Annotated in this window: 99 protein-coding genes, 4 pseudogenes and 1 other annotated feature; of the genes and pseudogenes, 38 read left to right on the plus strand and 65 right to left on the minus strand. The window is 50.6% G+C overall.

The window, feature by feature from the left end; translation table 11 throughout:
- Nucleotides 1-184 precede the first annotated feature (184 nt).
- The 14 genes and pseudogenes from BZK42_RS21280 to pspA form a co-directional block, all read right to left on the minus strand.
- Nucleotides 185-1,267, minus strand: a complete 1,083-nt coding sequence (locus BZK42_RS21280; RefSeq protein WP_080860063.1) for an ABC transporter ATP-binding protein — start codon at nt 1,265-1,267, stop codon at nt 185-187.
- A 10-nt stretch (nt 1,268-1,277) separates the two neighbouring features.
- On the minus strand, nt 1,278-1,946 hold the full coding sequence (gene pgmB / locus BZK42_RS21285; protein ID WP_080860065.1) for a beta-phosphoglucomutase: 669 nt from the start codon (nt 1,944-1,946) through the stop codon (nt 1,278-1,280).
- Nucleotides 1,943-4,219 carry a glycoside hydrolase family 65 protein gene (locus BZK42_RS21290; protein WP_143329713.1) on the minus strand — a complete coding sequence of 759 codons (2,277 nt, stop codon included), beginning with the start codon at nt 4,217-4,219 and terminating at the stop codon, nt 1,943-1,945. The genes pgmB and BZK42_RS21290 overlap by 4 nt, the downstream gene beginning before the upstream one ends.
- Nucleotides 4,216-5,271: a D-glucoside 3-dehydrogenase gene (gene ycjS / locus BZK42_RS21295; RefSeq protein WP_016156633.1), complete on the minus strand. Its 1,056-nt coding sequence runs from the start codon at nt 5,269-5,271 to the stop codon at nt 4,216-4,218. The genes BZK42_RS21290 and ycjS overlap by 4 nt, the downstream gene beginning before the upstream one ends.
- A 10-nt stretch (nt 5,272-5,281) precedes the next feature.
- The gene (gene ycjR, locus BZK42_RS21300) at nt 5,282-6,070 is read right to left on the minus strand and encodes a 3-dehydro-D-guloside 4-epimerase (RefSeq protein ID WP_016156634.1); all 789 of its coding nucleotides are present in this window, start codon (nt 6,068-6,070) and stop codon (nt 5,282-5,284) included.
- Nucleotides 6,071-6,086: 16 nt separating this feature from the next.
- Nucleotides 6,087-7,139 (minus strand): D-guloside 3-dehydrogenase, encoded by a 1,053-nt coding sequence (gene ycjQ, locus BZK42_RS21305; protein WP_080860069.1) that lies wholly within the window; start codon nt 7,137-7,139, stop codon nt 6,087-6,089.
- Between the two features lie 27 nt (nt 7,140-7,166).
- Nucleotides 7,167-8,009 carry a carbohydrate ABC transporter permease gene (locus tag BZK42_RS21310; RefSeq protein ID WP_003020474.1) on the minus strand — a complete coding sequence of 281 codons (843 nt, stop codon included), beginning with the start codon at nt 8,007-8,009 and terminating at the stop codon, nt 7,167-7,169.
- Nucleotides 7,996-8,877, minus strand: coding sequence for a carbohydrate ABC transporter permease (locus tag BZK42_RS21315; protein WP_003840754.1), 882 nt, complete (start codon nt 8,875-8,877; stop codon nt 7,996-7,998). Before BZK42_RS21315 ends, BZK42_RS21310 begins: the two co-directional genes overlap by 14 nt.
- A gap of 20 nt (nt 8,878-8,897) precedes the next feature.
- Nucleotides 8,898-10,189, minus strand: a pseudogene (locus tag BZK42_RS21320) (ABC transporter substrate-binding protein).
- A 16-nt stretch (nt 10,190-10,205) separates the two neighbouring features.
- The gene (locus tag BZK42_RS21325; RefSeq protein WP_016156637.1) at nt 10,206-11,912 is read right to left on the minus strand and encodes a sugar phosphorylase; all 1,707 of its coding nucleotides are present in this window, start codon (nt 11,910-11,912) and stop codon (nt 10,206-10,208) included.
- Nucleotides 11,913-12,076: 164 nt separating this feature from the next.
- Nucleotides 12,077-12,307 carry a phage shock protein PspD gene (gene pspD, locus BZK42_RS21330; RefSeq protein WP_003833267.1) on the minus strand — a complete coding sequence of 77 codons (231 nt, stop codon included), beginning with the start codon at nt 12,305-12,307 and terminating at the stop codon, nt 12,077-12,079.
- 8 nt (nt 12,308-12,315) lie between these two features.
- Nucleotides 12,316-12,675, minus strand: coding sequence for an envelope stress response membrane protein PspC (pspC, locus tag BZK42_RS21335; RefSeq protein WP_003020497.1), 360 nt, complete (start codon nt 12,673-12,675; stop codon nt 12,316-12,318).
- A complete protein-coding gene (pspB, locus tag BZK42_RS21340; protein WP_016153227.1) occupies nt 12,675-12,899 on the minus strand; it encodes an envelope stress response membrane protein PspB in 225 nt (74 codons plus the stop codon). Before pspB ends, pspC begins: the two co-directional genes overlap by 1 nt.
- A gap of 54 nt (nt 12,900-12,953) precedes the next feature.
- Nucleotides 12,954-13,622 (minus strand): phage shock protein PspA, encoded by a 669-nt coding sequence (gene pspA / locus BZK42_RS21345; protein WP_016153228.1) that lies wholly within the window; start codon nt 13,620-13,622, stop codon nt 12,954-12,956.
- Nucleotides 13,623-13,777: 155 nt separating this feature from the next.
- On the opposite strand from pspA, the gene pspF reads away from it, so the two are divergent.
- Together pspF and BZK42_RS21355 are read left to right on the plus strand one after the other, a co-directional pair.
- A complete protein-coding gene (gene pspF, locus BZK42_RS21350; RefSeq protein WP_029139556.1) occupies nt 13,778-14,767 on the plus strand; it encodes a phage shock protein operon transcriptional activator in 990 nt (329 codons plus the stop codon).
- A gap of 93 nt (nt 14,768-14,860) precedes the next feature.
- Nucleotides 14,861-15,505: a quinolone resistance pentapeptide repeat protein QnrB61 gene (locus BZK42_RS21355; protein WP_063866217.1), complete on the plus strand. Its 645-nt coding sequence runs from the start codon at nt 14,861-14,863 to the stop codon at nt 15,503-15,505.
- Between the two features lie 8 nt (nt 15,506-15,513).
- Here the strand turns inward: BZK42_RS21355 and BZK42_RS21360 are convergent, their stop codons facing one another.
- Complete coding sequence (locus tag BZK42_RS21360) at nt 15,514-15,837, minus strand: hypothetical protein (protein ID WP_072161006.1); 324 nt, start codon at nt 15,835-15,837, stop codon at nt 15,514-15,516.
- A 313-nt stretch (nt 15,838-16,150) separates the two neighbouring features.
- Here BZK42_RS21360 and sapA point away from each other — a divergent pair, with 313 nt between their 5' ends.
- The 5 genes from sapA to sapF are packed head-to-tail and all read left to right on the plus strand — an operon-like array spanning nt 16,151 to nt 21,433.
- Nucleotides 16,151-17,794 (plus strand): ABC transporter substrate-binding protein SapA, encoded by a 1,644-nt coding sequence (gene sapA / locus BZK42_RS21365; RefSeq protein ID WP_080860071.1) that lies wholly within the window; start codon nt 16,151-16,153, stop codon nt 17,792-17,794.
- The gene (sapB, locus tag BZK42_RS21370) at nt 17,791-18,756 is read left to right on the plus strand and encodes a peptide ABC transporter permease SapB (RefSeq protein WP_003020545.1); all 966 of its coding nucleotides are present in this window, start codon (nt 17,791-17,793) and stop codon (nt 18,754-18,756) included. The genes sapA and sapB overlap by 4 nt, the downstream gene beginning before the upstream one ends.
- Complete coding sequence (gene sapC, locus BZK42_RS21375) at nt 18,743-19,633, plus strand: peptide ABC transporter permease SapC (protein ID WP_016156640.1); 891 nt, start codon at nt 18,743-18,745, stop codon at nt 19,631-19,633. The genes sapB and sapC overlap by 14 nt, the downstream gene beginning before the upstream one ends.
- The gene (sapD, locus tag BZK42_RS21380) at nt 19,633-20,625 is read left to right on the plus strand and encodes a peptide ABC transporter ATP-binding protein SapD (protein WP_016153234.1); all 993 of its coding nucleotides are present in this window, start codon (nt 19,633-19,635) and stop codon (nt 20,623-20,625) included. Before sapC ends, sapD begins: the two co-directional genes overlap by 1 nt.
- A gap of 1 nt (nt 20,626) precedes the next feature.
- Nucleotides 20,627-21,433: a peptide ABC transporter ATP-binding protein SapF gene (gene sapF / locus BZK42_RS21385; RefSeq protein WP_016153235.1), complete on the plus strand. Its 807-nt coding sequence runs from the start codon at nt 20,627-20,629 to the stop codon at nt 21,431-21,433.
- Between the two features lie 38 nt (nt 21,434-21,471).
- On the opposite strand, the gene BZK42_RS21390 is transcribed toward sapF, so the two are convergent.
- Nucleotides 21,472-22,161 (minus strand): EAL domain-containing protein, encoded by a 690-nt coding sequence (locus BZK42_RS21390; protein ID WP_053388557.1) that lies wholly within the window; start codon nt 22,159-22,161, stop codon nt 21,472-21,474.
- Nucleotides 22,162-22,602: 441 nt separating this feature from the next.
- Between BZK42_RS21390 and fabI the strand changes: the two genes are divergently transcribed.
- The 7 genes from fabI (at nt 22,603) to osmB (ending at nt 30,716) form a co-directional block, all read left to right on the plus strand.
- Nucleotides 22,603-23,391, plus strand: coding sequence for an enoyl-ACP reductase FabI (gene fabI / locus BZK42_RS21395; RefSeq protein ID WP_016156642.1), 789 nt, complete (start codon nt 22,603-22,605; stop codon nt 23,389-23,391).
- A gap of 199 nt (nt 23,392-23,590) precedes the next feature.
- Nucleotides 23,591-24,736 carry a carboxymuconolactone decarboxylase family protein gene (locus tag BZK42_RS21400; protein ID WP_080860073.1) on the plus strand — a complete coding sequence of 382 codons (1,146 nt, stop codon included), beginning with the start codon at nt 23,591-23,593 and terminating at the stop codon, nt 24,734-24,736.
- 89 nt (nt 24,737-24,825) lie between these two features.
- Nucleotides 24,826-26,760: an exoribonuclease II gene (locus BZK42_RS21405; protein ID WP_080860075.1), complete on the plus strand. Its 1,935-nt coding sequence runs from the start codon at nt 24,826-24,828 to the stop codon at nt 26,758-26,760.
- Nucleotides 26,761-27,025: 265 nt separating this feature from the next.
- Complete coding sequence (gene pdeR, locus BZK42_RS21415; protein ID WP_047358151.1) at nt 27,026-29,017, plus strand: cyclic di-GMP phosphodiesterase; 1,992 nt, start codon at nt 27,026-27,028, stop codon at nt 29,015-29,017.
- Between the two features lie 182 nt (nt 29,018-29,199).
- Nucleotides 29,200-29,382, plus strand: a complete 183-nt coding sequence (locus BZK42_RS21425) for a YciZ family protein (protein ID WP_016153241.1) — start codon at nt 29,200-29,202, stop codon at nt 29,380-29,382.
- A gap of 94 nt (nt 29,383-29,476) precedes the next feature.
- Nucleotides 29,477-30,229 carry a DNA-binding transcriptional regulator YciT gene (yciT, locus tag BZK42_RS21430; RefSeq protein WP_016153242.1) on the plus strand — a complete coding sequence of 251 codons (753 nt, stop codon included), beginning with the start codon at nt 29,477-29,479 and terminating at the stop codon, nt 30,227-30,229.
- Nucleotides 30,230-30,497: 268 nt separating this feature from the next.
- Nucleotides 30,498-30,716 (plus strand): osmotically-inducible lipoprotein OsmB, encoded by a 219-nt coding sequence (gene osmB, locus BZK42_RS21435; RefSeq protein WP_003020583.1) that lies wholly within the window; start codon nt 30,498-30,500, stop codon nt 30,714-30,716.
- Nucleotides 30,717-30,806: 90 nt separating this feature from the next.
- Here osmB and yciH read toward each other — a convergent pair whose 3' ends face one another.
- The 5 genes from yciH to pgpB all read right to left on the minus strand — a co-directional run bounded on the left by yciH (nt 30,807) and on the right by pgpB (nt 34,459).
- Nucleotides 30,807-31,133, minus strand: a complete 327-nt coding sequence (yciH, locus tag BZK42_RS21440) for a stress response translation initiation inhibitor YciH (protein ID WP_016153243.1) — start codon at nt 31,131-31,133, stop codon at nt 30,807-30,809.
- Nucleotides 31,134-31,871, minus strand: a complete 738-nt coding sequence (pyrF, locus tag BZK42_RS21445; RefSeq protein ID WP_143329715.1) for an orotidine-5'-phosphate decarboxylase — start codon at nt 31,869-31,871, stop codon at nt 31,134-31,136.
- A 189-nt stretch (nt 31,872-32,060) separates the two neighbouring features.
- Nucleotides 32,061-33,230 carry a lipopolysaccharide assembly protein LapB gene (lapB, locus tag BZK42_RS21450; RefSeq protein ID WP_016153245.1) on the minus strand — a complete coding sequence of 390 codons (1,170 nt, stop codon included), beginning with the start codon at nt 33,228-33,230 and terminating at the stop codon, nt 32,061-32,063.
- Between the two features lie 6 nt (nt 33,231-33,236).
- Nucleotides 33,237-33,545 (minus strand): LapA family protein, encoded by a 309-nt coding sequence (locus tag BZK42_RS21455; RefSeq protein WP_006684318.1) that lies wholly within the window; start codon nt 33,543-33,545, stop codon nt 33,237-33,239.
- Nucleotides 33,546-33,694: 149 nt separating this feature from the next.
- On the minus strand, nt 33,695-34,459 hold the full coding sequence (gene pgpB, locus BZK42_RS21460; protein ID WP_080860080.1) for a phosphatidylglycerophosphatase B: 765 nt from the start codon (nt 34,457-34,459) through the stop codon (nt 33,695-33,697).
- A gap of 202 nt (nt 34,460-34,661) precedes the next feature.
- Here pgpB and ribA point away from each other — a divergent pair, with 202 nt between their 5' ends.
- On the plus strand, nt 34,662-35,252 hold the full coding sequence (gene ribA, locus BZK42_RS21465; RefSeq protein ID WP_016153247.1) for a GTP cyclohydrolase II: 591 nt from the start codon (nt 34,662-34,664) through the stop codon (nt 35,250-35,252).
- A gap of 50 nt (nt 35,253-35,302) precedes the next feature.
- Here the strand turns inward: ribA and acnA are convergent, their stop codons facing one another.
- The 5 genes from acnA to topA form a co-directional block, all read right to left on the minus strand.
- Nucleotides 35,303-37,978 (minus strand): aconitate hydratase AcnA, encoded by a 2,676-nt coding sequence (acnA, locus tag BZK42_RS21470; protein ID WP_080860082.1) that lies wholly within the window; start codon nt 37,976-37,978, stop codon nt 35,303-35,305.
- 267 nt (nt 37,979-38,245) lie between these two features.
- Nucleotides 38,246-38,416, minus strand: a complete 171-nt coding sequence (locus tag BZK42_RS28950; RefSeq protein ID WP_169922383.1) for a hypothetical protein — start codon at nt 38,414-38,416, stop codon at nt 38,246-38,248.
- A 3-nt stretch (nt 38,417-38,419) separates the two neighbouring features.
- The gene (locus BZK42_RS21475) at nt 38,420-38,581 is read right to left on the minus strand and encodes a YmiA family putative membrane protein (protein ID WP_465251200.1); all 162 of its coding nucleotides are present in this window, start codon (nt 38,579-38,581) and stop codon (nt 38,420-38,422) included.
- Between the two features lie 293 nt (nt 38,582-38,874).
- Complete coding sequence (gene cysB, locus BZK42_RS21480) at nt 38,875-39,849, minus strand: HTH-type transcriptional regulator CysB (protein ID WP_016153251.1); 975 nt, start codon at nt 39,847-39,849, stop codon at nt 38,875-38,877.
- 208 nt (nt 39,850-40,057) lie between these two features.
- The gene (gene topA / locus BZK42_RS21485; protein ID WP_016153252.1) at nt 40,058-42,655 is read right to left on the minus strand and encodes a type I DNA topoisomerase; all 2,598 of its coding nucleotides are present in this window, start codon (nt 42,653-42,655) and stop codon (nt 40,058-40,060) included.
- A 397-nt stretch (nt 42,656-43,052) separates the two neighbouring features.
- Here topA and BZK42_RS21490 point away from each other — a divergent pair, with 397 nt between their 5' ends.
- Entirely contained in the window at nt 43,053-43,304 is a 252-nt protein-coding gene (locus BZK42_RS21490; protein WP_003020616.1) for a YciN family protein, read from the plus strand.
- Between the two features lie 53 nt (nt 43,305-43,357).
- On the opposite strand, the gene sohB is transcribed toward BZK42_RS21490, so the two are convergent.
- Nucleotides 43,358-44,404 carry a protease SohB gene (gene sohB / locus BZK42_RS21495; RefSeq protein WP_016153253.1) on the minus strand — a complete coding sequence of 349 codons (1,047 nt, stop codon included), beginning with the start codon at nt 44,402-44,404 and terminating at the stop codon, nt 43,358-43,360.
- Between the two features lie 210 nt (nt 44,405-44,614).
- Between sohB and BZK42_RS21500 the strand changes: the two genes are divergently transcribed.
- Together BZK42_RS21500 and cobO are read left to right on the plus strand one after the other, a co-directional pair.
- A complete protein-coding gene (locus BZK42_RS21500) occupies nt 44,615-45,376 on the plus strand; it encodes a YciK family oxidoreductase (RefSeq protein WP_080860085.1) in 762 nt (253 codons plus the stop codon).
- Nucleotides 45,373-45,963: a cob(I)yrinic acid a,c-diamide adenosyltransferase gene (gene cobO, locus BZK42_RS21505; RefSeq protein WP_019076877.1), complete on the plus strand. Its 591-nt coding sequence runs from the start codon at nt 45,373-45,375 to the stop codon at nt 45,961-45,963. The genes BZK42_RS21500 and cobO overlap by 4 nt, the downstream gene beginning before the upstream one ends.
- Before the next feature lie 83 nt (nt 45,964-46,046).
- Here the strand turns inward: cobO and rluB are convergent, their stop codons facing one another.
- The 3 genes from rluB to rnm all read right to left on the minus strand — a co-directional run bounded on the left by rluB (nt 46,047) and on the right by rnm (nt 48,518).
- Nucleotides 46,047-46,922 (minus strand): 23S rRNA pseudouridine(2605) synthase RluB, encoded by an 876-nt coding sequence (rluB, locus tag BZK42_RS21510; RefSeq protein ID WP_006684306.1) that lies wholly within the window; start codon nt 46,920-46,922, stop codon nt 46,047-46,049.
- A gap of 100 nt (nt 46,923-47,022) precedes the next feature.
- On the minus strand, nt 47,023-47,643 hold the full coding sequence (locus tag BZK42_RS21515; RefSeq protein WP_016153256.1) for an L-threonylcarbamoyladenylate synthase: 621 nt from the start codon (nt 47,641-47,643) through the stop codon (nt 47,023-47,025).
- Between the two features lie 23 nt (nt 47,644-47,666).
- Nucleotides 47,667-48,518, minus strand: a complete 852-nt coding sequence (rnm, locus tag BZK42_RS21520) for an RNase RNM (RefSeq protein ID WP_080860087.1) — start codon at nt 48,516-48,518, stop codon at nt 47,667-47,669.
- A gap of 135 nt (nt 48,519-48,653) precedes the next feature.
- On the opposite strand from rnm, the gene trpL reads away from it, so the two are divergent.
- The 6 genes from trpL to trpA all read left to right on the plus strand — a co-directional run bounded on the left by trpL (nt 48,654) and on the right by trpA (nt 55,322).
- Nucleotides 48,654-48,698, plus strand: a complete 45-nt coding sequence (trpL, locus tag BZK42_RS29730; RefSeq protein ID WP_225836911.1) for a trp operon leader peptide — start codon at nt 48,654-48,656, stop codon at nt 48,696-48,698.
- Nucleotides 48,675-48,769: a sequence feature (Trp leader region), on the plus strand. It overlaps the preceding gene by 24 nt.
- A 23-nt stretch (nt 48,770-48,792) precedes the next feature.
- Entirely contained in the window at nt 48,793-50,355 is a 1,563-nt protein-coding gene (locus BZK42_RS21525) for an anthranilate synthase component 1 (RefSeq protein ID WP_016156654.1), read from the plus strand.
- Complete coding sequence (gene trpD / locus BZK42_RS21530) at nt 50,355-51,950, plus strand: bifunctional anthranilate synthase glutamate amidotransferase component TrpG/anthranilate phosphoribosyltransferase TrpD (RefSeq protein WP_080860089.1); 1,596 nt, start codon at nt 50,355-50,357, stop codon at nt 51,948-51,950. The genes BZK42_RS21525 and trpD overlap by 1 nt, the downstream gene beginning before the upstream one ends.
- Before the next feature lie 3 nt (nt 51,951-51,953).
- The gene (gene trpCF / locus BZK42_RS21535) at nt 51,954-53,312 is read left to right on the plus strand and encodes a bifunctional indole-3-glycerol-phosphate synthase TrpC/phosphoribosylanthranilate isomerase TrpF (protein ID WP_080860119.1); all 1,359 of its coding nucleotides are present in this window, start codon (nt 51,954-51,956) and stop codon (nt 53,310-53,312) included.
- A gap of 10 nt (nt 53,313-53,322) precedes the next feature.
- The gene (gene trpB / locus BZK42_RS21540; RefSeq protein WP_003020645.1) at nt 53,323-54,516 is read left to right on the plus strand and encodes a tryptophan synthase subunit beta; all 1,194 of its coding nucleotides are present in this window, start codon (nt 53,323-53,325) and stop codon (nt 54,514-54,516) included.
- Complete coding sequence (gene trpA / locus BZK42_RS21545; protein WP_016156657.1) at nt 54,516-55,322, plus strand: tryptophan synthase subunit alpha; 807 nt, start codon at nt 54,516-54,518, stop codon at nt 55,320-55,322. The genes trpB and trpA overlap by 1 nt, the downstream gene beginning before the upstream one ends.
- Nucleotides 55,323-55,354: 32 nt before the next feature.
- Here the strand turns inward: trpA and BZK42_RS21550 are convergent, their stop codons facing one another.
- The 3 genes from BZK42_RS21550 to ompW all read right to left on the minus strand — a co-directional run bounded on the left by BZK42_RS21550 (nt 55,355) and on the right by ompW (nt 58,059).
- On the minus strand, nt 55,355-56,827 hold the full coding sequence (locus tag BZK42_RS21550) for a GGDEF domain-containing protein (RefSeq protein ID WP_080860091.1): 1,473 nt from the start codon (nt 56,825-56,827) through the stop codon (nt 55,355-55,357).
- A gap of 185 nt (nt 56,828-57,012) precedes the next feature.
- Entirely contained in the window at nt 57,013-57,288 is a 276-nt protein-coding gene (locus BZK42_RS21555) for a hypothetical protein (protein WP_016153262.1), read from the minus strand.
- Between the two features lie 132 nt (nt 57,289-57,420).
- On the minus strand, nt 57,421-58,059 hold the full coding sequence (gene ompW / locus BZK42_RS21560) for an outer membrane protein OmpW (protein WP_016153263.1): 639 nt from the start codon (nt 58,057-58,059) through the stop codon (nt 57,421-57,423).
- A 283-nt stretch (nt 58,060-58,342) separates the two neighbouring features.
- Here ompW and BZK42_RS29330 point away from each other — a divergent pair.
- The 4 genes and pseudogenes from BZK42_RS29330 to yciA all read left to right on the plus strand — a co-directional run.
- Nucleotides 58,343-58,429, plus strand: a pseudogene (locus tag BZK42_RS29330) (YkgJ family cysteine cluster protein); the annotation flags it as partial.
- A 28-nt stretch (nt 58,430-58,457) separates the two neighbouring features.
- A complete protein-coding gene (locus BZK42_RS21565; protein WP_016153264.1) occupies nt 58,458-59,201 on the plus strand; it encodes a YciC family protein in 744 nt (247 codons plus the stop codon).
- A 54-nt stretch (nt 59,202-59,255) separates the two neighbouring features.
- Entirely contained in the window at nt 59,256-59,795 is a 540-nt protein-coding gene (locus BZK42_RS21570) for a septation protein A (RefSeq protein WP_019076883.1), read from the plus strand.
- A 166-nt stretch (nt 59,796-59,961) separates the two neighbouring features.
- Complete coding sequence (yciA, locus tag BZK42_RS21575) at nt 59,962-60,363, plus strand: acyl-CoA thioester hydrolase YciA (protein WP_016156659.1); 402 nt, start codon at nt 59,962-59,964, stop codon at nt 60,361-60,363.
- A gap of 75 nt (nt 60,364-60,438) precedes the next feature.
- On the opposite strand, the gene tonB is transcribed toward yciA, so the two are convergent.
- On the minus strand, nt 60,439-61,155 hold the full coding sequence (gene tonB / locus BZK42_RS21580; protein WP_080860121.1) for a TonB system transport protein TonB: 717 nt from the start codon (nt 61,153-61,155) through the stop codon (nt 60,439-60,441).
- Nucleotides 61,156-61,379: 224 nt separating this feature from the next.
- On the opposite strand from tonB, the gene BZK42_RS21585 reads away from it, so the two are divergent.
- Together BZK42_RS21585 and BZK42_RS21590 are read left to right on the plus strand one after the other, a co-directional pair.
- Nucleotides 61,380-61,676 (plus strand): YciI family protein, encoded by a 297-nt coding sequence (locus BZK42_RS21585; RefSeq protein WP_003020675.1) that lies wholly within the window; start codon nt 61,380-61,382, stop codon nt 61,674-61,676.
- 151 nt (nt 61,677-61,827) lie between these two features.
- Complete coding sequence (locus tag BZK42_RS21590) at nt 61,828-62,496, plus strand: SOS response-associated peptidase (RefSeq protein WP_080860093.1); 669 nt, start codon at nt 61,828-61,830, stop codon at nt 62,494-62,496.
- Nucleotides 62,497-62,814: 318 nt separating this feature from the next.
- On the opposite strand, the gene BZK42_RS21595 is transcribed toward BZK42_RS21590, so the two are convergent.
- The 11 genes from BZK42_RS21595 to BZK42_RS21645 all read right to left on the minus strand — a co-directional run bounded on the left by BZK42_RS21595 (nt 62,815) and on the right by BZK42_RS21645 (nt 71,292).
- Entirely contained in the window at nt 62,815-63,774 is a 960-nt protein-coding gene (locus tag BZK42_RS21595) for a YbgA family protein (RefSeq protein WP_080860095.1), read from the minus strand.
- A 13-nt stretch (nt 63,775-63,787) separates the two neighbouring features.
- On the minus strand, nt 63,788-64,318 hold the full coding sequence (locus BZK42_RS21600; RefSeq protein WP_080860097.1) for a DUF3833 domain-containing protein: 531 nt from the start codon (nt 64,316-64,318) through the stop codon (nt 63,788-63,790).
- Nucleotides 64,315-64,842 (minus strand): hypothetical protein, encoded by a 528-nt coding sequence (locus BZK42_RS21605; RefSeq protein WP_080860099.1) that lies wholly within the window; start codon nt 64,840-64,842, stop codon nt 64,315-64,317. Before BZK42_RS21605 ends, BZK42_RS21600 begins: the two co-directional genes overlap by 4 nt.
- A complete protein-coding gene (locus BZK42_RS21610; protein WP_049281529.1) occupies nt 64,839-65,324 on the minus strand; it encodes a DUF2878 domain-containing protein in 486 nt (161 codons plus the stop codon). Before BZK42_RS21610 ends, BZK42_RS21605 begins: the two co-directional genes overlap by 4 nt.
- Nucleotides 65,321-66,541 carry an SAM-dependent methyltransferase gene (locus BZK42_RS21615; protein WP_080860100.1) on the minus strand — a complete coding sequence of 407 codons (1,221 nt, stop codon included), beginning with the start codon at nt 66,539-66,541 and terminating at the stop codon, nt 65,321-65,323. The genes BZK42_RS21610 and BZK42_RS21615 overlap by 4 nt, the downstream gene beginning before the upstream one ends.
- Complete coding sequence (locus BZK42_RS21620; protein ID WP_049281531.1) at nt 66,538-67,260, minus strand: DUF1365 domain-containing protein; 723 nt, start codon at nt 67,258-67,260, stop codon at nt 66,538-66,540. Before BZK42_RS21620 ends, BZK42_RS21615 begins: the two co-directional genes overlap by 4 nt.
- A 1-nt stretch (nt 67,261) precedes the next feature.
- Nucleotides 67,262-68,518 carry an NAD(P)/FAD-dependent oxidoreductase gene (locus BZK42_RS21625; protein ID WP_080860101.1) on the minus strand — a complete coding sequence of 419 codons (1,257 nt, stop codon included), beginning with the start codon at nt 68,516-68,518 and terminating at the stop codon, nt 67,262-67,264.
- Nucleotides 68,515-69,234, minus strand: coding sequence for an SDR family NAD(P)-dependent oxidoreductase (locus BZK42_RS21630; RefSeq protein ID WP_080860103.1), 720 nt, complete (start codon nt 69,232-69,234; stop codon nt 68,515-68,517). The genes BZK42_RS21625 and BZK42_RS21630 overlap by 4 nt, the downstream gene beginning before the upstream one ends.
- Nucleotides 69,231-69,665 (minus strand): nuclear transport factor 2 family protein, encoded by a 435-nt coding sequence (locus tag BZK42_RS21635; protein ID WP_080860104.1) that lies wholly within the window; start codon nt 69,663-69,665, stop codon nt 69,231-69,233. Before BZK42_RS21635 ends, BZK42_RS21630 begins: the two co-directional genes overlap by 4 nt.
- A 205-nt stretch (nt 69,666-69,870) precedes the next feature.
- Nucleotides 69,871-70,599 carry a MerR family transcriptional regulator gene (locus BZK42_RS21640; RefSeq protein WP_080860105.1) on the minus strand — a complete coding sequence of 243 codons (729 nt, stop codon included), beginning with the start codon at nt 70,597-70,599 and terminating at the stop codon, nt 69,871-69,873.
- Between the two features lie 231 nt (nt 70,600-70,830).
- Nucleotides 70,831-71,292, minus strand: a complete 462-nt coding sequence (locus tag BZK42_RS21645) for a hypothetical protein (RefSeq protein WP_080860107.1) — start codon at nt 71,290-71,292, stop codon at nt 70,831-70,833.
- Between the two features lie 255 nt (nt 71,293-71,547).
- Between BZK42_RS21645 and BZK42_RS21650 the strand changes: the two genes are divergently transcribed.
- A complete protein-coding gene (locus BZK42_RS21650; protein ID WP_249025148.1) occupies nt 71,548-73,026 on the plus strand; it encodes a sensor domain-containing diguanylate cyclase in 1,479 nt (492 codons plus the stop codon).
- Nucleotides 73,027-73,107: 81 nt separating this feature from the next.
- Nucleotides 73,108-73,374: a hypothetical protein gene (locus BZK42_RS21655; protein ID WP_080860108.1), complete on the plus strand. Its 267-nt coding sequence runs from the start codon at nt 73,108-73,110 to the stop codon at nt 73,372-73,374.
- 304 nt (nt 73,375-73,678) lie between these two features.
- Here the strand turns inward: BZK42_RS21655 and BZK42_RS21660 are convergent, their stop codons facing one another.
- The 10 genes and pseudogenes from BZK42_RS21660 to BZK42_RS21705 all read right to left on the minus strand — a co-directional run bounded on the left by BZK42_RS21660 (nt 73,679) and on the right by BZK42_RS21705 (nt 83,119).
- On the minus strand, nt 73,679-75,676 hold the full coding sequence (locus tag BZK42_RS21660; protein ID WP_047418455.1) for a BCCT family transporter: 1,998 nt from the start codon (nt 75,674-75,676) through the stop codon (nt 73,679-73,681).
- 721 nt (nt 75,677-76,397) lie between these two features.
- Nucleotides 76,398-76,643: pseudogene (locus tag BZK42_RS21665) on the minus strand (S24/S26 family peptidase); the annotation flags it as partial.
- Nucleotides 76,534-77,214: a hypothetical protein gene (locus tag BZK42_RS29840; RefSeq protein ID WP_143329714.1), complete on the minus strand. Its 681-nt coding sequence runs from the start codon at nt 77,212-77,214 to the stop codon at nt 76,534-76,536. The gene BZK42_RS29840 and the pseudogene BZK42_RS21665, both read right to left, overlap by 110 nt.
- Before the next feature lie 56 nt (nt 77,215-77,270).
- Nucleotides 77,271-79,994, minus strand: coding sequence for a host specificity factor TipJ family phage tail protein (locus BZK42_RS21675; protein ID WP_080860113.1), 2,724 nt, complete (start codon nt 79,992-79,994; stop codon nt 77,271-77,273).
- Nucleotides 79,991-80,371 carry a hypothetical protein gene (locus tag BZK42_RS21680; protein WP_047502209.1) on the minus strand — a complete coding sequence of 127 codons (381 nt, stop codon included), beginning with the start codon at nt 80,369-80,371 and terminating at the stop codon, nt 79,991-79,993. Before BZK42_RS21680 ends, BZK42_RS21675 begins: the two co-directional genes overlap by 4 nt.
- A 9-nt stretch (nt 80,372-80,380) precedes the next feature.
- Nucleotides 80,381-80,869: a DUF1833 family protein gene (locus BZK42_RS21685; protein ID WP_019076987.1), complete on the minus strand. Its 489-nt coding sequence runs from the start codon at nt 80,867-80,869 to the stop codon at nt 80,381-80,383.
- A complete protein-coding gene (locus tag BZK42_RS21690; protein WP_047418010.1) occupies nt 80,866-81,330 on the minus strand; it encodes a hypothetical protein in 465 nt (154 codons plus the stop codon). Before BZK42_RS21690 ends, BZK42_RS21685 begins: the two co-directional genes overlap by 4 nt.
- Before the next feature lie 61 nt (nt 81,331-81,391).
- Nucleotides 81,392-81,640, minus strand: a pseudogene (locus tag BZK42_RS21695) (phage repressor protein); the annotation flags it as partial.
- A 120-nt stretch (nt 81,641-81,760) separates the two neighbouring features.
- Nucleotides 81,761-82,138: a hypothetical protein gene (locus BZK42_RS21700; RefSeq protein WP_047500758.1), complete on the minus strand. Its 378-nt coding sequence runs from the start codon at nt 82,136-82,138 to the stop codon at nt 81,761-81,763.
- Nucleotides 82,139-82,162: 24 nt separating this feature from the next.
- Entirely contained in the window at nt 82,163-83,119 is a 957-nt protein-coding gene (locus BZK42_RS21705; protein ID WP_080860115.1) for a hypothetical protein, read from the minus strand.
- 280 nt (nt 83,120-83,399) lie between these two features.
- Between BZK42_RS21705 and BZK42_RS21710 the strand changes: the two genes are divergently transcribed.
- Together BZK42_RS21710 and BZK42_RS21715 are read left to right on the plus strand one after the other, a co-directional pair.
- Nucleotides 83,400-84,428, plus strand: coding sequence for a RecT family recombinase (locus BZK42_RS21710; protein ID WP_080860117.1), 1,029 nt, complete (start codon nt 83,400-83,402; stop codon nt 84,426-84,428).
- A gap of 39 nt (nt 84,429-84,467) precedes the next feature.
- Nucleotides 84,468-84,710 (plus strand): DUF4060 family protein, encoded by a 243-nt coding sequence (locus tag BZK42_RS21715; protein ID WP_019076930.1) that lies wholly within the window; start codon nt 84,468-84,470, stop codon nt 84,708-84,710.
- 238 nt (nt 84,711-84,948) lie between these two features.
- On the opposite strand, the gene BZK42_RS21725 is transcribed toward BZK42_RS21715, so the two are convergent.
- Both BZK42_RS21725 and BZK42_RS28445 read right to left on the minus strand, forming a co-directional pair.
- Nucleotides 84,949-86,142: a tyrosine-type recombinase/integrase gene (locus tag BZK42_RS21725; RefSeq protein ID WP_047418113.1), complete on the minus strand. Its 1,194-nt coding sequence runs from the start codon at nt 86,140-86,142 to the stop codon at nt 84,949-84,951.
- Nucleotides 86,143-86,397: 255 nt separating this feature from the next.
- Nucleotides 86,398-86,571: a YciY family protein gene (locus BZK42_RS28445; RefSeq protein ID WP_016153268.1), complete on the minus strand. Its 174-nt coding sequence runs from the start codon at nt 86,569-86,571 to the stop codon at nt 86,398-86,400.
- 142 nt (nt 86,572-86,713) lie between these two features.
- Between BZK42_RS28445 and cls the strand changes: the two genes are divergently transcribed.
- Together cls and BZK42_RS21735 are read left to right on the plus strand one after the other, a co-directional pair.
- Nucleotides 86,714-88,174: a cardiolipin synthase gene (cls, locus tag BZK42_RS21730; RefSeq protein WP_016156727.1), complete on the plus strand. Its 1,461-nt coding sequence runs from the start codon at nt 86,714-86,716 to the stop codon at nt 88,172-88,174.
- A 34-nt stretch (nt 88,175-88,208) separates the two neighbouring features.
- On the plus strand, nt 88,209-88,538 hold the full coding sequence (locus tag BZK42_RS21735; protein ID WP_003020691.1) for an HI1450 family dsDNA-mimic protein: 330 nt from the start codon (nt 88,209-88,211) through the stop codon (nt 88,536-88,538).
- A 36-nt stretch (nt 88,539-88,574) separates the two neighbouring features.
- On the opposite strand, the gene BZK42_RS21740 is transcribed toward BZK42_RS21735, so the two are convergent.
- The 7 genes from BZK42_RS21740 to ychE form a co-directional block, all read right to left on the minus strand.
- Nucleotides 88,575-89,411, minus strand: a complete 837-nt coding sequence (locus tag BZK42_RS21740; protein WP_016156728.1) for an ion transporter — start codon at nt 89,409-89,411, stop codon at nt 88,575-88,577.
- A 46-nt stretch (nt 89,412-89,457) separates the two neighbouring features.
- Nucleotides 89,458-90,462: a murein tripeptide/oligopeptide ABC transporter ATP-binding protein OppF gene (gene oppF, locus BZK42_RS21745; RefSeq protein WP_016156729.1), complete on the minus strand. Its 1,005-nt coding sequence runs from the start codon at nt 90,460-90,462 to the stop codon at nt 89,458-89,460.
- Complete coding sequence (oppD, locus tag BZK42_RS21750; protein ID WP_003833364.1) at nt 90,459-91,472, minus strand: murein tripeptide/oligopeptide ABC transporter ATP-binding protein OppD; 1,014 nt, start codon at nt 91,470-91,472, stop codon at nt 90,459-90,461. Before oppD ends, oppF begins: the two co-directional genes overlap by 4 nt.
- Before the next feature lie 11 nt (nt 91,473-91,483).
- Nucleotides 91,484-92,392, minus strand: a complete 909-nt coding sequence (gene oppC, locus BZK42_RS21755; RefSeq protein WP_003020701.1) for an oligopeptide ABC transporter permease OppC — start codon at nt 92,390-92,392, stop codon at nt 91,484-91,486.
- A gap of 14 nt (nt 92,393-92,406) precedes the next feature.
- Nucleotides 92,407-93,327 carry an oligopeptide ABC transporter permease OppB gene (gene oppB, locus BZK42_RS21760; protein ID WP_003020708.1) on the minus strand — a complete coding sequence of 307 codons (921 nt, stop codon included), beginning with the start codon at nt 93,325-93,327 and terminating at the stop codon, nt 92,407-92,409.
- Between the two features lie 121 nt (nt 93,328-93,448).
- The gene (oppA, locus tag BZK42_RS21765) at nt 93,449-95,080 is read right to left on the minus strand and encodes an oligopeptide ABC transporter substrate-binding protein OppA (protein WP_016153271.1); all 1,632 of its coding nucleotides are present in this window, start codon (nt 95,078-95,080) and stop codon (nt 93,449-93,451) included.
- Nucleotides 95,081-95,851: 771 nt separating this feature from the next.
- Nucleotides 95,852-96,499 carry an NAAT family transporter YchE gene (ychE, locus tag BZK42_RS21775; protein WP_003020714.1) on the minus strand — a complete coding sequence of 216 codons (648 nt, stop codon included), beginning with the start codon at nt 96,497-96,499 and terminating at the stop codon, nt 95,852-95,854.
- A 487-nt stretch (nt 96,500-96,986) separates the two neighbouring features.
- On the opposite strand from ychE, the gene adhE reads away from it, so the two are divergent.
- Complete coding sequence (gene adhE / locus BZK42_RS21780; RefSeq protein ID WP_016153272.1) at nt 96,987-99,665, plus strand: bifunctional acetaldehyde-CoA/alcohol dehydrogenase; 2,679 nt, start codon at nt 96,987-96,989, stop codon at nt 99,663-99,665.
- A gap of 237 nt (nt 99,666-99,902) precedes the next feature.
- Here the strand turns inward: adhE and tdk are convergent, their stop codons facing one another.
- Nucleotides 99,903-100,520 (minus strand): thymidine kinase, encoded by a 618-nt coding sequence (gene tdk / locus BZK42_RS21785; RefSeq protein ID WP_019076935.1) that lies wholly within the window; start codon nt 100,518-100,520, stop codon nt 99,903-99,905.
- Nucleotides 100,521-101,143: 623 nt separating this feature from the next.
- Here tdk and hns point away from each other — a divergent pair.
- Entirely contained in the window at nt 101,144-101,557 is a 414-nt protein-coding gene (hns, locus tag BZK42_RS21790; RefSeq protein WP_003020723.1) for a histone-like nucleoid-structuring protein H-NS, read from the plus strand.
- Nucleotides 101,558-101,729 lie beyond the last annotated feature (172 nt).

Genomic DNA, 101,729 nt, shown 5'->3' on the forward strand with positions numbered 1-101,729 from the left:
TCTCTGGATGCGGAATGCATCTTTCCTGGGCACTATGATGCCGTAAATCTGAGGGGAGCCACACTTCACTTCTGTTACTCCCCGCTCTGGTTCAACATATGGTGGGAAGTGCTCATCTTATTTTCCTTGTTAAAATACTCGCAAAAATGCCCCAAGGCTTGGGGGGATTTATCCCCCCGGAATTTTATTGAATAGCCACTTCAGTTTCAGCATCAAAGAAATGGCATTTCGCCATATCAAAATGAATAGTGATATTTTCTCCTGCATGATAATCATTCACTGCCCCAGCACGGACCACCAACTCATGCCCCCCAACAATGGTATAAAGCATAAATTCAGCGCCGGTTAATTCTGCAACGCTAATTTTTGCCGATATACTATTTTCGTTATTAAGCTGCGGGTGTATATCTTCAGGACGAATTCCCAGAGTGACCGCCTGATGTTCATAACCCTGCGCTTTTAATTGTGCTAATTTATTTTGTGGAATCGTTAATTTCAGTGTTTCAGTAACAAACTTATCACCATCAATCGCGCCACGAATAAAGTTCATGGCCGGTGAGCCAATAAATCCGGCGACAAACATATTAGCCGGGTGGTTATAAACCGTTTTCGGCGCACCAACCTGCTGAACGATGCCCTCTTTCATAATCACAATACGCGTCGCCATAGTCATGGCTTCGGTTTGGTCGTGGGTAACATAGATCATGGTGGTATTGAGTTTCTGATGCAGTTTGCTAATTTCAGCCCGCATCTGAACGCGAAGTTTGGCATCGAGATTCGATAAGGGTTCATCCATCAGGAAGACCCCCGCTTCACGTACAATCGCACGCCCCAGCGCCACACGCTGACGCTGACCACCGGATAACGCGCCGGGTTTACGCTGCAGATAATCGCGCAGGCCAAGGATCTGCGCCGCCCAGTTGACGCGCTCCTCAATCACAGCAGGCGCTATTTTCTGCATTTTCAGACCAAACGCCATGTTGTCATAGACGGTCATGTGTGGGTACAACGCGTAGTTCTGAAAAACCATCGCAATGTTGCGTGATTTTGCCGGCACATCGTTCATCCGTTTACCGTCAATCAGCAGATCGCCGCCGCTGATCTCCTCCAGACCGGCGATCATGCGCAACGTAGTTGACTTCCCGCAGCCGGAAGGTCCAACAAAAACAATAAACTCTTTATCTTCAATTTCCAGATTGAAGTCTTTAACGACGTGTACCTGGTTGTCGTAAATTTTTTGAATGTGTTGCAACGAAAGCTGTGCCATGTTGAATCCTTTACTTGTCGTGTTGCCAGAAAGCCGATAAGCACGGCCACGTCAGAAATTCGGTTGCCGGAAGCAGCAAGTCTGCCCCATTCAGCCCTTTACCGATGCCGACAGAAAGCATGCCGCAGGCGTTGATTGCATCAATTCCCGCTTGTGCGTCTTCTATGCCAATACATTGTTGCGGGTCAACGCCAAGACCCGCGCAGGCTGCCAGGAAAATTTCCGGATCCGGTTTCGAGCGGGTGAGCAATGCCGCATCCGCACAAAAATCAAAGCAAGAGCTAAGATTAAGCGCTTGTAAAATAGCCGGGGCATTGCGCGACACAGAGGCCAATCCCACCGGAATCCGTTCTTCCCGCAACGTCATCAACAGCTCACGTATTCCCGGTAATACCGAGTTAACCGTCAGCTGGCGCAAAGAATGGACATACAGTCTGTTTTTTCTCTCGGCCAATTGTGCGCAGGCCTCGGAAGAAAACGCCCCCGCCTTCCCACCATGGTGCAAAATACGCTGTAGTGATTCGCCGCGACTAATCCCTTTCAGGCTGTCATTAAATGCTTCGTCGATCACAATCCCTATTTCATCGGCTACCTGCCACCAGGCCAGAAAATGCAGATGCGCGGTATCGGTAATCACGCCATCCAAATCAAAAATGATGGCCTGTGGTTTGAGTATCATTCATCGCCCCTTTCTTTGGTAGCGGTCCCATAAGTGGGCGAAATAATGGCGTCATTGCGGATTACGGTTTCCCCCTGCACGGAGACCTTTTCACCATTGACCCAAAGGACAATCTGCTCAGTGCTGTTAATACGGATTTCAGCCGCATTAATGATTACCTGCATATCGATGCCCTGCCAGCGCAGCGGGAAAGACAGCGTTTGCCAATGAGCCGGTAAGGCAGGAGCAAGGTGTAACTCCCCGTGGCGAATATTCACGCCAGCAAATCCCTGGATTGCGCCCAGCCAGATGGCGCCCGTTGCCGCAGCATGAATGCCGTCATCGCAGCTATGTGGGTCCTCCCCGAGATCGATAAGCGATCCTTCACGCCAGAACCGATAGCCCTGTGCCGGATCACCGCAACGCGCTGCCACAATCCCGTGGATCGCTTTACTCAACGAGGAGTCATGAATTGTGCGCGGCTCGTAAAAGCGCAGGTTTGCCAGACAGGTTTGCGGGCAAAATTGCTCCGGTAACATGTAGGTCAGCATCACCACATCGGCCTGTTTGAGAATTTGCATCTCATTGACTTCTGCACGGGAGTAATCGAGCAAAATCGTCTGCTTGCCCGCTTTGGCTTTGTACTGTGACAGATCGATAGTCGGTTTGCTCAGGAAGGTATCGTCCTGAGGTAGCACGCCATCGGGCTGAATTTGCGGTCGCCAGAGATGCTGTAAAAAATACTCTGCGCGGTGAATAAACGTCTCATCACCGCAGCCCAACCGACGGGCAAAGCCCAGCGCCTGTTCCACGTTGTACCAGGCCATGTAGTTGGTGAACGCGTTGTTGTTCACATGCTCAGTGTATTCATCCGGGCCAATCACATCGTGGATCTCTAAACGATCATTAACCATGACCGCCCTGCTGATCCAGAACTTCGCCGTTTCCAGCAGCAACGTCATTCCCTCACGGGACATGAAGTTTAGATCCCCTGAAGCATGCCAGTAATTGATTACCGCCCAGGCAATATCCGCCACGAGGTGATGTTCAGCCTGCGCGGAGGCCACTTTCTGACGCAGTCCGGTACGGATGTTGATCGCCGCAAATTCAGGCGTTTCCTCATCACCGCTGCGAGCGCTTTCCCAAGGGAAAAGCGCTCCCTGCCAACCGTTACGGCGGGCTTTCTCACGCGCCCCCGACAGATTATGCCAGCGGTAACGCAACAAACTTCTCGCGGTTTTCGGCTCGGTAAAGAGATGAAACGGTAACAGAAAGACCTCGGTATCCCAGAATATGTGGCCTTTATACCCTTCCCCCGTCAGACCTTTGGCCGCAATACTGCTGCGCTCATCGTGGTCAGGAGTCATCACACGCAGATGATAGAGCGCATAGTCCAGCGCTCGCTGATCGCTGGCATCAGTGCTGGTGACCTGAACGCGACGATTTTGCCACCAGGCATGCCAGTTAGCAGCCGACTCCGCCAGCAGAGCGTCATAGCCCTGCTGCGCGCACGCTTCCAGGTTGCGCAGCGACTGGCGTCCCCAGGTCTCAAGCGACAGGCTGCGTTCGCTCGCCCAGTCTACCCAGCTAATTTTTGTCAGCGTGACGCGCTGTCCGGCTTTCGCCTGCACGCTGTTGTGTTGTAACAACCGACGTTCTTTCGCAGTGAAGCAGCGCTGCGCTGCACCGTCTACATCGCAATACGTGGTGATAGCGATATCATTGCGGTTGTCCTGGGTGGTGTAAATCCCTTGCATAAGATGCTGGCCAAAGACCCGAACCTGCGTTTCATCCAAATGCTGACGACCATGATTGGTCATCGTGGCGTCAATTCCGGTCGAGATACCAATGCTGGCATCGCCATCCAGTGGCGTGACGACAACTTCCATAGCAAACAGCGGCAGTTTTTGTGCCGAGACAAATCGCCGGCTCTCAATGGCAAAACGCGCCCCGCCAGACGCACGCCAGGTAAGCGCACGGCGTAATTCCCCACTGGAAAAATCCAGTTCACGTTGCCAGCTTTCGATAACGCCGCTGGTGAGCGAGAAAATCTCACCATTGAGTGAAATCTCCACCCCCACCACATCAGGCAGATTAACCAGTTCATTAATCTCACCTTTCCCTGCCCGGTGATACAGTCCAGCAAGGTACATGCCGCGAGTTTGTAAGGTGTAGGCTTCCTCGTGGCTGGCGCGAATCCCCATATAACCGTTACCGGTCGTCATGAGTGACGCATATTTATTCAGGTTGTGTGGGCAAAAAGCCGGTTCAGTTAGCATTACTGGCCTCGTCATAAGTCTACGTAGGTCCCTGTTTCAGCCGATTGATACAGTGCGGCAACCAGTTGTTGAATAACGACGCCTTGCTCTGCGTCAGCAATAGTGACAGGCTCGCCCTGGACATGATTCACAAAAGCTTCCATGCTGCGATAATGTCGATTGTCATCGGCCATTTCACGCTGAAGCAGTACGTCAAGCGTACCCTCACGATCGGTATAAACCTGGGCCGGGAATAACGTCGCCCCTGCCAGATCGCCGCAGAAATTTACGTTCATAATCGATTGTTCCGGGATATTCAGCGCGAAAGAGGTTTCCAGTCGCAGGATACCGCCGTTATGAAATTCAATCGTCCCGAACAGAGAATCCTCCACGGTATACGTCTCGGGATCCCATTTCCCAAACTGGCCGCTGTTTTTACGCGTGCCAATGCGTTGATAACTGTGTGCGTTAACACGCTTTACTGCCGGAAACCCCAGCACATACATGGCGGCATCAAGCATATGGATGCCGAGATCAATCAGCGGCCCGCCGCCCTGCAGTTCTTTGTTGGTAAATACCCCCCAGCCGGGCACGCCGCAGCGGCGCAAAGCGCGGACATTGGTGACATAGATTTCACCCAGCACGCCGGCCATCACCTGCTCACGAAGCAGCTGCGTATCCAGTGCGAAACGATGATGAAAATCATAAGCCAGAACTTTCCCCATTCGACGCGCCGTGTTACACATTTCCAGCGCCTCGGCTGGCGTCATCGCCGGAGGTTTCTCACACATCACATGGCATCCGGCGTTCAGCGCCAACATGGTGTGTTCATAATGAAAACGATTGGGTGAACAGATGCTGACGATATCTGGCTTAGCCTCGCGTAGCATCGTCTGAGGATCGTCCCAAACCTGCGGATTGCCGTATTTCTCTGCCAACGCCTGCGCCTGTGACAGGCGGCTGTCACAGACAGCCACCAGTTCCAGATCGTTGCGGGTGCAGTAGTACGAAGCATGAACTTTATCCGCCACCTGCCCGGCGCCGATAATGGCGATGCGTAGCGGAGAGCTTGTCAGTGCACTTTTCACAGAAATCCTCTTAGCAGGTACGCAGCCAGGCCAGTGACTGACGGTACGCTTCCGGCAGGTTCTCTGCCCGTACACGCCCTTCGTACACGACGTAACCCTGATAATTATCTTCACGCAACTGATCAAACAGCGCAGTGAAATCCAGCGTACCGCTCCCCGGCTGATAACGATGGTTATCCGCAATATGGACGTGTCCCAGCAGATCGCGATTGTCATGCAGCGCCTGAGCCATATCGTCTTCTTCGATATTCATATGGTAAAAATCACCAATGATTTGCACATGCTTCAGGTTGTTTTCCACGATATAGCGACGGGCATCCGCCAGGGTGTTGATCATATGATCCTGATAGCGATTGAGCGGTTCCAGATACACCACCGTCCCCGTACGCTCGGCAACTTTATCGAGATAAATCAATGAATCACTTACTGCTTTACGATCACCCGCCAGGCTGCGCGGAGAGGTCATCGGCGGTAAGCGGAAGGTAAACATGCCCCATGCAGCGGGTACAATAATGCCCTGCCCACCGACTTCGGCCAGCGCTTCGAGAATGCGGGTAATCTGCTGTAAGCCATTCAAACGACGCTCTTCGATAAAATCACCGATCCAACCGTCATATCCTCCACAGGCGGTGGTGACGGGCAGGCCTGTTTCTTTGATTGCCGCTTTCACTTCTGCCAGGTTGTTAACCAGCAGCTTGCCGTCAATTTCAAAACCGTCAAACCCCATCTCTTTGATGTAACGGAATTTCTCGAGAATATTTTCCGGAAAAAAAGCCTGGTTCTGTGTTCCAATTTTCATCTTCTGCATTCCTTAATTAAAACGTCACGCCCATTTTGATGCTCTTTTCCGGATGGCGATCGACATACTGCATATAGCTTTCCGGGCTGCTGGCAAATGTCACTACCGGGTCAATAAGTTCTTCACAGTTCAGGTAACCGTTCATCAACAGTTCCCAACAGGTCTCCTCAATACGCTTGCGGCTACAGCGCGGATAATCCGGATTTGGCTCACTGCAGGCACGGGAGAAGACAATTTTGGCGTTGTTGAAGTGCGCTTCACGCCCCAGGTTGAAGCCTTCAGCAAAAGGTTTCGCGAAAGCGACATAGGAGATGGTTCCACCATAGGCCAGACCACGTAACGCCGATTGCAACGCATCCGCATAGCCGCTGGTTTCGATAATCACATCCGCGCCCTGCTTGCCGGTCAGCTTCTTAATTTCCATGCCGACATCGGTGCCAATAGGATTCAGACATAAATCCGCGCCATGACGACGCGCGATATCGCAACGATGGGCAATCGGATCCACGCCAATGACCACCGAGGCTCCCGCTTTCTTAGCCAGTTGGACGGCAATCTGGCCAATCGCCCCTAAGCCGACGATGACAACAAAGTCGCCGACACGCACATTGGCGTCGCGCACGCCACTCATGGCGAACTGTGCCGGGTCATAGCACACGGCATTTTTCCACGAACTACCTTCCGGCATTTTGCGCAGTTTGTAGTTGTTTACCGCATTAAAGAAAACCGTTTCTGCCAGTGGGCCGTAGCCGCAAACTGAATCGCCAACGGCGTATTCGGTCACATCGCTGCCACACTCAATAACATCGCCCACCACCATGTTGCCAAGCTGGAACTTGCCGAATTCAATCCCGCGCGGCGCCCCTTCCGGACGCGGCATGAACATTTGCCATTCGCCGTTAAAATCTTCGTCAATAAACGGACTGGCAGCGCGAAAATCGACCACTTCCGTGCCATGTTTCGGCGCACCAAAGCGAACGCGAACTTTCACTTCATTGGCGGATACAGCTCTGTCTTCATATTCCACCAACGCCGCAACACGCGGTTCTGTGGCAACTAACTTCTTCATTTACAACTCCTTAATTAAACTGGCCGCTTAGCCTTTCACGCCGCCTGCGGTCAAACCACTTTTAATAAAACGTTCGGAAAGCGCATACATAATGACGACCGGCAATGCGGTGACTAACGATGCCGCCATCATGCGTCCCCAGATATAGTCAGGCGTACTGAACAGCGCGTTCAGACCGACCGGTAAGGTAAAATTGCTGGCGCTGGAGAGGAAAATCGAGGCAAACAGATAGTCATTCCACGCCACCATAAAGCAGTACACAAAGACCGAAACCAGACCGGACATCGCCAACGGCACGGTAATGCGAAAGATGATCTGCAGACGGTTCAATCCATCCATCATCGCGGCTTCTTCTATCTCATCCGGAATGGTGTCGAAGTAGCTTTTCAGCATGAACACCGCGGTCGGCAGCGTCTGGGTGACCATGGTGATAATCAACGCCATTTCGGTGTCATAGATGCCAAGTGCCGTAATGATTTTGAATAGCGGCACCACCAGCAGGATCCCCGAAAACATGTACACCGTGTAAAAGCTGGCATTGATGGTCATTCGCCCCTTAAAACGCAGGCGGGAAAGCGCATACGCTCCGAGCACGCCGAGAAACACCGCCACCACCGAAGAAGTGACCGATACCACCAGGCTATTACGGAAGTAGTCAACAAACGGGAAAATCATCGGGTTGAAGATGTCGATGTAATGTTCCAGCGTCCATTGCTGCGGTAACAGCGTCGGATGCAGCGAGATCGCCTCTTTGGCGCTTTTAAATGAGGTCATCAGCATCACAAAAAATGGGAATAGTGTGATGCCCAGGAAGACAATTAATCCACAGTAAAAGCCGATGCGGCCAAGTGTGCGCTTATTTGTTGCCATTGAGGTTCACCCGTTTTCTGGTCAGCAGGATAACAGCGAAAATAATGACGAAGAGGACGACAGAAATAGCGGCCGCTTTGCCTAAGTCGTTAAATGCAAACGCTGTTTTATAGAGATAGACCCCGAGAATATCGACTTTAGTGGTCAGCAGATAAACATCGGCGAACATGTAAAACATCCAGATCGTGCGCAGCGTGACCACGGTTGCCAGCACCGGCATAATCGCTGGCAGCGTGACGATACGAAACCGTTGCCAGGCATTCGCGCCGTCCATTTCTGCCGCCTCATACAACGATTTATCAATCGTCTGTAAAATCGCCAGAAACGAGATAAAGGCATACGGGAAGTAGCGCCAGATGGCGAACAGCACGACCAGCGCGAAGCTGCTGCCGGGATTGTCGAACCACAGCGGTGCCTGATCGTAGAGATGCAACAGATCCACGCCGAGGTAGTTCACAATGCCGTAGCCGTTGTTGAACATGTATTTCCAGGCAAACACCAGCGAAATTGATGGCGTCACGTAAGAGAGGATGACCAGTGAGCGCGCTGTTTTCCGCAGACGAAACTCACGGTTAAAAAACATCGCCACGCCCAGCCCCAGTACCGTGCTTCCTGCCACAACCAGCGCGGTATACCAGACCGTCATCCACAGCGAATGCCAGAATCCGGGATCGGATAAGATACGGATATAGTTGCTCAGCCCGACAAACGTAGACTCAATTTGCGGATTCAGCGGCAGTCGCATAAAGCTGATTTCGATGTTTGATATCATCGGCCACGCCACTAAACCGCCCAGCAACAGCAAGCTGGGCGCCAGCAGCAGCATGGCGAATGGCATATCAGATCGACCTGAAAAGAACTTATTCATCACGGCTTTCCATTTCCCCATTAGCGCTGTTCAACGAGGTCATCCAGTTTTTTCTGGCTCGCTTCAATCGTGGTGACGAGGTCGGCTTTGCCTACCGTCACGTTGTGCACCATGGAGCTCACAACACCGGAGCCTGTGACGTCGCCCATGCGGGTGAAGTTCTTATCGCCGACGGCACCAAACACCTGGATATTCGGCAGTTCGGCAATCAGCTGATCGGGTAATTCACCCAGCGCTTTGATGACAGTGTTATCTTTCCACGTCGGGGTATTCACCACTGCTTTGTTGACCGGCAGCGCCGCCCCTGGCGACATCATGACCCAGTCCGCGATGTTGTCGGCCTGCTCCATAAAGGTGACAAATTTCTCTGCCGCTTCTGTCTCTTCAGACTTTTGACCCGCGGTAATGGTAACGACGTCAGCATGCCGTAAACAGCAGAGCTTTTTTCCGTCGGCACCATAAAGCCCACATTTTTAGGATCGCCCTCTTTAATCACCGCCGGGAGGATATAGGTGGAATAAATCGCCATCGGCGCCGTGCCGTTCATGAACGCGTCTTTGACTTCCATGATGTCGTTTGAGCCCGGCATGGTGTTCATTGCCAATTGGCGGTAATACTGCAGCGCCTGCGCCATTTCAGGTGTGTTGAGCGTTATCTTTCCTTGCGCATCAAAAACGTTGGCCTGGTTTGAGAGCGCGAACTGGGAAAATGACTGTTCAGTCAAAACGCTTTCCGCCGTGGGCAGCGCAATACCATATTTCTTACTACCAGGATTGTTTAGCTTCTGCGCCACGCTCAGCAGTTGTTGCCAGTCTTTTGGCTCTTCCAGCCCAGCTTTTGCCAGCACATCTTTGCGATACCAGATCCCGCCAATCCAGGCGCTAACCGGAACCCCGGTCCAGGCAGTACCGTCTTCAGTACGCACAATACGCAGCACGCCATCATAAAAAGTACCTTCACCTACGGCGTTGATGACCTGCGCTACGGCTTTACGATCGATAAGTGATTCTTTATCCATAACTTTCGCGTAGTCATGGCTGGTTTCAATGACTTCAGGCAGAGAACCGCTCCGCGCCAGGGTAATGACCTTGGTGTTGTAGGCATCTTCTTCTACAGGAACCTGTTTGACACTGATCCCCGGGTTCTCTTTTTCAAAACGCTCAATCAGTTTTGCAATAACCGCCTGCCGCTCCTGTTCAACAGAAGAGTGCATAAATTCAATCGCAACAGAGGACGTTTTATCATCCTTACACCCGGAAACCAGGGCGCAGGAAACCAGTGCTGAAATCAGCACAATTTTAGTTTTAAGCATGAAATGTTCCTTTTTATTACTTAACCCACATGACCTGCCAGGCGTTCAACGTTAATTCTTTACCTGAAATAGTTTTACCGCTAATCAAATCAAATCCATTTTCAACATCAATACTAATGGTTTGCGTATGACCGCTGACATTAAATAATCCGGTAATTTTTTCGCCTGTTTCCGCCGTACGTTTAATTTGCATTACAGCCGGTGTAACACTGCTAATCTGAAAATCACTATCAGGGTGAAATGCTTTATTACTACGACGTATTACAATTAACCGGGATAATTCATGATAAATAGCATGGCGCAAACTGGTTTCATCTGCCAGCTCCGTTTCGATTTGGCTTATTTGATATTTTTTGCGGTTGATCGCACGGTTATAACCTAGCGCCTCGACACCTTTATAATCATTGCGTGACCCAAGAATGCTTTGAATGTAAACCGCAGGTACCCCCGGAAAACTCAGCAAAATGGCATGTGCGAGAATAAAGCGGGAAAAACGTTCGGCATCACTACAATTGCCTGGCGTTAGTGCGTCCATATATGTGACGTTAATTTCATACGGACTGCGACTACCATCAGGGTTATTTTTCCAGTTAACCAGCGCGCCTTCCTGTTGTAATTCCGTCACCAGGCGCACGATCTCGTCTTCAGGTAACAAACCACGTAATGGGTTGAGACCAATGCCGTCATGCGATGCGAGGAAATTAAACCAGGTGGTCTCACTGGACGGCAGTTCCAGTGATTGCGCCCACTGGCACAAGGTTGAGGTATCCTGGCGTTGTACCGCATGCAGCACCAGCGGCGGTAACGAGAACTGGTACACCATATGCGCTTCATCACGACCATTTCCGTAGTAGGACACATTATCCTTATGCGGAACGTTTGTTTCAGTAATAATCGCCGTACCAGGCGCCGCGCAGTCAGCAATAGCGCGAAATAGTTTGATAAGCTGATGCGTTTTTTCCAGGTGAATACAGGTCGTTCCTGGCTCTTTCCACATAAAGCCAACCGCATCCAGGCGGACATAATCGGCGCCCTGCTCAAGATAACTCAATAGCACATCGACCATCGCCAGTAACACTATCGGGTTGGCATAGTTGAGATCGATCTGGTCGTCGCTGAACGTCGTCCATAAATAGCGTACGGTGTTATCTTTCAGCGTAAAAGGCGTCAGTAACGGTAATGCGCGTGGACGCGTTACGTTGCTCAGGTCCGTATCAGGATCCATCGCAATAAAGAAATCTTCATAACCGTCAAGCTGTTGCAAATAGTTATTAAACCATTCGCTTTTCGCTGACATATGGTTACAAACAAAATCAAACATCAGTCGACTGGATTTACCCAATTGCTTAATATCATTCCAGTCACCGGTTTCTTCAGCAACCTGATGGTAATTAATTACGGAAAAACCATCATCCGATGACCACGGATAAAACGGCAACAGATGCACATGAGAAAATGTCGACTTAAGCCATTCATTATAAAATTGATTAAACATCGGCAGTGGTTTTTTGCCTGCCCCGTGGAATTGATCGGCGTAGGTAATAAGAACTACATCGCCCTCGTCCCAATGCGCTTTACGGATTTTTTTAATTAATCCCTGTGATTTCTCTAAACGTGCAATCAGCGCTTCATAGTGGCATGAAGTAAACGTATCACCATAAACTTCTGCCAGGCATTTTTGGATTTTTTGGTTCACCTTCAATTCTCGTGGTAGCGGTCCCATGAGTCAAGAGACTACTCTGCGGGAAATAAGCTGTCAATCGGCTGAGGTGGCCAGGAGGGGGATAATAAAAGAATTTTGGCAGCCAAAAAATCGTATTTGTGAGCTGCCGCAAATTAACAGAGGGAATGTTGATTAATTGTTGCTTGCTTTTGCTGATTCGGATATCAGGGTTGATTACCTGAATAGCGTTTCGATAATTTTGCCGCTGCCCGACTCAAAACCGGCTCCAGGACCAACGCCAGCAGCATTTTAAGCGGGCGTCGAGCGACGGACTTCACCGCCCACCCTGCTACCCCCGCCGGGCCGTAACGAAGCGCAGTTAAAAGCACCAGCTTACCTGCTATTTTAAAGCCCGGCTTAACCCTTTGCCCGGCACGTTGCCAGCGATTGTTCATTTCTATCCTCACAATTGGCGGAAACGGCTGCGCAATGAAAAGGTATCAGACGTGACATAACGCTCCATTTCACGCAAACGCTTTTCACTTGCCGCCAGCTCGCGATCGACGGCATCCAACAGCTCGCCGCTTGATGGCTGCTGCTCACCGGAAACCACATTGTCCGGCATCGGGTCCAACACAAACGTCAGCACGATGTAAGCGACGAAGGTGAAAAAGGCCAGACCAAAAAAGACGGACAACACCACCAGGATCCGTACCAGCTTCACAGGCACATCGAGGTAATGCGCAATACCTGCGCAAACCCCCTTCACCATGCCCTGTTGCGGAATACGCCACAGTTTTTTGTTCAGATTAACGCCTCCCATTAGCGGTCCCTCCAGTTTGGATGTTCAGCATCAAGGATGTCTTCCAGCGCCTGAATGCGCTCGCGCATCCGCTGTGCGTCATCGTTGAGTTCTACCAGACGTTGCTGTTCACTTTGCGCCAGTTCGCCACGACTGGAACGGTTGCTGTAATGCAGCCAGAGCCAAATCGGTAAAACGAACAACACAAAGATGGTTAATGGGATAGCCAGAAATAGCGCGCTCATGAGTACTCCTTACAGGTGATGAGCGGCGGCGCGTTCGGGCGCCGCCAGATGTTATTATTGCTTATCTTGCTGCATTTTGGCTTTAAGTTGCGCCAGCTGCTCGCTGATTTCATCATCTGCTTTCAGGTCAGCAAATTGCTGATCCAGAGACTGCTGTTTACCGAAGTTATGGCTTTCGGCCTCAGCTTCCATCTGATCGATACGACGCTCGAAAGATTCAAAGCGTGCCATCGCTTCATCCAGCTTACCGCTGTCCAGTTGACGACGAACATCACGCGAAGAGCTCGCAGCCTGATGGCGCAGCATCAATGCCTGCTGACGAGCACGGGTTTCACTGAGTTTATTTTCCAGCTCACCGATCTCTTTTTTCATTCGCGCCAGCGTATCGTCAACCAGCGTCACCTCATGCTCCAGAGAAGCAATCAGATCAGTCAGTTTCTGTTTTTCGATTAAGGCAGAACGCGCCAAATCTTCTTTCTCTTTACGCAGCGCCAGCTCGGCTTTTTCTTGCCACTCTGCCTGTTGTGCGCTGGCCAGTTCGATACGGCGAGATAATTGTTTCTTTTCTGCCAGAGCGCGTGCGGAGTTTGAGCGCACCTCAACCAGCGTGTCTTCCATTTCCTGGATCATTAACCGCACCAGTTTCTGCGGATCTTCAGCCTTTTCCAGCAACGCATTAATGTTGGCGTTCACGATGTCGGCAAAACGAGAAAAAATACCCATAATGTAATCCTCACTTACTGTTCTGATATCGGGCTATGCCCTGCTGTTTTCGTAATGCACTTGGCGTGCCAACTTTTTAACTAATTGATTTTAATGTAAATATCCAATTTTACCTGACGGGAGAATTAGGGTAAATTGGTGAATAACACTAACAAGTGGTGAATTTCATCATGGCAGGATACAAAGACAATATTCTTGGCGAAGCGAACAGCTTTATTGAAGTGCTGGAACAGGTTTCTCATCTGGCGCCGCTGGATAAACCTGTACTGGTTATCGGTGAGCGAGGTACGGGGAAAGAGCTTATTGCCAACCGTCTGCACTACCTCTCCAGCCGTTGGCAGGGCCCATTTATTTCGCTTAACTGCGCAGCTCTCAACGAGAACTTACTTGATTCCGAACTGTTTGGTCACGAAGCCGGTGCGTTTACTGGTGCGCAAAAACGCCATCCAGGACGTTTCGAACGCGCCGACGGTGGCACGCTGTTTCTTGATGAACTGGCGACAGCGCCAATGCTGGTACAGGAAAAACTGCTGCGCGTAATTGAGTATGGCGAGCTGGAACGCGTCGGCGGCAGCCAGCCCTTGCAGGTTAACGTGCGTCTGGTCTGCGCGACCAATGCCGACCTGCCACGTATGGTCAGTGAAGGCACTTTCCGCGCAGACCTGCTGGATCGTCTGGCCTTTGACGTGGTGCAACTTCCCCCACTACGCGAGCGTCAAAGCGACATCATGTTAATGGCCGAACACTTTGCCATTCAGATGTGCCGCGAGATCGGGTTACCGCTTTTTCCGGGATTCAGCGCCGAGGCCAGAGAAACCCTCCTCCATTACCGTTGGCCGGGTAATATTCGTGAACTGAAAAACGTCGTGGAGCGCTCCGTTTACCGGCACGGTACCAGCGATTACCCGCTGGATGAGATCATCATTGATCCCTTCCGCCGCCACGTTGCGCAGCCACAGGCAGCACCACCAAAGCAGACATCTGTAGCATTACCGCTGGATCTTCGTGAATTCCAGCAGCAACAAGAGAAAGACTTTCTACAAACCAGCTTGCAGCAGGCGAAATTTAATCAGAAAAAAGCCGCTGAGTTACTGGGTCTGACTTACCATCAGCTACGCGCGTTGCTTAAGAAACACCAGATCTAATACGCAGTTGCAGGTGTCATACTGGCGGGTTTGACGCATAACGTCATAAGGTTTACCATGGCGTCATTACTGTATAAAAACACAGGCATAGATATGACTCTGGCATTAGTTGGCGAAAAAATTGACAGAAATCGCTTCACCAGTGAGAAAGTTGAAAATAGTACATTTTTTAACTGCGATTTTTCAGGTGCCGACCTGAGCGGCACTGAATTTATCGGCTGCCAGTTCTATGATCGCGAAAGTCAGAAAGGATGCAATTTTAGTCGCGCAATGCTGAAAGATGCCATTTTCAAAAGCTGTGATTTATCAATGGCAGATTTCCGCAACGTCAGCGCATTGGGCATTGAAATTCGCCACTGCCGCGCACAAGGCGCAGATTTCCGCGGTGCAAGCTTTATGAATATGATCACCACGCGCACCTGGTTTTGCAGCGCATATATCACTAATACCAATCTAAGCTACGCCAATTTTTCGAAAGTCGTGTTGGAAAAGTGTGAGCTATGGGAAAACCGCTGGATGGGGACTCAGGTACTGGGTGCGACGTTCAGTGGTTCAGATCTCTCCGGCGGCGAGTTTTCGACTTTCGACTGGCGAGCAGCAAACTTCACACATTGCGATCTGACCAATTCGGAGTTAGGTGACTTAGATATTCGGGGTGTTGATTTACAAGGCGTTAAGTTAGACAACTACCAGGCATCGTTGCTCATGGAGCGGCTTGGCATCGCTGTGATTGGTTAGCTCAGCGTTTACACCGGGAGATGCGTTTGACGATTTACTTTTAACCAGTACGACTCCTGGCAAGCATTGTGAAATGTTTTCTCCAGTGGACGAATATCCTGACCTGCCGCATCAACGACATGCCATCTAATGCTGCATTCTGGACAGGAATTTGATGGATATATAACCAATTCATTTTCGCGAGAACAACGAATAACCACTCCCGAATCATGAAGCCATGTCTTATTTATAATCTCAACTTCAGCCATGTCATCCCGTTTACTGACATCCTCAATACAAATAACATTTTTGCCTATTTTTATAGCATTGACGTAATCCGCTAAGTTGCTCATTTATTAAATATTCCCTTTGATTCGTACACTAACGCATTGTAATCGCTTATGCATTTTGTCACAGCGAGGAAACCGTAACAAATTACGCCAACTGTCCACATCCTGCACCGCGTTTATAGCAAGTCAGATGGGCCATGAAAATGCTAAGATAGTTAACAGAGTAGATTCAAAGTGGATGGCAGGTATGAATTTTGACCATGTCGCGGTGTTGAACTCGCGCTTATCGAGCCTGTTACTCCCAAACACAAACGGTAATGGCAAATGTCATTAAATATTAGTAAGATAGCCTCTTTATTTATAATCCTTTAAAATTATGCGCCTGGTTTTATCATCTCTGATCGTGATGGCTGGATTTCTGAGTGGTCAGGCTGCTGCCGCGCCTGAACAGGCTTCGCATGCTGATATTCGTGACAGCGGCTTTGTCTATTGCGTTAGCGGGCAGGTCAATACGTTCAACCCGCAAAAAGCGAGCAGCGGTCTTATCGTCGACACCCTGGCAGCCCAGCTGTATGACCGACTACTCGATGTCGATCCGTACACCTATCGACTGGTGCCTGAGCTGGCTGAAAGCTGGGAGGTGCTGGATAACGGCGCAACCTACCGCTTCCATCTGCGTCGTGACGTCCAGTTTCAGAAGACGGCCTGGTTCACCCCCACCCGCAAACTGAACGCGGACGATGTGGTGTTTACCTTCGAGCGCATCTTTGATCGCCAGCATCCGTGGCACAATGTAAACGGTAGCAGTTTCCCCTACTTCGACAGCCTACAGTTCGCCGATAACGTCCAAAGCGTACGCAAGCTGGACAACAACACCGTTGAGTTCCGCTTAACTCAGCCCGACGCCTCCTTCATGTGGCACCTCGCCACGCATTATGCCTCCGTGATGTCAGCAGAATATGCGGCTAAATTGGCAAAACAGGATCGTCAGGAGCTGCTCGACAGACAACCCGTCGGCACCGGACCGTACCAGCTTTCGGAGAATCGCGCAGGGCAATATGTTCGACTGCAGCGCCATGAAAAATTCTGGCGTGGTACTCCTCTGATGCCGCAGGTGGTTGTGGACCTCGGCTCTGGCGGCACCGGACGTCTATCGAAACTCCTGACCGGTGAGTGTGATGTTCTGGCCTGGCCCGCCGCCAGTCAGCTCAGCATTTTGCGTGATGACCCGCGCCTGCGTCTGACCCTGCGCCCGGGGATGAACATCGCCTATCTGGCATTCAACACCAATAAACCACCGATGGATAATCCCGCCGTGCGGCATGCGCTGGCGCTGGCCATTAATAACCAACGGCTGATGCAGTCCATCTACTACGGGACGGCGGAAACCGCAGCATCTATTTTGCCTCGCGCCTCGTGGGCTTATGACAACGAAGCTAAAATTACAGAGTACAATCCGGCAAAATCGCGCGAGCAGTTAAAAGCACTGGGGCTGGAGAACCTGACATTACAGCTTTGGGTACCCACCAGTTCTCAGGCCTGGAACCCCAGTCCACTGAAAACCGCCGAGCTGATTCAGGCTGACATGGCTCAGGTGGGTGTGAAAGTTAAAATCATTCCGGTAGAAGGTCGTTTTCAGGAGGCGCGATTAATGGATATGAACCATGATCTAACGTTATCCGGTTGGGCGACGGACAGTAACGATCCTGACAGTTTTTTCCGACCGTTGCTAAGCTGCGCCGCCATCAACTCGCAGACTAACTTCGCCCACTGGTGTAATCCGGAATTTGACAGAGTTCTGCGCAAGGCCCTCTCTTCGCAGCAACTCTCATCGCGAATTGATGCCTATGACGAAGCGCAAAATATTCTCGCGAAAGAGTTACCGATCCTGCCGCTGGCCTCTTCACTGCGTCTACAGGCTTATCGTTACGATATCAAAGGACTGGTGTTGAGTCCGTTCGGCAATGCATCTTTTGCCGGGGTTTCCAGGGAAAAGAAAGATGAGGTGAAAAAGCCATGATTATCTTCACCCTGCGTCGTTTTTTATTGCTGCTGGTCACCCTCTTCTTCCTGACCTTTATTGGTTTCAGCCTGAGCTACTTCACGCCTCATGCGCCGTTACAGGGTGCATCGCTGTGGAACGCCTGGGTATTCTGGTTCAATGGCCTCATTCACTGGGATTTTGGTGTATCCAGTATTAACGGTCAGTTGATTTCAGAACAGTTGAAGGAGGTGTTCCCGGCGACGATGGAACTGTGCATTCTGGCCTTTGGTTTTGCGCTGATGGTTGGGATCCCCGTTGGTATGCTGGCAGGGATCACGCGGAACAAATGGCAGGACCGATGCATCAGCGCCTTAGCGTTGATGGGCTTTTCCATTCCGGTTTTTTGGCTGGCGCTGTTGCTGACGTTGCTCTTCTCACTGACTCTCGGCTGGCTTCCCGTTTCGGGACGCTTTGATCTTCTCTATGAAGTGAAGCCCGTTACCGGATTTGCCATTATTGATGCGTGGATCTCCGACTCGCCCTGGCGCGATGAAATGCTGGTCAGCGCAATCCGTCACATGGTGCTTCCGGTGTTGACGCTTTCCGTCGCCCCTACCACGGAAGTTATTCGCCTGATGCGAATCAGCACCATTGAGGTCTTTGATCAAAACTATGTTAAAGCGGCCGCCACGCGCGGTCTGTCACGCTTAACCATTCTGCGCCGTCACGTTCTGCACAACGCCCTTCCGCCGGTGATCCCGCGTCTGGGCTTACAGTTTTCCACCATGCTGACGCTGGCGATGATCACCGAGATGGTCTTTAGCTGGCCAGGTCTTGGCCGTTGGCTGATTAACGCAATTCGCCAGCAGGATTACGCGGCAATTTCGGCGGGCGTCATGGTGATTGGCTCACTGGTTATCATCGTTAACGTCATCTCTGATATTTTGGGTGCTATGGCTAACCCTCTGAAACATAAGGAATGGTATGCCTTACGATAGCGTCTACAGCGAAAAGCGCCCGCCGGGTACGTTGCGCACCGCATGGCGCAATTTTTACGGCGATGCGACTGCAATGATCGGCCTGTATGGCTGCGCAGGATTGGCGATTCTGTGTATTTTTGGTGGTTGGTTTGCCCCTTATGGCATCGACCAGCAATTCCTCGGCTATCAGCTTTTACCGCCGTCATGGTCGCGCTATGGCGAAGTCTCATTTTTCCTCGGAACTGACGATCTCGGGCGTGACGTGTTAAGTCGCCTGCTCAGCGGCGCGGCCCCGACCGTTGGCGGCGCGTTTGTCGTCACCCTCGCCGCCACACTATGTGGCCTGTTACTGGGCGTGGTTGCCGGCGCAACGCACGGTTTGCGCTCCGCGGTGCTGAACCACATTCTGGACACCCTGCTCTCGATCCCTTCGCTGCTGCTGGCGATTATTGTGGTGGCCTTTGCCGGACCGCATCTGACACACGCGATGTTTGCCGTCTGGCTGGCGCTGCTGCCGCGCATGGTACGCTCCGTCTACAGCATGGTGCATGACGAGCTGGAAAAAGAGTACGTTATCGCCGCTCGCCTGGACGGTGCAACCACGCTCAATATCCTGTGGTTTGCCGTTCTGCCCAATATTACCGCCGGACTTATCACTGAAATCACCCGTGCGCTGTCGATGGCGATTCTGGACATCGCTGCGCTGGGTTTTCTCGACCTTGGCGCACAGTTGCCGTCACCAGAATGGGGAGCCATGCTTGGCGACGCGCTGGAGCTGATTTATGTCGCACCCTGGACGGTTATGCTGCCAGGTGCGGCGATTATGATAAGCGTGCTGCTGGTTAACCTGCTGGGAGATGGCGTGCGCCGGGCAATTATTGCGGGGGTGGAATAATGCCATTACTGGATATCCGCAACCTGACCATTGAATTCAGAACCGGCGACGACTGGGTGAAGGCGGTTGACCGCGTCAGCATGACCCTCAATGAAGGTGAAATCCGCGGACTGGTTGGCGAGTCTGGATCGGGCAAGAGCCTGATCGCCAAGGCCATTTGCGGCGTCGCTAAAGATAACTGGCGCGTAACCGCAGACCGCATGCGCTTTGATGATATCGATCTGTTGCGCCTTTCCGCTCGTGAACGACGCAAGCTGGTCGGCCATAACGTTTCCATGATCTTTCAGGAACCGCAATCGTGTCTCGATCCGTCTGAGCGCATTGGACGACAACTGATGCAAAATATTCCGGCATGGACTTATAAAGGCCGCTGGTGGCAGCGTATCGGCTGGCGTAAACGCCGCGCGATTGAACTCCTGCACCGCGTCGGGATAAAAGATCATAAAGATGCGATGCGCAGCTTCCCGTATGAGCTGACCGACGGCGAATGCCAGAAGGTGATGATCGCAATCGCCTTGGCTAATCAGCCGCGTTTACTGATTGCCGACGAACCAACGAACGCGATGGAGCCAACCACTCAGGCGCAAATTTTCCGCCTGCTGACCCGTCTGAACCAAAACAGCAATACCACCATTTTGCTGATCAGCCATGACCTGCAAATGCTCAGCCAGTGGGCTGACAAAATTAACGTGATGTACTGTGGGCAAACGGTGGAAACTGCGCCCAGTAAAGAGCTGGTGACTATTCCGCATCATCCTTATACCCAAGCGTTGATTCGCGCCATTCCTGATTTTGGTAGCGCAATGCCGCACAAAAGCCGCCTGAATACCATGCCAGGAGCCATTCCATTGCTGGAACAATTACCTATCGGCTGTCGTCTGGGGCCGCGCTGCCCTTATGCTCAGCGCGAATGTATCGAAACCCCAAGACTGACCGGAGCAAAGAATCATCTCTACGCCTGTCATTTCCCGCTGAACATGGAGAGAGAGTGAGATGGTAGAAACCCTGCTCGAAGTTCGTAATCTGAGCAAAACCTTTCGCTACCGGACGGGCTTATTCCGCCGTCAGACCGTTGAGGCCGTTAAACCCCTGAGCTTTACCCTGCGCGAGCGTCAGACGCTCGCCGTTATAGGTGAAAATGGTTCCGGTAAATCTACGCTGGCGAAGATGCTGGCCGGTATGATTGAGCCTACCAGCGGTGAGCTGCTGATTGACGATCACCCGTTAAAATATGGTGATTATTCATTCCGTAGTCAGCGTATCCGTATGATTTTCCAGGATCCGTCAACGTCGCTTAACCCACGGCAACGTATTTCGCAGATCCTCGATTTTCCGCTACGTCTGAACACCGACCTCGAGCCTGAACAGCGCCGCAAACAGATCATCGAGACCATGCGCATGGTCGGTCTGTTGCCTGACCATGTGAGTTATTACCCGCATATGCTGGCTCCGGGACAAAAACAGCGTCTGGGCCTTGCCCGAGCGCTCATTTTGCGACCCAAAGTCATTATCGCCGACGAAGCCCTGGCCTCTCTGGACATGTCGATGCGTTCGCAGCTCATCAATCTGATGCTGGAATTACAGGAAAAACAGGGGATTTCATATATCTATGTGACTCAGCACATCGGCATGATGAAGCACATCAGCGATCAGGTATTAGTCATGCACCAGGGTGAAGTGGTTGAACGCGGCAGTACAGCAGATGTTCTGGCCTCGCCGTTGCATGAGCTGACCCGTCGCCTGATCGCCGGTCATTTCGGCGAAGCGCTTACCGCTGACGCGTGGCGTAAAGATCGCTAGCAGATGCAGCCCTCCTCAACCGGAGGGCAATTTTGCAATCAGTGACAAACATTTGGTAAGAGCAGTGTATCAACCTCGCTAAACGCGACCGAAGGGAAAAGAGATCCCTGCATCACCCAAACACCAGCCGCGCCTACTTCGTCGATAAGCTGTTTGGTTTCCACGCCCTCCACCGCAATGCGGTCGCAATATTCGCGGATGTTTTTAATTAGCACCGGGAACATCGGTTTTTCAGCCTGATCCAGGAAAAAACCACGATCCAACTTTACAACATCAAAACGACCGCAAACCAGCGGACTGGCCCCAATGTTGCCGGAGCCCAGATCGCCCAGCCATAATGCGTTTGGACCGTCGCAAAGTGAATTAATCAGCAGATTATTCAGACATACGGTATTCGTCAGAAAACGCTCTGAAAGTTCCAGGGCGACAAAAGGCATGGCATGTAGCGCCGATTTGACGCTCGGGTCGCCAATTGCCAGCAGCGCCATTTCATCAATGAGGTTCAGAGTACAGAAAAGGTTGTGGCTCTCAAACCAATTACGCTTTTCGGCAATTAATCGAATTTGCTCGAGCATGAAATTACGTTTTTGTTCGCTATTCCACGCTGAAATGATGAACTCTGGATGTATCGGCGAAACCGTATCTGAAGCAAACCGGACGCTCATCTCAACACCCAGTAACGTATCAGTTGTGTCTCTCATCGGTTCCGCGATGAAATGATAGTGCATAAGACCACTCCAATTGATCATAACTTCCTGATAATGCACTTTTAATCACAATCAATCAATAATAACGATCAATGTATCAATATCGATCGATAAAAACAATATATCATAACGAACTGAATACGGTCATATTTTTTGTTTTAAGAAAGTTCCTACATTGCTATGTTTTAAAACATAAGCTAGCAGTTAATAATACCATTGAGATGCCTTCAAAGCCTTGTATTTTCTCCATCCCCCCGCGCTTCGCAGAATGAATGAGACTTAACCAGGGAAAGTGTTATAACCCTCATGTGTAATGAAAAGTGATTATCAGTAAGGGATGATAACTATTCTACAAGGCACAAAGAGTGGGATATAATTGCTGCCCCATTTCGAAACACCTTCAAATTGTGATCATAACTCATTGATTGCTAAAAATAAGCAATGACCATAAGGATTAAAGCTATGGGTTTTCTTTCCGGTAAGCGCATTCTGGTAACGGGTCTTGCCAGCAAACTGTCCATCGCCTGGGGTATCGCTCAGGCCATGCATCGCGAAGGGGCTGAACTGGCGTTCACCTACCAGAATGACAAACTAAAAGGCCGCGTCGAAGAATTTGCAGCTCAACTGGGTTCCAGCATCGTACTACAGTGTGATGTGGCGGAAGACGCCAGCATTGATGCACTGTTTACCGAACTGGGCAAAGCCTGGCCGAAATTCGACGGTTTCGTGCACTCCATTGGTTTTGCGCCCGCAGACCAACTGGATGGCGACTATGTGAATGCAGTCACCCGCGAAGGCTTCAAAATTGCTCATGACATCAGTGCTTACAGCTTTGTGGCGATGGCAAAAGCCTGCCGTTCCATGCTGAACCCAGGCTCAGCGCTGCTGACGCTATCCTATCTGGGCGCAGAGCGCGCCATCCCTAACTACAACGTGATGGGCCTGGCAAAAGCCTCACTGGAAGCGAACGTCCGCTATATGGCTAATGCGATGGGTCCTGAAGGCGTGCGTGTGAACGCTATTTCCGCCGGTCCTATCCGTACACTCGCCGCTTCCGGCATTAAAGATTTCCGTAAAATGCTGGCGCATTGTGAAGCGGTTACGCCGATTCGCCGCACTGTAACCATTGAAGATGTGGGCAACTCCGCAGCATTTTTGTGCTCCGATCTTGCTGCCGGCATCTCGGGTGAAGTCGTTCACGTCGATGGTGGCTTCAGTATCGCGGCAATGAACGAGCTGGAACTGAAATAATCGTAAGTCTTCTATGGGCGGTCTTGCCCCGCCCATGACTCTCCTCTGCCCGCCGCCATATATGCTTTTCTGATATTTATTATCACGGAACAATCTTTCATCCCCTCTTCTGCTTACGTCAGGATATTGCAGCGCAAACGATCCGGCGTAGTAGTAGACGACGTGTCCGGGTCGCCACTTTTTAGACCAAGGACCGCCCATGGAACAACGCCGAATTGAAGGCAAAAGCCACTGGTATCATGAGACGCAATCCAGCAAGCATCCGCAAGATATTCTGCCGCTGGTGCCGGAAGCCGCTCATGTCGACGACTGCTTTTTACTGGATCTGGCGATACCTGATGACGCCCTTTTGCCTTTTCAATCCTGGTTAACCCCTGCCCGTAAACTTGCCCAGGTTCTCTTCCCGGTTCACGTAAACCTGAATCAGATGCACACATTCAGCGCCTATGAGCGGATGAGTACGGCGCTAACCGTCGCTCAGGTGTATGGCGTCCAGCGATTGTGCAATCACTATGCCGCGCGGTTAACACCGCTTCCTGGTCCTGACTCGTCACGGGAAAGTAACCATCGGCTGGCGCAAATCACCCAATATGCTCGCCAACTTGCCAGCTCTCCTGACGTGATAGGCGCACGCGATCGCCAGCATCTGGATGCGGTCGGGCTGACTACCAGCGATAGTATTTTGATGAATCAGATCATCGGCTTCGTCGGTTTTCAGGCCCGGACCGTGGCCCTGTTTCAGGCCTGGTTTGGACATCCGGTACGCCGAATACCGGGGCTGGATATACAGCAATTCGCTCACGCTTCGCCATTTAGTGCAACAAACGCTACCTGGCACGCTGCGCCATTCCCAATCGAAAAATATCCTGCTCAGGACGAGACGACGGCCAGACATTTTCCCGATGAGCTGCAAGCGTTGGTGCCATTACTGATTCATTCACCGGTCATTTTAGATTTATTCACGACACTGATTTCCAGTACCCGGCGCAGCGCTGTGCCGGTGCGGGCATTTTCACTGGCGGCGCTAATGACGTCACGGATTAACGGCAGCGTGGCCTGCTTTAATGAACAGGCACATACAGCCAATGAATTAACCAACGTTATCGCCCTGCTTCGCCAGGAGGAACGTGAATTACAGCGTTGGGAACAGCGACATCCGGTTGAGCGCGTCACCCTGCAGGCGGTACAATGGCTAACCCGAGCGCCCGACCGTTTTAGCGCCGCGCTGTTAACCCCTTTGTTCGATCAGGGCATCTCTTCTGAACAAGCGATTAACCTGCTGGCCTGGAGCGGATTGTGCGGATGGTTGAATCGCTTGAAAATCGCGCTGGGCGAGACTTATTAACCGATCCACTTACTGAAAGAGCGCTTGCCGCAACTGAGAGAATCGCGTAAAACTGTCAGCCGCTCTTTTAGCCACGAAAATAGACAATTATGCTTCAGGACAACCCGCTGCTAGCGCAGCTTAAACAGCAACTGCATTCCCAGACGCCACGTGCTGAAGGGGTGGTAAAAGCCACGGAAAAAGGCTTTGGCTTCCTGGAAGTCGATGCACAAAAAAGCTATTTCATTCCACCGCCGCAGATGAAAAAAGTGATGCATGGCGACCGCATTGTTGCGGTTATCCATACAGAAAAAGATCGTGAATCTGCCGAGCCGGAAGAACTGATCGAACCCTTCCTGACGCGCTTCGTGGGTAAAGTTCAGGGCAAAAATGATCGTCTGTCCATTGTGCCGGATCATCCGTTACTGAAAGAAGCGATCCCTTGTCGTGCCGCCCGCGGCGTTGAGCACGATTTTAAAGAAGGTGACTGGGCCGTCGCTGAAATGCGCCGCCACCCGCTGAAAGGCGATCGCACCTTCTATGCCGAATTAACCCAATTTATCACTTTTGCTGATGACCACTTTGTCCCGTGGTGGGTCACGCTGGCACGTCATAATCTCGAAAAAGAAGCGCCGGACGGTGTGGCAACTGAGATGCTGGATGAAGGTCTGGTTCGTCAGGACTTAACCGCCCTCAACTTTGTCACCATCGACAGCGCCAGCACCGAAGATATGGACGATGCGCTGTATGCTGAAGAGCTGGCCGACGGCAAACTGCAATTAACTGTCGCCATTGCTGACCCTACGGCCTGGATTGCAGAAGGCAGCAAGCTGGATAAAACGGCAAAAATTCGCGCGTTTACTAACTATCTGCCGGGGTTCAATATCCCGATGCTACCACGCGAGTTGTCTGACGATCTGTGCTCTTTACGCGCGAACGAAGTGCGTCCGGTTCTGGCTTGTCGTATGACCATCACCGCGGATGGCGCGATTGAAGACAACATCACCTTCTTCGCAGCGACGATTGAGTCGAAAGCGAAGCTGGTCTACGACAACGTCTCCGACTGGCTGGAAGATGCCGGTGACTGGCAGCCTGCAAACGACGCGATTGCTGAACAAATCCGTCTGCTACACCGTATTTGCCTGAGCCGCGGTGAATGGCGTCATAATCATGCTCTGGTATTTAAAGATCGCCCGGATTACCGTTTTGTTCTTGGTGAAAAAGGTGAAGTCCTGGACATCGTCGCTGAGCCACGCCGCATCGCAAACCGTATCGTGGAAGAATCCATGATTGCGGCAAACATTTGCGCCGCCCGCGTGCTTCGCGACAAGCTCGGCTTCGGTATTTATAACGTCCATATGGGATTCGACCCGGCCAACGCCGACGCTCTGGCCGCGCTGCTAAAAACCCATGGTATGCACGTTGATGCCGAGGAAGTCCTGACGCTGGAAGGTTTCTGCAAACTGCGCCGCGAGCTGGATGCGCAGCCTTCTGGTTTCCTCGACAGCCGAATTCGCCGCTTCCAGTCTTACGCTGAAATCAGTATCGAGCCAGGGCCGCACTTTGGGCTGGGTCTGGAGGCTTATGCCACCTGGACCTCTCCTATTCGTAAATATGGCGATATGATTAACCACCGCCTGCTTAAGGCCGTCATCAAAGGTGAAACCATCGCCCGCCCTGGGGATGATACCACGGTGCAAATGGCGGAACGTCGTCGCCTGAACCGGATGGCTGAGCGTGATGTGGGCGACTGGTTATACGCCCGTTTCCTGAGTGACAAAGCCGGGACCGATACCCGCTTTGCGGCCGAGATAATTGACGTCAGCCGTGGCGGTATGCGCGTACGTTTAGTTAATAATGGCGCAGTCGCATTTATTCCTGCCCCATTCCTGCACGCCGTTCGGGACGAGCTGGTATGCAGCCAGGAAAGCGGCACGGTGCAAATTAAAGGTGAAGTGGTTTACAAAGTCACGGATGTGATTGACGTAACCATCGCCGAAGTTCGCATGGAAACCCGCAGCGTTATCGCGCGTCCAGCCGCGTAACACGTATCAATCCAGCGACCTTTCTCATTTTGTGAAAGGTCGTTTCTTTTTCCCGCCCAAATTCCCACCACCGCACTACACTTCTTTCATTCGGTCAATTTTATTTTTTTACTTTTTTCAGTTCCGCTGGCTTTGCTTTTTACGGATTCTGGATTAAACATAAATATATAAAAAAAACAATACGTTCAGCCATAATCACCCCGAATGAATCATGGCTACCCATACTTTTGAGGCTCTATGCGCTTTAAACGGGATAGTACACATGATGAAAGACGTCCGGGAGCTGGTTACGTTGTATAGCTATGTGGGCACTCATAACCCCTACTGGCGTTTGTCAGAGGATTGCAACATCCTGCATTTCTCTATCGACGAAGCGTCAGAAGCTGATCAGACCATCGAATTATTACCTGAACAAGCCGATCGCATTCGCGAAATGACGGTGATCACGTCAAGTCTGTTAATGACGTTGCCCATTGAAGATGACGACATTCCCGTGCATCTGGTCGGTCGAAAAATCAATAAGCGCGAATGGGCCGGTAGCGCATCCGCCTGGGATGACACCCCTTCCGTCGCCCGCGATCTGGCCCACGGCCTCTCTTTTGCCGAACAAGTCGTTTCCGAAGCCAATTCCGTTATTGTCATTCTTGACCGCATGGGCAACATTCAGCGGTTTAATCGCCTGTGCGAAGAGTACACCGGCCTCAAAGAACGTGAAGTCATTGGTCAAAGTGTATTCACATTATTTATGAGCCGTCGTGAAGCGGCGGCTTCACGGCGCAATATTGAGGTCTTTTTTCGCGAAGGTAACTCGTATGAGGTTGAACGCTGGGTCAAGACCTGCAAAGGCCAGCGTCTGTTTCTGTTTCGCAATAAATTTGTGCATAACGGTAGCGGCAAGAACGAAATTTTTCTGATCTGTTCCGGGACCGATATCACTGAAGAACGCCGCGCGCAGGAACGACTGCGGGTGTTGGCGAATACCGACTCCATCACTGGATTACCAAACCGCAACGCAATTCATGAACTGATCAGCAATGCGATTGAGAACGCGGGCGATACGCAGGTCGGTATTGCGTACCTCGATCTGGATAACTTCAAAAAGGTAAACGATGCCTACGGGCATATGTTTGGCGATCAGCTACTACAAAGCGTGTCGCTGGCAATCCTCAGTTGCCTCGAAGACAACCAGATCCTGGCGCGGTTTGGCGGCGATGAATTCATTGTTCTTGCCACCGAAACATCCCAGGGCACACTGGAAGCCACCGCATCACGCATTCTGACGCGCCTGCGCCAGCCCTTCCGCATCGGTCTGATTGAAGTCTATACCGGATGCTCTATTGGTATATCCCTCGCACCTCAGCATGGTCAGGACTGCGAGAGCGTCATTCGTAACGCGGATACAGCCATGTACACCGCGAAAGAAGGTGGCCGTGGGCAGTTTTGTGTTTTTTCTCCGGAAATGAATCAGCGAGTATTTGAATATCTGTGGCTGGATACTAATCTGCGTAAGGCGCTGGATAACGATCAACTGGTTATCCATTATCAGCCAAAGATAACCTGGCGCGGTGAAGTGCGCAGCCTGGAGGCGCTGGTTCGCTGGCAATCTCCGGAACGCGGCCTCATTCCACCGCTGGAGTTTATCTCCTACGCCGAAGAATCGGGGCTCATCGTCCCGCTGGGGCGTTGGGTTATTCTCGACGTTGTGCGCCAGGTCGCGAAATGGCGCGACAAGGGAATAAACCTGCGCGTGGCGGTAAACGTTTCTGCCCGCCAGCTCGCCGACCAGACGCTGTTTACCGCACTTAAGCAGGTACTTCACGAGCTCAACTTTGAGTATTGCCCCATCGATGTTGAATTAACGGAAAGCAGTTTGATAGAAAATGAGCAACTGGCGTTGTCAGTCATTCAGCAGTTTAGCCAGTTAGGAGCGCAAATCCATTTGGATGATTTTGGTACCGGTTATTCGTCGCTGTCTCAACTGGCCCGCTTCCCGCTAGATGCCATTAAACTGGATCAGACCTTTGTCAGAGAGATCCACAAACAATCCATTTCACAATCGCTGGTACGGGCCATAGTTGCGGTAGCACAGGCGCTCAACCTGCAGGTCATCGCCGAAGGCGTGGAAAGCGCGAAAGAGGATGCGTTTCTGACCAAAAATGGCGTCAATGAACGTCAGGGGTTTTTATTCGCCAAACCAATGCCAGCCGCCGCATTTGAACGTTGGTATCGCCGCCATCTGAGTAAAAAAATGCGCTAATGCAGAGGGAATGAAGGTGATGAATAGCCATAAATGGACATTACATGACGACGCTATCCGCATGTAATCACAGAATATATAATATTCTTCAATCGTTCAGGTTAATACTATTTTTCCCTTCTCTTTTGCCATGAAATTCTGCATCATGAAATTCAAACTCTATTGCCATTAGGATGACGACCATGTCTGATATCGACGCTCAGCGTCTGGCCGAACGTATTGATACTGTGCTGGATATCCTCGTTGCAGGTGATTACCACTCAGCCATCCACAATCTTGAAATTCTGAAAGCTGAACTGTTAAACACGGTCAAAGAAGATGCCGAATCTTTGGCGAAAAAGCAGAAGGCGCCATGGGAGATCTGATGACAGTGATCTTTTGATGTCGCTGCTATCAGCAAGTGCAGATAATGCAGTTTCCGTTTAATTTCCGATACGATATCGCAATAAAATTAATACTATGAATTCCCGACAACAATCTATTTTGCAGATGGTGACCGATAAAGGTCAGATGAGCGTCGCCGATCTGGCAAAAGTCACCGGTGTCTCCGAAGTGACGATTCGACAGGATCTGAACACGCTGGAAAAACAGAGTTACTTACGCCGAGCCCACGGTTTTGCTGTTTCATTGAACAGCGATGATGTTGAAACGCGCATGATGACCAATTTCACTCTGAAACGTGAACTGGCTGAATTCGCTGCATCTCTGGTCAGTCCAGGCGAATCCGTATTCATTGAGAATGGCAGCAGCAATGCACTTCTGGCCAGAACGCTGGCAGAGCAAAAAGATGTCACCATCATAACCGTGAGCAGCTACATTGCTCATCTGCTCAAAGAAACGCCCTGTGAAGTGATACTTCTCGGTGGAATTTACCAGAAAAAAAGTGAGAGCATGGTCGGCCCCTTAACTCGCCAGTTTATCCAGCAGGTACACTTCAGTAAGGCCTTTATCGGCATTGACGGCTGGCAGGCTGATACCGGTTTTACCGGACGCGATATGATGCGTTCCGACGTGGTTAACGCGGTGCTGGAAAAAGGCGCAGAAGTTATTGTGTTGACCGACAGCTCAAAATTCGACGCCATTCACCCTTACACGCTGGGTCCATTAGAGCGATTCAGCCGCGTAGTAACGGACTCCAGACTCAGCGCCAGCGTACAAATGCAGCTCGAACATTCAGGATTAATCGTCAATATCATTGATGCCCACGCATAAAATCTTCAGTAGATGGTTTGTCAGCAGACAAATCATCTGCTCTCTGAGAGTTATCTGACAATCCAATTAAGACTTTTTACCTGTCGTTAACAGGATAAAGTCGTAAAATTAATGTTAGCGATATAACAGGAACGAACCTCCAACTTCAGGATAGTGTTTGTAATGACTTCGCTAAACGGTTTCACGGAAATATCTTCGATAGTCTTAATTTGACGCTATCCTTAAAGAACACTGGATTCCGTGAATCAATAATTCAGGAGAAAGTATTATGTTAGTAACGAGCAAAAAAATGACCGCTGCCATTCTGGCGATTACTCTGGCAATGTCGCTGAGTGCCTGCTCTAACTGGTCCAAACGAGATCGTAACACCGCAATCGGTGCTGGTGCAGGTGCAATAGGTGGTGCAGTCCTGACTGACGGTAGCACGCTGGGTACGCTGGGTGGTGCTGCAGTAGGTGGTATTATTGGCCACCAGGTGGGTAAATAATCTACGGTTAAACGGCTCGATATAATAATACGTTTACTTTTTCAGGTCTGTATTATTAAAAAGCCACGGAAATTTTCCGTGGCTTTTTTATTAACCGCCAGCTAGTTTAACTTTCATTCCTTTAGCTTCCAGCAGCGATTTAATCAGGTCGCGTTTATCCCCCTGAATTTCAATCACGCCATCTTTCACTGCTCCACCGCAACCACACTTTTTCTTCAGTTCTGCGGCTAATTTGGTCAGTTCGGCATCGTCTTGATCAATACCGGTAATCAGGCACACGCCCTTCCCTTTGCGACCACTGGTCTGGCGCTGGATACGAACAATGCCATCGCCTTTTGGACGCTCAGGCGCTGTTTTCGGTTCATCAATACGCCCGGAGTCGGTAGAGTAGACCAGACGAGAGTTTGAGTCGTTCATTTACGCACCTCGTTTCAGGGAAGCATTGATCATCTTCAGCGTCTGCGCGGGATCGGCCGACTGGGTGACCGGACGACCAATCACCATGTAATCCACACCTGCTAATTGCGCCTGTTCCGGTGTCATAATACGACGCTGATCGCCCGCCTCGCTGCCTTCTGGACGAATACCCGGTGTCACCAGCTTAAATGCCTGGCCCAACGCCTGCTTGAATCGCACCGCTTCCTGAGCTGAGCATACGACACCATCCAGACCACAATTCTGGGTTAAGCGCGCCAGTCTTTCAGCATAATCCGCAGGTGACAACGTCACGCCTAGATCGGCGAGGTCGCTGGCTTCCATACTGGTCAGAACCGTCACGGCAATCAGTAGCGGCGCGTCCTGGCCAAAAGGCACTAAGGCTTCACGGGCTGCAGTCATCATACGCGCCCCGCCAGAAGCGTGAACGTTAACCATCCAGACGCCAAGTTCGGCAGCAGCGGCAACTGCATGTGCGGTGGTATTGGGAATATCATGAAATTTCAAATCAAGAAAGATGTCAAAACCACGCTGTTGTAGATCGCGAACCAACTGAGGTCCAAAAAGCGTGAACATCTCTTTGCCCACTTTCAAACGGCAATCACGAGGATCAATTCTGTCAACAAAAGCTAATGCTTTATCACGATTAGGATAATCGAGAGCGACAACGACAGGGGAATCGGTAACAGCACGAGAAGAAGATGAAGCAGTAAACGTCATGACCAGACCTTCTTGAGGATGGGCGCCCACGGCGGCGCGAAATGGGTAAACGGCGTGCATTCTACCTGCGGTAATAGAAAATTAACAGGCGCGATTACATTTCTGCCAGGCGAACCGGCAACGGAGGTTGAGGATGGATCGATTACACACCAACAGTATGTTGTAACTAAAATGAGGTTTTTTTAAAAATTACAGCCCATCAAGTCCGCGAATGGGCTTAATGGTTGACCATGAACGGCAGGATGGACAGTGCCAGTACAGCGTATACGCCGTAAAACCGCACTTCTGGCAGCGGTAGCGCGGTTTACTGCGTACCTGCTCTCCGACCATATCGCGCAGAACCATCAGGCTCTCTTTGGCACGCCCTTCTTCGGCTTCGTGGAGATGATAATCCATCAGCTTGTGGAACACGCGCATCGTAGGATGACGTTGCAGCTGACGAGTGATATAGACCTGAGCGGTATCAGCCCCCTCACGCGCCTCAAGAATATCCGCCAGCATCAGTTCGGCGGCGGCACCAGTATTCTCCTCGACGGCCCGACGTAAAAACTCCGCCCACTCATCGTTTTTCCCCAGATGCTGGTAGCAGCTTTGCAGCATTTCCAGCGTTTCGCTGACCAGCTCTTTATCCTGGGAAATGACCCGTTGCAGGCTTTCAACCGCCTTCGCGTAATCACCTTTTTCCATGTACACGCGACCCATCATGATGGATACCCGTGCACTGTTTTTGTCTGCCGCGGCGCCTTTTTTCAACAGCGTCATAGCGCGATCCATATCGTCGCTACCCATTTGCTGTAAGGCCAGTTCGCAGTAGAAGTGGGCTATCTCATTACGCTGTTTGTCTTTGCCGAGTTTTACCAGACGCTCTGCTACATCAATGGCTTTTTGCCATTCGCTGGTGGCCTGATAAATTTGCAACAGTTGCTGTAATGCGCCAACCCGAAAATCAGTTTCATCGGTAAGCTGATTGAACATGTCTTCCGCGCGGTCGTACAGTCCCGCGGCCATGTAGTCGCGCCCCAGCTGTTGCACGGCCAGCAAACGCTGCTCGTAGGTCAGCGAGGCACTTTCCATTAACGTTTGATGGATGCGGATTGCGCGATCGACTTCACCGCGAGAGCGGAACAGGTTTCCGAGGGTGAGATGAGCCTCAACGGTGCCTGTGTCCTCTTTTAGCATATCAAGGAACAGATCTACCGCTTTATCTTGTTGGTTGCTCAGGAGGAAGTTAACCCCGGCGACATAGTCACGAGAAAGGCGGTTAGCTTCATCCTGCTTGGTTTGTTGCGCACTTCTGCGACCCATATACCACCCATAGGCAGCGGCTACAGGTAAAAGCAGAAACAACAACTCCAACATAAATAATTATTCCTTCACAACCGACGAATCGGCAGATACCGCAACGTCGGTCGCAGGCGCAAGCTGGTTTTCCAGTCGTTTGATTTTACGTTCGGCGCGCGCAAGAGACACACGAACCTTCAGCCAGAAAAGGCCGCAAATTAGCCAACCAATCGCAAACCCTGCGGCAAACAATACAGCAAGCAGCGTAGAGATACGATACTCACCCTGAGCCAGCAGGTAATTAAACGTAACCTGTTGATCGTTTTGCGCACCCAATGTCACCGAAATAACAAAAATCGCCAACACCAGTAAGAAAATGAGTAAATATTTCACATTACTTCCCGTTATGTGGTTTGAGCGAATAAATCGTGTCCAACTTACCGCGTTGAGCCCTTTAAATTACCATTTTCACAACGAGTGCGAAACGGAAAAGCGCTTTCCACTTTCTGATTTAAGGGCAAAATTTGAAAAATCAATCATCGCTAGCTTTCTTGTTCTCGCTGCGCGATTTCTTTTTCCTCCTGCACTGGTGGGGTTAATGGTCCGCATACCCGCTGTGCAAGCCAGGTTGCCAGCGTCACCAACAGCCACGAAATCAGCGTTGCCACCACCAAATCACGGGGCCAGTGCATGCCTAACAGCAAGCGGCTGCCCATCACGCCGGTCGCCCAGATCAGCAAAAACACAATCGTCAGCATACGTCTGCGCGGCCATAACAGCCCTACGCCCAGTAAAGCCCAACTGGCGGCAAACATCGTATGTCCGGACGGAAAGGCAAACCCCGTTTCTTTTTGCCAGTGCTTGCGTAAAAACGTTGGAATATCCTGCTGTTCGGCCAATTGTTCTTTGACTAAATGCCCACGATCTTTACGTTTTAAAGTGTAGAACTCATCAACCGGAATATGGTGCGTTTTTTCCAGCCACACGACAAAAGGTCGCGGTTCTTGCACCCTATCTTTTACCCAGGACTTCACGCCCTGTCCCACTAAAATCGCCGCTGCCAGAATAGCAAACAGCATTACCGCGGCTTTAAGTCGAAAACGCAAGCACCACAGAAACCATGCACAAAGCGCAACGTGAGTGATAATTCCCCACGGCTGCGTCACCGTTTCCGTTACCCAGTACAAGGACTTTAACCACCAGACATTGTGCCCCGGCTGCCAGCTCCAGCCTGATACCCATACGGCAACCGGCATGATAAGTAGCAGTCCGGTCCCCACTGCGGTGCGCTTTGCAATAGACAGCATTGCCTCTCCTTTCGTCGATAAGTATCACAATCATAACTGAAAAATTCACACGTCGGGAAAATTGACAATTTTGTGCCATTCCAAAAGCGAATCCGTGGTCGCGATTAGGTGAACGTCGTTGCCTTATGGCAAAATAGTGTAATACAGAACAGAAGCCGACAGGCGAAGGCACGACAAGTGCCAGCATAATCTGGAGAATTACATGCAGCTTAAACGTGTGGCAGAAGCCAAACTGCCAACCCCCTGGGGTGATTTCCTGATGGTGGGATTTGAAGAACTGGCAACCGGACACGATCATGTCGCACTGGTTTTTGGCGATATCACAGGCCAAACACCTGTCCTGGCACGCGTCCACTCCGAATGTCTGACCGGCGATGCGCTGTTTAGTCTGCGTTGCGATTGCGGTTTCCAGCTTGAAGCGGCCCTCACCCACATTGCTGAAGAAGGGCGTGGCATTCTGCTTTATCACCGTCAGGAAGGACGCAACATTGGCCTGCTCAACAAAATCCGCGCTTACGCGTTGCAGGACCAGGGTTATGATACCGTTGAAGCGAATCATCAGTTGGGATTTGCGGCAGACGAGCGCGATTTCACGCTGTGTGCCGATATGTTCAAGCTGCTGGGCGTGGATGCGGTACGTTTGCTGACCAATAACCCGAAAAAAGTAGAAATCCTGACCGAAGCGGGAATCAATATTGTTGAACGCGTACCGCTGATCGTGGGCCGTAATCCAAAAAATGAACATTATCTGGACACCAAAGCCGCCAAGATGGGACATTTGCTGGGCAAATAATCGTTGTCACCGCCTATCAAAAAGCCTGCTCTCGCAGGCTTTTTTGCATTTTAATTCAACATATTACGAATCACGTAGTGCAGAATGCCGTCGTTTTGGTAATACGTTAGCTCCGTCGCGGTATCAATGCGACAGCGGCATAGAATCACCTCTTTACGCCCATCTGCGCGTACCATACTCACCGGAACTGTCGCCCCCGGTTTAATGTTTTGTAGGTCCGTAATATCGATCGCCTCCTCACCGGTTAATCCCAGCGTTTTACGCGTGACGCCCTGCGGGAATTCCAGCGGTAAAATGCCCATGCCAATCAGGTTAGAACGGTGAATTCGCTCAAAAGACTCTGCGATAACCACGCGAACGCCCAGCAAACGTGGGCCTTTCGCCGCCCAGTCGCGGCTGGAGCCGGATCCATACTCTTTCCCGGCAATCACCGCCAGAGGCACGTTCTCCTGCTGATATTGCATGGCCGCATCATAAATAGCTACCACTTCGGTTCCCGGCAAATGACGCGTCATGCCACCTTCCACGCCGGGTACCATCTCATTGCGAATACGAATATTGGCAAAGGTACCACGCATCATCACTTCATGATTTCCGCGTCGTGAACCGTAGGAGTTAAAATCTTTACGCTCAACGCCATGGCCTTGCAGATAACGCCCCGCCGGACTGTCTGGTTTAATACTGCCGGCAGGAGAAATATGGTCGGTGGTAACAGAATCTCCGAGCATCGCCAGAATACGCGCACCGTGAATGTCCTGAACCGGATCCGGCGTAGCCTGCATACCATCGAAGAACGGTGACAAACGGATATAGGTCGAGTCAGCCTGCCAGCCATAGGTATCAGCGCGATCAACCTGGATTGCTTTCCATTCTGGCGTGCCTTCAAAGACTTCAGCATACTCTTTGTGGAACATGGCGGTAGAGACCTGCTCAACGGCGCGGGCAATTTCCTTGGCTGTCGGCCAAATATCTTTCAGATAAACAGGATCGCCTTTTCTGTCATGGCCTAACGGATCTTTCGTCAGGTTGATATTCATATTCCCCGCCAGGGCGTAGGCCACCACCAGCGGCGGAGATGCCAGCCAGTTGGTCTTCACGAGCGGATGGATACGACCTTCAAAGTTACGGTTTCCAGAAAGCACTGCCCCAACTGTAAGATCGCCTTTTTTGATGGCGGTTTCGATAGGATCGGGTAAGGGTCCAGAGTTGCCAATACAGGTGGTACAGCCATAACCCACAAGATTAAATCCCAGCTCATCAAGGTACGGAGTGAACCCAGCCTTTGCCAGATAATCGGAAACCACCTTCGATCCTGGCGCCAACGAGGCTTTCACCCATGGCTGACGTTTCAAACCAAGCGTTACGGCTTTTTTCGCCAGCAGCCCCGCCGCCATCAATACGCTTGGGTTTGAGGTGTTGGTACAAGAGGTGATAGCGGCTATCACCACCGCGCCGTCCGGCAGCTTATACTGCTGACCGCTCATGGTATAGTCCACTGGCTGACGGTCTTTCAGCGAGCTATTCACCTCAAGTTCATTACTCGCCGAAAAGGCTTTCGGCACATCAGCCAGCGCCACCCGATCCTGCGGACGCTTCGGTCCAGCAAGGCTTGCCTCTACGCTGCCCATATCCAGCTCCAACGAACTGGTAAACACAGGTTCATCCCCTGGGTTACGCCACATTCCCTGCACTTTGGCATAGGCATTGACCAACTCAACCTGTTCCTCACTGCGCCCGCTCAGACGCATATACTCAAGGGTAATGTCATCGATCGGGAAGAAACCGCAGGTTGCGCCGTATTCCGGTGCCATGTTCGCAATGGTTGCTCGATCGGCCAGAGGTAAGGTGTCCAGCCCATCACCGTAGAATTCAACGAATTTACCGACTACACCGTGCTTACGCAGCATCTGGGTGACGGTCAGAACCAGGTCGGTGGCAGTGATACCTTCCCGCAGTTTACCCACCAGTTTAAAGCCCACAACATCTGGGATCAGCATTGAGACCGGTTGACCCAGCATTGCCGCTTCAGCTTCAATGCCTCCAACGCCCCAGCCCAGCACACCGAGACCATTAATCATCGTGGTATGGGAATCGGTACCGACCAGTGTATCGGGATAAGCCACCCACTCACCGTCCTGTAACTCGCTCCAGACAGCTTTGCCAAGATATTCAAGGTTAACCTGGTGGCAAATCCCCGTACCCGGCGGTACAACGCTGAAGCGACTAAATGCCTGCTGTCCCCATTTCAGGAACACATAACGTTCATGGTTACGTTCCATTTCCAGGCGCACGTTTTCTTCGAAAGCATCATCATCACCGAAACGATCCACCGTTACCGAGTGATCAATGACAAGATCCACTGGCGAAAGCGGATTTACTTTTGCCGTATCCCCACCCAGACGTTTCACCGCTTCGCGCATGGCGGCGAGATCGACCACCGCCGGCACGCCGGTAAAATCCTGCATCAGAACACGAGCAGGTCGATAGGCAATTTCTCGATCGGCATGAGAGGTCTTCAGCCAATGCGCAAGCGCATGAATATCATCTTCGGTAACGGAATTACCGTCCTGCCAGCGAAGCAGGTTTTCCAGCAAAACTTTTAGCGATTTCGGTAAACGGGTGATATCACCCAGTGATTTAGCGGCCAGCGGCAGACTGTAGTAACGGTAGGTTTTATCTTTAACCTGCAATGTGTCCTTACTGGCTTCTCGTAGGGTCGACGACATAGCTCCTCCTTAATGACAGGGTTGGATCCCCTGATTTTCCTCAGGGTTAGTATTAAAGATAACACAAACAAAATGTAACGCTTTGATAACAACTCAAATTGATAAAAGTGGAGGGCTACAAAAGGGGCAACTGAAGTATCTGGCGAGGAGAAAGGTTTAAGCGGTCAAGGTTAATACGGTGATAAGCATGGCTCATCACGATTGCCCGGAATAAAATATTTGCAGTACAAGACAACAGACTAATAATAATTATAAAATTCGTATCAATTATTGTTTCTGTTCATCATCATCCGCAAACAGATCGATAAACGCCCGTTGTTCAGGAGAGAGTTTCCAGGTCGCTGGAATATTCGGCTTATTCTCTGAGCTGCGTTGACTCTCTTGTTCATGGTCATCCCGAGATGGCATCACGGTGGAGCGTTGTTCCAGTGTGGACATGACCTACCCCCACACATTCCAGGCCACGAGCGCGACAATAATCCAGAACACGGCAGAGCCAAGAAACACAGCGAACCAGGCTTTACGTTTCATGACGGGATCCCGGCGTGCTGGCTGGTTTCCTGAAGGCATCGCTAACCTCATACTATCGAAATCACTTATCATTTAAGCACCAAACAATCGGTACAATTAATCATCAGATAGGAGGAATCCTAATAAAAAAGGTCAAAAAAAGCCAGATAATTTTCATACTCGACCTGATAAATAAATTAATTATTTGATCGGTTATAAATATTTGAGAGGGATTTTTGGCGACCTTACTAATTTGAAACTACTTTAGCAAGTGTTTACCATAAACAATATATGGTTAATATATAGAGGAAAAATATTGAATAGATTAAGACTCTGCCGTCGGTATCGCTTTATGTTTGAGGATACCGACGAGGTATCAGCCGTTATTATTTCTCAGGCAATTTAATATCTTTAAACATGGCTTCAATATCGTCGTTGGAACGTAGCGCCACCGCAGTATCCACCACATCACGCGTCAGATGCGGCGCGAAACGTTGAATAAAATCATACATGTAACTGCGTAAAAAAGTGCTGCGACGAAAACCAATCTTGGTGGTGCTATGGCTGAAGATATCATGGGCATCAACGCGCACCAGGTCAGGGTCGGAGACAGGATCAACCGCCATACTGGCAATTACCCCCACGCCGAGTCCCAGGCGTACATAGGTCTTAATGACATCGGCATCGGTCGCGGTAAAAACTATACGCGGCTCCAGACCCGCACGGTTGAACGCGGTGTCCAGTTCCGAACGTCCGGTAAATCCAAACGTGTAGGTCACCAGCGGGTACTGCGCCAGTTCTTCAATGGATACGGCGGATTTGCCCGCCAACGGATGGTCCGGCGTAACGACAATCGAACGGTTCCAGTGGTAGCAAGGCAGCATCACCAGATCGTCATACAGGTGCAGGGCTTCCGTCGCGATAGCAAAATCTGCATTCCCTTTCGAGACGGCTTCGGCGATTTGCGTCGGCGACCCCTGGTGCATATGCAATGAGACGCGAGGATAACGCTCAATAAAGCCTTTAATGACGTTCGGCAAAGCGTAACGCGCCTGAGTGTGCGTGGTGGCGATATACAATGAGCCTTTGTCCGGCCAGGTATGTTCGCCAGCAACGGACTTAATGGCGTCCACCTTCGACAAAACTTCTCGCGCGATTCGAATGACTTCCTGCCCCGCTGGCGTAACCTGGGTCAGGTGCTTACCGCTACGGGCAAAAATCTGGATGCCAAGTTCATCTTCCAGCATACGAACTTGCTTACTGATACCTGGCTGCGAGGTATAAAGCCCTTCCGCCGTTGAGGAGACATTAAGGTTGTGGTTCACCACCTCAACAATGTAGCGAAGCTGCTGTAATTTCATGTTAAGCCATCCCGATTTGCGCCATCAAATCATCGTTTCAGAGCAGGCTCGTTGGCGCTGCTAATACGATTTAATAATAAAAAGTATGTTAACTATAACCACTATATCATTTCTATGTGAGCTGTATAGGGATGACAAAAAATAATACGCCAGAAACAAAAAGGGCCGCTTACGCGACCCTTTGAGGAGAAATTCAGCCGGAATGCTGTTATTTCTTCCCTTCTACCCATTTACCGTCAACGAAGAACGCGGACCAGCCGGTCGCCTTACCGTCTTTCTCCGCAGCAACGTATTGCTGCTTGGTTTTACGGCTGAAACGAACCATCGACTTGTTGCCGTCCGGGTCAGTCTGCGGCGCATCTGCCAGATAGCGCAGTTTTTCCGGCAGACGATCGCGGAAGCGGTACAACTCTTCAACCAGCGGCGCACGTGTCTCACGTGATTTCGGGAACGTATTTGCCGCCAGGAAGATCCCTGCAGCGCCATCACGTAACACGAAATACGCATCAGATTTTTCACACGGCAGTTCCGGCAACGGAACCGGATCCTCTTTCGGTGGAGCAACTTCACCGTTACGCAGGATCTTACGGGTATTTTTGCACTCGTCGTTGGTACACGCCATGTACTTGCCGAAACGTCCCATTTTCAGGTGCATTTCAGAGCCACATTTCTCGCACTCAACAATAGGACCGTCATAACCCTTGATGCGGAATTCGCCTTCTTCGATCTCATAGCCGTCGCAGGTAGGGTTATTACCACATACATGCAGCTTGCGCTTAGGATCGATAAGGTAGCTGTCCATCGCCGTGCCGCACTTCTGGCAGCGACGTTTGGCGCGCAAAGCGTTGGTTTCCGCATCGTCGCCTTCCAGCACGTTCAGCACTTCGTTTTCCGGCACCAGGTTAATGGTGGTTTTGCAACGCTCTTTCGGGGAAAGCGCATAGCCAGAACAACCCAGGAAAACGCCGGTGCTGGCGGTACGAATACCCATCTTACGTCCGCAGGTTGGGCAATCAATGCTGGTCAGCACCATCTGGTTCGGACGCATACCGCCCTCTTCAGGATCTTTCTCGGCTTTATCCAGTTGCTGAGTAAAATCAGTGAAGAAGTTGTCGAGTACGCCCTTCCATTCGGCTTCGTGATTTGCCACCTGGTCGAGACTGTCTTCCATCTGCGCGGTAAAGTCGTAGTTCATCAGTTCGCGGAAGTTTTCTTCCAGACGATCGGTGACGATTTCACCCATTTTTTCAGCGTAGAAGCGACGGTTCTCAACGCGAACATAACCGCGATCCTGAATCGTAGAAATGATCGACGCATATGTGGATGGGCGACCAATCCCACGTTTTTCAAGCTCTTTCACCAGCGAAGCTTCACTGAAGCGCGCAGGCGGTTTGGTAAAGTGTTGCGCAGGTGTCAGTTCGATGAGCGTCAACGTATCGCCTTTATCCACCGCTGGTAAAATGCGGTCTTCATCGCCCTTACGCAGCGCAGGCATCACTTTCGTCCAGCCATCGAAGCGCAGAATACGACCACGCGCCTTCAGACGGAAATCACCCGCGCCCACCGTCAGCGTGGTGGAATCATATTTAGCAGGCGTCATCTGACAGGCAACAAACTGGCGCCAGATCAGCTGATACAGTTTTTGCGCATCGGCTTCCATATCTTTCAGCGATTCCGCCTGAACGGCGACATCGGAAGGACGGATAGCTTCGTGCGCTTCCTGCGAGTTCTCTTTGCTGGCGTACTGGTTCGCGCTCTCCGGCAGATACTTTTTGCCGAAATTATCGCTGATGTAATCGCGAACCATGTTCACCGCATCCTGGCTCAGGTTGGTTGAGTCAGTACGCATATAAGTGATGTAGCCCGCTTCATACAAGCGCTGCGCCATCATCATGGTTTTCTTCACTCCGAAGCCCAGACGCGTGCTGGCGGCCTGCTGTAGCGTGGAGGTGATGAACGGCGCACCCGGCTTGCTGCTGGTCGGCTTATCTTCGCGTTCCAGAACGCTGTAGCGCGCTTTTTCCAACAGGCTAACGGCGGCAAGCGTTTGTTCCCGGTTGACCGGACGGAACGGTTTATCATTCTGATGCGTCACCTCAAGCGGTAACGCGTCACCGCCTGGCGTCGTCGTGTTAGCATCAATTTCCCAGAACTCTTCAGGAACGAATGCTTTGATTTCGCGTTCACGCTCAACCACCAGACGCACGGCAACCGACTGTACGCGGCCTGCTGACAGGCCTCGCGCAATTTTTTTCCACAGCAGCGGCGACACCATATAGCCCACAACACGGTCCATAAAGCGGCGCGCCTGTTGCGCATTGACGCGGTCGATGTTCAGCTCGCCCGGCTTTTCAAACGCCTGACGAATAGCGTTTTTGGTAATTTCGTTAAACACCACGCGACTGTAGCGGGTGTCGTCGCCGCCGATCACTTCCCGCAGGTGCCACGCAATGGCTTCCCCTTCGCGGTCAAGGTCGGTTGCGAGATAGATGTGGTCGGCTTTTTCAGCCAGTTGCTTCAGTTCAGAAACAACTTTTTCTTTCCCGGGCAGCACTTCATAGCGCGCATCCCAGTTGTGCCACGGGTCAACACCCATACGATTGACGAGAGCGCCACGTTCATCCTTTTTGGGCTTTTTAGCCGTTTTGGTGGAGGTTGAGTCGGCGCTCTTTTTAGTTGCTGAGCCACTGGTCGGCAAATCACGGATATGACCGACGCTGGATTTCACCACGTAGTCATTACCCAGATACTTGTTGATCGTTTTGGCTTTTGCCGGGGACTCAACGATGACAAGAGCTTTACCCATATTCACCTTTACCTAATTTGATTCTTCCAGAATGCGTCGCACGTTGATTCACCTTCCACTGGCGACGAGACATCGATATGGTCTCTGCGTCGGCGGATATCAACCCTTAAACTGATTCGCGATTGTAATGTAACTCTCATGTAACTGAGTTAACAGGCTTTTTCGCTCACAAACGCTATAGCACGACGGAGTATTGGTCGAATGTCAAGCAAATCTGTTGCCAGATTGACGAAAGCGTCACACTGTACCTGATAAAATGCGTTACGCAACTTTATTAGCATGCAAAAACAAATCTCGCCACTTGCAACACTGTCGTAAGACCTTCATTTAAGTCAGGGAATATTTGCCCATAAGCCGGGCTCGGCGTAGACTAATGTCCTTGTTTAAGGAGTAAATAATGCATAAAGACACTCAACCCATCGATCGCGAAACACTGCTGATTGAAGCCAACAAAATCATTCGTGAGCATGAGGACACGCTGGCGGGGATTGTCGCCACCGGCGTAACGCAGCGAAATGGCGTGCTGGTTTTCAGCGGAGATTACTTTTTAGACGAGCAAGGGCTACCGACGCCCAAAAGTACGGCGGTGTTTAATATGTTTAAACATCTGGCGCACGTACTTTCTGAAAAGTATCACTTGATCGATTAACACGAGAAATGATTTGCCGGATGACGGCTGCGCCTCATCCGGCAATTACAATTTTACATCAGCGGTTTTTGCCCCCGCTGCCACCAGCGCATCAGTAAACGATCGGCGCTCTCGGCAGCACTGCCGGTAAAACGGTCCATCAGTTTTTTACGCTGCAGATAACGTACGTTTAATACGTCACGACCGTCCATCAGCCCGAGGATCACCTCATCGCTGGTATTGATCTCATCCACCAGCCCGTTGGCCAGCGCCTGTTGACCAAACCAGTGTTCACCCGTGGCAACCTGTTCAATGTCCAGAGCCGGACGCATGCGCTGTACAAAATCTTTAAACAGATGATGCGTTTCATTCAGGTCTTCGCGGAATTTCTGCCGCCCTTCTTCCGTGTTTTCACCAAGTAAGGTCAGCGTACGCTTGTACTGTCCGGCGGTGTGCAGTTCGATATCAATATCTTTCCCTTTCAGGAAGCGGTGAAAGTTCGGGATCTGTGCCACAACGCCAATAGAGCCGACAATAGCAAACGGCGCCGAGACAATTTTATCCGCCACGCAAGCCATCATATATCCGCCGCTCGCAGCGACTTTATCTACCGTAACGGTCAGCGGGATCTGCTTATCGCGCAGACGTTGTAACTGGGACGCGGCCAGGCCATAGCCGTGTACTACGCCGCCCGGACTTTCCAGACGAACCACGACCTGATCCTGGGGTTTAACGACCGCCAGCACTGCCGTCACCTCTTCGCGTAATGCGCTGACCTCATGGGCATCCATACTGCCTTTAAAATCAAGTACCCATACCCGTGGTTTATCAGATGACGTACTGTCTCCCAGTTTCGCTTTTGCCTTAGCGGCCTTCGCCTCAAGCTTGTGTTTCTTTTTCTGCGCCTTATGCCAGAATTTTTGCTGATGCCCATCCAATAAGGCCAGCGACAGGTCTTCTTTCATCTCTTTATATTGATCGCTGAGATTAATAACCCGCAATTCCCCACGCTGACGTTTGCGTTGTGTCGCGTTTACGATCAGCATAACTACCACCGCAATAGCCACCACGACAGTGACAATTTTTGCCAAAAACAACCCATATTCAGACAACAATTCCACGTGACCCACCTTGGTTAAACAACGCTACTTTCGCTCAGTGTACAACAGCCTTGTTAACCCGTCTTGCTTCATCCATTCAGTAAAAAGCATGACAACGCGTTCATTTTGCGGTGTTATTGCCTTTGGCTGATTGAAAAAGAACAGGGTTTAAGGCATAAAGCCCAAAAGTTATCGCGAACGAGATGGCCAGGACGTCGCCGAGGAGTAGCCGTGCATTATCAACCGAAACAAGATCTTCTACAGGACCGCATTATTCTGGTCACCGGTGCCAGCGATGGTATCGGGCGTGAAGCCGCACAGACCTACGCGCGTTATGGCGCGACCGTGATTCTGTTAGGGCGTAACGAAGAAAAACTGCGTCAGGTTGCCCGCTCCATCACCGAAGAAAAAGGTACGCAACCACACTGGTTCACGCTGGATCTGCTCACCTGTACGTCTGACGAATGCCACCAGCTCGCACAGCGCATTGCCGCGCATTTCCCGCGTCTGGATGGCGTACTGCATAATGCCGGATTGCTCGGTGACATTTGCCAGATGAGCGAGCAAAACCCGCAGGTATGGCAGGACGTGATGCAGGTAAACGTGAACGCCACCTTTATGCTGACTCAGGCATTGCTGCCGTTGTTGCTCAAATCCGATGCCGGATCGCTGGTCTTTACCTCCTCCAGCGTCGGTCGCCAGGGGCGCGCCAACTGGGGGGCATACGCCACCTCCAAATTTGCTACCGAAGGAATGATGCAGGTTCTGGCTGATGAATATCAGAACCGCCACCTGCGCGTAAACTGTATCAATCCTGGTGGAACGCGTACCGGCATGCGAGCCAGCGCGTTCCCGACAGAAGATCCGCAAAAATTGAAAACCCCCGCCGATATTATGCCGCTCTACCTGTGGCTGATGGGCGATGACAGCCGCCGTAAAACCGGTATGACTTTCGATGCCCAGCCGGGCCGTAAACCAGGAATCGCCCAATGAGTGAAGAACGCTATCAGCAGCGCCAGCAGCGCGTAAAAGACCGGGTTGACGCCCGTGTTGCCGCCGCCAAAGACGAGCGCGGGATTATTATTGTGTTCACCGGAAATGGTAAGGGTAAAACCACCGCCGCGTTCGGTACCGCCACGCGCGCAGTAGGCCACGGTAAAAAAGTCGGCGTAGTGCAATTTATTAAGGGGACGTGGCCAAACGGTGAACGAAACTTACTCGAACCCCACGGCGTTGAGTTTCAGGTCATGGCGACAGGATTTACCTGGGAAACGCAGAACCGCGAGTCCGACACCGCAGCCTGCATGGCCGTATGGGAACACGGCAAGCGGATGCTGGCCGACGCAGAGCTGGATATGGTGATACTGGACGAGCTGACCTACATGGTTGCATACGACTATCTGCCACTCGACGAGGTCATCAATGCCCTAAACGCGCGCCCTGCCCATCAAACGGTTATTATCACCGGTCGTGGATGTCATCGCGATATTCTGGAGTTAGCGGATACGGTCAGCGAACTGCGGCCGGTTAAGCACGCCTTTGAAGCGGGCGTAAAAGCCCAGATGGGGATCGATTACTGACAGTAGGCCGGATAAGGCGCTTACGCCGCATCCGGCTCCACGCTAACGCCTGATGGCGCGTTGCTTAACAGGCCTACTCATGATTAACCGTTGTTGCTGCGACCGCCCGGACGACGGCTGCCGCCAACCTGAGAGTGGCGCTTCACCGCACGGCGGATCTGGTTTGCCTTCATACGGCGACGATCTTTCTCGACGGCAACTTTAGAGGTGGTTTCCGGCTTCAGTTCCACCAGTTCACGCAAATAGTTGGTCTGCGCGAGGTCAAGTTCCGTCCAGCCGCCACGCGGCAGGCCTTTCGGTAGCGGGATATCACCGTAACGTACACGGATAAGACGGCTTACCTGCACGCCCACGGCTTCCCACAGGCGACGGACTTCACGGTTACGCCCTTCGGTCAACGTGACGTTATACCACTGGTTGATCCCTTCACCGCCGCTGAACTTGATCGTTTTAAATGCGGCCGGACCATCTTCCAGCTGCACGCCACGACTCAGATCGCGCAGTTTTGCGTCATCAACCTGACCAAACACACGCACCGCATATTCACGTTCAACTTCGCGGCTTGGGTGCATCAGACGGTTCGCCAGTTCGCCATCGGTGGTAAACAGCAGTAAACCACAGGTATTCACGTCCAGACGTCCCACGGCAATCCAGCGCGCATCGCGCAGTTTTGGCAGACGATCAAACACGGTCGGACGACCTTCCGGGTCGTTACGGGTACACAGTTCACCTTCTGGCTTGTAATAAGCCAGAACACGGCAGATTTGCTCCGCAGATTCTTTCACCGAAATCAGATGACCGTCGATACGGATTTTCAGACCCGGCGTAACTTCAACGCGATCGCCGAGCGTGGCAATTTTGCCATCAACGCTCACGCGACCCGCGGCAATTATGGATTCAATTTCACGGCGAGAACCGTGGCCAGCGCGCGCCAGCACTTTTTGTAACTTTTCGCTCATAGAGCTTCCTTTAGATGTCGCCTTCACAGGCGTCGAACAGGAGAATCAACGGCGCCAGTCAGCGCCATTTTAAGGCCGCGTAGTATAGCGGTTCGCGCCCTTATAAGAAAGGTTTAACGTCGCCGACGCCTTCGCGCAATACCACCGGGGAATCATCGGTTAAATCAATGACCGTGGTTGGCTGCTGACCGAGATATCCACCGTGGATAATCAAATCCACCACTTTCTCCAGACGATCTTTGATTTCTTCCGGATCTGACTCGGTAAATTCGCTGCCCGGCAGCATCAGTGATGTAGAGAGCATAGGCTCGCCCAGCGCTTCCAGCAGCGCCAGCGCAATCGGATTCGAGGGTACACGCAAACCAATGGTCTTACGTTTTTCCTGCAACAGTCGACGTGGTACTTCTTTCGTCCCCTTCAGGATGAACGTGTAGTTGCCCGGCGTGTTGTTTTTAATTAAACGGAAGGCCACGTTGTCGACAAACGAATAGGTCGACAGTTCGGACAGGTCACGACACATCAGCGTAAAGTTGTGCCCGTCCGGCAGGTGACGGATGCGACAAATGCGCTCCATTGCGCCTTTATCTTCAATTTTGCAACCCAACGCATAGCCGGAATCAGTTGGATAGACGATCACCCCTCCTTTACGCACGATTTCAACGGCCTGATTGATCAGTCGCTGCTGTGGGTTTTCGGGATGAATATAAAAAAACTGGCTCATACTTTCCTCTCTGTGGTCTCGGGCTATTCCCAAAGTTGCCAGACGCCTTCTACGCCTGCGGGCAACCAGAGTTTACGACCCAGCTCAATCCATGGGCAGGGTAGATGAAAATCAGACCCTTGCGATGCCCACAGTTGATGCTGACGCGCAAGCGTCGCCAGATGGGTGCGTTCATTGGGAGACTGCTGGCACTGTGCCACTTCCATCGCGTCGCCGTGATGTTCAGCAAAATGCGCAACCAGTCTTTTCAGCCACTTAGCGCTAAGATCGTACCGCCCAGGATGAGCCAGAACTGCCTTACCGCCAGAATGATGAATGACATCAATAGCTTGTTCTATTGTACACCACTGTGGCGGAACGTAACCGGTTTTCCCACGAGCAAGATATTTTTTAAAGACATCCGCCATGGTTGTGGCTTTTCCGCACTCCACCAGGAAACGCGCGAAATGCCCCCGAGTGATCGCCCCGCCATCAGCCAGGCGTAATGCCCCTTCCCACGCGCCGGGAATATGCGCTTTGTCGAGTCGTTCAGCAATCAGGCGCGCGCGCTGCTGACGACGTTCCGTTTGCTGCGCCAGAAATTCGCACATCATTGGATGGGCGATATCAATGTTCAGACCCACGATATGGATCTCATGGTTTTCCCAGACAGTTGATATCTCGACGCCAGGGATCAAATTTAACGCTAAACCCGCACGTGAAATTTCTTCTCTTGCCGCCGCAATACCCGCCGTGGTGTCATGATCGGTGATCGCCAGTGTACCGACTCGCATCTCTACCGCACGGTGTACTAAGGCTTCTGGCGTTAATCGCCCATCGGAAGCTGTAGTATGACTGTGCAGGTCATAAATCACTGCGTAATTCGTGTCGCTCAATGCGGCTCCCGTTTCACTAAATGTCTTAACCCGCCCATCATAGCGGTTTAGACAAATATACTGAAATCAGGTGTTGACTTTATTCCATTGAACTAGTTAACTAGTACGCAAGTTCACATGAAGAAGGTATCTGAGATGAAAGCAACATTGGTTCTGCACGGTTGGTGGCGCACTTCCTGATTTCGGGCAGTGTCTTACGTCTGCAATATGCAACCAGATACCCGGCCCGCCAAATGAGCGGGCTTTTTTTTGAACAAAATTAATGAGAATAACGATGCAAACACAAAAACCGACACTCGAGCTGCTTGCCTGCGATGCCGCCTACCGTGAAAATCCGACGGCGCTGTTTCATCAGGTGTGTGGCGCACGTCCGGCAACGCTGCTGCTGGAATCTGCCGATATCGACAGCAAAGACGATCTGAAGAGCTTGCTGCTGGTCGACAGCGCATTACGCATTACCGCCATCGGTGACACTGTCACCATTCAGGCATTATCCGCTAACGGCGCATCGCTGCTGCCGCTGCTGGATGCTGCCCTGCCAGCGGGTGTTGAGAACAAACAACAGCCGAATGGTCGCCATCTGCGATTCCCTGCCGTTAGCCCGCTGCTGGATGAAGACGCCCGCTTATGTTCCCTTTCCGTATTTGATGCCTTCCGTTTATTGCAGGAGCTGGTTAATGTTCCTGCGCAAGAACGTGAAGCGATGTTCTTCGGCGGTCTGTTTTCCTACGACCTGGTTGCCGGTTTTGAAGATTTACCTCAGCTTGAAGCGGGCAACCGTTGCCCTGACTACTGCTTCTATCTGGCAGAAACGCTCATGGTCATCGACCATCAGAAGAAAAGCACCCGCATTCAGGCCAGCATATTTACCCCCAGCGATGCAGAAAAACAGCGTCTTAATGCCCGTCTGGCGCAACTGAGCCAGCAGCTTACCGAACCTGCGCCGCCGCTGCCCGTTACTGAAGTTCCGCACATGCGCTGCGAATGCAATCAGAGCGATGAAGAGTTTGCCGCCGTAGTTCGTGGTATGCAAAAGGCCATTCGCGCTGGCGAAATTTTCCAGGTGGTTCCATCCCGTCGTTTCTCGCTGCCCTGCCCGTCACCGCTGGCGGCCTACTATGTGCTGAAGAAAAGTAACCCCAGCCCGTACATGTTTTTTATGCAGGACAACGATTTCACCCTGTTCGGCGCCTCTCCGGAAAGCTCGCTGAAATACGATGCCACCAGCCGGCAGATTGAAATCTATCCGATTGCCGGGACCCGCCCACGCGGTCGTCGTGCGGACGGTTCACTGGACCGCGATCTCGACAGCCGTATTGAGCTGGAGATGCGTACCGATCATAAAGAGCTTTCCGAGCACCTGATGCTGGTAGACCTGGCGCGTAACGACCTGGCGCGCATCTGCACGCCTGGCAGCCGCTACGTTGCTGACCTCACCAAAGTGGATCGTTATTCCTTCGTTATGCACCTGGTTTCCCGCGTAGTCGGCGAGCTGCGTAGCGATCTGGATGTGCTGCATGCTTACCGCGCCTGTATGAACATGGGTACGCTAAGCGGAGCACCGAAAGTTCGCGCCATGCAGCTTATCGCCGAGGCCGAAGGCCGTCGTCGCGGCAGCTATGGCGGTGCAGTAGGTTACTTCACGGCCCATGGCGATCTGGATACCTGTATTGTGATTCGTTCCGCCCTCGTGGAAGACGGTATTGCCACCGTACAGGCTGGCGCCGGAATTGTTCTGGATTCCGTTGGGCAGTCAGAAGCCGATGAAACCCGTAATAAAGCGCGTGCGGTTCTGCGTGCTATCGCCACCGCACACCACGCACAGGAGACCTTCTAATGGCTGATATTCTGCTGCTCGATAATATCGACTCTTTTACCTATAACCTGGCAGATCAGCTGCGTACTAACGGTCATAACGTGGTGATTTACCGCAACCATATTCCGGCCCAGACATTAATAGACCGCTTAGCGACCATGAAAAATCCGGTACTGATGCTCTCTCCAGGTCCAGGTGCGCCAAGCGAAGCGGGCTGCATGCCGGAGCTGTTAACCCGCCTGCGCGGCAAGCTGCCGATCATCGGCATTTGTCTGGGGCATCAGGCCATTGTTGAGGCCTATGGTGGATACGTGGGACAGGCGGGGGAAATCCTGCACGGCAAAGCGTCCAGCATTGAACACGACGGTCAGGCAATGTTCGCCGGTCTGGCAAATCCGCTGCCGGTGGCGCGCTATCACTCGCTGGTTGGCAGCAACGTTCCGGCCGGATTGACCATCAACGCCCACTTTAACGGCATGGTGATGGCGGTACGTCACGATACCGATCGCGTATGTGGCTTCCAGTTCCATCCAGAATCCATTCTGACCACCCAGGGCGCACGTCTGCTGGAGCAAACGCTGGCCTGGGCGCTACAGAAACTCGAACAGACTAATACGCTGCAACCTATTCTGGAGAAACTGTATCAGGCCCAGACGCTGTCTCAGCAGGAAAGCCACCAGCTGTTCTCCGCCGTGGTACGCGGTGAACTGAAGCCGGAACAACTGGCTGCGGCGCTGGTGAGCATGAAAATTCGTGGCGAGCACCCGAATGAAATTGCCGGTGCGGCAACGGCGCTGCTGGAAAACGCCGCCCCGTTCCCGCGACCTGATTATCTGTTTGCCGATATTGTCGGTACCGGCGGTGATGGCAGCAACAGTATCAATATTTCCACCGCCAGCGCCTTTGTGGCGGCCGCTTGCGGACTGAAAGTCGCCAAACACGGCAACCGCAGCGTCTCCAGCAAGTCGGGCTCTTCTGATCTGTTAGCGGCTTTTGGCATCAATCTGGATATGAACGCCGATAAATCCCGTCAGGCACTTGACGACCTCGGTGTGTGTTTCTTGTTTGCGCCGAAATACCACACCGGTTTTCGCCATGCTATGCCGGTACGCCAACAGTTGAAAACCCGTACGCTGTTTAACGTCCTCGGCCCGTTGATTAACCCGGCACATCCGCCGCTGGCGCTGATCGGCGTTTACAGTCCGGAACTGGTGCTGCCAATTGCCGAAACGCTGCGCGTGTTGGGGTATCAGCGGGCAGCCGTGGTGCACAGCGGCGGCATGGATGAAGTTTCCCTGCATGCGCCGACCATTGTGGCAGAGCTGCATGATGGCGAAATCAAGAGCTATCAACTGACGGCGGAAGACTTTGGCCTGACGCCTTACCACCAGGAACAGCTGGCTGGCGGCACGCCGGAAGAAAACCGTGACATTCTTAGTCGCTTGTTACAAGGTAAAGGTGAAGCCGCTCATGAAGCTGCTGTTGCCGCGAATGTCGCCATGTTAATGCGCCTGCACGGTGAAGAAGATTTAAAAGCCAATGCGCAAACCGTGATTAATGTACTGCGCAGCGGCGCGGCCTATGACCGTGTCACTGCACTGGCAGCAAGAGGGTAAATGATGCAAACCGTTTTAGCGAAAATTGTCGCAGACAAGGCGATTTGGGTAGAAGCCCGCAAACAGCAACAACCGCTGGCCAGCTTTCAGAATGATGTTCAACCCAGCGCTCGTGATTTCTACGATGCGCTGCAAGGTGCACGTACCGCCTTTATTCTGGAGTGCAAGAAAGCGTCTCCGTCAAAAGGCGTGATCCGTGATGACTTCGACCCGGCACAGATTGCGGGCGTATATAAACAATATGCTTCTGCGATTTCCGTACTGACCGATGAGAAATATTTCCAGGGGAGCTTTGATTTCCTGCCCATCGTCAGCCGCATCGCACCGCAGCCGATTCTGTGTAAGGACTTTATTATCGATCCTTACCAGATTTACCTGGCGCGCTTCTATCAGGCGGACGCCTGTCTGCTGATGCTGTCGGTGCTTGATGATGAGCAATATCGTCAACTCGCCGCCGTCGCCCACAGTTTGAAAATGGGCGTACTGACTGAAGTCAGTAACGATGAAGAGCTGGAGCGTGCTATCGCACTGGGCGCCAAAGTCGTCGGTATCAACAACCGTGATTTACGCGACCTGTCGATCGATCTGAATCGCACCCGCCAACTGGCGCCGCGACTGGGTCATGGCGTAACCGTCATCAGCGAGTCCGGTATCAATACCTATGGTCAAGTGCGAGAACTCAGCCACTTCGCCAACGGTTTTCTGATTGGCTCCGCGTTGATGTCGCATGATGATCTGCATGCTGCCGTGCGTCGCGTTCTGCTCGGCGAAAATAAAGTCTGCGGTTTAACCCGGGCTCAGGATGCAAACGCGGCATACGAAGCGGGTGCCATATACGGCGGGTTGATTTTTGTGTCCACATCGCCACGCGCGGTCAGCGTTGAACGCGCACGCGAGGTCATGACCGGCGCACCGCTGCAATATGTCGGGGTGTTCCGCAACACAGAGATCACCGACGTGCGCGAAACAGCGGCGGCTCTGGGGCTAACAGCCGTGCAATTGCATGGTAGCGAAGACCAGGCCTATGTTGACGCCCTGCGCGACGCGCTCCCCGAACAGGTGCAAATCTGGAAGGCATTAAGCGTCAGCGAAACGTTGCCAGCTCGTGATTATCAGCACGTCGATAAATACGTATTCGACAATGGTCAAGGCGGCAGCGGTCAACGCTTCGACTGGTCACTTTTAGGCGGACAATCGCTGGATAACGTTTTACTGGCTGGCGGACTCGGCGCTGATAACTGCGTTGACGCGGCAAAAACCGGCTGTGCCGGTCTCGATTTCAATTCTGGCGTAGAGTCACAGCCGGGCATCAAGGATGCACGTCTTTTGGCTTCGGTCTTTCAGACGCTGCGCGCATATTAAGGAAAAGGACATGACAACATTACTCAATCCGTATTTTGGTGAATTTGGCGGTATGTATGTGCCACAGATTCTGATGCCTGCCCTGCGCCAGCTGGAAGAAGCTTTTGTCAGCGCGCAAAAGGATCCTGAATTTCAGGCGCAGTTTACAGACCTGCTGAAAAACTATGCTGGTCGTCCAACTGCACTGACCAAATGCCAGAACATTACTCAAGGCACCAACACTACGCTATATCTCAAACGTGAAGATTTGCTGCACGGCGGCGCGCACAAAACCAACCAGGTGCTGGGCCAGGCATTGCTGGCGAAACGTATGGGGAAAACGGAGATCATCGCCGAAACCGGCGCGGGCCAGCACGGTGTTGCATCAGCTCTCGCCAGCGCACTGCTGGGGCTGAAATGCCGTATTTATATGGGTGCAAAAGACGTTGAACGCCAGTCGCCAAACGTTTTCCGTATGCGTCTGATGGGGGCTGAAGTTATCCCGGTTCACAGCGGTTCTGCAACGCTGAAAGATGCCTGTAACGAAGCGCTGCGCGACTGGTCTGGCAGCTACGATACCGCGCACTATATGCTCGGTACGGCGGCGGGTCCACATCCCTTCCCGACCATTGTTCGTGAATTTCAGCGCATGATCGGCGAGGAAACTAAAGCGCAGATCCTTGAAAAAGAAGGTCGCCTGCCGGACGCGGTTATCGCCTGCGTGGGCGGCGGTTCTAACGCCATCGGTATGTTCGCGGACTTTATTAATGAAACCAGCGTCGGTCTGATTGGCGTCGAGCCTGGCGGTCATGGGATTGAATCAGGGGAACATGGCGCACCGTTGAAGCATGGTCGTGTCGGGATTTACTTCGGCATGAAGTCCCCGATGATGCAGACCGAAGAAGGACAGATTGAAGAGTCTTACTCTATTTCCGCGGGGCTGGATTTCCCGTCTGTCGGGCCGCAGCATGCGTATCTGAACAGCATTGGTCGCGCCGATTATGTTTCGATCACCGACGACGAAGCGCTCGAGGCCTTCAAAACGCTGTGTCTGCACGAGGGGATTATTCCGGCGCTGGAGTCCTCCCATGCCCTGGCACACGCATTGAAAATGATGCGTGAAAACCCGGAAAAAGAGCAGTTACTGGTGGTTAATCTCTCCGGTCGCGGCGACAAAGACATTTTCACCGTACACGATATTCTGAAAGCGCGAGGGGAAATCTGATGGAACGTTACGAAAACCTGTTTGCACAGCTGAAGGACCGCAAAGAAGGTGCTTTTGTCCCCTTCGTAACCCTGGGCGATCCGTCTGTTGAGCAGTCACTGAAAATCATTGATACGCTGATTGAAGCCGGTGCTGATGCCCTTGAGCTCGGTATTCCGTTCTCCGATCCGCTGGCTGACGGTCCAACCATTCAGGAAGCCACCCTGCGTGCGTTTGCCGCCGGCGTCACGCCGTCTCAATGCTTTGAAATGCTGGCGCTGATTCGTCAGAAGCACCCTACGATTCCCATTGGCTTGCTGATGTATGCCAACCTGGTGTTTAGCAAGGGCATTGACGAGTTTTACGCCCAGTGTGAAAAAGTGGGCGTGGATTCCGTGTTAGTGGCCGATGTTCCCGTTGAGGAGTCCGCGCCATTCAGAGCTGCGGCGCTCCGCCACAACATTGCGCCAATTTTTATCTGCCCACCGAACGCTGATGAAGAACTGCTGCGCCAGATCGCCTCTCATGGCCGCGGCTATACCTATTTGCTTTCGCGTGCGGGCGTGACCGGTGCAGAAAATCGAGCGGCGTTACCGCTACATCACCTGGTCGAAAAGTTGAAAGCATATGATGCTCCGCCTTCTTTACAGGGGTTTGGTATCTCTGCGCCTGAACAGGTAACCGGCGCGATTGACGCTGGCGCTGCTGGCGCTATTTCCGGCTCGGCAATTGTGAAAATTATTGAGAAAAATGTTGCGGCACCGGAACAGATGCTGGCTGAGCTGAAAGCTTTTGTCAGCGCGATGAAAGCCGCCACCCGGCAGTAAGCTAAAACAACCGCCAGAGACTTCTGGCGGTTTTACGCTTCTTTCGTGTGCTTCATTTTATACATGGCGCTATCTGCATTCTGAATAGCCACATCCAGTTCACCGTTCACCTCTGCAATCCCCCACGATACTGACAATGGCACGGTATGACCGTCCACTACAAACACATGGCTGGTCACCTGCCCGCTGATACGTTGAGCAATTGCGATGGCATCAGTTGCCTGCGAGCGAAACAGCAGGATCATAAATTCATCCCCGCCGGTACGAATCACAATATCGTGGCTGGTGCGGGTGTTTGATAACATCCTGTTGGCGATAATTTGCAGCGCACGATCGCCTGCCGCGTGACCCCAGGTATCATTGACGGCCTTGAACTTATTGCAGTCCAGTAGCACCACCGAACAGTGTGATAAATCTCGGCGCTTGATGATGTCGAGTATTCGGCGATTAAAGCAACCGGTCAGGGTGTCTATATAAACCTTCAGGTCGCTTTCGTTCAGCCATGATTTTAGCGAGAAACTAATCATGATGAAAAAGAACGGCGCCAGCAGGATCACGATCCCGGCATGGGTATCGCGCGTCATAAAACGGCCTAATGAAAGCGAATAGTGCAGCGCATATTTCTCCGAAAAATTGCGCACTAAAAAACGGGATTGACCTGTACATTTACCGGATAAACAAAGACTTTCATTGTTGGTCAAATTTACCAATTCCACATTCAGCTCTGGTGGGAGTCGGTAGTCAAATGCTTGAGCCAACGCTTCCTGCAATTCGGGCTTTGAATGGTCATAAACCAGATAGGCCACGATTTGGTCTGATATCTCTTTGCCAGACAGATCGTAGATATAGCTCACCACGCTGTAAGCTTTTTCACCGGTAATTTTATCGGTATAGAAGTTCGTTGAACTAAGAGCTTTGTTTTTGACGTTTTTTTGCAACAGTCGGGTATAGAAATCGACCGGCGGATAGAAAAAGTTGGTGAGATCCCGCGCCATTTCAGAATTTGAGAAACTGAAGTTGCGCGAATCGGAAGCCATAAACCAGTAAAAATAATCTGAATTTTTGGCGATAATATAACGATGTGCATCGAAGCTGCCCGGATTTAGCTCATTAACCATACCGCGAATAAACTCCGCCGCCGTATACATACACAGCGCGTTGTGGCTGGCTTGCTGGGCAATAATTGTCCCCGTTACCGAATGCAGACGCTTTGGGTCGGCGTTAATTCCCCATTCAATCTCATTGCGGGGAACAAATTGTGAAATATCGCCACATTGCTCACCCGATTTAATATGGTGATAGCGCTCACCAATCGCATCGGCGATCAGCTCATTATCGTTAAAAATGTCCATCATGCGCGCTTGCATGCGGTTAACACCGTCACTGACTGCAGCCATCCGCTGCTCATAAATTATAAACAGAAACAACGACGTAAATATCAACGTAATGAGCCCTGATACCAGCAGTGCCTGCCTGTTTCTGAGCTTGTCCTGCACAATCTTCACGAGTTCACCCTGATAGTTAACATATTGCCAAACCGGTTACCCGTTTCTGTCGTTGCATAACTGCGCTGTATGTTGATTGAGAATGTTAACCGTCCCTAAGCTGATGCCTTAGAATCCCGCCATTGTGTGCGCTAAAGTTACAGACTTATACAATAAAAGCACATTTTTGTTAACATAAATGCAAACTAATCATCACCCTCAATCGGATACCCTGCCCGACGAATGGCCTCACGACAATCGCTCACGCCTGCGGCATAGCCCGCTTCAATCTCACAAACAGGACTGGCGCTGCAATAAGGTAGTTTAACCGGAGTCGCAATGCGTTTCTCCAGCACTTCAATTTTATCCATAAAATTCAATAAATCACGCGCGGCACTCACGGCGAACTCTGCCGTTTCATCTCCGGTGAATGGTTCCAAAAGTGTGATTTTTTGTTGTAGCAGGTGGCGAGTCAACATCATCGTCAATACCCTCAAAGCCAGTTTGCTTAAAGAGTAGCATTACATCGACGGGGAGAAAGGCAGGAAGAAATAAACTGGTAATAAAAAAGCTGATCGTGGAACGATCAGCTTTTCCGTATTTTAATCACGGACTTAGAAGCGATAACCCGCGGAGAACATAAACACCCACGGATCGAGGCGTACGCTGTCATGCTGCTGCGCGCCAGCCAGTTTGTAGCTCGCGGTGGTGTCGATATCCATGTACCAGACCGACATGTTAATCAGCCAGTCGCGGTTAATCAGATAGTCCATACCCACTTGCCCTGCTGCGCCCCAGGAGTCTTTCAGGCTCAGGTCAGATAAACCGGTTTCTTTGCCGTTATTGTTAAAGCCTTCGTCAAAGAAGGTGGTGTAGTTCACACCGACACCAACGTACGGACGCAGTTTGCTGCTGGAATCGCCGAAATACCACTGTGCCATTAAGGTTGGCGGTAAATGGTGAACGGTCGCAATATCACCTGTTGTGGCAGTGCCAATTTTATGGCGGAACGGCGTGGCTGCCAGTAATTCAACACCGATATTGTCGGTTGCCATGTAGGTAAATGTCAGACCCAACTGCGTGTTATTGCTGACATCAAAGCCACCCAGGCTCCCCAGCGTACCACCCGCGCCTTCCGTCGGTCTGACGGTGGCAGAACCTGCACGAATAAAGAATTCTCCGGCTTCATGCGCAAATACGTTACCAGAGAGAAGAGTTGTTAAAGCCACTGCTGCAACTGTTAATTTTTTCATGTCCGCTCCATCGTTATGGTTATAAAAGCGGAACGAATATACCCACATTGGAGTAATAAGTGATCTAACCTGGATCACATTGACTTTGATAATTTAAGATTTATTGATCCAGATTAAGTTAGAACTTGCATTCAAAATCCTGGTTAACCTAATTCAGATCAATTTTGATATATTTTCGCCACGCAAGTACCTGACCTCCGTTGCAGAATAGCGATGGTTATTTGTTCGTGATGCGCAGAGAACAACCAACGTTCTTGCATGACGCTGAAGTCATAGTCAAAAATTACCGGGGCTTTACAAAGATATGCTTTTCCATACACCGCGCGATGCTGCCACTGTAGAGTTATCCAGGGTACAATTGCCCACAAATGAACACCTGCAAAACTCAAGGAGAGTGCATGTCTATCACGGCGAAATCCGTTTACCGTGACACGGGAAACTTTTTCCGTAATCAATTCATTACCATCTTGCTGGTATCGTTGTTGTGCGCGTTTATCACGGTGGTGTTAGGGCATGCCTTTTCTCCCACCGACGCACAAATTGCGCAACTCAGTGAAGGCGATCAGTTAACCAGCAGCGTGGGATTGTTCGATCTGGTGCAAAACATGACCCCGGAGCAACAGCAAATTTTGCTACGCGCTTCCGCGGCGTCGACGTTTTCCGGTCTGATTGGTAATGCCATCCTCGCCGGAGGTATTATCCTGATGATTCAGCTGATTTCAGCCGGTCATCGGGTCAGCGCGTTACGCGCCATCGGTGCCAGCGCGCCGGTTTTGCCGAAGCTGTTTATTCTGATTTTTCTGACTACTCTGCTGGTGCAAATCGGTATTATGCTGGTGGTGGTACCCGGTATTCTGCTGGCTATCCTGCTAGCACTTGCACCGGTGATGTTAGTACAGGACAAAATGGGTGTCTTTGCCGCGATGCGCAACAGTATGCGTCTGGCGTGGTCGAATATGCGCCTGGTTGCACCAGCAGTGATCGGTTGGCTGCTGGCAAAAACGTTGTTGTTGCTTTTTGCGCCAAGTTTTGCGGTACTTACGCCAAATGTCGGCGCGGTATTGGCGAATACGCTGAGCAATATGATCTCCGCCGTGTTGCTGATCTATTTGTTCCGCCTGTACATGCTAATTCGCCAATAAACCCTGAACGCATTCCGGGCTTTTACCCGGTGCTTTTGATGACGGAATCGAAGAATGAAGCAGTTTCTTGATTTTTTACCGCTGGTTGTCTTTTTTGCTTTTTATAAGCTCTATGACATCTATGCGGCGACCTCGGCGCTGATTGTTGCGACGGCTGTGGTTTTGATTTACAGCTGGGTCCGCTATCGCAAGGTCGAGAAGATGGCATTGATCACTTTTGTTCTGGTAGCCGTGTTCGGTGGCCTGACCATCTTCTTCCACAATGATGAATTCATTAAGTGGAAAGTAACGGTGATTTACGGGCTGTTTGCCGGTGCGCTGCTGGTTAGCCAATGGGTAATGAAAAAGCCGCTGATTCAGCGCATGTTAGGTAAAGAGCTGAGCTTGCCACAGCCGGTTTGGATAAAACTTAACTTCGCCTGGGCCGTCTTCTTTATCCTGTGCGGTCTGGCGAATATCTATATCGCGTTTTGGCTACCGCAGAATATTTGGGTCAACTTTAAAGTATTCGGCCTGACCGCCCTGACTTTACTATTTACGTTACTGAGCGGAGTCTATATTTACCGCCACCTTCCGCAGGAAGATAAATCGTAATAAATGCTCGCCAGATCTCCGGATCTGGCGAATTTTTATCCCTTCGCGTTCCTTGTTGCCATCAAACCTGGCTTACTTCCGCCCCGCAGGCCGCATCCCCTCTGTTCTCAGCGCGTAAATTCTAGTAGCATCGCGCCTGTAATCTTTCTCTATAGTCGGTTCTACAATGACAATAACGAATAACACTCCCCAGGGCGAACTGGTTTTACGCACTCTGGCTATGCCTGCCGATACCAACGCAAACGGTGATATTTTTGGCGGCTGGCTGATGTCACAAATGGATATAGGTGGCGCTATTCAGGCCAAAGAGATCGCACATGGTCGCGTGGTAACGGTGCGGGTTGAAGGAATGAGCTTTTTGCGCCCGGTTGCCGTGGGCGATGTGGTTTGTTGCTACGCACGCTGCGTGAAACGCGGGACGACCTCGATCAGCATTAATATTGAAGTCTGGGTGAAGAAAGTCGCTTCAGAACCTATTGGCCAGCGCTATAAAGCTACCGAAGCCCTGTTTATCTACGTTGCCGTTGATAAAGACGGTAAACCGCGGCCGATTCCCTCCCTGGCCTGATAGCACGCCCAAGCATCGCAATCCGGCAATCATTCTGCCGGATTTGGCGACGTAACGCCAAATCCGGCCTGATGCTTACTCGATCTGTGTTGTGCCGTTCAGGCGGAAAACAATATTCACCACCAGCCCGGAACCTGGCTTACCGGCTTCATAACGCCATCTGCGCATCGCATTTTTCACTTCACGCTCAAACATATTCGCAGGCTGTGCGGACAGAACTTCCACATTTTCAACCCGGCCATCCGAGGTCACGTCAAATTTGACCTTCACACGGCCTTCAATGCGCAGCGCCTGTGCACGTGCCGGATATTGAGGCTGATTACGACTTAAGGCTCGCGGACCCGATGGAGCAGTCACCGCCGGTTTAGTGGTTGCCGGAGCGGTACTGGTTGTTGGACGCGCAGGCGCCGTATTTTCAAACGGGGACGTCGGACGCGGCTCTGCTGGTTTAACATCACGCTTCGGCTGCTCTTCCACCTTTTTCACCGGTTTTGGCTTCGGTTTAGGCTTGGGCTTCGGTTTCTCAATCACTACCGGCGCTTCTTTTGGCGGTTCGGGGATCGGTTCTGGCTCCGGTTCAGGCTCGACGACGGGTTCCGGCGGCGGCTGAACGGCCTGAGGCGGTTCAAGATCGGCAGGCGCAACCATCGTAACGGAGATCGGCTGCGCTGGCGCAGGCAGTTCAATAACCTGATGTACCGAGGTATACAGCAAACCTGCCACTACAGCACCATGAATGCCGACAGAAAGTAACGTAGGCCAGGGAAAGCGACGAGGTAAATCAAGGGTCATTGAAGTCATAATCGTTTCAGTAAAAAAACCAGGCCCTGATTTTAAATGCAAATAGCAATCATATTCAATAAGACCGTGAAGCTAACTGGCATTTAAAACGCGATTTTATGATAAAAAACCATTTTCAAAGTATGGCCTTAACATATTAGTTATCTTTCCGTTGCAGTTACCAGGCCTTTCCAATAACGTAAATATGACCTTTTACCGTTCAAGGAGCTCTACCCGTGCTGTACGTTATTTACGCTCAAGATATCGCAGACTCTCTCGAAAAACGTCTTTCCGTACGCCCTGCTCATCTGGCTCGTCTGCAACTCCTTCATGACGAAGGCCGTTTGCTCACGGCGGGTCCTATGCCAGCGGTTGACAGTAACGATCCGGGCGCCGCAGGCTTTACCGGCTCAACGGTGATCGCAGAATTTGAATCTTTAGAAGCCGCGCAGGCGTGGGCGGAAGCCGATCCCTACGTGGCGGCAGGTGTTTACGCGCAGGTTTCAGTAAAACCGTACAAAAAGGTTTTTTAAATTTAAATAATCTACTTCAAATTCAAATACATAAAAATAAATAATCATCCACAATCCAAATTAAGGGCGCATTTAGGTACACATTAACCTACGCGCCCTCTCTTTTAGTTACCGCCTATACTTTCAGTCTGACATATGGCTGGAGGTTCCTATGTGTGGACGTTTTTCACAGTCAATGACGCGTGAAGATTATCTTGCCCTGCTTGCTGATGAATCAGAATGCGACATTCCATACGATCCAGAACCCATCGGAAGATTCAACGTAGCGCCTGGAACAAAAGTTCTGCTTCTGAGCGAACGTGATGAGCAGTTGCATCTTGATCCAGTTATCTGGGGATACGCCCCCGGTTGGTGGGATAAGCCACCGCTAATTAATGCTCGATCTGAAACTGCGGCCACCAGCAGAATGTTTAAACCACTCTGGCAGCACGGTCGCGCAATTTGCTTTGCTGATGGCTGGTACGAATGGAAAAAGGAAGGTGACACGAAGCAACCTTACTTCATTCATCGCGCCGATGGTCAGCCGATATTTATGGCGGCGATTGGCAGCACGCCATTTGAACGTGGAGATGAAGCAGAAGGTTTCCTGATAGTGACAGCTGTTGCCGACAAAGGACTGGTAGATATTCACGACAGGCGACCGTTGGTATTGCTACCGGAAGCTGCGCGCGAATGGATGAGGCAGGATGTTGGAGGGAAAGAAGCTGCGGACATTGCGGCCGACGGTTCCGTGTCGGCTGATAAATTTATATGGCATGCCGTAACGCGTGCCGTCGGGAATGTGAAAAATCAAGGTGCCCAGTTAATCCTGCCAATGTAACGCAGCATTACATCGCCACAACTCTCATAACACTATAATAAATATTAAATTATAATGTTTACATTTTGCAAACTGTACCATATCTACCTTTTTCAACTCATTGATTATCCGAGCTATGTTTTTTTGTTTTGGGGAGAGTTTTCACCAAAAAAATCCAAGTTTTTCACGCCGGCACATTCAACACGCTACCATTACTGGCAAACCTCGATGGTACAGATTTTACAGTCGCTGCAATCCACTATGAGCAATTAGCGGAGATTAAAGATTTTGAACATTACATAAATTATTATTCTGCCCGCTTCTTTTAATCAAATATGATCAATTAACAGTCAGTCGCAATGCTAAATCTTGCGGGTAGGGGTCAAAGTAATTCTGCGTCAGCAGATAACCGTCCGGGTATTCCGCCAGATAATGTTTCAGCAGCGTCATAGGAGCCAGTATGGGCAGTAGTCCTGCTCGGTAATTAAGGATCACCTCGCGCAACTCGCCGCGCTGACGCATTGTTAACTGATTACGGAAGTATCCCTGAATGTGCATCAGCACGTTAGTGTGGTTTTTACGTGAGGCGGGTTTCTTCAGAAGCGTCATTAATTTATCCCGGTAGACCGCAAAGAAAGCTTCCAGATCCTTCCATTCATGCAGTGATGCGACGAATGGGCCAATTTCCCGGTATCCGGCCTGATGGTGAGCCAGCAATTGCAATTTATAACGGCTATGAAAATCCAGTAGAGCCCGCCGCGTCAGGCCATTTTTGCGCAGCATATTTAGCTCATGTAGCGCGAAAACCCTTTCGACGAAGTTTTCGCGCAGGACCGGATCGTGCATCCGCCCGTCCTCTTCTACCGGTAGCCACGGATATTTCTCCATAAGCGTGGCGGTAAACAGTCCCACCCCGTCTTTGCGCCCGCGATTGCCTTTCTCGTCATATAAGCGCACGCGTTCCATACCACAACTGGGTGATTTGGCGCAGACGATAAACCCGGACAGAGTGTCCAACCCGGCCAGATACCGCTGGCAAAAGTCAGCCATTTTGTCGGTCACGTCTTCGTGAGGTGCGTGGCTAAATCGCATGCGAATATCGCCGACAGCCGTTTGTACCAGGCGCAACGCCGGTCTTGGGACAGGCAAGCCAATCGCCATCTCCGGGCAAATGGGCCGGAATGTCACCCACTGTGCCAGCCTGTCCATCACAAACTGCGCCCGCTTTTGCCCGCCGTCAAAGCGGACGGCAGACCCCGTTAAACAGCCGCTGATCCCAACGATGGGTTGCATTTTCATTGCGTCTTCCTCGCTAGTGCGTTTTACGGGAGAAGAAGAGTGTCACCGTGCCGACGGTGACGCCAAATTTCTTCATCTCAGTTTTATTAAACAGATGATTGGCATTCTGCAGGTACATCCAGTCATCAAAATTTAGCAACCAGGTTCTGCCGCTGGCTTTCACATTCATGCTGTAATGCCAGTTGAACGCGTTGCCCGCCGCCTGTCCCTTCGCAACACCTTCAATGTCGCCGGCGGTGCCTTCGTAACGATCGGCGCTGACTTTACGGATATGCCACACACGCTGCTGTTTCTCGCCATCGTCGTACACAAAGCGTTCGTTGAGGGTCAATGTGTCCCCCACCACATCGCCGTTAATGTCGACGTGGAAGCGACGAAGCTGTTTACCGCTGCGGTCCTGAACCATCCCCCATGCTTGCGTTTCTCCCTGAAAATACTGAAAGATATCCAGCGTCGGCTGTTGTTGTCGATAGTCGGCAATTTCAGCGCTACAACCAGCCAGCTGCATCAGCAAGGGCAGGCTCAGGGTCAATAAACGTTTCATTTTTCACCTCCAGTAAGCTGCTGACGCAGCTCAGGATATTGCGTGCGGGAACCCAGCCAGACAGCGAGAAAGTTTTCGCTGAACGCCGCCGACTGCGGTGGGCCAAGCGGGATAAATTGCCTTTGTGTCGCTGACATGCGATACCAGAACTGTCCCTGCTTATCTTGCAATACAAAAGCCAGTTGCGTACCCGGCGCGACGTCTGGCCATAGCTCACCCAACATGCGAAGCCAGGACTCGCTCTGCGCTTCCCGCGCCAGAATCCCCTGCGCTCGCCACTGATCGCGGGTGGCATCCACCAGTTCTTGCCGTTCAATTTTGCGCTGATAGGTGATAATCAGCGCCTGATCCTCTTTCAGCCCGCGATAACGCCCATCCGGCGTGCGGAGTTGTGAGGTATAGATCGTGAATGGCCCCCAGGTGAGCGTTGCATCGCCGACTTTATGCCAGCTTAACCAGTCTGTAGCCCCTGCAAACGGCGCAATCGCCATGACGCCCAGCAGCATCAGTAAGGCAGGTTTCATTGGCGTTTCCCCATGAAAATATGAAAAAACAGCATCAACACCAGCCAGCCCGCCGCCATTAAACCGACAACGATAAATGCCGGTTCCAGAAAAGTAATAGACCCCAAACGCTCTCCTATCACATAGGCGACCGGGCCACCACCGGTGGCCATGATTGCCAGCAGCCATCCCGGCAAAGTGGTCGAGCAGGTAAGGTGCGTCCACAGGGCGGCGAACATGAGCCAGAGCGCGACCATCCATAACGGTAACAATGCTTCACCGTGAAAATCGATCAACCCCGTCAACGCCCACAGCGCATCCAGACCACTGCCCGCTGCTGCCAGCATTAACGCGTACAGACGTTGTGCAGGCGGCAGCAAGAAGCAGGCCAGAATAGCCAGCCCAAGCCATAACACCAGGCCGCGCTCACGAAATAACACCACCATGAGCCAGTACAGATCGAACCCGACAGCCAGGATAAAGACCTGTAAATGGCGGTTCATAGACGTTCCGCCGTCAGTTGCACCACACTGATAGTGCGCGCATTAAAACCGGCTTCGCAGTAGCCGAAGTAATACAGCCACATGCGACGAAAACGCTCATCAAAGCCCAGCTTTTCAATATCATGCCAGGCGTGAACAAATCGTTGTCGCCAGTGCGCAAGCGTCCGGGCGTAGTCAGGCCCCATATCGAACAGATTGCGAACCACAAAGTCGGTGTGCTTTGTCATCAGACCGCTCATCGCGGTGATACTGGGTAAAAAGCCTCCCGGAAAGATATAACGCTGAATAAAATCCACGCCTTTGCTGTAATCGCGATAGCGCTGATCCTGAATGGTAATGGCCTGAATCGCCATTTTCCCTCCGGGGCGCAGGCGCGCCTGACAGGTGCGGAAAAACGTCGGCAGATAACGCTGACCCACCGCCTCGATCATTTCAACCGACACCAATTTGTCGAATTCCCCGGTCAGGTCGCGGTAGTCGCACAGCAGTACATTGACTCTGTCCTGTAAACCTGCGCGGGCAATGCGCGCGTTCGCCCAGGCGAACTGTTCCTGCGACAGGGTCGTGGTGGTCACCCGGCAGCCGTAATGACGCGCGGCGTATTCCGCCATCGCTCCCCAGCCGGTACCGATTTCCAGCAGATGATCATTCGCGGTGAGCGCCAGCTGTTCGCAAAGCCGCGCCATTTTGGCCTGCTGAGCCTGCGCTAACGACTGCTCGGGGCAGGTGAACAAGGCGCTGGAATAGAGTAAATCCTCATCAAGAAAGTGCGCGTAAAACGCATTGCCGAGGTCGTAATGCGCGGCAATGTTTTCTCTCGCCTGTTGCCGATGGTTGCGACGTGTCCAGTGACGCAAACGCTCGACGGGTCGTCCAAGCAGGCGAAATCCGCTTTCCAGCCGTCCCAGCAGGGTGGTGTTAAGCGCAAATATTTGCAATAACGGCGTGAGCTGTTGCGTTTCCCACTCTCCGTCCATCCAGGCCTCAGCCGCCGCAAGACTTCCGCCTTTCAGCACCCGCCAGTACACCGTGGGTGAGAGAATATGTACGTCGGCGCGTAACTCAGCTGAAACATCACCAAAATGAAAAGTCTGCTCCCCTTCCCGCACCGTGACTGCCCCCTGGCGAAGACCGCTCAGCACGCGGAAAAGAAGCCAACGTGCCACACGCAGGTTGCGCGGAATATCAGGTTCAAGCGCAAAGACGGGATCGGTCATGATCGTTCACTCCTGCTCACGGGATGGTTGTAGAGAGGGACTCGCTTGAGCCACAGTCGTAAAGCCTGCCAGTAAATCGCTGACACCGTTTTCAGCGTCATCAACGGCAGTCGTAGCAGCAACGTACGTAAATTCGCCTGCGTCAATGGCTCGCGTTTGAGCATCAGGGTGGCATCAAAAATCTTCTCTTCCTGGTGGTTTTCGATATGCATATGCAGCGTTTTAACCGGCGAGTTAAATCGCCAGTGATAGACCATATCCATCGGGTTAAATGGCGATACATGGAACGCTTTTTCCAGCGGACGCTTTTCCTGTGCATCTACGGCGTAGTAATGTCGCTCATTCCATGGCGTATTGCGGACCTCCGCCAGTACCCAGCGCAGGATTTGCGCGTGGTCATAGCAGTAGTAAAAATTGACCGGGTTAAAATGAAAGCCGAAATAGCGCAATTGCGTCAGGAGCATCACGCGACCTTCAGGACGTTCGCCCGTCAGGAGGGCAAGCTGATTCAACACGTTCTCTTTTAACGGTGTCCCCAGCGGGTAATCCGCATCATGAAAAGCCGCCGCGGCAAAGCGATTACGTTTCACGCCGACGCCCGGAAGCTGCGCCAGTTCATCCAGATCGAGCCACGCCATAAACACCTGATAAGTAAACTGGTGCGTTGTAGGCTGAAGGCGGCGGTGACGCAATACGCCCTGATACAGGCAACTGTTCATCTTAGCGCCCCTCTCCTGCAGCAATGCCGTACACCACGTCCAGTGCACTGCGTACGCCATCTTCGTGAAAACCGTTGTACCAGTAGGCACCGCAGAACCAGCTCCGATGCAGGCCGTTGATCTCAGCGCGGCGAGCCTGCGCCCGCCAGCTTTCAGGGTTAAACAATGGATGCTCGTAAACAAAGCGTCGCCAGACGAATCGATCGTCAATTGGAGTGTCTGGATTGAGGGTCACGCAAAATAGCGGGCTTCCTTCAGGTAAGCCCTGGAGTATATTCATGTTATAGGTGACGCAGGCGCTGGCACGATCTTGTCCACTCAGACGGTAATTCCAGCTTGCCCACGCGCGTTCGCGTACCGGTAACCAGCGGCGATCGCTATGCAACACCACCTCGTTACGCTGCCAGCCAATTGCGCCCAGCACGTCGCGTTCTGCGGGGGTCGCATCTTCAAGCAAAGCCAATGCCTGCGAGGAATGACAGGCGAAGATCACCTGATCAAACGTCTGTACCGATCCTGCCAACTGGATTTTGACGCCGCTGTCGTAGCGAATAACCTGCTGAACAGGGGCATTAAGGTGCAATGTCAGACGATCGCCCAGCTTCGCCAATATGACGCGGATGTATTCCCGCGATCCGCCCGGCACCACGTACCACTGCGGGCGATCCCGGATATCCAGCAGGCCATGGTGCTCAAAGAAGCGTAAGAACAGCGGCAGCGGAAAACGGCGCATCTCCTGAAGCGAAGATGACCAGATGGCTGCGCCCATCGGCAGAATGTAATGACGCGCAAAGAACGCGCTGAAGTGGTGCTGGTCGAGGAAGGTCTGTAGCGTCGCGTTCGCATCGACCTCATTTAATGCCTGTTTCGCCAGACGATTAAAACGGACAATCTCTTGCAACATACCCCAAAATGCAGGGTTGAGTAGGTTCCGACGCTGGGCGAACAAAGAAGTCAGCGTATGACCGCTGTACTCCAGACCGCTTTGCGGATTATGCACCGAAAAACTCATCTGCGTTTTTTGCCCCTGGATACCGAGTTCGCTCAGCAAGCCCATAAAACGCGGATAGGTTCGGTCGTTATAGACAATAAAGCCGCTATCAATCGCGAAATTCCCCTGCGGGGTCGCCACATCCACCGTCGCAGTATGGCCGCCAGGGGTCGACGCCGCTTCAAACAGCGTCACCTGATGGTGTCCGGCCAGACGCCAGGCGCAGGTTAATCCGGCAATACCACTGCCAATGATAGCAATTTTCATGAACGCACCATCCTGCGCAGCAACGCGCGCTGGAGACTCTCAGGCAGCCCGGCCAACAGACGTAGCAGCACGCCAAAGCCTGTCGGGAAGGCAATATGATTTTTTCCTTTCGCCAGGCCACGGCGAATCGCCTTCACCGCAGAATCAACACTCACCTGACCCGGCATGGCAAAATCGTTTTTACGGGTAAGCGGGGTATCGACAAATCCTGGCGACACGACGGTCACGGAGACACCTTTCGGCTCCCAGTCCAGACGCAAGCTATTGGCAAACCAGGTTAGCGCCGCTTTAGACGCACCATAGGCTTCTGCCCGTGGGAACGGCAGCCAGTGCGCCATCGAACTGACCAGCACCACGCGGCTACCGGAGGTTAACTGCGATTGAAGCGCTTCCAGGCAGTTGATGGGACCCAGATAATTCGTCGCCATCACCCGTTCAACCTTCTCGGCGTCTATCCAGCCCTGGTCGAGATATTCGCAGGTCCCGGCACAGAGAATAACCAGTTCGGGGTTGCAGTCCGCCAACGCCTGGCGACAGGCGTCCCTGTCTGTCATATCGAATAGGCGTACTGTGATGTTGGCATTGGATTGGCGCAGCTGTTCCAGCCTTTCTGGATTGCGACCGCAGGCAATCACCTGACAGCCGTCATCGGCCCATGACTTTGCAAGCCCGGCACCAATCCCGGAGCTTGCACCGGTAATGAGGACAGTCATCATCCGCGCACCCTCCTTTTAACGCCGCGAACGGCCCAGCCCAACAGCGGCAGATGCTCATAAAGCATCTCACCCGCGTCGTAGTAATCTCGCTGGCGAAAAATCTTATCGCCATGCGTCTCTACCATTGAACATCCCGGCAAAGATCGTATTTCTCCGCCAGCAATGCGCGGATGCGACCAGTACATGGTCCACGTCACGGCAAACCGCCCGCTCTCACATAGCGGAGGATCTATGGCAAAACGGCAAGCGTTTACATTTGCCAGGAGGTGCGAAAAATAGCGCTGGATGGCAAACAGCCCGTTATGTTCCCCGAAGGGATCGACAAGTACTGCATGCTCGTCGTACAACCCAGCAAGCGCGGGGACGGGCTGGCGATCCAAACTGGCGTAGTAATCCATAAACCTGTCGATAACGGATGGCTGTGCGCGCATAACTCTTACCCTTAAGTGAACCACATGACGTCGCGGCATAATTAAAACTTACACAAACACTTTAATTTGTCCAAGTTTTTGCTGGAGATTTTTTATAACCTCATTTAATTCAATAAATTAAAAATTTATTTTTTTGAGTAAAATTATCCAACAGCCACTAATACAGTGGCCAGTCGACACACACAGGAAAGGTAATCACAGAGGATTAAAGCGGGATCACATCGAGGAAATTAACCTGCTGTTGCCAGAGGTCTATCTGTTTTTTACGCGCTGCGGTGAGCTTACCAGACGTCACTAACAACCATTTGCGCTCGGGGAAAATCTCAGGAGCAAGCGTCGCGGGCGGTACGGGAAGCACATCAATGCGATGCCCCTGTCCCGTGCGGCAAAGCGCTTCAAGCCAGATCTCGCAGGGGTCCGTAAGATGCCAGCCGGTAATCAGGTAGTTATCGCCCGGCGCACGCTTATCCCCTTCCAGGCAAAACGAGGTGTAAGAAATAATAATACCATCGAGGATTTCACGCAGCGTCATTATAGCCGGCACATTAGCTGAGACTTGGCTTCGCAGAGGGCGCAAAACCTCACTCACCAATTCAGGGCGAGGATACTCGCGGCCTGCGTCATAAATAAGCTGGCGCAGGGTTTCAATTTTCCCTTCGTTCAGCCGCTGCAGCATACTCTCCTGCAGGGCGAGCCAGTTATTTGTTCGCCTGGCTCCAGGGCGGGCCAGCAGCGGTTTTACCTGGCTTATCGGTACGCCTTTTTTCACCCAATCGAGAATTTTAAGCGCCTGCTGAATATCGTCATCGTTATACAACCGGTGCCCACCATCCGTACGCTGTGGTTTGAGAAGTCCATAACGACGTTGCCAGGCGCGCAACGTCGTGGCGGTTATTCCACAAAGCCGCGCAAATTCACCGATGGAATAGGACATACAGAACACCTGATAACAAAGAATAGCCTTAATATACTACGAACTACGTTGGATTAGATAAGTTAAAACTACTTACCTTACGATTGCTAAATATCATACAATCGCCTTCAGGGAGACGTTAAGCAAAAATATCTGAGATTAGTACGCAATTTGTTGATCAATTCTAACTAATTGATATGTTTTAACTATTAACCTTACGGTTTCTTGGAAGCTATTGTTCCGAACATATTTTTACTTTTTGAAGATTTTCCCCTGCGTTCCGGCATCCGTATCCCGCCAGACATCCTCACCTTTCACCCGACGATCTCCCTGGATAGTATAAATCACCATCCCCTGCTTGAACTGCAGCACACCATCTGATTTTGTGGCATGTACGCTCTTTCCATTGACGATGACTTTGTCATTTTTATCAATACTGATGCTTGCAACCGTAACACCGCTATCACTCAAAGCTAACCACTTACCTGCATAAGGACTGGTTGCTGATGTTGTGGTATCGCTGCTTTCATTAACAAAACCAGCTTTTGCATTTTCATCTTTAGATTTGTTGATATCACAACCCTGCGCTTCAGAGACCTGAGTACAACCAGACTGCTCAAGTTTGTACCGATAATCTTTATTGATAGCCCATGTAGTGGATGTGAACAGTACAGAAGCTACTGACAGGCAAATAATTACCCTTTTTGTACACATAGTGCGACCTTACGATGATAAGCCCAGAAGAGAAGCAGCGCATAGCTGCCCTTCTAAAATCTTAGTCAAGATCGTAGATACCTGTTATAAAAAGAGTGTCACCATTCGATTTTTTGATAAATTTTTAAGCAGTAAGGGGCGATGAGCAAGATAGTTATTCAAATACCGGCTGCTGTTGCTACGGTACAATGTAGAAAACTAATCAAGGCCGAATAGCAACCCTCTTTATGCGTAAAAAGACGAAAAGATAATGCGATGTTAAAAATGAAAGAAAACAACGTTAATATCAACCGAATTCACTTCCTTTATGAGGCGTTGGCCAAGAGACATTCTTCTCCTGAAGATAAATACCTGGCTATTCTGAATGAAGGATTAAAAGCCTTTGACCTGTCTCTTGGTATTATTAGTCAGATAGAGGGTGAGCGTTACTCTCTACTTGCGGTTTCACCAACAAGTGGAGACATTTCAGCTGGTATGGTGTTTGAACTGAAAAACACTTATTGTCAACAAGTGGTCAGAGAAAGAAGAATAATAAGCGTTGAACATGCAGGAACACATCCTGACTTTAATTCCCATCCGGTGTACATTGGTATGAGGCTGGAGAGTTATATCTCAGCGCCAATATGGGTGAGAGAAAAATTATGGGGTACAATCAATTTCTCTTCCACTCAGATAAGATCCATATCATTCTCTGAGGATGACTATGAATTCATTAGTTTAATGGCTGAGGGTATTGGTTCGTTAATCGAGATCAATTTATTAATCAGTGAAAATGAAATTGTTATTTCAGCACTACAAAAAAACAATGACATACTCGAATCTATTTTTAAAAATTCAACTATCGGGATGGCGCTGGTAGCCTCTTCTGGCCAATGGAAAAAAGTCAACAATTCACTGACCCGCATGCTGGGATATACTGAAGACCATCTGCTTTCTATCAATTTTCAAAATATAACCCACCCCGATGATTTAAGCACTGATTTAAAACAATTAGATGCTCTTTCTCGAGGAAAAATTCCCTTCTACCAACTAGAAAAGAGATATCTGACAGCAACAGGGAATTATATCTGGATACTTCTGAGTGTTTCTTTGGTACGCGAAGATAATGGTGAAGTCAAATATTATATTGCTCAGATACAAAGTATTAATGAGCGTAAAACGATGGAAATTGAGCTCAAAAAGCAAAAGGAAGAATTACACAAAATTAATACTATGCTTGAGCGAATGGCTACTGAAGACAGCCTGACAGAGATTGCGAATCGCCGAAAGTTTATGCGCTGGTTTGAGAATGAAATGACCAGAATTGCGCGAGATCCCGTACCTGTGTCAATTGCCATTGCCGATATCGATTTTTTTAAATCATATAATGATTCCTATGGCCACCAGGAAGGTGACTATGCACTTAAGAATATCGCCAAAGAACTTAGCCATAACCTACGAAGCCAAGATAAGGTCGCACGATTTGGCGGTGAGGAATTTATCATGCTTTTCCCTGAAACGGATGAAAAAGACTGTTTTTTGGCTTGCGAAAGATTAAGGAAAAGCATTGAGAAACTGAGTTCGCTCAGAAGATCGGTCACGATCAGTATTGGTGCAGTGACATACCATCCGAGAGAAGGGAAGCTTATTACCTTTGATGATTTATTGAAAGTGGCAGACACCAAACTCTATGATGCTAAAAGGTCTGGGCGAAATAAGGTAAAAGTAGTCAATTTAGCAGACCATCAGGACTAATCTAGTGGTCTTTCTTGCTATCGGTAAGTGTGCTTACTATACATGGAGCAGCATTCACAAACTCGCTACAGGAGTATATTGATGAAGGTAGAACTTAAGAACGTTAATGGAGAAAACCAGCCTATGGACGTGACATCTCTAATTATCACACTGAGTAATGGTGAAACAATAGAAATTAGTGAAGAGAAACAAGGCCGCCCCGCGCACCTGTCGGAAGGCATAACCATCTGGGGCGGCCGTATACCCCAGGAGAACGCTAGCCTTGAAGAACTGAAGGAGTCAACCCGAATGCTGGGGATATACCCGTTGGCAGCTAATACCCTGCATCTTTTTCCATTGAAAAAATAATCTGGTGATGGCGTAAGAACCTGTGCTGCTGTTTCCAAAAGTATAATTAGCACTCAAGGTCCGCTTGGCACAAAGCAGACGCCCATCCTCACGCGAATGCTTTGCCCTTTCCTTATCAACAACCGAATAGCTTGCCCCACAACCATGGTTTTTTATTAGAATTGTTGCCATATAATAAATCAAAATAAATTGATTTTATTAAATACCTATCAGATATCTATATGGTCACCGTGAATTCTTTCTGCATTTCCTCGGGTTGCGGTCGGTATAAATAAATGCTGCCTTCCATGACAGCATGTGGATATTAACGAACCAGGTGCAGGAAGTGCAGATGTTTTTCATACTGGTCGAGTATGTCATTAATAAGCTGTTCCTGATTCCAGCCCATCACATCATAATTTTGACCACCTTCTTTGAGATAGACCTCAGCGCGATAATATCGATGTTGTTCAGCATGATGCTCATCATTATCCATCGCAGCCAGGGCGAATGTCGGAGAGTTATACCCGCGAAGCCTCACTTCATAAATATAATTCAGCTCGTTGCCCAAATCGACTTCAAGTCGAATACGATCATCGGCAGCGTCACTGATATGGCTTATCGTCCCCTGCTTGTTCAGTTCTTCCTGAACGAGCGTCATGGCGGGTTGGATAACGTCGTCCATAAAGCGTTTCACAAGAGAACGCTTCGGCAGATAAGCTATATTGCGCAACCTTCTCTGCCACGGAATTGGGTTACGTGCAGCCGTCGGAGCAATAGTCGCCATGCTCAGGCTTTCACGCTTAGTCAAATCCCGACGCAGGGCTTTTAACAGTCCGTATATGGATATCAATAAGATAGCTGAGAAGGGTAATGCACTTGCTATTGTCACCGTTTGCAGCGCGCTTAGCCCTCCTGCAAGGAGAAGCGCAATAGCAACAATTCCCATGAGCGAGGCCCAGAAGATTCTCTGCCAGACGGGTGTGTTTGCCACCCCACCTGATGCCAGAGTATCTACAACCATTGCCCCCGAATCAGCAGATGTGACAAAGAAGACAATGACCATCGCCATTGCAATGAATGACAGTACGGAGGAGAACGGGAAATGCTCCAGGAAATTGAACAGGGCCAGAGCAACATCCTGCTGAACGGTATTGGCGAGGTCAGTCGCCCCCTGGTTCATAATAAGATAGATCGCGCTGTTACCAAATACCGTCATCCACATGAGCGTAAAGCCGGCAGGAACAAACAGCACACCGGTGACAAACTCGCGAATGGTTCGGCCGCGGGATACCCGTGCGATGAACATCCCCACAAACGGCGACCATGAAAGCCACCATCCCCAATACAATAATGTCCAGCCTCCCAGCCAGTTGCTCGACTTAGGTTCATACGCGTAAAGGTTGAACGTTTTACTCACCAGTTCTGAAAGATAACCACCCGTATTTTCCACAAATGACTTCAGCAGCAGCACGGTTGGTCCCAGACACAGGACCAGCGCCAGCAGCAACAACGCCAGGCCCAGATTGAGCTCAGACAGGATGCGTATTCCCTTGTCCAGGCCCGACACCACTGAAATCGTCGCTAACCCCGTGATGACCACGATCAGAATGACCTGCACAGTTTCATTAATGGGTATCCCGAAAAGATGGTTCAAACCGGCATTCACCTGCAAAACACCGTAACCCAACGATGTAGCAACGCCAAAGACCGTGCCTATAACAGCGAAAATATCAACCGCATGGCCTACAGGCCCGTATATGCGATCGCCAATAATGGGATAGAGTGCGGAGCGCAGCGTTAAAGGCAAACCGTGACGGTAACTGAAGAACGCCAGAATCAGCGCCACAATGGCATAGATTGCCCATGCATGCAGGCCCCAGTGGAAGAAGGTCAGACGCATTGCTTCCTTCGCTGCCGCAACGGTCTCTGGAGTGCCGACGGGAGGCGAAAGATAATGCATCACAGGTTCGGCAACGCCAAAGAACATCAGGCCGATCCCCATCCCTGCCGAAAAAAGCATCGCAAACCAGGAGTGGTAGCTGAAATCAGGCTGCGCATGGTCCGGGCCCAGCTTGATATCGCCGTAGCGTGAGAGTCCCAAGAACGTGACACTCAGTAAAATCAGGGCCACAGCCAGGATATAGAACCAGCTGGCATTCGTGAAGATTTGTTGTTGAAGTAGTTTAAAATTTTTGTCGGCGACATCCGGGAATACGGCGGCAAAGGCGACAAGAAGGAAAATTAACAAAGCAGATGTAAAGAACACTGCTTTGTTAATCTGGCTTTTAGACTTCTTTGGGATTATATCATTTTCACTCATAATCATTTATTCCATTAATTTAAATCCGCATTGGATAAAGGGTACTACCACTCATAGAGTAGCAAAGTTCAACTGACAATGCGGCATTAATCGGAACGCATGGTGCAACGAGGTTCGATACAAATCATCTTATATATTCATATTTTTAAAGGGCTCCTTAGCTAGTCAGCCTTCCACTTCTTGGGGCATTAAATTTGCATAATCTGCATCAGACTTGGGATATACGTTAATTGAAGCAATATTGAGTACGAATGACCAGCGTCTGCTTCTGGGCACATAGCAGCCCTTAAGACGGCGGCTCGTCGTCATGGGGAGGTCGGAGATTCAAATCCTCTCGCGCCGACCAAAAATCATTTAGGAACCAGCCTGTTACGGCTTTTTTTATCCCTGCTGTCTGAGCGGGGGAAACTCCGGGGAATAACTGGGGAGAAACACAACCATAACTTTTAAATTTGCCTGGCAGTACAGTGACTGTGTAGTGGATGATTAAAAACCGGGTGCCTGCTGACATTCACAGACACCCGTAATCACACAGCGGTGCATATTTTGGATACGCTATATCCTTAGCGCGTGGCTAAATTTATAGTCATTACAAAGACGATTGTCATTAAATATCTGTGATTGATATCTAATATTTTTAACTAAAATATTACCAATATCATAAGTGGCTAAATAACCACCAAACAAGCATAATTATCCTTTCCCATTGATTTGTTTCTATCTACATCGCCGGACAATCATCAAACTCCGCGTTCCTGGCATCATTAATGATGTAAGTAATCACCCCGAATATAGCAGGTACAGAACCGTAACCGTCATCATCTACTGGTAGCGCCTCCCTTCTCCCGCTCTCCAGATTAATCAAGTGGGGTTGAGGATGAGTCCGATATCGCTTGATCCTGAACTCCCCGTCGATTGCACAAATCAGCAGTGAGCCATCGCAGGCAGTAAGTGACGCATCTAACGATTTTATCGCTTGCCGGATTAGGCCCTCCACTATTTGCACCGACTGCATTCGACTGTCCGGTAATGACAATAATGAAGATTTTCTGAGCCAGTATCTCCCCCAGCGTCAAATCACCCAGTCCTACCAGCCAGGCCCCATCCGGTAGCGCCAGTTCCTGACGCAGCATGTCAGCGTCCATCAGGACCAGATGTTTAACATCCTCTGCCCAGCTTATGGCATCCGTTCCGCGGGTGGTGAACGGAACATCCGTTGCTGTGTTCAGCCTCCAGAACTGCCCCTGATACCGGATTGTCTGATTTCGTGCAGTGAAAGTAAGAGGACCGTCCTCGTAATCGCCGAGAAAGTCATATCCGGACTTAACAAGAAATTCCTGAAAGGCAGCAGAAAAGCGGGCAAGTTGTTCCTCATGAGCTGACTCCATGCCGTGCCAGGTTTTACGGGAATGTCCAAGACGATCATTACGTCGATCATTCACCTGGTCATTCATCAGATAATCCATGTTTTGCGCGTTATCGTTAAGGTCTTTTGCAGCAGCAGATCCCAGCGGGTTGCCGGTGTTATAAGTCGTCATATGAGCCTCATAAACGAAAAAACCCGCCGAAGCGGGTGATAATTAAATAGGTGACATCAGGCTGTATCGCCGGGATATGTTGCATTGTCGTGATCGTAGAAGCTGGGTTTATACTGTTTCGCCGTTATCTGACATGTGCCGTCAGATTGTGGGGCTATCTCTGAGACAAGAACGTTATAGCCCACTCGTGAAGAGTCGCAGAAAATCAGGCGTGGCGGTTCAATGCCGGGATCATCAAGAATCATGTCATCGAACGTCGCCAGGTAAGGCACGGAAACCCGGTAATCACCTGCACTGGTCGCCACCATAAGTGAGGAAGCCGAACCATCCTGATAACGAATCAGCACGCGAGGATTTGGAAACGACCAGTCAAGCCGCTCTGTCACCGTGAATGTCGTTGTGCCATCCACAGACGCCATCGACTCAATCAGTGTGCTGACCGTCTGGCTACCGGGTATATCGTCAGTCAGCACGATACGGTCGCCGATGTTATAGCAAAGTGCGTCCAGCTCAGTAGATGTCGTATGGGTCAGCCGCTGCTGCTGATACTTCATCAACCGGCGCATGCCGATTTGGTACGCGCGATCACGATCAAGCACACCATCAAGAGTGTAGTCTTCGATTTTGACAGGGGTTGGATTATCCGGGGTCCGGCACTGTACCGTCTCCTCAGCCCAGGTCGTTCCGTTGATATACGTGACATCAACACCGTCATAATCGTCACCGGAGGGAGCAACGAATGCAGTTTGCAGGTCTTCAGTCATCTCATGCGGACTGATAACCCCGGACCATGGCTTTACGCCTTCACGCGCAACCGAAGCAAGCCCGTCCGTCAACAGAAAATAACTTTTCCCGGCGTTGGCTATCTTCTGCAAAACCTCCAGCGCAGATGTGCTGTCAGTCGTCTCGAAATCGAAAAACTCATTGCCAGGCGTCCAGTACGCACTTTCCAGCGCATCAATGGCGTCGGTGTCCATATCCAGCCCCAGCGAGTTACCAACGTGGTACAGGGCGCCAGAGATGCTTCTTGGTGCGCCAGTGTCGTAAATCCTTGTCGCTACCACGTTCACCCGGCGATCGGACTGAGCGGCCAGCTTGCCGCCTGTTTCCACCGTGACACCCATCGTCGTTACGCCAGCGTACGATGACGGCGAGGTCAGAAGGCGGCCACGCAACGATTGCCAGTACATATTATCGCGGCTGTTATCCTGTCCCTGCTCGTTAGTGCGTCGACACCGCACTTCAACAAGGCCAGGAGAACTCAGCGTGATGCGCTCAGTAAAACCAAGACCATTTATATTTTTTGTATTATACGAGCCGGTTTTGCTCATCCATCCAGAACCAGAGCCATAGACGCGGTACTGAACTTCCCAGCGAACCGTTCTGTTTTGTTTTCTCCCTTTTTTGTCGTACCAGCAAATGCCATTCGGGAAGAAGAAATTCACTTCAAACATGTCGATGGTTTCATTATCCGGGCATGCCAGAAACGGCCCCATCCAGGAATCATTCTGGTTAACGCCAGATGCGTCAAAATCAAGCACGGTGCGCGCAACGAAACCCGGCCATGTGTTATTGACAACGCCGTCAATCAAGCGCTGAAGAGTCACACTTGTGCCGTCAACGTCGAAAATTTTGTACTGATATCCGGCGTGAGAAACGGAAAGCCTGATATCCCCCTCTGGAATACCCGTAAAAGGCGTGCCGGTGTCACTCTCATAAGCCAGCGTTACCGAGGCGGTGACTTCCTCTTCTTCCTCTGTCGCGTCTGCATGCGGCGTATACGAAGCGATAAACAGGCTATAGTCGACGCTGTTGTACCAGAGCGTTACCGGCATGCCGACATAAGGGGCGAGTTCCGCCAGATTGTCACTGGTAATTCGGCTGTATGCGCCATCGTTGGTTACAACAAACTGATCGGGTACGATTAGCTCAACCGTTGCGCCAGCAATCCACGAATCAGGCAGCTCGTTTGTTGCAGTATCGTCGTCAGCGCTTAATCCGTTAAACGTGATTGTGCTTCCAGACACCGTCAGTGACTGCGCAACAACATCATCCTTGTCCGGCGCCGTCTGGGCCATATCCAGCCCGGCGCCAGAGCTGGTGCCTCCAACTTCAGTGGAGTTAAACCAGTTTTCGCTACGGCGATCACCAGCCACATTCTGGCCGGGCTGAAAAACGGTGTACGCGAAACTATCACCCAGCGATGAAACAGGCGTGGCACCAATACGCATATCCCCTTTGCCGAATGAAAATTGTCCGAATCCCAGCGCGACGAACATTTCAACGGTCATCACTGTCGGATCATCCTGGCTGAAGCGGGTTACCGGCTGTACTACGTAATCGGGGTAAATTCGGCGGCGTCCGAACAGCTCACGAATCGGCTCCCCAAGCTTAGCCTGGTTGGCTTTAGCCGGGTTTACATCGAGTGAATCGCCTGTTCCTGATGAATACCCTCCCGGATCGACCGCGCCTGGTGCAAAAAATAGCGCATATGCAACGGATGCGGCAGAAATAGCAACAGCTATCCACGCAATTGTCCCGGCCTCCAGCCCGAAAGGGATCGGATAGATACGTACTTCACTGGATGGGGCTATGACATAATCGAACCATTCCGTTGCGGGAATATTTTCGCCATCAACTTCAACCGCAATCGGGTGTTTAATATCTGAACGATAATTATCAACGTTGCCCGACAACCACTGATGAAGAGTCAGCGCGCCATGTTCATGTATTTCCAGCGGCTCGCCGGGTAACCGGGATGGATAAATTCTGATAGTCACTGCCAGAACTCCACTTTAACAAACCGACGCATAAAGCGCGGCAATGGAAGGATGGTCACGTTGGTCTTTGGGTTGCATTCCACAACATAAAGTTGCTCGTTGATATCCACCACGACTGCAACATGCGTCACTGTTGAACCGGAATAGCAATAAACCCCTGCACCAGCGCATGGCTCGCATTGGGAAAGAGTCAGTGAGAAACTTTTTGCTTCTCGATCAAGGCCACCATCGTCTTTAGTCACTCCGGCAAAATCCGGCCATTCATGAAGCCCCAGATCGCGACGAACTTCATTCACGATGCCGAAACAGTCAAGTTCAGGGTAAGCGCGTCCGCCCTTCAGCCATTTGACTGAAAGGTATTTATCTTGATTGAACATTGAAACTCCTTAGCTCATGTAACGAAGGCCAGGATAGAACGGGAGTGTGTAGCGATAGCGGGGCCAGGCTGTATCCAGCACGTTCATGTACCCTGCGATAATCTGCGCCTGCGTCGCGGTCCAGTACCCGTTTTTAACCGTCAGGGTATAAGGACGTTCGGCGGGAGCGGTTAAATCGTCAGAGGTAAACTGGCGGTAAGTCACTGTGGCGCCACGCAAGTTTTCCAGCGCGCTACGCACGGATGTCGATGCCTCGCCATTAATGTTAGAGACTGCAAACTGTAGATCCTGTGTACCGTCGCTGTTTCGCGCAGGTAACGCAACGTCGATGGTGCTTGCGATAAATGTCACTTCTTCGCCGGTTTCCGTTGTCGCGGTTATGTCGTCATAGCCATCACAGAGATACAGAGCATCATCACCGATGTTGATCTGCAGGGTTTTGATAATGACCTCTTCACCGGAAGAGGCGTACAGTCGTTTTAAAGTCGGGCTGGTCATGCTTCGGGCCACTCCCTGTTAAGTGCAATATCAATGATGCTACTGTTGATGATGTAATCCGGGAACTCAGCCCAGCCATCGCCAAGAACAGGACGTGTCCATAGCTCCAGCGTCGCGGAGAACTGCCAGTAAATCGGGGCGACCAGCGTCGGCCCCTGATAGATATCGGTGAACCGGCATTTATAGAACTCAACGCCCAGCGGGGTCTGTAGTCGCATAAAAAACCAGTCAGCACCGTCAGTGATCGTTTCGCGGTACCAAGCCTCAAATAGCTGGGCCTGAATGTCCGTTTCAAAAAGCCACTGCACATTTGCCTGTGTTGGCGTGGAAATGAATGCCCGGCGCTGGCGGGCACGGCCGGTTGTCATTTCGGTACGCATTAACGGACTGACTGGCTGAAATGCATAGCCATCCTGAAGCGGCATAGGGAGATAGTCGTGGGGGTAGTATTTTTCTGCCACTTTTCCTCCGGGCATAAAAAACCCGCCGTTAAGCGGGTTCTTGACCTAAATTTGTTATCCGTCAGGCAACATCAGCACCATGGTTCAGATGGCGAAGAGATTCAATGCCGTTGGTGTTATAGCGGAATGCTTCAACCTGCTTAGTGGAGTGAGCCGACTTATCCCGAAAGAATTTGCCGTACTGCTCAGTTTTGAGGTTATTCGCGTTAGCTATGCGGCCGATTTTATTGGCGCTGACGCCCATTTTCAGTCCAGCCTCTGCTGCCGTGAAGTAATGCTCTTCAATCACCGGCAGCGGGATAGCGTCATGGACTCTTACCCGCGATTAGATACGATGAAGTATGAGTAGATATGGTGAGTTAGAGATATCTTGAGGGCATCAAGTAAATGGCACTAATTGTTAAAAAGCCCACCTGAGTGGGCCTTCGTGTCACAGGGACGTTTTCATATTCATGGTTGGATTTAATGGAGACTTGGTATATGCGTAATTAATAACAACTCCATCCCTCAAAAGAATATCCAATGTAGTCATCTCAGCGTTTGACGTTGTTTTCATTGTAAATGCCTGCGCCGAAGCGGAAACTGTGTTGTGCGTATAAATCCATTTGGTTTCATTTTCGCTCACGACACCTTTTGAGAAAGGCTGACCGAACATGTTAATCAGATCCGCTTCTGTAGTCTTTCCCTTAACAATCTTTTGCACCTTCTCAGCGGATATTTTTGTTCCGCTTTCATAATGATTTGTGTAGGTACACCCGAGCAATGAAGAAAGAATTAATGGAATTATTATTGCAACTATTTTTTTCATTTTATTTTCCTCTAAGGTCGAAAGTCAAAAAGAGTTTATACCCACATGTATCCCTTTGGGAGTCTCTCTTACCGTTACACCAAGATGAACAGCTATAGAATCGAGGATGTCTGAGATAACCTCCATCTCATCAACCCCCTCCCAATGACCATAACGTTCAAAAATACCATCACACGCAAAATCCAATCTTTCAATAAATGGGAGAAGCCATTCGAAAGATGGAAAGGTTTCTTCATTACCTTCCCTGAAATTAACGCTCATTCCTGCGCATGCTCCTAGATAGTATGCGGCAAGAGTCAATGTGGAGGCTATTGCTGAATAAACTTTATCCAATGTGAGATCAACATCTCTGTGCATCTGATAATGAAATGTTTCATCCTTCACATAGTCGTAAAGGTTTTCCGCTTGTTTAATGAATGTATCCTTTAACCTATCGATCTGCCTTTCATCAAACACCACTGACAACCTAGTTGCACAATATTCCTCGATTACTGCCATCCAACAATTGATACGAAGTTGATCATGAATATTTTTGCATCTATGTGTAAGCAACATGCCGGGGAAGCATTTGTTTAATGCTGCTAAGTTGGAGACATGAGCACATTCATGTGCAATGATCCCTAGAGCGATCAACCAGTCTTCTGAGTTCGGCTCAAGAATTCCCTCAAGATATGGAGCGTGAAAAACTATGTAGGCACAATTCTTACCATCCCTTAACACCCCAACTGTCATTGCGACACCAATAACATCCCCGCTTGATGGGGAAAGCTCCATTGATGTTTCAAACCCTCTATCGACAGAATTTAGAGCTAATTGATAATTGTAAGAGATGGTTACTCCTACTAACGATGCAAGATTTAGTGCGTTAGCTAATTTTTGAATGGTGGCACCTACAGCCACACCAACAGCTTTAGCATCGCTATCCTCACGAAAACCGTCCAAGATTATTTTAAAGCTTGCTATATTGGTATTGTCATCCATGTTTCTTGCCCTTCAAGTGCTGTCGAAAACAGATTATCATAGGGTTGGAACAGAACAATGCTTAGATTCTTTTCATTACTTATCACTCTTTGTATCCGCGCACATAACGACTTTTTAGAGCCTTTCCGAAATTTCCCTGCGGATTTATCACCTCTCCGGTCATTTTCTGATCTATGAGTTTGATTATCGTTCTGGATAGATCTTCATTGTTCTTCCTCAGCGTGGCTGTTAGCTGTTCTGGATCACCGCCCTGAACATAAACATTTTGCTCAATTGGAGCATGGACGGTTGTGGCGTTCTGACTGCTGCTTACATTCTGAACACCTGTCCCATATTCAACGTGCAGGCGCTCGGACAGCTCACCTCTTTCGCTGAATTGATGGCGCAATCTGCCGTCACCGTTCCCAAACACCTTGCGGGGAAACCCGCTGACTGTATGGCGATCGTCATGCAGGCCATGCAGTGGGGAATGAATCCATACGCGGTTGCCCAGAAAACACACCTGGTCAACGGCGTACTGGGTTACGAAGCGCAACTGGTTAACGCAGTGATTTCCAGCTCCAGCGCCATCATTGGTCGCTTCCATTACGAATATGGCGGTGACTGGGAGAAAATCGCCGGCAAAAAAGACGGCCGCGATGAATCAGGCCTATTTATCCGGGTTGGCGCTGTACTGCGCGGAGAAGATGAAATCACCTGGGGAGAGCAAATCTACCTGGCTGATATCACCACACGTAACTCTCCATTGTGGAAAACAGCGCCGAAACAGCAGATCGCTTATCTGGCAGTGAAATACTGGGCTCGCCTGTACTGCCCAGAAGTCATCCTCGGCGTCTACAGTCCAGATGAAGTTGAGCCACGCACTGAGAAAGAGATTAACCCGGCACCGAAGCACGTTAACCTGGCTGAAATTTCTGGTGACACCGTCACAACCACGCAGAGCACGCAGGAGTCGTCGGTAAATATCGACTCACTGGCTGATGATTTCCGCGAGCGTATAGATGCTGCACAGGATGTTGATAGCGCCAAAGCGCTGCGCGCTGATATCGAAAGCGCGAAGGTTACGCTGGGTTCAGCCCTGTTCACTGAGCTGAAGAACAAAGCGGTGAAACGTTATTACCTGGTTGATTCACGCAACAAGGTTGAAGCCGCAATCAACTCCCTACCGTCTCCTGATGAGCCGGATGCAGCGGAACGATTCGTCGAAGTCGAGCGAGTGCTGGCAGCAAATAAGCGTCATATGGGCGACGAACTGCACGAGCAGTTCAGCATCACCCTGGCGGATATGAAACCGGAATACGTTGGCTAACTGAGTTGGGAGGGTCCGCCCTCCCACTGAGGAGATGTAATGCGACTAATTAACCGAGCCAATCAGCAGTCTCCGTTAGCGCGTCAGGCATGCGACATCGCGCTGGCCACTCATCACGAACGCTACGGCGACTACGGACGCAGCAAGATGAAGGAAACGTACACGGTGAGAGTTGAAGGTGTGAAGGTCTGGGTGGAGGTAGTGAACCGCAAGGCGAGCTACGTGGCCACGGCGATGACAGGCATGCGCAGATTGCGAGCGCTGCCGGGTCAGGTGAGTTGATATTACTTTTATAAATGGCCCAGTACGGGCCATTGGAGAAAAACGATGGATGATATTTTGCTGACGTCAGACCTGACCAGTCGATACAAAATCTCACGTAAAACCCTTTGGTCATGGCAAAGCACAGAAACTATGCCGCGGGGTTTTGCGAAGCCGTTCCCTGCTCCTGATTTTCCTGGTAACCCAAACCGCTGGAAGTCGGAGTCAGTCAAAGAGTGGGAAGGTGTGAAACAGCCAATTAACTGAATGGCTCACCAATGATACTTTCAAGATGGCTCTGCCAAACGTGGAGCCAGTGTTTTTGGTCATCGATGTAGTCGTGCAGATTGTAGTGAGCCATTACACCGACCATCTGATGACCAAGTAGTTTTTCAATCACATGCGGCGGACAGCCAAGTTCTGAAAGGTTTGTCGCGATCGTTCTTCTCATATCATGGAGAGACCAGGGTTCCATTCCCGCAGCAGACCAAATATACCTTGCGTAATTTGAAGCGACTGGCGGATGTACTGGGACGTCCTTGATTTCACCATCCAGTAAGCGCTGTGAGGTGACTAAGTGTTTTGTGTTGATCTTCTCAAGATGATTTTTGACCAACCCCACCGCAGCATCAGAAAGAGCCCTTCTCATGTGCACTCGCGTTTTGTAACTTCCAGCAGGAACTATCCACTCATTTTCATTCAGTCTAAACCACGACCTTTCGCTTAATCGAATTTCTGCCGTTCTACAACCGGTCAGCATAATAAACTTCACAAGAAATACGGACTCTATAGACATGCGATTTTGCAGCCACCGATAAATAGCTACCAGCTCACTGTCATCCAGCCGCCGCGTTCTCTTTTTCGGTTTTTGGCCAACGTCAGTGGGTAGCAATCCCTCGAGCGGATTGGTCGATATTACGCCTCGGTTAATACAGAACCTGAATGAACGTTTGCACAGCGAAAGCATATAGTGGGCCATTACCCTGCTTTCAATCTGATCAAATACATCTATCCAGTGCATTTTTGTCGAGTTATCGACTTTGACGTTCCGCATCGGTTCGGCGATATGTTTGGCGAATACCAGCTGATAATAATCCGTCTTTGTGAGTTGATTCGCGATGCAGTGTTTCTCGATCCAATAATCGAAGGCTTCAGCCACTGTCATAGAACCTTCGCGAGATAATTTTTCCAGCTTCACTTGCTCGCGAGGATCTAAACCTTCAGTTAGCCACGTTCTGAACTGTTGACGCCTTTCCCTTGCCTGAACAATGCTCATTGCTGGATAATCACCGACATTGAGTTTTACAGCTTTACCAGCCCATCTGTATCGATAGAAGAAAGAAACTTTTCCAGCCTGGCTGATCCTTGCGTTGAGTCCGTGAGAATCTGAAATGGTTTCGATATCATCGCGCTTCTTGCCAAGGGCCTTCCTGAGCTTTGTGTCAGTGATCATTGAATGGGTACACATTTGGCTTTTGAGTACGCAAAAGTGTACACAAAACTCGTTGCTCTAAGCCACCCGCAATGTAACACTTGTACTCAAAGTGTGATGATTGGAAGGCCGAAAGGCAGGTAATAGAAGGCTTTAGCGTAACAGAACGTTTTTACGCGGAATTCTTCGAAATAGGCCGAATGACAATACAAAAAAGTATTTTAAAAACAAAACGAAAAGCAGACATTGGGCACCGACAGCGGTGCCCTTTTGAGATCAGATGTTGTGGATCGCAAACAGCAACGAGTTACGTTGATGGTTGAGAATACACTTTCTGATGGTATGGATACGCATATTACGGCGCGATTGTCCTTCAAGCCAACGTGCTTTACGGCGGCTAGCCTGACGCAGCATCCGCCAGCGTCCCACTTCCGTTCTACTACGCTTCATGTTTACTACTCTTTCAGTCACTGAGCGGCCATTATAACGCCACACCGAATGCAGACCAGTGGTTTTCCCGTGTTTTTATTTGCCAGATTAATCCTGATGCGTAAACTCTTAACAATACGCTTTCAAAAGGATTTTTAAATTTATGACAACCTTCTACACCGTGGTGAGTTGGCTGGTCATTCTGGGTTACTGGGTACTCATTGCTGGCGTAACATTACGCATTCTAATGAAACGACGCGCAGTGCCCTCCGCAATGGCCTGGCTTTTGATCATCTATATTCTGCCATTGGTAGGGATCATTGCTTATCTTTCCTTCGGTGAGCTCCACCTGGGTAAACGTCGCGCCGAACGCGCCCGGGCAATGTGGCCGTCAACGGCCAAGTGGCTGAACGATCTTAAAGCCTGTAAGCATATTTTTGCGCAGGAAAACAGCAGCGTCGCGTCATCCTTATTTAAGCTGTGCGAGCGTCGTCAGGGAATCGCTGGCGTTAAAGGGAATCAATTGCAGTTGCTCACCAGTTCAGAGGACGTGATGCAGGCATTGATCCGTGATATTCAACTGGCGCGTCACAACATCGAGATGGTGTTCTACATCTGGCAACCAGGCGGTATGGCCGATCAGGTCGCCGAGTCATTAATGGCTGCCGCAAGGCGTGGAATTCACTGCCGCCTGATGCTGGATTCCGCGGGTAGCGTGGCGTTCTTCCGCAGCCCATGGGCGGCGATGATGCGTAACGCGGGTATCGAGGTTGTTGAAGCGCTGAAAGTAAACCTGATGCGTGTATTTTTACGCCGTATGGACCTGCGTCAGCACCGCAAAATGATCATGATCGATAACTATATTGCTTATACCGGCAGCATGAACATGGTCGATCCGCGTTTCTTCAAACAAGATGCCGGCGTCGGGCAATGGGTGGATTTGATGGCGAGAATGGAAGGCCCGGTAGCCACCGCTATGGGCATTGTCTATTCCTGCGACTGGGAAATTGAGACCGGCAAGCGCATTCTGCCCCCGCCGCCAGACGTCAATATCATGCCATTTGAGCAGGCCAGTGGCCACACCATTCACACAATCGCTTCGGGACCTGGCTTCCCTGAAGATTTGATTCATCAGGCGCTGTTAACCGCGGCTTATTCGGCGCGTGAATATTTAATAATGACCACGCCCTACTTCGTTCCCAGCGACGATCTGCTGCACGCGATCTGTACAGCGGCGCAGCGCGGGGTCGACGTCAGTATTATTCTTCCACGCAAGAATGATTCCCTGCTGGTTGGCTGGGCAAGCCGGGCCTTTTTCACTGAGTTGCTGGCGGCTGGCGTTAAAATCTATCAGTTCGAAGGTGGCTTACTGCACACCAAGAGCGTACTGGTCGATGGCGAGCTGAGCCTGGTCGGTACCGTTAACCTGGATATGCGCAGTCTGTGGCTCAATTTTGAAATCACGCTGGTCATTGATGATGCCGGATTCGGTGGCGATCTCGCGGCAGTACAGGATGATTATATTTCGCGTTCCCGTCTGCTTGATGCCCGTTTGTGGGTAAAACGACCACTCTGGCAGCGGATCGCTGAGCGACTGTTTTACTTCTTTAGTCCGTTGCTGTAAAACGTGCCCATCAGACAGTAAACAGGTAGTCATTATGGATATGGATTTGAACAATCGCCTGACTGAAGACGAAACGCTTGAGCAGGCTTACGATATTTTTCTCGAACTGGCTGCGGACAACCTGGATCCAGCCGACATCATTCTGTTCAATTTACAGTTTGAAGAGCGCGGTGGTGCCGAGTTATTCGACCCGGCAGAAGACTGGCAGGAGCATGTTGATTTTGACCTGAACCCTGACTTCTTTGCCGAAGTGGTGATTGGTCTGGCAGATACAGAAGACGGCGAGATTAACGATATTTTTGCGCGCGTTTTATTATGTCGCGAAAAAGATCACAAACTCTGCCATATTCTCTGGCGCGAGTAACAAACAAAAAAGCTGCTCTCGCAGCTTTTTTCATTTTTATCCCGGCAGTTTACTTCCGCAGCGGTTACAAAACTGCGCACTATGTTCATGCTGCGCCTGCTGACACTGTGGACATCTACGCTGATATCCGCGCTGTTGGAACGCACTGCTCATGTGTGTGGTTATCAATCCGGTCGGTATCGCAATCACAGAGTATCCAATCAGGATAAGCACTGACGCCACCATGCGTCCCAACGGCGTGTGCGGTGTAATGTCACCGTAGCCGACGGTGGTGACCGTAACAATAGCCCAATACACAGACGCATTCAGCGTAGTAAAGCCATATTTGGGCCCTTCTATCAGATACATCATCGCGCCGAAAACAACCATCAGAATGGCAATAAAGGAATAGAACAACATCAGTTGATGACGGGCGCTTTTTAACGCATTCCAGAACACTCGCAGAGAAGGCATAAAACGCAGCAGCTTGAGAATACGCAAGACGCGCAGGACACGCATCGCTCGCCAGGCGAAGACATAGCTCAAACTGATTTCAGGCCATAGCCACATCACGTACAGCGGTAGAATGGTGGCCAGATCGATAATCCCCCAGAAGCTAAACACATATTTAGCGGGATTGGCCCAGCTGCATAAGCGAAGAAAATATTCGAGGGTAAAGACCAGAGTAATAAAGACCTCCAGCCAGACAAAAATGCGCCATTCCTCGAAGGTTAAATGGTATTGCGTCCCGACGCCGGACTCAATGAAGATAACAATAACGCTGAGCAAGGCGAACAGCGCACACATACCTTCAAAGCGACGCCCTGAACGGGTGTTTAAATCGAATAATTTGCGATAGAGCGCGCGGCGGACAGAAGAGACTAAACCTGACACATATACCTCACCAAAAAGAAGGGCTGACCTTTGTCAGCCCTCTGGATTATAGCGGGTCTACTTTCAGGCAGGAAACTGCGTGACGGAAACTTCCTTCGAGAACCGGGCGGGTTTTTGCGCATTCCGGTCCGGCAATCGGGCAGCGCGTACGGAACACGCAGCCGGAAGGAGGATTAATCGGCGACGGTAATTCGCCTTCCAGCAACTGGATAACCTTGTTCCTTTCCTGATCCGGGTCGGGAATCGGCACTGCAGACATCAACGCCTTGGTATAAGGGTGCAGCGGATTATGGTACACCTCATCATAAGTCCCTAATTCCACCGCGTGTCCGAGATACATGACCAGCACGCGATCGGAGATATGTTTCACCACCGCCAGGTCGTGAGCAATGAAGATTAACGATAATCCCATTTCACGCTGGAGCTGTTGTAACAGGTTCACCACCTGGGCCTGAATGGATACGTCCAGCGCCGAAACCGGTTCATCGCAAATAATCAGCTTCGGCTCGAGGATCAGCGCCCGGGCAATACCAATACGCTGACACTGACCGCCGGAAAACTCATGCGGGTAGCGGTTAATCAGATTTGGCAGCAACCCCACCTTCATCATCATCGCCTTCACACGGTCGCGGACTTCCTGACCAGACAGGTTCGGATGATAAGTCCGCAGCGGTTCGGCAATGATTTCACCGATGGTCATGCGCGGATTCAATGATGCCAGCGGATCCTGGAAAATCATCTGAATATCGCTACGCACTTCCCGCCACTCATCGGGTTTCATGCCCAGCAAATCTTTACCCAGCCAGGCGACTTTTCCATCAGTGGCTTTCACCAGGCCAATAATCGCACGGGCAAAAGTCGATTTTCCACAGCCTGATTCGCCGACCACGCCCAGGGTTTCACCTTCATACAGTCGCAGAGTCACGCCATCAACCGCTTTCAGGGTTTTAGACGGCTGCCAGAACCACTGCTTGCCGTCTTTAATGTCGAAATGGACTTTAAGATCGGCAATTTCAAGGAGCACTTTTCGTTGTTCGGTGACCGCATTCATACCAGTTCCTCCACCGGTTTAAAGCAGGCGCGCAGGCGGCCCGGACTAAACTCTTCCAGTGGCGGAGCACTGCTACAGATTTCCATCGCATGCGGGCAACGCGGCTGGAATGGACAGCCTTTTGGTAGACGCAACAGGTTCGGCGGGTTGCCCGGGATAGTCAGCATCTCTTCCCCTTCGGCATCCAGACGAGGTACGGCATTCAGCAAACCAATCGAATACGGATGAACGGGCTTATAAAAGACATCCCGCGCACTGCCATATTCCATGGTACGTCCGGCGTACATCACCAAAACTTTATCGCAAATACCGGCCACTACTCCCAGATCGTGGGTGATCATGATAATCGCAGTGTTGAATTCGCTTTTCAGTTCATTCAGCAGGGTCATGATTTGCGCCTGTACCGTAACATCGAGCGCAGTAGTCGGCTCATCGGCTATCAGTAATTTAGGCCTGCACAACAGTGCCATGGCGATCATTACACGCTGACGCATCCCGCCGGAGAATTCATGCGGATACATTTTCATACGCTTACGCGCTTCCGGCATTTTCACCGCATCCAGCATTCTTACAGATTCTTCAAAGGCTTCCGCTTTGCTCATGCCTTTATGCAGCATGAGAACTTCCATCAACTGCTCGCCGACTCGCATGTACGGATTGAGAGAGGTCATCGGGTCCTGGAAAATCATCGAGATTTGCTCGGCGCGCAGTTTGTTCAACTCTCGTTCCGGTAAATTCAGAATTTCACGTCCGTTGAAGGTTGCGGAACCTCCGATACGGCCATTTGCCGCCAGCAGGCCCATCAGGGCAAAGGCCGTTTGCGATTTCCCTGAACCGGATTCCCCAACAATTCCCAGCGTTTCTCCAGCTCGCAGAGAAAAGTTTAAATCGTTTACCGCGGTCACATCGCCGTCGGGGGTGGCAAACGTCACGCGCAGATCTTTAACGTTCAGCAGTGCGTTAGCCTGTTGTTGCGCGAGCGGCGCGGTTGAGGTTTCAATTACGCTCATGGCTGCACTCCTTAACGGTCTTTCGGGTCGAGGGCATCACGCAGGCCATCGCCAATAAAGTTAAAACAGAACAAAGTGACCACCAGGAATCCTGCCGGGAACAGCAGCAGCCATGGTGAGACTTCCATCGAGTTGGCACCATCACTCAGCAACGCCCCCCAGCTACTTAACGGCTCCTGCGTCCCTAATCCCAAAAAGCTCAGGAAGGATTCAAACAGGATCATGCTGGGCACCAGCAACGAAGCGTACACCACCACCACGCCCAGCACGTTCGGCACAATATGACGGATAACGATGCGCACGGTAGATACCCCACCCACTTGCGCTGCTTCAATAAACTCTTTGCGCTTGAGACTCAGCGTTTGTCCACGCACGATACGCGCCATATCCAGCCAGGATACCATCCCTATAGCGACAAAAATCAGCAGGATATTTTGCCCAAAGAAAGTGACCAGCAGAATCACGAAGAACATGAACGGGAAGGAGTTGAGGATTTCCAGCAGACGCATCATCACGGAGTCGATTTTACCGCCGAGGTAGCCCGACAGAGAACCGTATAGCGTGCCGACAACTACCGCGACCAACGCCGCGGCAATGCCGACCATCAACGAGATGCGACCGCCAATCGCCACACGAACCAGCAGGTCTCGACCTGACGAGTCGGTGCCGAAATAGTGTCCAGATTCCGTATCCGGCGCGCTGGACATCATACCCCAGTCGGTATCGAAGTAGGTAAACTGCGACAGCATCGGCGCCAGCGTCACAAACAGCGCAATAATCACCAGCACGACCAGGCTTGCTACCGCTGCGCGGTTATGCATAAAGCGTCGACGCGCGTCCTGCCACAGACTGCGGCCCTCGACCTCCAGCTTTTCACTGAAATTCTCCAGCGCTTCGCTGTTTTTCTTACTTAACATCATAGCGAGCTCCAGTATCAGTAACGAATTTTCGGGTCGATAACGGCATACAGCACGTCAACAATCGCGTTAAACACGATGGTCAGCGTCCCTACCAGTATGGTGAGGCTCAGGACCAGCGAATAGTCGCGGTTTAACGCGCCATTGACGAACAGTTGGCCAATGCCCGGCAAACCATAGATGGTTTCAATCACCATCGAACCGGTGATAATGCCGACAAATGCTGGTCCCATATAGGACAGCACGGGCAACAGCGCAGGTTTTAACGCATGGCGGAAAATGATCCGCCGCATCGGCAACCCTTTAGCGCGCGCGGTACGAATAAAGTTAGAGTGCAGCACTTCAATCATCGAACCGCGGGTAATACGGGCGATACTGGCGATATAAGCCAGCGACAAGGCCACCATCGGCAGGATCATAAATTTCAACGCCCCGCCGTTCCAGCCGCCTCCGGGCAGCCATTTCAAGGTTATGGCAAATATCATGACCAATAAGGGAGCGACTACGAAACTGGGGATAACCACCCCGGTCATTGCCACCCCCATCACAGTGTAGTCCCAGCGCGTATTCTGTTTCAGCGCGGCTATCACCCCAGCGCTAACGCCAACGAGGACCGCCAGAATAAAGGCCGCAGCTCCCAGCTTCGCAGAAACCGGAAAGCTCGATGCCACAAGGTCGTTTACCGTATAGTCTTTATATTTAAAAGATGGCCCAAAATCGCCATGCGCCAGCTGCTTGAGGTAGCTGAAGTACTGCGTCGAGATAGGATCGTTAAGATGATATTTCGCTTCGATATTAGCCAGTACCTCTGGCGGTAACGCGCGTTCCCCGGTGAATGGACTTCCCGGCGCAAGGCGCATCATAAAGAATGAAATCGTAATAAGTATAAACAGCGTCGGAATCGCTTCCAGACAGCGACGTAATATAAATTTTAACATTGCCCGTACCTTCTGGCGTGTGCCTTTACACCTCTTCTACCCCGACGTTCAGGTAAAGCGGTGTTAATAGTTCGAAGAAAAAAGACACTGTGGGGCAAAATGATTGCCCCACGTCTTGCCATTAATGCTTGATAATATACAAGTCTTTAACGTGGATATTATCCATCGGGTCTTTACCGGAGTATCCGCCAACCCATGGTTTTACCAGGCGGGCGTTAACATAGTAATAAACCGGTACAATCGCAGAATCTTTATCCAGCTGCTGTTCCGCTTTCGAATACAGTTCGCTGCGCTGCGCTTCATCAGTCACTTTCAGCGTATCCGCAATCAGCTTATCAAACGCCGGGCTCTTATAGTGGACGGTGTTGTTGGAGCTGTCAGACAGCACCATATTCAGGAAGGATGTTGGTTCGTTGTAATCCGCACACCAGCCCGCACGCGAAACATCATAGTTACCCTGATGGCGCGTATCGAGGAATGTTTTCCATTCCTGGTTTTCCAGCTTCACGTTGGCGCCCAGATTTTTCTTCCAGATAGATGCCGCAGCGATGGCCAGCTTTTTATGCAGATCTGAGGTGTTATACAGCAGGTCAAAGGTCAACGGTTTTTCAGCGGTATACCCGGCTTCAGCCAGCAGTTTTTTCGCTTCTTCATTGCGTTTTTCCTGAGACCATTTGAACCACTCTGGTTCAACCAGTTTCGCGCCATCGGTGTAAGGAGGGGTAAAGCTATAAGCCGGCAGGTCCCCCTGGTTCTTAACTTTGTTGACGATAATGTCACGATCCAACGCCAGTTTCAGGGCGGTACGAACACGAACATCGTTGAACGGTGCTTTCTGGTTGTTGATTTCGTAATAATAGGTGCACAGATACGGGTCAACGTGAACTTCGTTCGGGATCTCTTTTTTCAGTTTCTGGAATAACTCGATCGGCATGTTGTTATAGGTCATGTCGATTTCGCCACTGCGATAGCGGTTAACGTCAGTCACTTCAGAAGAAATTGGCAGGTAGGTAACCTGGTTAATAACCGTTTTGGCGTTGTCCCAGTAGTTGGTGTTACGCTCAAGTACAATGCGCTCGTTGACCACCCAGTCTTTCAGCTTATAGGCGCCGTTGGTAACGATGTTAGCGGGCTGGGTCCATTTCTCACCGTATTTTTCAACCGCTGCTTTAGGAACCGGAGAAACGGATGAGTGCACAAGCAATTTGTAGAAATAAGGAACCGGCTCGCTCAGGGTGACTTCAAATGTATGATCGTCGAGAGCTTTGACACCGAGATCGGTGATCGGCTTTTTGCCGGCGATAATATCGTCAATATTGACAATGTGACCGTACTGTAAATAACTGGCGTACGGTGACGCGGTATTTGGATTAGCCAGGCGTTGCCAGCTATACACGAAATCTTGCGCGGTAACAGGCGTGCCGTCAGACCATTTAGCGTCTTTACGCAGATGGAATGTCCACACCTTAAAGTCTTTATTTTCCCACTTTTCAGCCACGCCAGGCGATGGTTTGCCATCGACATCGCTGATTAATAAACCTTCAAACAGGTCACGGTTGATATTGGATTCAGGTACACCTTCGATTTTATGTGGATCGAGTGACTGAACTTCCGAACCGTTATTACGCACCAGAGTCTGCTTTTCAGCAAGCTGCACACCTGCTGGCACAACTGCCGCCGTAGCAACATTCCCAGCGATTAGCGCAGTTAGGATCCCCGCAGCTACTAAACTTTTTTTAGTGATGTTAGTCATTGTGTTTGTACTCCCTCATTATTATGGCTGGTTTTTTAACCAGACTGTTAATCCTGTCAGGATCCCTGTACGGCACCGGAGATTTTCTGCCGTCAGGTAGTTTCTTGTTTTACTGCTTGCTATCACCGACTTTATTTATTTCTGGCGATTCGTATGATCGCCTTGCGTCGATTATCTACGTGCCTCCCCTGCCGGAAACACGCTATTACCCTGTTGAGAGAAACTAATTGAAAATGATTCTCATCAACGTGAATTCTTCTGCATAATACCTGGCCGGAAAGTATCAAATGCGTTTCTTAACCGCCAATACATTTTACAAATTTGTTAACCAATTCTCTTTTATTGGAAATAAATCTCACTAAAAAAGTCTTGCGAATGAAAGATCGCGACAACAAAACGATAAAAATCAATATATTGCATCACACGCAGTGTTAACCCCCCAGTCCAGTGTCAACACCACGCCAAAATGCACATAAACTTAACAATTGATTATTAATTAGCACATTCATCTAAAAAAAACGCTGAAATAACTAATAACATTTCGATAATCCTTCAGCAAGCCCCAGAGTATGATGTTAATAAAATAACAGTGACATCGGGATCCCTCTGGTGGCCTACTGAGGGTTATATCCATAAAATCAATGAATAAATTAATGAATAGCCATCAGATTTTTTATATTTCTAAGCTGATTTTCAACTTTAGTGAGAAGTTTTACTAATAACGAAAGGAAACGGAGCCGAAAGAGGCTCCGTTGATGCCGAAGAGGAATATCAGGCAAGCAAACCGGGGAAAATGGACTTGATTCCAGTCACAATGAATTCGATCCCTAAGGCCATTAACAACAACCCCATAATACGCGTAATGACGTTGATACCGGTTTGGCCCAGCAGCCGTACCAGCCACGGTGCCATGCGGAACAGCCCCCAACAGCACAGGGCAAACAACGCAATCGCCACAAAAAAACCAAACAGGTTAATCGCACTGTGATAACGCGTACCCCAAACAATAGTTGAGCTTATCGCCCCTGGCCCCGCCATTAACGGCAATGCCAGCGGCACTACGCCGATACTTTCGCGGATTGCTGTTTCTGATTTTTCCTGTTTGTTTTGCTTATCTTCGCCCAGTTTTCCGCTAATCATCGACATTGCGATAGTCACCACCAGAATGCCGCCGGCAATCCTGAACGAATCTATCGAGATACCGAAGAGCTGCAGAATACCGTCACCAAGGAACAGCGAAGTCCACAGGATGATGGCAACCGACAGGTTTGCCGTAAGGTTGGTTTTATTTCGCGCAGCAGCCGTTTGATAGCTGGTCATACTGATAAAGACTGGGATGATCCCGACCGGGTTAACCAATGCGAATAACCCAATGAAAAACTTAAAATAGACAGGAAAATCAAATAGCGTTTGGATCACGGTTAGCTCCGAAGCGTTAGCCGGATAAAATGAGTCATAAAAATTGATAAAATCCGCGCTGAAGATACGCCTTTTGTCAGCATACTTCACCTTCTATCTGTGTATATCTACGTAAATACACATCCAATACTTAGTGTTATTAATATGTATTAAATATGCTAATGTTAATGACATTCACCCCATCAATTTATTAACACTTACCGATAAACGCTAAAAGGGCCTGCTGAAAGGTGTCAGCTTTGCGAAATTTTGATCCAGATCACGCAATTACTACTCAGAAGTGAGTAATCTTGCTTACGCCACCTGGAGGTAGCGCGTTAGAATTAAGTGGCGCTAGCGTATAAGCTCTTTTAGTAAATCAAGGTAAAGTGGACGTTAATTAACCGTTTGATTTTCAAAACGTTACACAAATTTTCGTCGATCTGTCTATACTCTCGTATCGAGCAGATGATTTACTAAAAAAGTTTAACATTATCAGGAGAGCATTATGGCTGTTACTAATGTCGCTGAACTTAACGCACTTGTAGAGCGCGTAAAAAAAGCCCAGCGTGAATATGCCAGTTTCACTCAAGAACAGGTTGACAAAATCTTCCGTGCCGCCGCTCTGGCTGCCGCAGACGCTCGAATCCCTCTCGCGAAAATGGCCGTTGCCGAATCTGGCATGGGCATCGTCGAAGATAAAGTGATTAAAAACCACTTTGCTTCCGAATACATTTATAACGCATATAAAGACGAAAAAACCTGTGGTGTGCTGGCTGAAGACCACACTTTCGGTACCATTACCATCGCTGAACCGATTGGTATCATCTGCGGTATCGTTCCAACCACTAACCCGACTTCTACTGCAATCTTCAAATCACTGATCAGCCTGAAGACGCGTAACGCAATCATCTTCTCTCCGCATCCGCGTGCTAAAGATGCCACTAACAAAGCTGCTGATATCGTTCTGCAGGCAGCAATTGCTGCTGGCGCACCGAAAGATCTGATCGGCTGGATCGATCAACCTTCCGTAGAACTGTCAAACGCGCTGATGCACCACCCGGACATCAACCTGATCCTTGCGACCGGTGGTCCAGGCATGGTTAAAGCAGCATACAGTTCCGGTAAACCGGCAATCGGTGTAGGCGCAGGTAACACTCCTGTGGTTATCGATGAAACCGCTGATATCAAGCGTGCTGTTGCATCTGTTCTGATGTCTAAAACCTTCGATAACGGCGTAATTTGTGCTTCTGAACAGTCCGTTGTTGTCGTTGACTCTGTATACGACGCAGTACGTGAGCGTTTCGCGACTCATGGCGGCTACATGCTGCAAGGCAAAGAGCTGAAAGCCGTTCAGGACGTTATCCTGAAAAATGGCGCGCTGAACGCGGCTATCGTTGGTCAGCCGGCATACAAAATTGCTGAACTGGCAGGCTTCTCCGTACCAGAAACCACTAAGATTCTGATCGGTGAAGTGACTGTTGTTGACGAAAGTGAACCGTTCGCTCACGAAAAATTGTCTCCGACGCTGGCAATGTACCGTGCGAAAGACTTCGAAGACGCCGTTATTAAAGCTGAAAAACTGGTTGCGATGGGCGGTATCGGTCATACCTCTTGCCTGTACACCGACCAGGACAACCAGCCAGAACGTGTTGCTTACTTCGGTCAGATGATGAAAACCGCACGTATCCTGATTAACACCCCAGCTTCTCAGGGTGGTATCGGTGACCTGTACAACTTTAAACTCGCGCCTTCCCTGACTCTGGGTTGTGGTTCCTGGGGTGGTAACTCCATCTCTGAAAACGTTGGTCCTAAGCACCTGATCAACAAGAAAACCGTTGCTAAGCGAGCTGAAAACATGTTGTGGCACAAACTTCCGAAATCTATCTACTTCCGTCGTGGCTCTCTGCCAATCGCACTGGATGAAGTGATTACCGATGGTCACAAACGTGCGCTGATCGTGACCGACCGCTTCCTGTTTAACAATGGCTATGCTGACCAGATCACCTCCGTGCTGAAAGCTGCTGGCGTTGAAACCGAAGTGTTCTTTGAAGTTGAAGCTGACCCAACTCTGACCGTTGTACGCAAAGGTGCTGAGCTGGCTAACTCCTTTAAACCAGACGTGATCATCGCGCTGGGTGGCGGTTCCCCGATGGACGCCGCGAAAATCATGTGGGTTATGTACGAACACCCAGAAACCCACTTCGAAGAACTGGCACTGCGCTTTATGGACATCCGTAAACGTATCTACAAGTTCCCGAAAATGGGCGTAAAAGCGAAGATGGTTGCCGTCACCACCACTTCCGGTACTGGTTCTGAAGTTACTCCGTTTGCGGTTGTTACTGACGATGCAACTGGTCAGAAATACCCGCTGGCAGACTATGCGCTGACTCCGGATATGGCGATTGTTGACGCCAACCTGGTGATGGATATGCCTAAGTCCCTGTGTGCGTTCGGTGGTCTGGATGCCGTCACTCACGCCCTGGAAGCTTACGTATCCGTGCTGGCTTCTGAGTTCTCCGACGGTCAGGCTCTGCAAGCGCTGAAACTGTTGAAAGAAAACCTGCCAGCGTCCTACCACGAAGGTTCTAAGAACCCGGTAGCGCGTGAGCGTGTACACAGTGCAGCAACCATCGCCGGTATTGCGTTTGCTAACGCCTTCCTGGGTGTATGTCACTCAATGGCGCACAAGCTGGGTTCTCAGTTCCACATTCCTCACGGTCTGGCGAACGCCCTGCTGATCAGCAACGTTATTCGTTATAACGCGAACGACAACCCGACTAAACAGACTGCATTCAGCCAGTACGACCGTCCGCAGGCTCGTCGTCGCTACGCTGAAATCGCAGACCATCTGGGTCTGAGCGCACCGGGCGACCGTACTGCTGCAAAAATCCAGAAACTGCTGGGCTGGCTGGACGAAATCAAAGCTGAACTGGGTATTCCTAAGTCTATCCGTGAAGCTGGCGTTCAGGAAGCTGACTTCCTGGCACACGTGGACAAACTGTCTGAAGATGCGTTTGATGACCAGTGTACTGGTGCTAACCCGCGTTACCCGCTGATTTCTGAACTGAAACAGATCCTGATGGATACCTACTACGGTCGTGAATACAGCGAAGATCAAACCGCCGTTAAGACTGAAGCCGTAGCAGCGCCGAAAGCTGAGAAGAAAGCGAAGAAATCCGCTTAATTCATCCAGATAAGTTTTAGTTTCACCATAAACGGTCCCAAATTGGGGCCGTTTTTTTTGCATCTTACGTTATCAGAATCGAAACATGACCAATTCAGCGACGTTTAAAGGATGGACCTGTAAAAGGATGCTTAGGAGGATGCGAGAATAGCGTCAGGAGAGTGTCTGACAGGGTAGCGAACATTAGCGAATGTCGCAGCCTACCCTGTGCTAATAAGCGCCCAGAAGCGCGTAGAGTTAATCGTGGTTGTGTCGTTCTTGTATCGCCGTCAGAGAGCCCTCAGACTGTGCTTGCTTATAATGTTTACGGCATACCGATACATAGCGTTCGTTCCCGCCAATCACCACCTGTTCGCCCTCGTTATAAGGTCGTCCTGCCTGATCAAGACGCAACACCATGCTGGCCTTACGCCCACAGAAACAAATGGTTTTTAATTCAACCAGTTTATCTGACCATGCCAACAGGTATTCGCTGCCGCCAAATAACTCACCACGAAAATCGGTACGCAAGCCGTAGCACAACACGGGAATATCCAGCTGATCGACAACTTCAGATAATTCATAAACCTGCTGTCGAGTCAGAAACTGCGACTCATCAACCAGTACACAGTGAATTCTTTGCTGCTCATTCTCAGCCCGAATCTCTTCGAACAATGATGAATTTTGGTTAAACAATTTTGCAGGTGACGACAGACCTATACGCGAACTTACTTTTCCAGCACCAAAGCGGTCATCAATTTCCGCTGTATATACCACGGCACGCATCCCACGTTCCTGATAATTGTACGAAGATTGCAGCAATGCAGTCGACTTACCGGCATTCATTGCAGAATAGTAAAAATATAGCTGTGCCATTGACCGTAGGCCCTCACCCGGGGAAATAAATATGGGCAGGATTGTACCATATTTCACGAACGTGTCGGTGTAGCGTTGCCTGCATAGGCGTATAAATAGGCGTTCAGACTCGCTCAGTGTCGCCTAAATAACCGATCCTTTAAGTGACACGGGAGCGTGAGTACACTCCAGCCATGGCCCAGGTAGCCTGAAACTCGATGGGTATATACACACTCTTTCACAAATAGTGCTCATGAAATTTATCCATACCTCTTATCTTCTTACGGCAATAAAGAAACCCTTCCCTTATTGTTATTGAATCTACCCACTGTCGCCATGTATTAGCGAATTCATGTAAGCAAAACTAATACAAAAGGTTGAAATCACTGCAAAGAGATACTATTTGTACACCATAAAATGTGACCTGAATCTTGAATTTTTACTCTCAGCCGCTGAGAAGCCCCCTCACCAATAAGCCTTTTTTATGCCCAACGTCGCGGAGAATTTAAGACAGATGAATTAATTCTGATACTAAATAAAGCGCAATTTTGAATTCCTTACATTCCTGGCTATTGCACAACTGAATTTATCGCTCTATTATTAGCTCAACAAACCACCCCCAATATAAGTTTGAGATTACTACAATGAGCGAAGCACTTAAAATTCTGAACAACATCCGTACTCTTCGTGCGCAGGCAAGAGAATGTACTCTGGAAACGCTTGAAGAAATGCTGGAAAAATTAGAAGTTGTTGTTAGCGAGCGCCGTGAAGAAGAAAGCGCTGCAGCTGCTGAAGTTGAAGAACGTACTCGTAAACTGCAACAATATCGTGAAATGCTGATCGCTGACGGCATTGACCCGAACGAACTGCTGAATAGCATGGCTGCTGTTAAATCTGGCACCAAAGCTAAACGCGCTGCACGTCCGGCTAAATATAGCTATGTTGACGAAAACGGTGAAACTAAAACCTGGACTGGTCAGGGTCGTACACCGGCAGTGATCAAAAAAGCGATGGAAGAACAAGGTAAACAACTGGACGATTTCTTAATCAAAGAATAATTCAGAAATAGTTTGCTTAAAATCCCGCCAGTGGCGGGATTTTTTTTGTGCACAGAAAACCCCCAGCTAGGCTGGGGGTTCCGGAAAGCTTTCAGCTTTGGGCCAGTTATTAAAACCCCTTTTGATTTGTTAAAACACATTGCGGTCTGGCAACTGCAAATGTTTAACAAGA

It is taken from the genome of Citrobacter braakii, assembly GCF_002075345.1.
Classification (GTDB): Bacteria; Pseudomonadota; Gammaproteobacteria; order Enterobacterales; family Enterobacteriaceae; genus Citrobacter; species Citrobacter braakii.

Bases quoted from the DNA above. Each gene is read 5' to 3' on its own strand.
- osmB (WP_003020583.1), top strand. From the start codon at position 30,498: ATGTTAGTAACGAGCAAAAAAATGACCGCTGCCATTCTGGCGATTACT.
- ycjR (WP_016156634.1), bottom strand. From the start codon at position 6,070: ATGAAAATTGGAACACAGAACCAGGCTTTTTTTCCGGAAAATATTCTC.
- oppD (WP_003833364.1), bottom strand. From the start codon at position 91,472: ATGAGCGTAATTGAAACCTCAACCGCGCCGCTCGCGCAACAACAGGCT.
- BZK42_RS21615 (WP_080860100.1), bottom strand. From the start codon at position 66,541: ATGACCGATCCCGTCTTTGCGCTTGAACCTGATATTCCGCGCAACCTG.
- adhE (WP_016153272.1), top strand. From the start codon at position 96,987: ATGGCTGTTACTAATGTCGCTGAACTTAACGCACTTGTAGAGCGCGTA.
- sapF (WP_016153235.1), top strand. From the start codon at position 20,627: ATGGTAGAAACCCTGCTCGAAGTTCGTAATCTGAGCAAAACCTTTCGC.
- BZK42_RS21315 (WP_003840754.1), bottom strand. From the start codon at position 8,877: ATGAATAAGTTCTTTTCAGGTCGATCTGATATGCCATTCGCCATGCTG.
- oppC (WP_003020701.1), bottom strand. From the start codon at position 92,392: ATGATGTTAAGTAAGAAAAACAGCGAAGCGCTGGAGAATTTCAGTGAA.
- trpB (WP_003020645.1), top strand. From the start codon at position 53,323: ATGACAACATTACTCAATCCGTATTTTGGTGAATTTGGCGGTATGTAT.
- pgmB (WP_080860065.1), bottom strand. From the start codon at position 1,946: ATGATACTCAAACCACAGGCCATCATTTTTGATTTGGATGGCGTGATT.
- hns (WP_003020723.1), top strand. From the start codon at position 101,144: ATGAGCGAAGCACTTAAAATTCTGAACAACATCCGTACTCTTCGTGCG.
- topA (WP_016153252.1), bottom strand. From the start codon at position 42,655: ATGGGTAAAGCTCTTGTCATCGTTGAGTCCCCGGCAAAAGCCAAAACG.
- trpCF (WP_080860119.1), top strand. From the start codon at position 51,954: ATGCAAACCGTTTTAGCGAAAATTGTCGCAGACAAGGCGATTTGGGTA.
- trpA (WP_016156657.1), top strand. From the start codon at position 54,516: ATGGAACGTTACGAAAACCTGTTTGCACAGCTGAAGGACCGCAAAGAA.
- BZK42_RS21600 (WP_080860097.1), bottom strand. From the start codon at position 64,318: ATGAAACGTTTATTGACCCTGAGCCTGCCCTTGCTGATGCAGCTGGCT.
- BZK42_RS21645 (WP_080860107.1), bottom strand. From the start codon at position 71,292: ATGTGTACAAAAAGGGTAATTATTTGCCTGTCAGTAGCTTCTGTACTG.
- BZK42_RS21680 (WP_047502209.1), bottom strand. From the start codon at position 80,371: ATGTTCAATCAAGATAAATACCTTTCAGTCAAATGGCTGAAGGGCGGA.
- BZK42_RS21360 (WP_072161006.1), bottom strand. From the start codon at position 15,837: ATGAGCAACTTAGCGGATTACGTCAATGCTATAAAAATAGGCAAAAAT.
- tdk (WP_019076935.1), bottom strand. From the start codon at position 100,520: ATGGCACAGCTATATTTTTACTATTCTGCAATGAATGCCGGTAAGTCG.
- sapA (WP_080860071.1), top strand. From the start codon at position 16,151: ATGCGCCTGGTTTTATCATCTCTGATCGTGATGGCTGGATTTCTGAGT.
- BZK42_RS21570 (WP_019076883.1), top strand. From the start codon at position 59,256: ATGAAGCAGTTTCTTGATTTTTTACCGCTGGTTGTCTTTTTTGCTTTT.
- tonB (WP_080860121.1), bottom strand. From the start codon at position 61,155: ATGACCCTTGATTTACCTCGTCGCTTTCCCTGGCCTACGTTACTTTCT.
- BZK42_RS21700 (WP_047500758.1), bottom strand. From the start codon at position 82,138: ATGAAAAAAATAGTTGCAATAATAATTCCATTAATTCTTTCTTCATTG.
- BZK42_RS21635 (WP_080860104.1), bottom strand. From the start codon at position 69,665: ATGCGCGCACAGCCATCCGTTATCGACAGGTTTATGGATTACTACGCC.
- pspC (WP_003020497.1), bottom strand. From the start codon at position 12,675: ATGGGAGGCGTTAATCTGAACAAAAAACTGTGGCGTATTCCGCAACAG.
- BZK42_RS21400 (WP_080860073.1), top strand. From the start codon at position 23,591: ATGGAACAACGCCGAATTGAAGGCAAAAGCCACTGGTATCATGAGACG.
- BZK42_RS21475 (WP_465251200.1), bottom strand. From the start codon at position 38,581: ATGATAAGTGATTTCGATAGTATGAGGTTAGCGATGCCTTCAGGAAAC.
- BZK42_RS28445 (WP_016153268.1), bottom strand. From the start codon at position 86,571: ATGAAGCGTAGTAGAACGGAAGTGGGACGCTGGCGGATGCTGCGTCAG.
- yciA (WP_016156659.1), top strand. From the start codon at position 59,962: ATGACAATAACGAATAACACTCCCCAGGGCGAACTGGTTTTACGCACT.
- BZK42_RS21425 (WP_016153241.1), top strand. From the start codon at position 29,200: ATGTCTGATATCGACGCTCAGCGTCTGGCCGAACGTATTGATACTGTG.
- oppA (WP_016153271.1), bottom strand. From the start codon at position 95,080: ATGACTAACATCACTAAAAAAAGTTTAGTAGCTGCGGGGATCCTAACT.
- ompW (WP_016153263.1), bottom strand. From the start codon at position 58,059: ATGAAAAAATTAACAGTTGCAGCAGTGGCTTTAACAACTCTTCTCTCT.
- sapB (WP_003020545.1), top strand. From the start codon at position 17,791: ATGATTATCTTCACCCTGCGTCGTTTTTTATTGCTGCTGGTCACCCTC.
- BZK42_RS21710 (WP_080860117.1), top strand. From the start codon at position 83,400: ATGGACGGTTGTGGCGTTCTGACTGCTGCTTACATTCTGAACACCTGT.
- BZK42_RS21725 (WP_047418113.1), bottom strand. From the start codon at position 86,142: ATGATCACTGACACAAAGCTCAGGAAGGCCCTTGGCAAGAAGCGCGAT.
- BZK42_RS21595 (WP_080860095.1), bottom strand. From the start codon at position 63,774: ATGAAAATGCAACCCATCGTTGGGATCAGCGGCTGTTTAACGGGGTCT.
- BZK42_RS21325 (WP_016156637.1), bottom strand. From the start codon at position 11,912: ATGGGACCGCTACCACGAGAATTGAAGGTGAACCAAAAAATCCAAAAA.
- fabI (WP_016156642.1), top strand. From the start codon at position 22,603: ATGGGTTTTCTTTCCGGTAAGCGCATTCTGGTAACGGGTCTTGCCAGC.
- BZK42_RS21290 (WP_143329713.1), bottom strand. From the start codon at position 4,219: ATGACGAGGCCAGTAATGCTAACTGAACCGGCTTTTTGCCCACACAAC.
- BZK42_RS21525 (WP_016156654.1), top strand. From the start codon at position 48,793: ATGCAAACACAAAAACCGACACTCGAGCTGCTTGCCTGCGATGCCGCC.
- ribA (WP_016153247.1), top strand. From the start codon at position 34,662: ATGCAGCTTAAACGTGTGGCAGAAGCCAAACTGCCAACCCCCTGGGGT.
- BZK42_RS21660 (WP_047418455.1), bottom strand. From the start codon at position 75,676: ATGAGTGAAAATGATATAATCCCAAAGAAGTCTAAAAGCCAGATTAAC.
- BZK42_RS21650 (WP_249025148.1), top strand. From the start codon at position 71,548: ATGTTAAAAATGAAAGAAAACAACGTTAATATCAACCGAATTCACTTC.
- pdeR (WP_047358151.1), top strand. From the start codon at position 27,026: ATGAAAGACGTCCGGGAGCTGGTTACGTTGTATAGCTATGTGGGCACT.
- BZK42_RS21555 (WP_016153262.1), bottom strand. From the start codon at position 57,288: ATGATGTTGACTCGCCACCTGCTACAACAAAAAATCACACTTTTGGAA.
- BZK42_RS21640 (WP_080860105.1), bottom strand. From the start codon at position 70,599: ATGTCCTATTCCATCGGTGAATTTGCGCGGCTTTGTGGAATAACCGCC.
- BZK42_RS21515 (WP_016153256.1), bottom strand. From the start codon at position 47,643: ATGAGCCAGTTTTTTTATATTCATCCCGAAAACCCACAGCAGCGACTG.
- BZK42_RS21355 (WP_063866217.1), top strand. From the start codon at position 14,861: ATGACTCTGGCATTAGTTGGCGAAAAAATTGACAGAAATCGCTTCACC.
- BZK42_RS21310 (WP_003020474.1), bottom strand. From the start codon at position 8,009: ATGGCAACAAATAAGCGCACACTTGGCCGCATCGGCTTTTACTGTGGA.
- lapB (WP_016153245.1), bottom strand. From the start codon at position 33,230: ATGTTGGAGTTGTTGTTTCTGCTTTTACCTGTAGCCGCTGCCTATGGG.
- BZK42_RS21685 (WP_019076987.1), bottom strand. From the start codon at position 80,869: ATGACCAGCCCGACTTTAAAACGACTGTACGCCTCTTCCGGTGAAGAG.
- BZK42_RS21715 (WP_019076930.1), top strand. From the start codon at position 84,468: ATGCGACTAATTAACCGAGCCAATCAGCAGTCTCCGTTAGCGCGTCAG.
- BZK42_RS21610 (WP_049281529.1), bottom strand. From the start codon at position 65,324: ATGAACCGCCATTTACAGGTCTTTATCCTGGCTGTCGGGTTCGATCTG.
- BZK42_RS28950 (WP_169922383.1), bottom strand. From the start codon at position 38,416: ATGTCCACACTGGAACAACGCTCCACCGTGATGCCATCTCGGGATGAC.
- BZK42_RS21605 (WP_080860099.1), bottom strand. From the start codon at position 64,842: ATGAAACCTGCCTTACTGATGCTGCTGGGCGTCATGGCGATTGCGCCG.
- BZK42_RS21490 (WP_003020616.1), top strand. From the start codon at position 43,053: ATGCATAAAGACACTCAACCCATCGATCGCGAAACACTGCTGATTGAA.
- ycjQ (WP_080860069.1), bottom strand. From the start codon at position 7,139: ATGAAGAAGTTAGTTGCCACAGAACCGCGTGTTGCGGCGTTGGTGGAA.
- acnA (WP_080860082.1), bottom strand. From the start codon at position 37,978: ATGTCGTCGACCCTACGAGAAGCCAGTAAGGACACATTGCAGGTTAAA.
- BZK42_RS21590 (WP_080860093.1), top strand. From the start codon at position 61,828: ATGTGTGGACGTTTTTCACAGTCAATGACGCGTGAAGATTATCTTGCC.
- BZK42_RS21620 (WP_049281531.1), bottom strand. From the start codon at position 67,260: ATGAACAGTTGCCTGTATCAGGGCGTATTGCGTCACCGCCGCCTTCAG.
- BZK42_RS21280 (WP_080860063.1), bottom strand. From the start codon at position 1,267: ATGGCACAGCTTTCGTTGCAACACATTCAAAAAATTTACGACAACCAG.
- BZK42_RS21630 (WP_080860103.1), bottom strand. From the start codon at position 69,234: ATGATGACTGTCCTCATTACCGGTGCAAGCTCCGGGATTGGTGCCGGG.
- yciT (WP_016153242.1), top strand. From the start codon at position 29,477: ATGAATTCCCGACAACAATCTATTTTGCAGATGGTGACCGATAAAGGT.
- BZK42_RS21705 (WP_080860115.1), bottom strand. From the start codon at position 83,119: ATGGATGACAATACCAATATAGCAAGCTTTAAAATAATCTTGGACGGT.
- oppB (WP_003020708.1), bottom strand. From the start codon at position 93,327: ATGTTAAAATTTATATTACGTCGCTGTCTGGAAGCGATTCCGACGCTG.
- trpD (WP_080860089.1), top strand. From the start codon at position 50,355: ATGGCTGATATTCTGCTGCTCGATAATATCGACTCTTTTACCTATAAC.
- pspD (WP_003833267.1), bottom strand. From the start codon at position 12,307: ATGAACAATCGCTGGCAACGTGCCGGGCAAAGGGTTAAGCCGGGCTTT.
- BZK42_RS29840 (WP_143329714.1), bottom strand. From the start codon at position 77,214: ATGACGACTTATAACACCGGCAACCCGCTGGGATCTGCTGCTGCAAAA.
- BZK42_RS21655 (WP_080860108.1), top strand. From the start codon at position 73,108: ATGAAGGTAGAACTTAAGAACGTTAATGGAGAAAACCAGCCTATGGAC.
- pyrF (WP_143329715.1), bottom strand. From the start codon at position 31,871: ATGACGTTTACTGCTTCATCTTCTTCTCGTGCTGTTACCGATTCCCCT.
- cls (WP_016156727.1), top strand. From the start codon at position 86,714: ATGACAACCTTCTACACCGTGGTGAGTTGGCTGGTCATTCTGGGTTAC.
- pspA (WP_016153228.1), bottom strand. From the start codon at position 13,622: ATGGGTATTTTTTCTCGTTTTGCCGACATCGTGAACGCCAACATTAAT.
- pgpB (WP_080860080.1), bottom strand. From the start codon at position 34,459: ATGCTGTCTATTGCAAAGCGCACCGCAGTGGGGACCGGACTGCTACTT.
- cysB (WP_016153251.1), bottom strand. From the start codon at position 39,849: ATGAAATTACAGCAGCTTCGCTACATTGTTGAGGTGGTGAACCACAAC.
- yciH (WP_016153243.1), bottom strand. From the start codon at position 31,133: ATGAACGACTCAAACTCTCGTCTGGTCTACTCTACCGACTCCGGGCGT.
- rluB (WP_006684306.1), bottom strand. From the start codon at position 46,922: ATGAGCGAAAAGTTACAAAAAGTGCTGGCGCGCGCTGGCCACGGTTCT.
- BZK42_RS21405 (WP_080860075.1), top strand. From the start codon at position 24,826: ATGCTTCAGGACAACCCGCTGCTAGCGCAGCTTAAACAGCAACTGCAT.
- sapC (WP_016156640.1), top strand. From the start codon at position 18,743: ATGCCTTACGATAGCGTCTACAGCGAAAAGCGCCCGCCGGGTACGTTG.
- BZK42_RS21625 (WP_080860101.1), bottom strand. From the start codon at position 68,518: ATGAAAATTGCTATCATTGGCAGTGGTATTGCCGGATTAACCTGCGCC.
- BZK42_RS21565 (WP_016153264.1), top strand. From the start codon at position 58,458: ATGTCTATCACGGCGAAATCCGTTTACCGTGACACGGGAAACTTTTTC.
- oppF (WP_016156729.1), bottom strand. From the start codon at position 90,462: ATGAATGCGGTCACCGAACAACGAAAAGTGCTCCTTGAAATTGCCGAT.
- sapD (WP_016153234.1), top strand. From the start codon at position 19,633: ATGCCATTACTGGATATCCGCAACCTGACCATTGAATTCAGAACCGGC.
- BZK42_RS21390 (WP_053388557.1), bottom strand. From the start codon at position 22,161: ATGCACTATCATTTCATCGCGGAACCGATGAGAGACACAACTGATACG.
- BZK42_RS21735 (WP_003020691.1), top strand. From the start codon at position 88,209: ATGGATATGGATTTGAACAATCGCCTGACTGAAGACGAAACGCTTGAG.
- cobO (WP_019076877.1), top strand. From the start codon at position 45,373: ATGAGTGAAGAACGCTATCAGCAGCGCCAGCAGCGCGTAAAAGACCGG.
- pspB (WP_016153227.1), bottom strand. From the start codon at position 12,899: ATGAGCGCGCTATTTCTGGCTATCCCATTAACCATCTTTGTGTTGTTC.